Annotated in this window: 121 protein-coding genes and 1 tRNA gene (1 of these 122 only partly in view); 70 read left to right on the top strand and 52 right to left on the bottom strand. The window is 66.3% G+C overall.

Annotation, left to right across the window (positions count from 1 at the left end):
- Window positions 1-77 precede the first annotated feature (77 nt).
- The 3 genes from KM295_RS05100 (at window position 78) to KM295_RS05110 (ending at window position 1,771) form a co-directional block, all read left to right on the top strand.
- Window positions 78-491: a DUF7124 domain-containing protein gene (locus tag KM295_RS05100; RefSeq protein ID WP_256028806.1), complete on the top strand. Its 414-nt coding sequence runs from the start codon at window positions 78-80 to the stop codon at window positions 489-491.
- Window positions 492-626: 135 nt separating this feature from the next.
- Window positions 627-1,199 (top strand): magnesium transporter, encoded by a 573-nt coding sequence (locus KM295_RS05105; protein ID WP_256028807.1) that lies wholly within the window; start codon window positions 627-629, stop codon window positions 1,197-1,199.
- On the top strand, window positions 1,199-1,771 hold the full coding sequence (locus KM295_RS05110; protein WP_256028808.1) for a magnesium transporter: 573 nt from the start codon (window positions 1,199-1,201) through the stop codon (window positions 1,769-1,771). Before KM295_RS05105 ends, KM295_RS05110 begins: the two co-directional genes overlap by 1 nt.
- Before the next feature lie 92 nt (window positions 1,772-1,863).
- On the opposite strand, the gene KM295_RS05115 is transcribed toward KM295_RS05110, so the two are convergent.
- The 3 genes from KM295_RS05115 to KM295_RS05125 form a co-directional block, all read right to left on the bottom strand.
- Window positions 1,864-3,066 (bottom strand): potassium channel family protein, encoded by a 1,203-nt coding sequence (locus KM295_RS05115; protein ID WP_256028809.1) that lies wholly within the window; start codon window positions 3,064-3,066, stop codon window positions 1,864-1,866.
- Window positions 3,067-3,150: 84 nt separating this feature from the next.
- A complete protein-coding gene (locus KM295_RS05120) occupies window positions 3,151-3,504 on the bottom strand; it encodes a cell division protein SepF (RefSeq protein ID WP_256028810.1) in 354 nt (117 codons plus the stop codon).
- 73 nt (window positions 3,505-3,577) lie between these two features.
- Window positions 3,578-4,057 (bottom strand): RNA-binding protein, encoded by a 480-nt coding sequence (locus tag KM295_RS05125; RefSeq protein ID WP_256028811.1) that lies wholly within the window; start codon window positions 4,055-4,057, stop codon window positions 3,578-3,580.
- Window positions 4,058-4,188: 131 nt separating this feature from the next.
- On the opposite strand from KM295_RS05125, the gene KM295_RS05130 reads away from it, so the two are divergent.
- Window positions 4,189-4,872 carry an Sjogren's syndrome/scleroderma autoantigen 1 family protein gene (locus KM295_RS05130; protein WP_256028812.1) on the top strand — a complete coding sequence of 228 codons (684 nt, stop codon included), beginning with the start codon at window positions 4,189-4,191 and terminating at the stop codon, window positions 4,870-4,872.
- Here the strand turns inward: KM295_RS05130 and KM295_RS05135 are convergent, their stop codons facing one another.
- Window positions 4,873-5,502 carry a rubrerythrin family protein gene (locus KM295_RS05135; RefSeq protein ID WP_256028813.1) on the bottom strand — a complete coding sequence of 210 codons (630 nt, stop codon included), beginning with the start codon at window positions 5,500-5,502 and terminating at the stop codon, window positions 4,873-4,875.
- 97 nt (window positions 5,503-5,599) lie between these two features.
- Here KM295_RS05135 and KM295_RS05140 point away from each other — a divergent pair, with 97 nt between their 5' ends.
- On the top strand, window positions 5,600-6,745 hold the full coding sequence (locus KM295_RS05140) for an MBL fold metallo-hydrolase (RefSeq protein WP_256028814.1): 1,146 nt from the start codon (window positions 5,600-5,602) through the stop codon (window positions 6,743-6,745).
- A gap of 12 nt (window positions 6,746-6,757) precedes the next feature.
- Here the strand turns inward: KM295_RS05140 and KM295_RS05145 are convergent, their stop codons facing one another.
- The 4 genes from KM295_RS05145 to KM295_RS05160 all read right to left on the bottom strand — a co-directional run bounded on the left by KM295_RS05145 (window position 6,758) and on the right by KM295_RS05160 (window position 12,119).
- The gene (locus tag KM295_RS05145; protein ID WP_256028815.1) at window positions 6,758-9,235 is read right to left on the bottom strand and encodes a DEAD/DEAH box helicase; all 2,478 of its coding nucleotides are present in this window, start codon (window positions 9,233-9,235) and stop codon (window positions 6,758-6,760) included.
- 220 nt (window positions 9,236-9,455) lie between these two features.
- Window positions 9,456-10,673 (bottom strand): cation:proton antiporter, encoded by a 1,218-nt coding sequence (locus KM295_RS05150; RefSeq protein ID WP_256028816.1) that lies wholly within the window; start codon window positions 10,671-10,673, stop codon window positions 9,456-9,458.
- Between the two features lie 3 nt (window positions 10,674-10,676).
- On the bottom strand, window positions 10,677-11,195 hold the full coding sequence (locus KM295_RS05155; protein ID WP_256028817.1) for a cation:proton antiporter regulatory subunit: 519 nt from the start codon (window positions 11,193-11,195) through the stop codon (window positions 10,677-10,679).
- 72 nt (window positions 11,196-11,267) lie between these two features.
- The gene (locus KM295_RS05160) at window positions 11,268-12,119 is read right to left on the bottom strand and encodes a CBS domain-containing protein (RefSeq protein WP_256028818.1); all 852 of its coding nucleotides are present in this window, start codon (window positions 12,117-12,119) and stop codon (window positions 11,268-11,270) included.
- 139 nt (window positions 12,120-12,258) lie between these two features.
- Between KM295_RS05160 and KM295_RS05165 the strand changes: the two genes are divergently transcribed.
- On the top strand, window positions 12,259-14,097 hold the full coding sequence (locus KM295_RS05165) for a DUF2070 family protein (RefSeq protein WP_256028819.1): 1,839 nt from the start codon (window positions 12,259-12,261) through the stop codon (window positions 14,095-14,097).
- Window positions 14,098-14,106: 9 nt separating this feature from the next.
- On the opposite strand, the gene KM295_RS05170 is transcribed toward KM295_RS05165, so the two are convergent.
- Both KM295_RS05170 and KM295_RS05175 read right to left on the bottom strand, forming a co-directional pair.
- Window positions 14,107-14,367 (bottom strand): DUF3194 domain-containing protein, encoded by a 261-nt coding sequence (locus tag KM295_RS05170; protein WP_256028820.1) that lies wholly within the window; start codon window positions 14,365-14,367, stop codon window positions 14,107-14,109.
- A 4-nt stretch (window positions 14,368-14,371) separates the two neighbouring features.
- On the bottom strand, window positions 14,372-14,776 hold the full coding sequence (locus tag KM295_RS05175; RefSeq protein WP_256028821.1) for a prefoldin subunit beta: 405 nt from the start codon (window positions 14,774-14,776) through the stop codon (window positions 14,372-14,374).
- Window positions 14,777-14,933: 157 nt separating this feature from the next.
- Here KM295_RS05175 and ileS point away from each other — a divergent pair, with 157 nt between their 5' ends.
- Window positions 14,934-18,119 (top strand): isoleucine--tRNA ligase, encoded by a 3,186-nt coding sequence (gene ileS / locus KM295_RS05180; protein ID WP_256028822.1) that lies wholly within the window; start codon window positions 14,934-14,936, stop codon window positions 18,117-18,119.
- Window positions 18,119-18,451 carry a hypothetical protein gene (locus KM295_RS17190; RefSeq protein ID WP_256028823.1) on the top strand — a complete coding sequence of 111 codons (333 nt, stop codon included), beginning with the start codon at window positions 18,119-18,121 and terminating at the stop codon, window positions 18,449-18,451. The genes ileS and KM295_RS17190 overlap by 1 nt, the downstream gene beginning before the upstream one ends.
- Here KM295_RS17190 and prs read toward each other — a convergent pair.
- Both prs and KM295_RS05195 read right to left on the bottom strand, forming a co-directional pair.
- Complete coding sequence (prs, locus tag KM295_RS05190) at window positions 18,417-19,250, bottom strand: ribose-phosphate diphosphokinase (RefSeq protein ID WP_256028824.1); 834 nt, start codon at window positions 19,248-19,250, stop codon at window positions 18,417-18,419. The genes KM295_RS17190 and prs overlap by 35 nt on opposite strands.
- Window positions 19,251-19,366: 116 nt before the next feature.
- Window positions 19,367-20,242, bottom strand: coding sequence for a polyprenyl synthetase family protein (locus tag KM295_RS05195; protein WP_256028825.1), 876 nt, complete (start codon window positions 20,240-20,242; stop codon window positions 19,367-19,369).
- Window positions 20,243-20,364: 122 nt separating this feature from the next.
- On the opposite strand from KM295_RS05195, the gene KM295_RS05200 reads away from it, so the two are divergent.
- Together KM295_RS05200 and KM295_RS05205 are read left to right on the top strand one after the other, a co-directional pair.
- Window positions 20,365-21,060, top strand: coding sequence for an acyl-CoA synthetase family protein (locus tag KM295_RS05200; protein ID WP_256028826.1), 696 nt, complete (start codon window positions 20,365-20,367; stop codon window positions 21,058-21,060).
- A gap of 220 nt (window positions 21,061-21,280) precedes the next feature.
- Complete coding sequence (locus KM295_RS05205) at window positions 21,281-22,873, top strand: helix-turn-helix domain-containing protein (protein WP_256028827.1); 1,593 nt, start codon at window positions 21,281-21,283, stop codon at window positions 22,871-22,873.
- 9 nt (window positions 22,874-22,882) lie between these two features.
- Here KM295_RS05205 and KM295_RS05210 read toward each other — a convergent pair whose 3' ends face one another.
- Window positions 22,883-23,263 carry a cyclophilin-like family protein gene (locus KM295_RS05210; RefSeq protein WP_256028828.1) on the bottom strand — a complete coding sequence of 127 codons (381 nt, stop codon included), beginning with the start codon at window positions 23,261-23,263 and terminating at the stop codon, window positions 22,883-22,885.
- A gap of 85 nt (window positions 23,264-23,348) precedes the next feature.
- On the opposite strand from KM295_RS05210, the gene KM295_RS05215 reads away from it, so the two are divergent.
- The gene (locus KM295_RS05215; RefSeq protein ID WP_256028829.1) at window positions 23,349-23,768 is read left to right on the top strand and encodes a Rieske (2Fe-2S) protein; all 420 of its coding nucleotides are present in this window, start codon (window positions 23,349-23,351) and stop codon (window positions 23,766-23,768) included.
- On the opposite strand, the gene KM295_RS05220 is transcribed toward KM295_RS05215, so the two are convergent.
- Genes KM295_RS05220 through KM295_RS05240 form a run of 5 tightly spaced genes read right to left on the bottom strand, consistent with a single transcriptional unit; the run spans window position 23,756 to window position 28,069 of the window.
- Window positions 23,756-24,673, bottom strand: coding sequence for an aminotransferase class IV (locus KM295_RS05220; protein WP_256028830.1), 918 nt, complete (start codon window positions 24,671-24,673; stop codon window positions 23,756-23,758). The two genes, KM295_RS05215 and KM295_RS05220, sit on opposite strands and share 13 nt — an antisense overlap.
- Window positions 24,670-25,272, bottom strand: coding sequence for an anthranilate synthase component II (locus KM295_RS05225; RefSeq protein WP_256028831.1), 603 nt, complete (start codon window positions 25,270-25,272; stop codon window positions 24,670-24,672). Before KM295_RS05225 ends, KM295_RS05220 begins: the two co-directional genes overlap by 4 nt.
- Window positions 25,269-26,756 carry an anthranilate synthase component I family protein gene (locus tag KM295_RS05230; protein ID WP_256028832.1) on the bottom strand — a complete coding sequence of 496 codons (1,488 nt, stop codon included), beginning with the start codon at window positions 26,754-26,756 and terminating at the stop codon, window positions 25,269-25,271. The genes KM295_RS05225 and KM295_RS05230 overlap by 4 nt, the downstream gene beginning before the upstream one ends.
- Window positions 26,757-26,801: 45 nt before the next feature.
- Window positions 26,802-27,230: a helix-hairpin-helix domain-containing protein gene (locus tag KM295_RS05235; RefSeq protein WP_256028833.1), complete on the bottom strand. Its 429-nt coding sequence runs from the start codon at window positions 27,228-27,230 to the stop codon at window positions 26,802-26,804.
- A gap of 44 nt (window positions 27,231-27,274) precedes the next feature.
- Entirely contained in the window at window positions 27,275-28,069 is a 795-nt protein-coding gene (locus KM295_RS05240; RefSeq protein ID WP_256028834.1) for a shikimate dehydrogenase, read from the bottom strand.
- Between the two features lie 210 nt (window positions 28,070-28,279).
- Between KM295_RS05240 and KM295_RS05245 the strand changes: the two genes are divergently transcribed.
- A complete protein-coding gene (locus KM295_RS05245; protein WP_256028835.1) occupies window positions 28,280-28,876 on the top strand; it encodes an NAD(P)/FAD-dependent oxidoreductase in 597 nt (198 codons plus the stop codon).
- 7 nt (window positions 28,877-28,883) lie between these two features.
- Here KM295_RS05245 and KM295_RS05250 read toward each other — a convergent pair whose 3' ends face one another.
- The gene (locus tag KM295_RS05250; RefSeq protein ID WP_256028836.1) at window positions 28,884-29,033 is read right to left on the bottom strand and encodes a hypothetical protein; all 150 of its coding nucleotides are present in this window, start codon (window positions 29,031-29,033) and stop codon (window positions 28,884-28,886) included.
- Between the two features lie 424 nt (window positions 29,034-29,457).
- Here KM295_RS05250 and KM295_RS05255 point away from each other — a divergent pair, with 424 nt between their 5' ends.
- Window positions 29,458-29,844 (top strand): cupin domain-containing protein, encoded by a 387-nt coding sequence (locus KM295_RS05255; protein ID WP_256028837.1) that lies wholly within the window; start codon window positions 29,458-29,460, stop codon window positions 29,842-29,844.
- 175 nt (window positions 29,845-30,019) lie between these two features.
- Here KM295_RS05255 and KM295_RS05260 read toward each other — a convergent pair.
- Window positions 30,020-30,093 (bottom strand) — tRNA-Tyr (locus KM295_RS05260).
- Window positions 30,094-30,233: 140 nt separating this feature from the next.
- Here KM295_RS05260 and KM295_RS05265 point away from each other — a divergent pair.
- From KM295_RS05265 to ftsZ, 3 genes are all read left to right on the top strand, one after another.
- Window positions 30,234-30,794, top strand: a complete 561-nt coding sequence (locus KM295_RS05265; RefSeq protein WP_256028838.1) for a double zinc ribbon domain-containing protein — start codon at window positions 30,234-30,236, stop codon at window positions 30,792-30,794.
- Window positions 30,795-31,022: 228 nt separating this feature from the next.
- Window positions 31,023-31,196 carry a ribbon-helix-helix domain-containing protein gene (locus KM295_RS05270; RefSeq protein ID WP_256028839.1) on the top strand — a complete coding sequence of 58 codons (174 nt, stop codon included), beginning with the start codon at window positions 31,023-31,025 and terminating at the stop codon, window positions 31,194-31,196.
- Window positions 31,197-31,200: 4 nt separating this feature from the next.
- Window positions 31,201-32,400 carry a cell division protein FtsZ gene (gene ftsZ / locus KM295_RS05275; RefSeq protein WP_256028840.1) on the top strand — a complete coding sequence of 400 codons (1,200 nt, stop codon included), beginning with the start codon at window positions 31,201-31,203 and terminating at the stop codon, window positions 32,398-32,400.
- A gap of 116 nt (window positions 32,401-32,516) precedes the next feature.
- On the opposite strand, the gene ncsA is transcribed toward ftsZ, so the two are convergent.
- Entirely contained in the window at window positions 32,517-33,503 is a 987-nt protein-coding gene (gene ncsA, locus KM295_RS05280) for a tRNA 2-thiolation protein NcsA (protein WP_256028841.1), read from the bottom strand.
- A 97-nt stretch (window positions 33,504-33,600) separates the two neighbouring features.
- Here ncsA and KM295_RS05285 point away from each other — a divergent pair, with 97 nt between their 5' ends.
- The 3 genes from KM295_RS05285 (at window position 33,601) to KM295_RS05295 (ending at window position 35,622) form a co-directional block, all read left to right on the top strand.
- Entirely contained in the window at window positions 33,601-34,266 is a 666-nt protein-coding gene (locus tag KM295_RS05285) for a DUF7095 family protein (protein WP_256028842.1), read from the top strand.
- A gap of 67 nt (window positions 34,267-34,333) precedes the next feature.
- Window positions 34,334-35,098 (top strand): nucleotide-binding protein, encoded by a 765-nt coding sequence (locus tag KM295_RS05290; protein WP_256028843.1) that lies wholly within the window; start codon window positions 34,334-34,336, stop codon window positions 35,096-35,098.
- Entirely contained in the window at window positions 35,095-35,622 is a 528-nt protein-coding gene (locus KM295_RS05295; protein WP_256028844.1) for a DUF8054 family protein, read from the top strand. The genes KM295_RS05290 and KM295_RS05295 overlap by 4 nt, the downstream gene beginning before the upstream one ends.
- A gap of 181 nt (window positions 35,623-35,803) precedes the next feature.
- Here the strand turns inward: KM295_RS05295 and KM295_RS05300 are convergent, their stop codons facing one another.
- The 3 genes from KM295_RS05300 to KM295_RS05310 form a co-directional block, all read right to left on the bottom strand.
- Complete coding sequence (locus tag KM295_RS05300) at window positions 35,804-36,115, bottom strand: PAS domain-containing protein (RefSeq protein WP_256028845.1); 312 nt, start codon at window positions 36,113-36,115, stop codon at window positions 35,804-35,806.
- Between the two features lie 136 nt (window positions 36,116-36,251).
- Window positions 36,252-36,707 carry a 2'-5' RNA ligase family protein gene (locus KM295_RS05305; protein WP_256028846.1) on the bottom strand — a complete coding sequence of 152 codons (456 nt, stop codon included), beginning with the start codon at window positions 36,705-36,707 and terminating at the stop codon, window positions 36,252-36,254.
- A 36-nt stretch (window positions 36,708-36,743) separates the two neighbouring features.
- On the bottom strand, window positions 36,744-36,923 hold the full coding sequence (locus KM295_RS05310; protein ID WP_256028847.1) for a DUF7554 family protein: 180 nt from the start codon (window positions 36,921-36,923) through the stop codon (window positions 36,744-36,746).
- A 94-nt stretch (window positions 36,924-37,017) separates the two neighbouring features.
- On the opposite strand from KM295_RS05310, the gene KM295_RS05315 reads away from it, so the two are divergent.
- The 10 genes from KM295_RS05315 (at window position 37,018) to argF (ending at window position 46,964) form a co-directional block, all read left to right on the top strand.
- Window positions 37,018-37,695, top strand: a complete 678-nt coding sequence (locus KM295_RS05315) for a DUF7345 domain-containing protein (RefSeq protein ID WP_256028848.1) — start codon at window positions 37,018-37,020, stop codon at window positions 37,693-37,695.
- A 279-nt stretch (window positions 37,696-37,974) separates the two neighbouring features.
- On the top strand, window positions 37,975-39,174 hold the full coding sequence (locus KM295_RS05320; RefSeq protein WP_256028849.1) for an argininosuccinate synthase: 1,200 nt from the start codon (window positions 37,975-37,977) through the stop codon (window positions 39,172-39,174).
- Between the two features lie 3 nt (window positions 39,175-39,177).
- Complete coding sequence (gene argH, locus KM295_RS05325) at window positions 39,178-40,674, top strand: argininosuccinate lyase (RefSeq protein ID WP_256028850.1); 1,497 nt, start codon at window positions 39,178-39,180, stop codon at window positions 40,672-40,674.
- A gap of 161 nt (window positions 40,675-40,835) precedes the next feature.
- Window positions 40,836-41,018 (top strand): lysine biosynthesis protein LysW, encoded by a 183-nt coding sequence (lysW, locus tag KM295_RS05330; RefSeq protein ID WP_256028851.1) that lies wholly within the window; start codon window positions 40,836-40,838, stop codon window positions 41,016-41,018.
- Window positions 41,019-41,117: 99 nt separating this feature from the next.
- Window positions 41,118-41,981, top strand: coding sequence for a lysine biosynthesis protein LysX (lysX, locus tag KM295_RS05335; RefSeq protein WP_256028853.1), 864 nt, complete (start codon window positions 41,118-41,120; stop codon window positions 41,979-41,981).
- Entirely contained in the window at window positions 41,978-43,021 is a 1,044-nt protein-coding gene (gene argC, locus KM295_RS05340; protein ID WP_256028855.1) for an N-acetyl-gamma-glutamyl-phosphate reductase, read from the top strand. The genes lysX and argC overlap by 4 nt, the downstream gene beginning before the upstream one ends.
- Window positions 43,018-43,839, top strand: a complete 822-nt coding sequence (locus KM295_RS05345) for an acetylglutamate/acetylaminoadipate kinase (RefSeq protein WP_256028856.1) — start codon at window positions 43,018-43,020, stop codon at window positions 43,837-43,839. Before argC ends, KM295_RS05345 begins: the two co-directional genes overlap by 4 nt.
- Window positions 43,840-43,852: 13 nt before the next feature.
- Window positions 43,853-44,980 (top strand): aspartate aminotransferase family protein, encoded by a 1,128-nt coding sequence (locus tag KM295_RS05350; RefSeq protein ID WP_256028857.1) that lies wholly within the window; start codon window positions 43,853-43,855, stop codon window positions 44,978-44,980.
- Entirely contained in the window at window positions 44,977-46,071 is a 1,095-nt protein-coding gene (locus KM295_RS05355; RefSeq protein WP_256028858.1) for a [LysW]-lysine hydrolase, read from the top strand. Before KM295_RS05350 ends, KM295_RS05355 begins: the two co-directional genes overlap by 4 nt.
- Window positions 46,068-46,964 (top strand): ornithine carbamoyltransferase, encoded by an 897-nt coding sequence (argF, locus tag KM295_RS05360; protein ID WP_256028860.1) that lies wholly within the window; start codon window positions 46,068-46,070, stop codon window positions 46,962-46,964. The genes KM295_RS05355 and argF overlap by 4 nt, the downstream gene beginning before the upstream one ends.
- Before the next feature lie 47 nt (window positions 46,965-47,011).
- Here the strand turns inward: argF and KM295_RS05365 are convergent, their stop codons facing one another.
- Window positions 47,012-47,278, bottom strand: a complete 267-nt coding sequence (locus KM295_RS05365; protein ID WP_256028862.1) for a thioredoxin family protein — start codon at window positions 47,276-47,278, stop codon at window positions 47,012-47,014.
- A gap of 94 nt (window positions 47,279-47,372) precedes the next feature.
- Here KM295_RS05365 and KM295_RS05370 point away from each other — a divergent pair, with 94 nt between their 5' ends.
- The 5 genes from KM295_RS05370 to KM295_RS05390 all read left to right on the top strand — a co-directional run bounded on the left by KM295_RS05370 (window position 47,373) and on the right by KM295_RS05390 (window position 52,875).
- Window positions 47,373-47,534 carry a preprotein translocase subunit Sec61beta gene (locus tag KM295_RS05370; protein WP_256028863.1) on the top strand — a complete coding sequence of 54 codons (162 nt, stop codon included), beginning with the start codon at window positions 47,373-47,375 and terminating at the stop codon, window positions 47,532-47,534.
- 302 nt (window positions 47,535-47,836) lie between these two features.
- Window positions 47,837-48,328 carry a helix-turn-helix transcriptional regulator gene (locus KM295_RS05375; protein ID WP_256028864.1) on the top strand — a complete coding sequence of 164 codons (492 nt, stop codon included), beginning with the start codon at window positions 47,837-47,839 and terminating at the stop codon, window positions 48,326-48,328.
- 125 nt (window positions 48,329-48,453) lie between these two features.
- Window positions 48,454-49,662, top strand: a complete 1,209-nt coding sequence (locus KM295_RS05380) for a sensor histidine kinase (protein ID WP_256028865.1) — start codon at window positions 48,454-48,456, stop codon at window positions 49,660-49,662.
- Between the two features lie 197 nt (window positions 49,663-49,859).
- The gene (locus KM295_RS05385) at window positions 49,860-50,657 is read left to right on the top strand and encodes a DUF7260 family protein (RefSeq protein WP_256028866.1); all 798 of its coding nucleotides are present in this window, start codon (window positions 49,860-49,862) and stop codon (window positions 50,655-50,657) included.
- Between the two features lie 43 nt (window positions 50,658-50,700).
- Entirely contained in the window at window positions 50,701-52,875 is a 2,175-nt protein-coding gene (locus KM295_RS05390; protein WP_256028867.1) for an ATP-dependent DNA helicase, read from the top strand.
- A 22-nt stretch (window positions 52,876-52,897) separates the two neighbouring features.
- Here the strand turns inward: KM295_RS05390 and KM295_RS05395 are convergent, their stop codons facing one another.
- The gene (locus KM295_RS05395; RefSeq protein WP_256028870.1) at window positions 52,898-53,497 is read right to left on the bottom strand and encodes an NUDIX hydrolase; all 600 of its coding nucleotides are present in this window, start codon (window positions 53,495-53,497) and stop codon (window positions 52,898-52,900) included.
- 24 nt (window positions 53,498-53,521) lie between these two features.
- On the bottom strand, window positions 53,522-53,980 hold the full coding sequence (locus tag KM295_RS05400; protein ID WP_256028872.1) for a DUF7109 family protein: 459 nt from the start codon (window positions 53,978-53,980) through the stop codon (window positions 53,522-53,524).
- A 99-nt stretch (window positions 53,981-54,079) separates the two neighbouring features.
- On the opposite strand from KM295_RS05400, the gene dcd reads away from it, so the two are divergent.
- The 4 genes from dcd (at window position 54,080) to KM295_RS05420 (ending at window position 57,619) form a co-directional block, all read left to right on the top strand.
- On the top strand, window positions 54,080-54,676 hold the full coding sequence (gene dcd, locus KM295_RS05405) for a dCTP deaminase (RefSeq protein ID WP_256028875.1): 597 nt from the start codon (window positions 54,080-54,082) through the stop codon (window positions 54,674-54,676).
- Complete coding sequence (locus KM295_RS05410) at window positions 54,673-55,572, top strand: thiamine-phosphate synthase family protein (protein WP_256028876.1); 900 nt, start codon at window positions 54,673-54,675, stop codon at window positions 55,570-55,572. The genes dcd and KM295_RS05410 overlap by 4 nt, the downstream gene beginning before the upstream one ends.
- Complete coding sequence (locus tag KM295_RS05415) at window positions 55,569-56,246, top strand: class I SAM-dependent methyltransferase (protein WP_256028877.1); 678 nt, start codon at window positions 55,569-55,571, stop codon at window positions 56,244-56,246. The genes KM295_RS05410 and KM295_RS05415 overlap by 4 nt, the downstream gene beginning before the upstream one ends.
- A gap of 107 nt (window positions 56,247-56,353) precedes the next feature.
- A complete protein-coding gene (locus tag KM295_RS05420) occupies window positions 56,354-57,619 on the top strand; it encodes a mandelate racemase/muconate lactonizing enzyme family protein (RefSeq protein ID WP_256028878.1) in 1,266 nt (421 codons plus the stop codon).
- Between the two features lie 288 nt (window positions 57,620-57,907).
- Here KM295_RS05420 and KM295_RS05425 read toward each other — a convergent pair whose 3' ends face one another.
- Window positions 57,908-58,837: a sulfide-dependent adenosine diphosphate thiazole synthase gene (locus tag KM295_RS05425; protein WP_256028879.1), complete on the bottom strand. Its 930-nt coding sequence runs from the start codon at window positions 58,835-58,837 to the stop codon at window positions 57,908-57,910.
- A 69-nt stretch (window positions 58,838-58,906) separates the two neighbouring features.
- On the bottom strand, window positions 58,907-59,389 hold the full coding sequence (locus tag KM295_RS05430; RefSeq protein WP_256028880.1) for a metal-dependent hydrolase: 483 nt from the start codon (window positions 59,387-59,389) through the stop codon (window positions 58,907-58,909).
- Window positions 59,390-59,470: 81 nt separating this feature from the next.
- On the opposite strand from KM295_RS05430, the gene KM295_RS05435 reads away from it, so the two are divergent.
- The 4 genes from KM295_RS05435 (at window position 59,471) to KM295_RS05450 (ending at window position 62,177) form a co-directional block, all read left to right on the top strand.
- Window positions 59,471-59,767, top strand: a complete 297-nt coding sequence (locus KM295_RS05435; protein ID WP_256028882.1) for a DUF5789 family protein — start codon at window positions 59,471-59,473, stop codon at window positions 59,765-59,767.
- A 137-nt stretch (window positions 59,768-59,904) separates the two neighbouring features.
- On the top strand, window positions 59,905-60,897 hold the full coding sequence (locus KM295_RS05440; protein WP_256028884.1) for a radical SAM protein: 993 nt from the start codon (window positions 59,905-59,907) through the stop codon (window positions 60,895-60,897).
- 297 nt (window positions 60,898-61,194) lie between these two features.
- Window positions 61,195-61,680 carry a TRAM domain-containing protein gene (locus KM295_RS05445; RefSeq protein ID WP_256028886.1) on the top strand — a complete coding sequence of 162 codons (486 nt, stop codon included), beginning with the start codon at window positions 61,195-61,197 and terminating at the stop codon, window positions 61,678-61,680.
- Window positions 61,677-62,177, top strand: coding sequence for a Tfx family DNA-binding protein (locus tag KM295_RS05450; RefSeq protein ID WP_256028977.1), 501 nt, complete (start codon window positions 61,677-61,679; stop codon window positions 62,175-62,177). Before KM295_RS05445 ends, KM295_RS05450 begins: the two co-directional genes overlap by 4 nt.
- Before the next feature lie 105 nt (window positions 62,178-62,282).
- On the opposite strand, the gene KM295_RS05455 is transcribed toward KM295_RS05450, so the two are convergent.
- A complete protein-coding gene (locus tag KM295_RS05455; protein ID WP_418904744.1) occupies window positions 62,283-62,567 on the bottom strand; it encodes a DUF7091 family protein in 285 nt (94 codons plus the stop codon).
- 170 nt (window positions 62,568-62,737) lie between these two features.
- Here KM295_RS05455 and KM295_RS05460 point away from each other — a divergent pair, with 170 nt between their 5' ends.
- On the top strand, window positions 62,738-63,667 hold the full coding sequence (locus tag KM295_RS05460) for a replication factor A (protein WP_256028888.1): 930 nt from the start codon (window positions 62,738-62,740) through the stop codon (window positions 63,665-63,667).
- Window positions 63,668-64,270: an RPA family protein gene (locus tag KM295_RS05465; RefSeq protein ID WP_256028889.1), complete on the top strand. Its 603-nt coding sequence runs from the start codon at window positions 63,668-63,670 to the stop codon at window positions 64,268-64,270.
- Between the two features lie 18 nt (window positions 64,271-64,288).
- Here KM295_RS05465 and KM295_RS05470 read toward each other — a convergent pair whose 3' ends face one another.
- Both KM295_RS05470 and fer read right to left on the bottom strand, forming a co-directional pair.
- Entirely contained in the window at window positions 64,289-65,263 is a 975-nt protein-coding gene (locus KM295_RS05470; protein WP_418904750.1) for an A24 family peptidase, read from the bottom strand.
- A 191-nt stretch (window positions 65,264-65,454) separates the two neighbouring features.
- Window positions 65,455-65,844 carry a ferredoxin Fer gene (fer, locus tag KM295_RS05475; protein WP_256028892.1) on the bottom strand — a complete coding sequence of 130 codons (390 nt, stop codon included), beginning with the start codon at window positions 65,842-65,844 and terminating at the stop codon, window positions 65,455-65,457.
- A gap of 123 nt (window positions 65,845-65,967) precedes the next feature.
- Here fer and hisA point away from each other — a divergent pair, with 123 nt between their 5' ends.
- A complete protein-coding gene (gene hisA / locus KM295_RS05480) occupies window positions 65,968-66,684 on the top strand; it encodes a 1-(5-phosphoribosyl)-5-[(5-phosphoribosylamino)methylideneamino]imidazole-4-carboxamide isomerase (protein ID WP_256028893.1) in 717 nt (238 codons plus the stop codon).
- 138 nt (window positions 66,685-66,822) lie between these two features.
- Here the strand turns inward: hisA and KM295_RS05485 are convergent, their stop codons facing one another.
- On the bottom strand, window positions 66,823-67,236 hold the full coding sequence (locus KM295_RS05485) for a disulfide bond formation protein B (RefSeq protein WP_256028896.1): 414 nt from the start codon (window positions 67,234-67,236) through the stop codon (window positions 66,823-66,825).
- Between the two features lie 117 nt (window positions 67,237-67,353).
- Between KM295_RS05485 and KM295_RS05490 the strand changes: the two genes are divergently transcribed.
- From KM295_RS05490 to KM295_RS05505, 4 genes are all read left to right on the top strand, one after another.
- On the top strand, window positions 67,354-68,511 hold the full coding sequence (locus KM295_RS05490) for a thiolase family protein (protein ID WP_256028898.1): 1,158 nt from the start codon (window positions 67,354-67,356) through the stop codon (window positions 68,509-68,511).
- A 20-nt stretch (window positions 68,512-68,531) separates the two neighbouring features.
- Window positions 68,532-68,894: an OB-fold domain-containing protein gene (locus KM295_RS05495; protein WP_256028899.1), complete on the top strand. Its 363-nt coding sequence runs from the start codon at window positions 68,532-68,534 to the stop codon at window positions 68,892-68,894.
- A 130-nt stretch (window positions 68,895-69,024) separates the two neighbouring features.
- Window positions 69,025-70,452: a dihydrolipoyl dehydrogenase gene (locus tag KM295_RS05500; protein WP_256028900.1), complete on the top strand. Its 1,428-nt coding sequence runs from the start codon at window positions 69,025-69,027 to the stop codon at window positions 70,450-70,452.
- A 72-nt stretch (window positions 70,453-70,524) separates the two neighbouring features.
- Window positions 70,525-71,007 carry a DUF2062 domain-containing protein gene (locus KM295_RS05505; RefSeq protein ID WP_256028902.1) on the top strand — a complete coding sequence of 161 codons (483 nt, stop codon included), beginning with the start codon at window positions 70,525-70,527 and terminating at the stop codon, window positions 71,005-71,007.
- Between the two features lie 298 nt (window positions 71,008-71,305).
- Here the strand turns inward: KM295_RS05505 and KM295_RS05510 are convergent, their stop codons facing one another.
- The 3 genes from KM295_RS05510 to KM295_RS05520 all read right to left on the bottom strand — a co-directional run bounded on the left by KM295_RS05510 (window position 71,306) and on the right by KM295_RS05520 (window position 76,702).
- Window positions 71,306-72,709, bottom strand: coding sequence for a dihydroorotase (locus tag KM295_RS05510; protein WP_256028904.1), 1,404 nt, complete (start codon window positions 72,707-72,709; stop codon window positions 71,306-71,308).
- Window positions 72,710-72,808: 99 nt separating this feature from the next.
- Entirely contained in the window at window positions 72,809-75,610 is a 2,802-nt protein-coding gene (locus tag KM295_RS05515; protein WP_256028906.1) for a PAS domain S-box protein, read from the bottom strand.
- A gap of 81 nt (window positions 75,611-75,691) precedes the next feature.
- Entirely contained in the window at window positions 75,692-76,702 is a 1,011-nt protein-coding gene (locus KM295_RS05520; RefSeq protein WP_256028907.1) for a 2-hydroxyacid dehydrogenase, read from the bottom strand.
- Between the two features lie 178 nt (window positions 76,703-76,880).
- Here KM295_RS05520 and KM295_RS05525 point away from each other — a divergent pair, with 178 nt between their 5' ends.
- From KM295_RS05525 to KM295_RS05540, 4 genes are all read left to right on the top strand, one after another.
- The gene (locus KM295_RS05525; protein ID WP_256028908.1) at window positions 76,881-78,113 is read left to right on the top strand and encodes a hydroxyacid-oxoacid transhydrogenase; all 1,233 of its coding nucleotides are present in this window, start codon (window positions 76,881-76,883) and stop codon (window positions 78,111-78,113) included.
- Between the two features lie 123 nt (window positions 78,114-78,236).
- Window positions 78,237-78,497, top strand: coding sequence for a DUF2249 domain-containing protein (locus KM295_RS05530; RefSeq protein WP_256028909.1), 261 nt, complete (start codon window positions 78,237-78,239; stop codon window positions 78,495-78,497).
- A 134-nt stretch (window positions 78,498-78,631) separates the two neighbouring features.
- On the top strand, window positions 78,632-79,996 hold the full coding sequence (locus KM295_RS05535) for a hypothetical protein (protein WP_418904751.1): 1,365 nt from the start codon (window positions 78,632-78,634) through the stop codon (window positions 79,994-79,996).
- Window positions 79,997-80,023: 27 nt separating this feature from the next.
- On the top strand, window positions 80,024-80,830 hold the full coding sequence (locus KM295_RS05540; RefSeq protein ID WP_256028912.1) for a helix-turn-helix domain-containing protein: 807 nt from the start codon (window positions 80,024-80,026) through the stop codon (window positions 80,828-80,830).
- A 15-nt stretch (window positions 80,831-80,845) separates the two neighbouring features.
- On the opposite strand, the gene KM295_RS05545 is transcribed toward KM295_RS05540, so the two are convergent.
- A complete protein-coding gene (locus KM295_RS05545) occupies window positions 80,846-81,157 on the bottom strand; it encodes a CGCGG family putative rSAM-modified RiPP protein (RefSeq protein ID WP_256028913.1) in 312 nt (103 codons plus the stop codon).
- Between the two features lie 88 nt (window positions 81,158-81,245).
- Here KM295_RS05545 and KM295_RS05550 point away from each other — a divergent pair, with 88 nt between their 5' ends.
- On the top strand, window positions 81,246-83,672 hold the full coding sequence (locus tag KM295_RS05550; protein WP_256028914.1) for a heavy metal translocating P-type ATPase: 2,427 nt from the start codon (window positions 81,246-81,248) through the stop codon (window positions 83,670-83,672).
- Window positions 83,673-83,690: 18 nt separating this feature from the next.
- Here the strand turns inward: KM295_RS05550 and KM295_RS05555 are convergent, their stop codons facing one another.
- The 7 genes from KM295_RS05555 to KM295_RS05585 form a co-directional block, all read right to left on the bottom strand.
- Entirely contained in the window at window positions 83,691-84,074 is a 384-nt protein-coding gene (locus KM295_RS05555; protein ID WP_256028916.1) for a cupin domain-containing protein, read from the bottom strand.
- Window positions 84,075-84,218: 144 nt separating this feature from the next.
- Window positions 84,219-84,941, bottom strand: a complete 723-nt coding sequence (locus KM295_RS05560) for a hypothetical protein (RefSeq protein ID WP_256028918.1) — start codon at window positions 84,939-84,941, stop codon at window positions 84,219-84,221.
- 51 nt (window positions 84,942-84,992) lie between these two features.
- A complete protein-coding gene (locus KM295_RS05565) occupies window positions 84,993-86,723 on the bottom strand; it encodes a cytochrome c oxidase subunit I (protein WP_256028919.1) in 1,731 nt (576 codons plus the stop codon).
- A gap of 1 nt (window position 86,724) precedes the next feature.
- Entirely contained in the window at window positions 86,725-87,270 is a 546-nt protein-coding gene (locus tag KM295_RS05570; protein WP_256028921.1) for a cupredoxin domain-containing protein, read from the bottom strand.
- A gap of 157 nt (window positions 87,271-87,427) precedes the next feature.
- On the bottom strand, window positions 87,428-87,886 hold the full coding sequence (locus KM295_RS05575; protein ID WP_256028923.1) for a DUF3054 domain-containing protein: 459 nt from the start codon (window positions 87,884-87,886) through the stop codon (window positions 87,428-87,430).
- A 3-nt stretch (window positions 87,887-87,889) separates the two neighbouring features.
- The gene (cyoE, locus tag KM295_RS05580) at window positions 87,890-89,269 is read right to left on the bottom strand and encodes a heme o synthase (RefSeq protein ID WP_256028925.1); all 1,380 of its coding nucleotides are present in this window, start codon (window positions 89,267-89,269) and stop codon (window positions 87,890-87,892) included.
- Between the two features lie 105 nt (window positions 89,270-89,374).
- Window positions 89,375-90,037: a helix-turn-helix domain-containing protein gene (locus tag KM295_RS05585; protein WP_256028926.1), complete on the bottom strand. Its 663-nt coding sequence runs from the start codon at window positions 90,035-90,037 to the stop codon at window positions 89,375-89,377.
- Between the two features lie 203 nt (window positions 90,038-90,240).
- On the opposite strand from KM295_RS05585, the gene nirK reads away from it, so the two are divergent.
- The 5 genes from nirK to KM295_RS05610 are packed head-to-tail and all read left to right on the top strand — an operon-like array spanning window position 90,241 to window position 93,935.
- Window positions 90,241-91,350 (top strand): copper-containing nitrite reductase, encoded by a 1,110-nt coding sequence (gene nirK / locus KM295_RS05590; RefSeq protein ID WP_256028928.1) that lies wholly within the window; start codon window positions 90,241-90,243, stop codon window positions 91,348-91,350.
- Window positions 91,351-91,388: 38 nt separating this feature from the next.
- Entirely contained in the window at window positions 91,389-92,000 is a 612-nt protein-coding gene (locus KM295_RS05595; RefSeq protein WP_256028931.1) for a plastocyanin/azurin family copper-binding protein, read from the top strand.
- 47 nt (window positions 92,001-92,047) lie between these two features.
- Window positions 92,048-92,740: an SCO family protein gene (locus KM295_RS05600; RefSeq protein WP_256028933.1), complete on the top strand. Its 693-nt coding sequence runs from the start codon at window positions 92,048-92,050 to the stop codon at window positions 92,738-92,740.
- Between the two features lie 3 nt (window positions 92,741-92,743).
- Window positions 92,744-93,271: a TlpA family protein disulfide reductase gene (locus KM295_RS05605; RefSeq protein ID WP_256028934.1), complete on the top strand. Its 528-nt coding sequence runs from the start codon at window positions 92,744-92,746 to the stop codon at window positions 93,269-93,271.
- Between the two features lie 4 nt (window positions 93,272-93,275).
- On the top strand, window positions 93,276-93,935 hold the full coding sequence (locus KM295_RS05610) for a cytochrome c biogenesis CcdA family protein (RefSeq protein WP_256028936.1): 660 nt from the start codon (window positions 93,276-93,278) through the stop codon (window positions 93,933-93,935).
- 22 nt (window positions 93,936-93,957) lie between these two features.
- On the opposite strand, the gene KM295_RS05615 is transcribed toward KM295_RS05610, so the two are convergent.
- Window positions 93,958-94,266, bottom strand: a complete 309-nt coding sequence (locus KM295_RS05615) for a cupin domain-containing protein (protein WP_256028937.1) — start codon at window positions 94,264-94,266, stop codon at window positions 93,958-93,960.
- Window positions 94,266-94,649: a cupin domain-containing protein gene (locus KM295_RS05620; protein WP_256028938.1), complete on the bottom strand. Its 384-nt coding sequence runs from the start codon at window positions 94,647-94,649 to the stop codon at window positions 94,266-94,268. The genes KM295_RS05615 and KM295_RS05620 overlap by 1 nt, the downstream gene beginning before the upstream one ends.
- Before the next feature lie 148 nt (window positions 94,650-94,797).
- Between KM295_RS05620 and KM295_RS05625 the strand changes: the two genes are divergently transcribed.
- Window positions 94,798-95,031, top strand: coding sequence for a DUF2249 domain-containing protein (locus KM295_RS05625; protein ID WP_256028940.1), 234 nt, complete (start codon window positions 94,798-94,800; stop codon window positions 95,029-95,031).
- A gap of 18 nt (window positions 95,032-95,049) precedes the next feature.
- Here the strand turns inward: KM295_RS05625 and KM295_RS05630 are convergent, their stop codons facing one another.
- Entirely contained in the window at window positions 95,050-95,283 is a 234-nt protein-coding gene (locus KM295_RS05630; RefSeq protein ID WP_256028942.1) for a DUF2249 domain-containing protein, read from the bottom strand.
- 229 nt (window positions 95,284-95,512) lie between these two features.
- Between KM295_RS05630 and KM295_RS05635 the strand changes: the two genes are divergently transcribed.
- Both KM295_RS05635 and KM295_RS05640 read left to right on the top strand, forming a co-directional pair.
- Window positions 95,513-96,139, top strand: coding sequence for a DUF7998 family protein (locus KM295_RS05635; protein ID WP_256028944.1), 627 nt, complete (start codon window positions 95,513-95,515; stop codon window positions 96,137-96,139).
- A gap of 57 nt (window positions 96,140-96,196) precedes the next feature.
- Complete coding sequence (locus KM295_RS05640; RefSeq protein ID WP_256028945.1) at window positions 96,197-96,613, top strand: SRPBCC family protein; 417 nt, start codon at window positions 96,197-96,199, stop codon at window positions 96,611-96,613.
- Window positions 96,614-96,723: 110 nt separating this feature from the next.
- Here KM295_RS05640 and KM295_RS05645 read toward each other — a convergent pair whose 3' ends face one another.
- The gene (locus KM295_RS05645) at window positions 96,724-97,824 is read right to left on the bottom strand and encodes a zinc-binding dehydrogenase (RefSeq protein ID WP_256028946.1); all 1,101 of its coding nucleotides are present in this window, start codon (window positions 97,822-97,824) and stop codon (window positions 96,724-96,726) included.
- A 94-nt stretch (window positions 97,825-97,918) separates the two neighbouring features.
- On the opposite strand from KM295_RS05645, the gene KM295_RS05650 reads away from it, so the two are divergent.
- The gene (locus tag KM295_RS05650) at window positions 97,919-99,193 is read left to right on the top strand and encodes an amidohydrolase (protein WP_256028947.1); all 1,275 of its coding nucleotides are present in this window, start codon (window positions 97,919-97,921) and stop codon (window positions 99,191-99,193) included.
- A gap of 9 nt (window positions 99,194-99,202) precedes the next feature.
- Here the strand turns inward: KM295_RS05650 and KM295_RS05655 are convergent, their stop codons facing one another.
- Complete coding sequence (locus KM295_RS05655) at window positions 99,203-100,003, bottom strand: sulfite exporter TauE/SafE family protein (RefSeq protein ID WP_256028948.1); 801 nt, start codon at window positions 100,001-100,003, stop codon at window positions 99,203-99,205.
- A gap of 114 nt (window positions 100,004-100,117) precedes the next feature.
- Here KM295_RS05655 and KM295_RS05660 point away from each other — a divergent pair, with 114 nt between their 5' ends.
- From KM295_RS05660 to KM295_RS05675, 4 genes are all read left to right on the top strand, one after another.
- Complete coding sequence (locus tag KM295_RS05660) at window positions 100,118-100,903, top strand: VOC family protein (protein ID WP_256028949.1); 786 nt, start codon at window positions 100,118-100,120, stop codon at window positions 100,901-100,903.
- Between the two features lie 93 nt (window positions 100,904-100,996).
- Window positions 100,997-101,779, top strand: coding sequence for an enoyl-CoA hydratase/isomerase family protein (locus KM295_RS05665; protein ID WP_256028950.1), 783 nt, complete (start codon window positions 100,997-100,999; stop codon window positions 101,777-101,779).
- 94 nt (window positions 101,780-101,873) lie between these two features.
- A complete protein-coding gene (locus tag KM295_RS05670) occupies window positions 101,874-102,980 on the top strand; it encodes a matrixin family metalloprotease (RefSeq protein WP_256028951.1) in 1,107 nt (368 codons plus the stop codon).
- Window positions 102,981-103,079: 99 nt separating this feature from the next.
- Complete coding sequence (locus tag KM295_RS05675; RefSeq protein ID WP_256028952.1) at window positions 103,080-103,934, top strand: hypothetical protein; 855 nt, start codon at window positions 103,080-103,082, stop codon at window positions 103,932-103,934.
- An 11-nt stretch (window positions 103,935-103,945) separates the two neighbouring features.
- On the opposite strand, the gene KM295_RS05680 is transcribed toward KM295_RS05675, so the two are convergent.
- Window positions 103,946-104,428, bottom strand: coding sequence for a hypothetical protein (locus KM295_RS05680; protein WP_256028953.1), 483 nt, complete (start codon window positions 104,426-104,428; stop codon window positions 103,946-103,948).
- Window positions 104,429-104,612: 184 nt separating this feature from the next.
- Here KM295_RS05680 and KM295_RS05685 point away from each other — a divergent pair, with 184 nt between their 5' ends.
- Both KM295_RS05685 and ilvC read left to right on the top strand, forming a co-directional pair.
- Window positions 104,613-105,503 (top strand): NAD(P)-dependent oxidoreductase, encoded by an 891-nt coding sequence (locus tag KM295_RS05685; protein WP_256028954.1) that lies wholly within the window; start codon window positions 104,613-104,615, stop codon window positions 105,501-105,503.
- 204 nt (window positions 105,504-105,707) lie between these two features.
- The gene (ilvC, locus tag KM295_RS05690; RefSeq protein WP_256028955.1) at window positions 105,708-106,724 is read left to right on the top strand and encodes a ketol-acid reductoisomerase; all 1,017 of its coding nucleotides are present in this window, start codon (window positions 105,708-105,710) and stop codon (window positions 106,722-106,724) included.
- 107 nt (window positions 106,725-106,831) lie between these two features.
- On the opposite strand, the gene KM295_RS05695 is transcribed toward ilvC, so the two are convergent.
- Window positions 106,832-107,521, bottom strand: a complete 690-nt coding sequence (locus KM295_RS05695; RefSeq protein WP_256028956.1) for an HAD family hydrolase — start codon at window positions 107,519-107,521, stop codon at window positions 106,832-106,834.
- 72 nt (window positions 107,522-107,593) lie between these two features.
- A complete protein-coding gene (locus KM295_RS05700) occupies window positions 107,594-108,658 on the bottom strand; it encodes an aminotransferase class I/II-fold pyridoxal phosphate-dependent enzyme (protein ID WP_256028958.1) in 1,065 nt (354 codons plus the stop codon).
- A gap of 155 nt (window positions 108,659-108,813) precedes the next feature.
- On the opposite strand from KM295_RS05700, the gene KM295_RS05705 reads away from it, so the two are divergent.
- A protein-coding gene (locus KM295_RS05705; protein ID WP_256028959.1) for a high-potential iron-sulfur protein crosses the window boundary here: on the top strand, window positions 108,814-108,878 show its 5' portion. It continues 736 nt past the right edge of the window; only the first 65 of its 801 coding nucleotides appear in the window; it begins with the start codon at window positions 108,814-108,816; its stop codon lies off the right edge, out of view.

The raw sequence follows: 108,878 nt of genomic DNA on the forward strand, positions 1-108,878 counted from the left end.
GACGGAGCCGCCGCCGGCGCCGGGAACCGGGAGGTGAACACCGTTACCGTTTTCGGCGCCTCGGCCGAACCGGGCGTATGGCAGCCGACGAGCCAGAGACGATCACGCTCGCGTTCGAGCTGGCGGCGCTGGAACGGCTCGCCGATCCCGCGGCCGTCGTCCGTGACACCCAACAGTGGACGGATCACCTCGGCCTCGTGAGCGACGAGCCGACCCACCTCGTCAGAAAGCGGGCCCGCGATTACGCCTTCAATCCCGATTTCCTCCCGGGACCGCGGGAGAAACACCAAAGCCTCGTGAAGATCAGAAACCAGCCCGAACACGGCGCCGACCGGTACATCCTGGTCGCCGTCGACAGGGACATCGAGGAGGCCGCCGAAGCCGCCGGCTGGGAGTTCCGACCGGTCGAGGAGGCCGCCGAGACCGCCGGCTGGCGGCTCGCTCGCGAGCCGGCCGAAAGCGACGACGACGAGCGGACCGGCTGGCCCTGACATCGACTTCGGCGAAGCTCACGCTGTTCTGTCGGCCTCCGTCAGCGTGCGATCCCGTGTCGATATCGTTCCGTCCGGCTACGACGACCGCCCCAACGTCGGCAGGTTTAACAGCCGACTCGAACAGTCGAACGTATGGACTTCCGCGAGGAGGTGTGGTCCATCTACCGGGAGGCGTTGCCGATCCTGCTCGTCGCGCTTCTCGGCGGGCTCTTCTCCGGGCTGGTTCTGGAGGAACTGCTCGAGAGCGTCGAGCGGTTCCCCGGGCTGTTGGTGATGGTCCCCGTCTTTCTGGCCACCCGCGGGAACGTCTACGGCGCCCTCGGCGGCCGGATCGCAAGCGGCCTCCATCAGGGGCTCATACCCCCGTCCTTCGAGTGGGACGAGCGGCTGGTGAACGCCGTCGTCGCCTCCTTCGTCAATGCGATCGCGATCTCGGCCGTCATCGGCGTCATCTCGTGGGTGGCGCTGCGACTCCTCGGCTGGCCGGCGGCCGCGCCCTACGAACTCGTCGCGATCATGCTGATCGCCGGCTCTCTGACCTCGGTGGTCCTCGTCTTCGGCCTGCTCGCGGTGCTTTTTGCCGGCTACAACGCCGGCTACGACCCGGACAACCTCGTCGGACCGATCGTCACGACGCTCGGCGATATCTTCGGGATGCTGTTTCTGTTCGTCGCCGTCGCCGTCGTCGAGGTGGTGTTCGTCTGATGGCCGCTCGGGGATCGCTCGAATCGTGGGACGCCCGCCGGATCGTCCGGAACATGTTTCCGCTGCTTTTGGTCCTCTGTGTCGTCGTCCTCTGGGCGGGGATCACCTTAGAGGAGGCGGGCGAACTGCTGGAGGAGTACGGCGTGCTCGCGGTGATGGTGCCGACGATGGTCGGCGCCGGCGGCAACCTCGGGACGATCCTGAGTTCGCGGCTCACGACGCGGCTCCATCTGGGGACCACGGAGTTCGACCCCTACGACCGCGTGCTGTGGGCGAACGTCTCGGCGATCCTGGCGCTTGCGGCCACGGTCTTTGCCGCCCTCGGGGTCGGTGCCTGGCTCGTCGGGCTCGTGGTCGGCTCGACGATCGGCTTTTGGACACTTCTGACCATCTCGCTCGTCTCGGGGCTGTCCGTCGCCGTCATCGCCGTCGTTCTCAGTTTCGCGACGACCTACGGTTCCTATCGGCTCGGGATCGACCCCGACGACACGACGATCCCGATCGTGACGAACGTCGTCGACGTCTTCGGGATGCTCATCTTCATCGGCGTCTCGACGCTCCTTTTGGGCTGATCGCTCCATCGGCGTCTCGACGCTCCTTTTGGGCTGATCGCTCCATCGGCGTCTCGACGCCACCGCCGGGCCGATCGCGCCCGAGCCGCCGATCACCCCGCGAGTCCCTCGAACTGTTCGGCCGCCGTCCGGGTCCCCTTGGCGATGACGACGTCGCCGTCCCGGAGTGTGACGTCCGTGTCGGCGACGAGGATCCACCCCTCGTCCGGGCGACGGACCGCGATAACGGACATCGTCACGTCGGCGTCCGGCACCCCGGCCGTGACCGCCGTCCCGTCGAGGGCACTCGCAGGTTCGATCTCGACGCGGGTGAGTATCTCGTCGCTCTCCTGGACGGCCATCCTGACGACGGGATGGGCCTCGATCTCCCGGAGGACGCCTTCGCTGATCTCGACGGCGGCGTCGCTTATCGCCTCGGTGCTCGTCCCGAGATGGATCAATCCCCGGAGCGAGACCGGATCATCGATGTCGGCCGCCGCCCGGAGCACCCACGCCTCGAAGCGCGATTCGAGCGCGTCGACCTCGACCTCGAGGTTCCGGACCTCCTCGGCGAGCTCCTCGCTGTCGAAGAGGACGCTGCTGTAGGCGAGATCGACCGCCAGCTCCGAGAGGTTCTTCATGTGGACGATCGTGTCGACGGCCCGCCCGAGGTCGTCGATGGCCTGTGGGGCGCTCGCCGGCGGCTCGTACGCCGTTTCGGTCAGTTCCCGGTAGACGGCCGGGATCTCCGAGTCCGGCCCCCGGAGCAGGGCGACGTCGTCGGCCTCGATCTCCGTTTCCGGGCCGGGGTTCAACAGCCACTCCGTGCCCCGCCGGAGCGCGATCACCCGGACGCCGGTCTCGGACTCGAGGTCGATATCCTTCAGCGTCCGACCAGCATAGCCCGAACCGGGGTCGACGACCCCCCGGACGAGCGTCTCGACGGCGTCCGGCAACGCCGCCCGCATCGCCTCGGGCAGGCCGATTTCTTCGAGGACGATCTTCGAGATGTCGCCCGCCGCGTCGCTGATCGTGTCGGCGGCCGTGACGATCCCGAGTACCGGCGCGAGCTGTTCGGCGTCGTCGGGGCTTCTGGCCGCCATCAGGAGGCTCATGCGGGCCCGCATCTCGAGGACGTCCATCCGCTCTTCCAGCCGGAGTACCTCCTCGGCGAGCGCCTCGCTGCGGTGCAGCACCGACGAGTACGAGAGGTCGATGAGCAACTCCGCCGTGTCCTTCATCTCGACTAAGACGTCCTTGACACTGACGGGTTCGTACTCGATCGGCGACGAGGCCTCGCCCTCGAGGGGGTCCATACCGGCTACAGCCGGCGCCAATAAAAAAGGGTTTCCCGGTCCCGGTCTCAGTCTCGGTTCCCTCCGGCGGTCCACTCCCGGGTATTACTGGTTGAGCTTCGATCGGGCGATGCTGACCCCGCCGGGCGTGATGATGATCTGGTCGTCCTCCTTTTGAACGATGTCGCCGCCGACCTCGTTTGCGACCTGTTTCAGCTCGTCGACGATGTGTTCCATCGTCCGGTCGCTCGTGGTGTGTCTGATGATGTCGGCGATGACGATATCGCCGTCGTAGACGGCGTCTTTGATGTCGATGACGTCGTTCTTGTCACTGATGTCCGCAAAGCGGATCTGGACGGTCGCGGCCGCGCCGTCGGCGTCGAAATCGTCGACGTCGAGTTCGACGTAGTCCTCGGCGCTGTTTGCGCTGTTGCCGAGGAGCTTGCTCATAAGTCCCATGTTCCAGTGACCGACTGCCCGAGACATAGGTCTTACGTCCGTCGTTCGGCTGCCGGGCGTCTGACGCCGGAACTCAGGCGTGGAACTCGTAGAGATCGTCGCCGACGTGGTGCAGCGACTCGACGACCTTTCCGGATTCGCCGGCCATATCCGATCCGTCCGTCCCAGCGCGGCCGACCGCCAGCGCCTTCTCGTGGGTCTCCTCGACGACGACGACGAGATCGCCGGGTTCGATGTCGTCGGTCGCCGCCGTGATCCCGGGCCGCATCACGTTCGCGCCGTCGGAGACGAAGGAGATCGCCCCCGCATCGACGGTGACGACGTGGTTCTCGGGTGGATACTCGTTTGCGCCCCGGACAGTGAGAAAGAGTTCGCCGTCGAAGGAGGCCACGAGCGGCTCGCCGTCGACGAGGACGACCTCCCGGTCGGTGTCGGCGAACTCCACGCGTTCGTAGTCGTCCCCGTCGAGGTCGATTCCGAGGTGGTCGGCCAGCGACGTCTCGAGGGCGTCGATTTCGTCGGACCGGAGGTGGTGGCGGGATTTCACCTGCATACCCGGCCTTCGACCCCTCGAAGATTAAAAACCGCCGGTCGGGGCGCCCCGCCGTGGCAGCCGAGGGAACTTCCGTCGGGGGTGCCGACTCGAACGCAGTCCTTTTGCGGCGAACGCACGTTGGATCGGGTATGAGCGACTTCGATCGCGAGGCCGAACGGGAGAAGCTACGCGAGAAGTACGAACGCGACAAAGAAAAGCGAGAAGCCTCCGAACGGATGAGCGAACTCCTCCTGCAGGGGGCGACGATGACGAACCGACACTGTCCGGAGTGTCACTCGCCCGTGTTCCGGTACGAGGGCCGGCAGTTCTGCCCGACCTGCGAGAAAGAGATCACCGAGGAGGACGACACCGACGCCGACGCCGACGACGCCGGACGATCGAACGCCGACCCGGACGGAGCGACCGCCGAAAGCGCTGGCTCGGCTGCCGAGACGGCGGCCGACGACGCACCGGAGAACGCCCGGCCGGACCGATCGGCCGACGACCGACGGCCGCCCTCCTCCGAAACGCCGGACGATCGAACGCCGACGCCGGCCGGCGAGCGACGACCGGCGCGGGTTCAGCCCCCGGCCCCTCGGGACGAGCAGTCCCCCGAAAGGCGGGACCGCGAGACGACCGGCGACGACCGGCGGGACGCAGACCGTCGATCCGACGCCGGCGGGGAGTTCCGCGACGCCGAGGCGTCGCTGCGGCGGGAGATCGGATCGTTGACCCGGCGGGCCGAAGAGACACGCGACGTCGGCCGGAAGCGCGAGCTGCTCGCGGCGGCACGGGAGGCCGCCGAGACGCTCGGAGCGATCCGTCGGCTCTGATCAACAGACCGGCTTCGGATCGACGCCCATCCCCTCGAGGGTGTCGGCGTACTCGGCGTAGGCGACCTCGATCGCCTCGCCCGCCGACTCGAGTGCGCGGTCGAACGCCCCGTCGGCCTCACAGAGTTCGACGACGAGTTCGGCGCCGTCCTCGGCCGTCCCGTCGGTGTCGCCCCGGAGCGTCCGGAACGTCCCGGCTGCGTCGGTCTCGCCTTGGTTGACGAAGAAGTTGATCACCTGAAGCAGCGTCCGGGAGGCGACCAGCGGACGGCCGACGAGGCCGGCGGCGACGCGGGAAAGCGTCGAATCGAGTTCCCGGAGGTGCGAATGGAGCGCGTCGGCCGGCGGGTCCTCGGCCGTCCCGCCCAACTCGGTGACCTGCCGGCAGTGGTCGCGTTCGCTCTCGGCGGCTTCGCGGAAGGCCGCCGCGACGCGCTCGTTCGGCTCGTCGTCGGCCCACCGGTCGAACGTCTCGGCAGCACGGGCCTCGGCGGCGGCGGCCGCGTCCAGAACGTGATCGCGATCCAGGTGTGCGGCCGTTTCCGCCACGAGCGCCTTCTCCGAACCGAGTCGGTCGAGTTCGGTGTTGTTTGCCTCCCGCACCGCATCGAGGAACGTGTTCGCGTCCATGCCCGGTGTTGGAAACGGGGGTACACAACGTTTTGGTGGTGACGACACGACGCGGCTTCCCGGACCGTTCATGCCGATCGCGTGCGTACCCGACGGTATGTCCGAACACGACGCCGACCAATCGAGTGCCGTCTCGCCCGAGGAACTGGCGGATGCGGTCGAGTCCGGTGAGTCGATCACGCTTTTGGACGTCCGGAACCGCGAGGAGATCGACGCCTGGCGGATCGAGGGCCCGAACGTCGAGTCGGTCCACGTCCCGTACATGCGGTTCGTGAGCGCGAACGTGACCGGCGACGTCGGATCGCTCGTCGATCCCGAACGATCCTACGTCGTCGTCTGCCCCCGGGGCGAGGAGAGCGCCGAAGTGGTGGGAATGCTCGAAGACGAGGGGATCGACGCCCGGAACCTCTCCGGCGGGATGGCTGGTTGGGCGGACGTCTACCGTCGGCGCGAGATCGGCTCGACGGCGACCGACGCGACGGTGTTTCAGTATCACCGCCCCGCGACCGGCTGTCTCGGCTACACTGTCGTCGACGGCGGGGAGGCGGTCGTCGTCGATCCGCTCGCAGCCTTCTCGGACCGGTACCTCGAGGACGTCGCCGACCTCGACGCGGAGGTCGTCGCCGTCGTCGATACCCACGTCCACGCCGATCACGTCAGCGGGCTTCGGGCGGTCGCCGACGCCGCCGGCGTGTCCCCGTCGATCCCGGCCGCCGCCGTCGAACGGGGGATCGACTACGCGGTCGAGGGCCGCGAGGACGGCGACGCCATCGAGGTCGGCGGGAGCGAACTCCGGTTCCGGGCGTCGCCGGGACACACGACCGGCTCGGTGTCGCTGCTGCTCGGGGACGTGTTGTTCTCCGGCGACGCCCTCTTTTTGAACGGTGTCGGACGGCCGGACCTGCAGGGCGGGGACGCCGATCCGTCCAACCTCGCCGGGGAACTGCACGCGACGCTCACCGAGCGGTTCGCCGAACTGCCCGACGACACGGTGGTCGCGCCCGGACACGTCCGTCCGGAGACGGCCGCCCCCTACACCGCGGCACTCGGCGCGCTCCGGGCGCGGCTGTCGGCGTTCTCCGAACCGCGGGCGGCGTTCGTCGACCGGATCGTCGGGTCGGTCGGGGAGCCGCCGGCGAACCACGGCCGGATCGTCGCGATCAATCTCGGCCGGGAGGTCGTCGACGACGCGGCGGCGTTCGAACTCGAACTCGGGCCGAACAACTGTGCCGTCGCCGATTGAAGCGCCCCGGCCTCACTTGCTTCCGGGGTAGGGGCTTTCCGTGACTGTCCGGATCCGGTCGGCCGTCACCTCGCCGACGCCCTCGACCGCGAGCAGCGCCTCCTCCTCGGCCGACATGACCGCCTCGACGCTGCCGAAGTGCTCGAGCAGCGCGCGCGCGGTGACCGGGCCGACCTCGGCGACGGATCCGACGACGTACTCCTGCTGTTCGGCGAGCGTCTTGCCGCCCTTCTCGCCGTGGACCGAGACGGTACGGTCGTCGGTCTCCTGTTCGCGTCTCGCGATGACCTCGAGCAGGTCGGCGGTTTCCTCGGCGTCTTCCGTCTGCATGACGCTCGCGCCGAAATCGACCGCGAGCGACGCCAGTGCCCCTCTGATCGCGTTCGGGTGGACGTTCCGGGATCCATAGAGGTCCTCGCCCTCGATCACGACGACGGGGCGGGCGTAGTGACGCGCCGCCGCGCCGACCTGCTCGAACAGCGATCGGTCGCCGCCGACCAGCGTATCGAGGAAGTCCTCGACCGCCTTCCGCTCGATGACGACCCGATCCGAGAGGACGTAATCGCCGACGGCGAGTGTCTCGAGGCGCGTTTCGACCCCCTCGCGGGTCGAGAGATCGCGAGCGATATGCGAGTCGAGTTCGCGCTGGTCGGCGACGATCTCGATCGTCTCGCCGTCGGGGGCGGCCTCGGCGACCGTCGCGTCGTCCTCGGCTGTCGTATCCGTGTCGGCGTTCGCCTCGCCCGCGAAGTCAGCGAGTCCGGCCTGTCCGGATCTGGCTGTCGTATTCGAGGGACTCTCCGGGGTCTCCTCGCCGGTATCGGCCGTCGGTTCGGATGTATCTTCCGGGGAGGCTGTCGGTCGATCGTCGCCGTCGCCCTCCCCTATCCGATCCGTTCCCCCGAACGCCTCCAGACCGGCCTGTTCGGCGATTTCCGCTTCGATTTCGCCCTCGATGTTCCTCAGTTTCCGGAGTTCATCCTCCATCCGGTCCTCCTCGTGTTTCGACATCCAGAAGAACGCCTCGTCTCTGGTATCCTCCGCGAGCAACACGACGACGCGCCCGTCGCTGGCGCGGCCGGTCCGGCCCTTCCGCTGGATCGACCGGATCCCCTTCGGCACCGGCTCATAGAAGAGGACGAGATCGACGTCAGGCACGTCCAGGCCCTCCTCGGCGACGGAGGTCGACACCAGCACCTCGAACTCGCCGGCCCGGAACGCATCGAGCGTGTCCTTCTGTTCGGTCTGAGTCATGCCGTCCGAGCCCTCCTTGTCGCCCTGCCCGACGAAGCGGCGGGTGTCGAAGTGCCCTCCGAGGAAGTCGGTCAGCGTCTCGGCGGTGTCGCGGGATTCGGTGAAGACGATGACGCGTTCGCCGTTCTCGATGCCGAGCGTCTGGGCGAGCAGGATCCGCGCCCGTCGGAACTTCGGGTGGAGATCGTCGAATTCCTCGGCCCGCCGCATCGCCTCCTTGACGCGGGGATCGCTGACGAACCGCTGGCTCGCCTTCGAGGCCCCCGAAGACTTGGCGTCCTCGCGTTGCCGCTCGAAATACCTGCGGAGCGACTCGACGCTCTGGGTTTCGACCAACTCGACGGCCCGTCGGAGCTTCATGATCTCGGCGTGGGCGCTCATCCCCTCGTAACCGTCGGCGTCGTCGTTGTTGATGAGCTCCTGGAGCTTCGCCCGTATCGCGTTCAGCTGCGATTGGGACATGCTCGGATCCGTCGAGTTCGTCACGCCGAGCTGTTTCAGTTTCGTCAGCCGCTCTTTGATCACGTCGTTGAGCGCATCGCGGATCTCGATCACCGTCTCGGGGAGTTCGACGTGCTCCCATTCGACCTCGGTTCGGTAGGTGTGGTCGGCCACGTCGGCGTCGTCTTCGGTCATCACCGCGACCTCCCGGAGTCCGAGGTTGTCACAGACGGTGAGGATCTCCTCCTTGTCGCCGCCCGGCGAAGCGCTCATCGCGCTGACGAGCGGGTCCCCGGCGTCGGCGTGATACCGGTCGGCGATGTAGTTGTACGCGTAGTTGCCCGTCGCGCGGTGGCACTCGTCGAACGTGATGTGTGTCACGTCCGAAAGCGACACGCGGTTGCCGACGAGGTCGTTCTCGATGACCTGTGGGGTGGCACAGACGACGCGGGCCGACTCCCACAACTCGGCCCGGTCGTCCGGCCGGACGTCGCCGGTGAAGACGACGATCTCCTCGTCGTCGATCGACAGTGCCTCCCGATAGAAGGCGGCGTGTTGCTGGACGAGCGGCTTCGTCGGCGCGAGAAGCAGTGACATCCCGCCGTGTTCCGCGAGCCGTCCCGCTGTAACGAGCAAGCTGACTGCCGTCTTTCCGAGCCCCGTCGGCAGACAGACGAGCGTGTGATCCGACCGGGCGGTCTCGGCTAGCCGGAGCTGGTAGCGCCGCTTTTCGAGCAGGCCGTCGACCAGGAGCGGCCCCTCCACGTACTCCGTCTCGCCGGTGGCTGTCGCCATCTACCGAAGGATTCGTCGCTTCGCTGTATAAGGGTTCGGCCGCCACGGTGAAAGTGAAGGCGCTCGTCCGGTGGTTTATATACGAAACCGGGGCCACTCCCGCCGTGAGCTGAACGATCGCCGGCAGTCCGCCGGGGCGGGAGCGCGGCGCGAGGACTGCCGGGCGGAAAGCGCCGCCTGTTCGCCATCCGTTCGGAATCCGACGTGCCGCGGTCCGGTTTCAATCCGCTGTCGCCGCGGACCGGTTGTCGACGACGAACCGCTCGAAGAGTCCCGAATACTGCATAAACGTCGTCCCCAGCACACTCATCACGAGGACGTAACCGACGGCGACGGCGGGGACGATCTCAGTGAGGACGGCCCCGCCGACGACCGCGTCGGCGGCGATCGCGGCGATGATGAGCGAAAACTCCCCGCGGGTCACCATCCCACAGCCGACCCGGACGCTGCGTCTGTCGTCGAGCCCGTAGATGCGACCGCTCAGAAAGCCGGTGAGAAGCTTCGTCGGCGTCGTCACGAGAACTAACAGGACGATGATCCCGGCGACAGCCGGAAACACGGACGGATCGGTCCGGAGCCCGATCCAGAAGAAAAAGACCGCCGCAAAGAGGTCCCGAAGCGGGATGAGCCGACGTTCCAGGTCGTGAAGGTGATCGGTGCCCGAGAATCCCATCCCGATGAAGAAGGCGGCGACGGCCTCGCTGACGCCGATCGTGAGCGCGAAGCCGGCCACGAAGACGGTTATCGCCACGGCACGCAGAACGAACATCTCCTCGGAGCCGGTATCGAGGAACCGACCGAAGTATTCCGAGCCGAAGTGAACGGCGCTTACGAGCACGAAAAGGAACGCTATCGCGACGCCGACATCGACGGCGATCGTTGCCAGTTCGCCGCCTCCGAGGAGGACGGCCGACAGTACGGCCAGATAGAACGCGATGAACAGGTCCTCGAAGACGAGCGTCCCGAGCATGGGTCCCGCTTCGTCGTTGGCGATCCAGCCGAGATCGATGAGCGACTTCGTGATGACGGCCGACGAGGAGATGTAGACGATACCGCCGAGTACGAACGCTTCGAGCAGGGACCACCCGAGTGCGAGGCCGATGAGGACGCCGGCCGGCAGGTTCACGACCAGATCGAGGGCTCCCGACTTCCCGATCTTCTCGCTGGAGTCGAACAACCGATCGAGGCTGAATTCCAGCCCGAGAAAGAAGAGCAGAAAGACGATCCCGAGTTCCGCCAAGAGCGTGATGTACGCCTGCAGTTCGATGGCGTAGCCGGAAAGGGGAGCGTACTCGACACGCCCGAGAACGAACGGGTTCATGACCATCCCGGAAACGACGTAAAACGGGATCACGGACTGGCCGAGCCAGTGGGCGATCGTCGCCGCGGCGACGAGCGCCACGAGCATCAGTCCTAGCTCGAAGAGTATCTCCGCCATGTGTCAGGTATCGTCCTCCTCGGCGTCCGCTTCGACGGACATATCGCTGCCGGCGAGCGATTCGACCCGACGGCACGCCTCTCTGGTCCCGAGAACGATGAGCGTGTCGTCGGCCTCGATGACGGTCTCCGGGCCGGGATTCGATTCGGTCCCCTCGTCCCGCTGGATCGAGACGATCGACGCGCCGGTCTCGCTGCGGAACTCGAGTTCTCCGAGCGTTCGACCGACGAGTTCCGAACTCTCCGTGACTTTGATCCACTCCAGCAGCGAGTCGTCGTCCAGCATCGTCTCGGTCGTATCGGTCGCGATCGGCTGGAAGTACGCTCCCTCGAGTATGGTGCCGATCTGTCTAGCCATCCTGTCGGAGAGTTCGAACAGCTTCACCGAATCCTCATCTCCCTCCCGGCGGAAGAGTTCCCGCTTGCCCGTGTTGTGGATCACGACGACGAGTGTCGTCTCGTCGTCGAGCTCGATCTCGAACTTCTTGCCGACGCCCGGCAGATCGGACTCGTAAACCGTCATACACGCCGGTTCACATCGAACTGAATAAAAGATGCAGGTCGGCGCTGCCGGGATCCCGCGGCGTCGGCCTGCTCAAACCAGTGCCTTGAGCAGATCGACGTCTCGGACGATGCCGACGAGGTCATCCCCCGAGAGCAGCGGTATCTGCTCGACGTCCTTCGACAGCATCGACTGGGCGGCTTCGCGTGCACTCCGGCGTTTCGGGACGGTCACGAGATCCTCGGTCATGAACTCCGAGACCGGGGCCGACGGGATCTCCACGTTCAGCGTCGGCATCGACCGGCTCCCGACCGCCTTGATCCCCTCCCACATCCACTCGTCGTCCTGGTTCGCGACGGCGTCGCCGGGGTTGGATTCGCCCTGGACGACCCGGGCGACCTCGATGATATCGACTTCGGTGAGCATACCCGTCTGTCTGCCCTCGTCGTCCAGCACGACCGCGTACGGCACGTCCGCATACGAGAGTCCCCGTTCGGCGACCGGCAGCGGTGTTCCCTGATACACCGTATTGACTTCCCGCGTCGCCAGTCCGCCGACCTCGGCCGATCCGTCCTGTTCGCCCTCGGCGATGGCCCGAACGATGTCCGTCACGGTGACGATCCCGACGAGCGCCCCGTCCTCGACGACCGGGACGCGTCGTTCGCCGGATTCGAGGACGAGTTCGGCGAGTTCAGTCAGTGTCCCCGACGGTCCGATCGTCGGCACCTCGCGGACGAGCAACGCGAGCTGGTCTTCGTCCGGCTGTTCGATGAGCGACTCCCGGGTGACGAGCCCCCGGAACTGTTCGCCGTCGTCGGTAGTCCTGATGACCGGGACCGAAGAGAATCCCAGATCCTGCAGATACTCGAGAACGTCATCTCGCGTCCCGGGGACCTCGACAGTGATAACTTCCGACCGCGGCGTCATCGCGTCTGCGACGTTCATACCACCTTTCTTTCGTCGCCTCCGTACTAAGTCCACCGACCTGCCGACGGAGCGAAGCGACTGTAGCGCCCCGAACGGACGCGATCGGCCGCGACCGGATCCCGGGGCGTTTAACCGGACGGAGCACCCCTCTCCGATAATGACGGGGACGCGGGGCGATCTGGCGTCGCTGTCGCGGTTCGTCTTCCGCGCACCGGACTGGTCGGCGAGTCTCTTTCTGACTCTCTTTGTCGCCGCGATCGTCGGCGTCGCCGCCTTCGATTCGCAGTTCCTGCTGGACGACGCCTACCGCGGGATGATCTACGTCGGGTTGCCGACCGTCGTCGCGGCCTTCCTCACGCCCCCGATCGACCGCGCGCTCGGCGGGAAACTCACCTACAACCGGTCGGCGCTTTTGGCGTTCGTCTGTGAGGTCGTCGTGGTCGTCTTTCTCGTTACCGCGGCGGCGGTCGTCGCCGCGGCCGGCGCCGGTCAATCGCTCGTCTCGGACGCGCTCGTCGTCGCCCTCGCCTCGATCTTCGCGCTCCGGCTGTTCGTCATCACGGCGGTTTCCCGGCGATCGCTGCCGATCGCGGCGATATCGGCGAGTATCCAGACCCTCACCGCGGCGATCCTCGGGTTCGTCTACGGCGGTACCGTCGGATATCTCCTCGAGGGCGAGCTATCGGTCGGGGGCTCGACCGATCCCGCGGACCTGCTCGTGGTCCGGCCACCGGATTTCGCGCTTTTGGCCGCCCTCTGTGTCGTCTACGCTGCCGGCGTCTGGGTGTTCCTGCGTGCGATCGATCGTCCCTGGCAGCGGAACCTCGGCGTCTCCGTCCTCGATTTCGTCCGGGGGTTCATCGGCCACACCGCGGCGGGGTCGGACGAACTCGAGGCGTTCTTCGGGGACCTCGGCGAGTCGGCGATCGTGCCGGTGACCGTCCTGTCGATCCGCCGGCCCGGTGGCACGGAGAAGGCCCGGTTCGTCGTCCCGTCGGTCCATCCCGGCCCCATGGGCGAGATCGGCGGCGGCAACCTCCCCGAGCGGATCGCGGCGGCGACCGAGGGGCTCGCGTTCGTCCCGCATGCGGCCGCCGGCCACGATTTCAATCTGGTCTCCGAACGCGAGGTCGACGCGCTCATCGAGGCCGCCGACCGTGCCGAAGAACGGATCGAGTACGGACGGGCCGCGACACACGCCGACCGAGAGCGGGAGGGCGACTCGCGGGTGCTCGGACAGGCGATCGGCGACGACGCCCTGTTGGTCGCGACCCACGCCCCCGAACCGGCCGACGACGTGGCGTTTTCGGTCGGTCTTTCGGTCTCCGCCGAAGCCCGCGCCGCCGGCCTCCGAGAGATCGCGTTCGTCGACGCCCACAACTGCAACGACGGGATGGTGGACGGTGCCGGTCGCGTCGGCCCCGGATCGCGCCGGTCGTTCGACCTGATGAGCGCCGCCGGGCGGGTCGCCGAACGCCTCACGGCTGCCGAACGCGGCCCGCTGTCGGTCGGGATCGCCGACACCGAGACCGACTGGTCCCCCGAGGAAGGGATCGGACCCCTCGGCGTCCGGGTCGCCGTCTTCGAGGTCGACGGCCGACGAACCGTCTACGTACTCGTCGACGGCAACAACATGGACTGCGGGCTCAGGGCGGCGATCGTCGGGGCCGTCGACGCGGACGAAACCGAGGTCATGACGACCGATACCCACGTCGTCAACACCGTCTCGGCGGCCAATCAGGTGGGGGACGCGATCGATCCCGACCGGCTCGTCGATCTGGTCGTCGATCTGGTCGCCGAAGCCGAAGCCGATCTCGAACCCGTCGAGGCAGGGCTCGCGACCGAACGAACGGAGGTAACGGTCTTCGGGACCGACCGGACGGAGGCGCTGGCCGCGACGGCGAACGCGATGGTCCAGATCGGCGGCGCGTTACTGTTGATCGTCGTCGCCGCCGCGACCGCGGTGAGCGTTCTGATCTTCCTGCTTGCGAGTTAGTCGCCGGTGTTACGTGTCCTCAAAGAGTTCGTCGACGGCCGCCTCGGCCGCCTCGATAGCCGCCTCGGCGACCGACTCGGGGTCGGGCTCGTCGGGGGCGTTGAGATAGACGTCGACCTCGAGCGTTCCGGACTCGAAACGGACGGTCACGTCCATGTCGGTCACGTCGGACTGTTTGTACCGCGAGAGAATGAGTCCCTCCGCGGCGTCGGAGGCGGCCTCGACGACCGCCTCGTCGGTCGGCTCCGCGGAGTCGGCTGGGTCGGTCACTGCCTTACGCGCCGCCGGCACCGGGACCGCCGGGGCCCATCGGGCCGCCGCCAGCGCCGCCGGCGCCGCCCTGCAGCATCTGCTGGAGTTCCTCCTGGAGGCTTTCGAACTGGTCTTCGACGCGCTCTTCCTGTTTGTTCAGCGTCTCGACGCGGACTTCGAGGCTGTCGACTTTCTCCTCGAGGTCGTCGTAGGCCTCCTCGTAGTCGGTCTCGATGAGGAGTTCGCCGACCTCGCGGTACATCTGCGCTTCGCCCTCCATCCCGTCGAGGGTCTCCAGCGCCGTGCGTGACTCCTGAAGCTGTGTTTCGGCCTGCTGTTTCTGCTGTGCGACCTGCTGTGCGGTTTCCTGGAGGTCCTGAAGTTCTTCGATTTTCTCTTGGGCCTCCGGCGGAAGGTTACCCTGCATACCATGATCCTCGGTTTCAGTACGGAAAAACCCCCACTTTTCGGTCCGGAGATCGGACCGACGTCGCTCCGATCGAGCCGTCCCGCGGGCGCCGATCCGGCCGGCGCCGGAGGACGCTACCGATTCCCATTTAACACCGGCGGCTGATTGTGTCGGTATGAGCAGGTTCGCCGAGGTCGACGACCAGTACGAGCCGGACGCGGTCGAGGAGCGCGTCTTCGGGTACTGGGACGAGGTCGACGCCTACGAGCATACCAAACAGCACCGCGCCGACGGCGAGGACTTCTTTTTCGTCGACGGGCCGCCCTACACCTCGGGGGCGGCACACATGGGGACGACCTGGAACAAGACGCTGAAGGACGCCTACATCCGCTATCTCCGGATGTGCGGCCACGATGTCACCGATCGGCCGGGCTACGATATGCATGGACTGCCGATCGAGACGAAAGTCGAAGAGCGGCTCGACTTCGAGAACAAAAAGGACATCGAGGAGTTCGGCGAGCGGAAGTTCATCGAGGAGTGTAAGTCCTTCGCCGAGGAGCAACTCGAGGGGCTCCAGGAGGATTTCAAGTCATTCGGCGTCTGGATGGACTGGGAGGACCCCTACAAGACGGTCGATCCCGAGTACATGGAGGCCGCCTGGTGGGGGTTTTCGAAGGCCCACGAGCGCGGGCTCGTAGAGCAGGGCCAGCGTTCGATCAGCCAGTGTCCCCGGTGTGAGACCGCCATCGCGAACAACGAGGTCGAGTACGAACACGTCGAGGACCCCTCCATCTACGTGAAGTTCGACCTCGTCGATCGGGACGGTTCCCTCGTCATCTGGACGACGACCCCGTGGACGATCCCGGCGAACACCTTCGTCGCCGTCGACGGCGAAGCGACCTACCAGGCAGTCGCCGCCGAACGTAACGGCGGGACGGAGACGCTGTACCTCGAGGAATCCTGCGTCGAGGACGTGATCGAGCGCGGCGGCTACGACGGCTACGAGGTTCGCGAGGAAGTGTCCGGCGAGGGGATGGTCGGCTGGGCGTACGAACACCCCCTCCGCGAGGAGGTCCCCGACGCCCCCGACTTCGAGGGCGCACTGGAGGTCTACACCGCCGACTACGTCGAGGCCGACCGGACGGGGCTTGTCCACTCCGCGCCGGGCCACGGCGAGGTCGACTTCGAGCGCGGCCGCGAACTCGGCTTCGAGATCTTCTGTCCCGTCGGGCCGGACGGCGTCTACAGCGACGAGGCCGGCACCTACGCCGGACAGTTCGTCGAGGACGCCGACGGGGCGATCATGGACGACCTCGACCGGAAGGGCCTGCTCCTCGAACGGGACAGCCACCACCACGATTACGGCCACTGCTGGCGGTGTGATACGCCGATCATCCAGATGGTCACCGACCAGTGGTTCATCACCGTCACCGATATCAAAGACGAACTGCTCGCGAACATGGAGGAAAGCGAGTGGTACCCACAGGAAGCCCGCGACAACCGCTTCCGGGACTTCATCGAGGATTCGCCGGACTGGAACGTCTCCAGACAGCGCTACTGGGGGATCCCGATCCCGATCTGGGTCCCCGAGGAGTGGGACGGAAGCGTCGACGACGCGATCGTCGTCGCGACGCGCGAGGAACTCCAAGAGCGCGTCGACCAGGAGATCGACCCCGATTCGATCGACCTCCACAAGGGGACCGTCGACGAACTGACGATCACCGAAGACGGGACGACCTACACCCGCGTGCCGGACGTCTTTGACGTCTGGCTCGATTCCTCCGTCGCCTCGTGGGGAACGATCGGCTACCCGAGCGACGAGGAGGCCTTCGAAAAACTGTGGCCCGCCGACCTGATCATGGAGGCCCACGACCAGACCCGCGGGTGGTTCTGGTCCCAACTCGGGATGGGAAGCGCCGCCCTCGATGAGGTCCCTTACCGGAACGTCCTCATGCACGGGTGGGCGCTGGCCGAGGACGGCCGCAAGATGTCGAAATCCATCGGCAACATCGTCGCCCCACAGGAGGCGATCGACCGCCACGGGGCCGATCCGATGCGGCTCTTTTTGCTCACGCAGAACCCCCAGGGCGACGATATGCGTTTCTCGTGGGACGAGATGGAGAACCGCCAGCGGGATCTCAACATCCTCTGGAACGTCTTCCGGTTCCCCTTGCCGTACATGCGGCTCGACGGTTTCGATCCCGACGAAACCCCAATCGGGGAAGCGGAACTCGAGACGGTCGACGAGTGGCTCCTCTCGCGGCTCCAGTCCGTGACCACGGAGATGACCGAACAGTGGGACGCCTACAGACAGGACCGTGCCCTCGATGCGTTACTCGAGTTCATCGTCGAGGACGTCTCCCGGTTCTATATCCAGGTCGTCCGCGAGCGCATGTGGGAGGAGGCCGATTCGGCGAGCAAGACGGCCGCCTACGCGACGCTGTATCACACCGTCCTGGAGACGACCAAGTTGCTCGCGCCCTTCGCGCCGTTCGTCTCCGAGGAGATCTACGGGACGTTGACCGGTGAGTCGGGCTATCGGACCGTCCACATGTGCGAGTGGCCGACCGTCGACGACGACCTGCACGATCCGCAACTGGAGGCCGATATCGAAATCATCGACGCGGTCGAGGAGGCGGGATCGAACGCCCGCCAGCAGGCCGAACGCAAGCTCCGATGGCCCGTCACGCGGGTCGTCGTCGCCGCCGACGACGAGCGAGCCGCCGCCGCCGTCGATCGGCACCGCGATCTCCTCCGGGACCGGCTCAACGCGCGCGAGATCGAGTTGATCGCCCCCGACGACGAATGGGAGGAACTCGCCTACAGCGCCCGCGCGGACATGTCCGTGCTCGGACCGACCTTCGGCGAGACAGCCGGCGAGATCATGAACGCGATCAACGCCGTCTCGGTCGCCGAACCCGACCACTCGGCGCTCGAGGACGCGGTCGCCCGGGAACTCGGCCGAGAGGTCGAGTTGACCGACGAGATGGTCTCGTTCAACACCGAAACCCCCGAGGGGATCGAGGGGACTGCCTTCGATGTCGACGGCGAGGACCGCGGCGTCGTCTACGTCGACACGACGCTCACCGAGGACATCGAAAGCGAGGGGTACGCCCGGGAGGTCATCCGGCGGATCCAGGAGATGCGGAAGGAACTTGATCTCGATATCGAGGCGGAGATCCGCGTCGATCTCGACGTTCGTGACGACCGGATCGCGGCACTCGTCGAGGGGCACCGCGACCTCATCGTCGATGAGGTTCGGGCCGCCGAGCTCGGTGCCATCGAGGACGGCCACGAGCGTGTGTGGGACGTCGAGTCGGTCGAGATGGCGATCGCGATCGAGCCCGTCGCCGGGGCGTAATGAGTGTCCGGTCGACGGTCCTTCTCGCGTTTCTCGTCGGCGCTTTGATGCGGGGGGCGGCCGTTCTCACCGCCTCCGCGACGGCGGCGACGGGAACGGTCGAACTCGAACACGGGCTCTCACAGTCGCCGACAGAGATCGAGCCGAACGAGCCGGTGACGCTGTCGGCGACCGTCGCATCCGCCGCCGATCGTCGACGAGCAACCCGGGTTCGGCCCGCTCGCCGCAATGCTCGCGCTTTTGCGGCTCGGCCTGCTCGCCGGTCGGGACTGATACAGCGCGGAATCGGGCGGCCGTCTACAGTTCGTCGGCGATCGCCGGCGCGGCGCTGACCGACGAGACCGCCCGCTCGATCGTGTCGGTGCCGTACACCGCCGCGACCCCGGCGGTTGCGATCTTGGTCCGGGCGTTGGCCGCCAGCATCGGGTGAACGCAGGTGACGAACACCTGGTCCGGTGCCGAGAGCTGGGCGATCGCCGTGCTCATCGTCGAGCCGGTCGCGACGATGTCGTCGACCAACACGACGTCCCGGCCCGCGGTGTCGGCGTCGTTCGGCCGTATCTCGACGTCGGTATCGGAGTGTCTGACCTTCTCGAAGTAGTCCGTCTCGCCCGCTCCGTAGGCGTCCCGGACGGTTTCGGCCAGCCCGACCGCCCCGGCGTCCGGCGAGAGAAACAGCGGCTCGGCCAGCTCCGGCAGCGGCTCGGCCAGCCGCCCGGCGGCGTCGACGGCGCTACAGGGTACGTCGAAGAACTCACACACCCGCCTTTCGTGTGGATTGACGGTCACCACGTGGTCGGTCCCCGTCGAGATCGCCCGCGCGATCGCCCGCGCGGAGACGGGCTGGCCGGCCTCGAAGGCCCGATCCTGCCTGGCGTAGCCCATGTACGGGAGGACGGTGACGACCTCCTCGGCCCGCGATCGGGCGGCGTCCTGTAGCTGTAGCAACTCGACGTGTGCGGCATCGGAGACCGTCGAGGCGACGACGATCGCCCGCTCGTCGGTCTCGGGGATCCGAACGAGCCGTTCCCCGTCGGCGAACCGGTCGTACTCGACGGCCGCGAGCGGTTCGCCGAGCTCGCTCGCGAGCGCCGCCGCGAGTTCCTGTGAGGTGGACCCCGGGATTATCATGGAGGGGGCTCGGTCCCCCGGGGGTAAACCGGTTTCCGTTCCCGTTGCTGTTTTGACCCACGTCCCCGCCCATCACCGCTCGCCGCTCACAACCCTGAGACTCACCGTCGTTCGTCTCACCGCTCGCGGACGACGACGAACTCCGCCAGATCCCGGAGGTACTCGACGGCGGTGCTTTCGCCGGGATCGGCCGCCGAAAGCGACGACAGCGCGGCGTCCGATTCCGAGCGCGCACGGGAGTTGACCTCCTCGGGAGTCATCTCGGTTATCTGGACGAGCGAGGGACGCTCCATCGCCGCGTCCTGGCCGGTCGGCTTGCCGAGTTTCTCGGCGTCGGCGGTCGCATCGAGGACGTCGTCGCGGATCTGGAAGGCGATCCCGACGCGCTCGGCGTAGCTTCCGAAGGCTTCGATGGTGTAGGTGTCGGCGTCGGCGGCGATCGCCCCCAGTTCCGCGGCCGCCCGGAACAGCGCCCCCGTCTTCCGGCGGGCGAGTTCGACGTACTCCGATTCGGTCGTCGGCTCCGCGACGAGTTCGGTCGCCTCGCCCTCACCGAGTTCGACCATCGCCTCGGCGACGGCCCGCATCGCCCGGTCGTCGCTGCCGAAGAGCGAAAACGCCTCCCCGAGCAGCCCGTCGCTGGTCGCGATCGCGGGCCCGTGGCCGAACGCCGCCCAGGTGCTCTCGACGCCGCGGCGGAGTTCGGACTCGTCGATGATGTCGTCGACCACAAGCGACGCGTTGTGGACGAGTTCGATCCCGACGGCGAAATCGACCGCGTTCGCGGAAGCGGCCGACCCGCAGCCGTCCTCGCCGACCAACTCGCCGCCGGCCGCCTCGAAGGAAAGCAGCGTGACGGTCGGTCGGACGCGCTTGCCGCCCGAAAGCGAGACGTGCTCGAGCCGCTCTGTCATCGCGTCCGGCTCTGTCGACTCGAGGACGGCCTCCAGCCGCGACTCGACAAGCGCCCGACGGCGCTCGAGATACTCCATAATTACGGTAGGGTCGGTCTCCGGAAGTACGTGACGGATACGACAGCGTGCGAAACCGACCTCGGCGGCCGTGTTCGTCCGCCAACGGCGATATATAAATCAGCCCCGCCCGAACGTCCGGTATGGACGTCCTCGGCGACGTGATCGCGCGTGACCGGCGCTCCGAGTCGACCGCACTCGCCGTGCCGGCGGTCGAGAGAGGCTACGACTACCGGCGGTTCTGTACCAGCGCCTGGAAGGCGGGGAACTTCCTCAGACACATCGGCGTCAGGGGCGGTGCCGGGGTCGCTATCGCGGACGACCCGATCCCCGAACCCGTCCTGACGTTCTACGGGGCGGCCGCCGTCGGCGCCGTCGTCCGCTTCGGTCCGTCCGCCGAGGTCAAAAGCGACGTTCGCGCCCTCGTCGTGCCGGCGGCGGATATCGACGCCTACGCGTTCGGCCCCGAGACGAAGGGCGTCGTTTACGACGATCCGCCGGCGGACCCGTCGGTCTCCTATTTCGAGCGCGACGTCTGGAGCGAGAACCCGACGGCGCCGCCGGATCAGGTCGCCCCGGCAGACCCCCTGCTCCGGGCGGACGGGGACACCTACACCCACGGCGAGGTACTCGGGGCGGCCCGCCGTGTCATCGACCGCGCATCGATCGACGGCGACAGCGTCGTCGCCGTCCGTGGTCCCTTCACGGATCCGACCGTCGTCGTCGCGGGGCTCGTCGCCCCGATCGTTGCCGGTGCAGAGATCACGATCGGACCGAACGCTGATGGGATCGTCGTCGGCGGTCCGAAGCCCGACGTCGAGACGGTCGAGATCGGATGACACGGTCGGTCCGATGTAGCACGAAACGTCGGGTGCATCCCACACGCCCACTGCCTTCGTGAACCGAAACGACCGGTCAGATCGACCGCTCGCGACCTCATATACCGTTCGGCTGATAAAAAGCGCGGACGCTATTATAATAGCTTGCGGTGTCCCTCCCGGGTCAACGGGATCGGATTTATCTCTCCCGGGATCCTTTCCGAAACTGAGGTCCGATGGTATGACCGAACGACCGGCCGAACTCGCGACCCCGATGGGGGACGGAGAGCCCTTCACCGACGGTCCCGTCGTCGTCTTCATCTGGCGGAACGAGTCGGGATGGCCCGTCGAGTACGTCTCGCCGAACGTCGAGCGACTGTTCGGGTACACGCCGGCCGAGCTCTACGATGCCGACCCGCCATACGCCGAGTTGGTCCACGACGACGACCTATGGCGGGTGATAGAGGAGGTCGAACGGCACAGCGATCCGACGACCGATCGGTTCCACCACGAGCCCTACCGGATGGTGACGAAGGGCGGCGCCGTCCGCTGGGTGCTCGATTACACTCGAATTCTCCGCGAAGACGGCGAGATCGTCGGATACACGGGCTATATCGTAGACATCACGGAGCGAAAGACACAGCTCGAATACGTAAACGCCCTCAACGCAACGATCCGGTCGCTGCACCGGGTGCTGATCGACGCCGACTCCCGGACGGAGATCAACGAGGGCGTCTGTGAGGCGCTCGCCGAGCTGGACGGCTTCGCCGGGGCCTGGATCGGAACCGTCGATTTCCCCTCGGAGGGGATCGTCCCGGCCGCCCGGTCCGGCATCGAGGCGTCGTATCTCGACACGATCTCGCTTTCACCGGACGCCGACGTCCCTGCCCTGGCCGCCCGGGTCGCGCTCGGCGGTGTCACGGACGGCGAACACCGCGTTCCCCACCCCGAGGGCGAGGCGGCCTGGCACTCGGCGGCGCTCTCGCGGGGTTACCGGTCGGTGTTCACCGTCCCGATCCGCCATCGGGAACTCGTCCACGGCGCGTTGAGCGTCTACGGGACCGAGCCGGACACGTTCGATCCCCGGATCCGTGAGATACTACTCGAACTCGGGACGCTCGTCGGGTACGCGATCACGGCGGTCGAACGCCGGAACGCGCTGTACGGCGACGGGAGCCGCGAACTCGTCCTCGAGGTGGCGATCGAAGACGACGACCCGCTCCGGACGCTCGCGCGCCGGCTTTCCTCGCCCGTCGAGGTCAGAAGCGTGAGCCGCCGGAAGGGCGACACCCGTCGGCTCTACTGTCTGATTTCGGATCCGGATCCCGACACCGCCATCGCCGCCGCCGAACGTGTCCCCGAAATCGAATCGATCGAGGCGCTCTCGGATGGGGCGTCGCCGATCTACGGGCTCGTCACCCGGGGGACGTGCAACGCCTCGAAGACCACCGTCCTCGGTGCGGGTTTCCGATCGATGACCGTCTCGGAGCGCTCGTGTGAACTCGTCGTCTCCGTCCGCCGGAGCCGCGATCGGCGGCGGTTCCTCGGGCAGGCGCGGGAGCTCTTCGGCGAGGCAGAACTCAAAGCCGAACGCGACGCGGCGCCGTCCGAGCGGATGCCGTGGGAGGCGTTGCTCGCGGGGACGCTCACTGACCGCCAGCGGGACGTTCTGAAGGCGGCCTACCACGCCGGATACTTCGACGGGAACCGCAAGCGGACCGGCGGCGAGATCGCCGATTCGCTGGGGATCGCCCAGCCGACGTTCTCGCGGCACCTGCGTGCCGCCCAGCGGAACCTCCTTTCGGCTATCTGGGACGGGCCGGACGTCGGTTGATACCGACCGCTATTCGTTTCGCTTCCCGGCTTCCAGCCGGAGCGTCGCGCCGCCCGCGCCGGGATCGAACGCCGAGACGTCGGCGTTCGCGAAGACGTTCACCGGCGAGGCTGCTTTCGGTTCGTCGCCGGTACTCGCCGGCGTCGGCCCCCAGAACAGACAGACGGCGTTCCCCTGGGGCCAGTAGGCGAGCGCCCCCGGTTCGACCGTCGCCCGGGGTGACTCGGCCGGAACGTCGATGTCGGTCCCGAAGTACAGCTCCTCGCCCCAGCGGGTGGCCTCGCCCTCGATCGGGAGCGCGTCCTCGATCGCTCGGCGCGTCTCGGGGCTCCCGTCGTTCCATCCGGCCGACAGTTCGGTTCCGTCGACGAGCACGCGGAGATCGCTCATGGGACCGGATACGACCGGCCGGGTACATAAAAACCCGGCCGCGGTTTCACAAAGGGTTTGTTTAGCCGGCCGGTACCGAGCGTCGATGGCTTCCCGACGTGCCGTCGCTTCGATCGAGGACGTCCCTACCGAAACGACGTATCTGTTCACGCTCCGGGAGACCGACACCGACGAGGAGCGGGAGGCGATCCTCGTCAGGAACGACGCCGGGATCTATGCGTGGCTGAACTACTGTCAGCACTACACCCACATCAGGATCGACAAGGGCTCCGGTGCGGAGATGCGTGGCGAGGAGTTCATCTGTGAGAACCACGGCGCGTACTTCGAGTCCGACACCGGGTTCTGTAACTTCGGTCCCTGCGAGGGGGCGTACCTGAACGAGGTGGACGTCGCCGTCGAGGACGACACCGTGTATCTGACCGACGACGACTACGAGTTCGTCCGGGCGGGCCCGATCGAGAGCGACGCGACGGACCTGGAATCGAAGTCGAACTACAAGTTCTGACCGTCGCCGTCTCTGCCTTCGTTTCCCGATCCGTCCGTATCCCCGTAACAGCGCCGATCGACAGTCTCGTCGTAGGCTCGCCGTAGCCGATCTGTCACCGGCCCGCCACCGACGGCGGCCCCGTCGAGGCGGGCGATCGGGCGGATCTCCCAGGTTGTGTTCGTCAGGAAGGCCTCCTCGGCGCGGCGGACGTCCCCGACGGTGTAGCGGCCGGTCTCGGACGGAACGTCGATCCAGTCGGCCAGCTCCAGCACCGTCCCACGGGTGATACCCGGGAGTATCGACCCTGCTTCGGGAGTCATCAGTGTCCCGTCGTCGACGAAAAAGAGATTGCTCGTCGCGCCCTCGGCGACGTACCCGTCGAGGTCACACATGAGCGACTCGTCGGCCCCTCTCTCGCTTTCCCGCAGTTCGAGCCGCGCCAGGATGCCGTTGAGGTAGTTTTGGGTCTTCGCGTCGGCCGGCAGCGCCGAGTCGGGGATCCGGCGCGTCGCGACGCTTTCGACAGTGGCCGGATCGTCCCAGACCGCCTCGCCGTCGGTCCCGCCGGCAGGGAGCGGTTTCACGTAGACGACGACCGTCGGGTCGACGTCCTCGTCCGGGGTCAGCTTTCCGGGCTGGACGCCGCGGGTGACCGAGACCCGGACGTACGCCTCCGCGAGGTCGTTCGCGGCGAGCGTCTCGTCGATCCGCGCCCGGAGGTCCCCGGGTACCGCTTCCCTCATCCCGAGCGTCTCGCAGGTCTGCTCTAACCGTTCTCGGTGTTTTCCCCACAGAAAGACCGTGCCGCCGTAGGCCCGGCAGGTCTCGAAGGCGCCGTCGCCGTACCGGAACCCCCGGTCGTCGACGCTGACTGTCGCCTCTTTGCGGTCGACCAACTCGCCGTCGACGTTATAAACTGTCACACCCGACCCGCCTCCGATCCGCAGCGCCGACAGAACGTCTCTACCATCCGTTCGCCGGCATCCGTGAGAATACTTTCGGGGTGGAACTGGACGCCTGCGTGTGGTTTCTCGCGGTGCCGGACGCCCATGAGAACGCCGTCGTCGTCGGCAGTCCGGGTCGTCCGGGCGGTCTCGACCAGTACGTCGGGCAACTCTCCGATGGCGGCGAGGGAGTGATATCGGCCGACCTCGAACCGCTCGGGGAGCCCCTCGAAGAGACCGTCCCCGTCGTGGGTGACCGTCGACGGCTTGCCGTGGACGACCTCGGGCGCGTGATCGACCGACACGCCGTGGGCAGCACACAGCGCCTGGTGGCCGAGACAGACGCCGAGGGTCGGATAGGCGAGTTCCGCAAAGACCGGAACCGAGACGCCGGCCTCGGCCGGTGTCCCCGGCCCCGGCGAGACGACGATGCCGTCGGGATCGAGCCGTTCGATCCCCGCGAGGTCGATCGCGTCGTTCCGCCGGACGACGACCTCGGCGTGGACGCCGACGTACTGGACGAGGTTGTAGACGAACGAGTCGTAGTTGTCGACGACGAGCACGGTCGGCGTACTCATCGTTCCGGTGTCTCCATCGAGACCGTCGTCGCCGAACGGGCCGCGTCCATGGCCTCGAGGAGCGCCCGGCCCTTCGCCAGCGTCTCGTCGTACTCGGCGTCCGGATCCGAATCGTGGACGATCCCCGCCCCGACCCGGAGGTAGTACCGGTCGCCGCGGCGGACGAGCGTCCGGATGAGGATGCTGAGCGTCGCCCGGTCGTCGAAGCCGAACAGGCCGACGCTTCCGGTGTAGGGGCCACGCCGCGTCCGCTCGACGCCGTCGATGATCCCCATCGTCTTCGGTTTGGGCGCGCCGGTGATCGTCCCGCCCGGAAAGACCGCCCCGACGGCGTCGGCGATCGAACACCCCTCGCGGCGCGTTCCCTCGATCAGACTGACGAGATGCATCACCTCGGCGTACCGATCGACGCGGCGGTACTCCCCGACGTCGACGGTTCCGTACTCGCTTACCTTCCCGAGGTCGTTTCGCTCGAGATCGACCAACATCGCGTGTTCGGCTCGCTCCTTTTCGTCGGCGCGAAGTTCCGCCTCGAGGTGTTCGTCCTCCTCGGGCGTTTCCCCCCGGGGTCGGGTGCCCGCGATCGGTTCGGTCGCGAGCCGGTCGCCGTCGACATCGAGGAGTAGTTCGGGGCTCGCGCTCACCAGATCGACGCCGGGGAACTCGACGAGCGCCGAGTACGGCGCGGGGTTGACCCGACGGAGCGCGGCGTACGCCTCCAGGGGGTGGACGGCCGCCGGCGCCGAGAGACGCTGGGAGACGTTGGCCTGAAACGTCTCGCCGTTCCGGATCGCGGATTTGACCGTCCGGACGCGCTCGGCGAACTCCGACCGGCCACAGTCGCTTTCGAACGTCATCGGACCGCGCGTCGCCGGGGGGCGACCGGCCGATCGGTCGCCCGCGACGATTCGGGCGAGCAACTCGCGGGCACGGGCCAGCCCCCCCTCGTAGGCGGCGTCGATCGATCCGTACTCTTCGAGTCGCGGGCAGGCGGTGACACGGAGGGTGGCTTCGTTCGCGTGCGGTTCCTCCCAGGCGGCGACGCGGTCGTATTTCGCCACCTGGAGCCGCGGTAATCCACGCTCGTCGACGGTGTCGTCCGGGATCGACTCCAACTCGCGGGCGATGTCGTATGAGAGCCACCCGAACAGCCCGCAGGGGTACGGCGTCTCGCAGCCGCCGCGTTCGAGCGTTTCGTCGGCCAGCGCCGCGTCGATCGCCTCCATGGAAGGTGCCCCGTCGCCGATCGGGACCGCGTCCGCAGAGACCGTGAGCCGCTCTATCGGATCCGTCGCGAAGTAGCCCCATCCCGGCTGGCCGCCGGTCGTCTCCAGGAAGATATCGCCGCCGTCGCCCCGGCGGGCGCGCCGGTACGCCTCGAAGGGATCGGCGACGCGGAGCCGCAACTCGACCGGCACCCGCGCGCTCTCGGGCGCCGTCCGCGCCGTCTCCCGGAACGCCCGCCGGTCGGTGGAGATCTGCATACGGTAGCGAAGAGGCGGCCGAAAATAACCGTTTCGCGGTTTGTCTCAGTCCCCGCCGGCGTTCTCCTGCCACCGCCGGATCCGCTTTTCGGAGAGGTCGGTTCGCCCGGACAGCTCGGCGGCGTCGGCCTCGAGCAGTTCCCCAACGGTTTCGATGTCCGCCTCCGCCAGACGGCCGGCGTAGGCCTGGCCGATCCCGCTGATACTGTCGACCGGATCGTCGGCCACGTCGTCCGCCGACGGGGCGTCCGGTTCGGCGACCGCCTCCGGGTCCTCGCTCGGCGTCTCGGTCATCGAACCCCTCGAGGCTGTGGCGTCCGTACCTGCGGCGACGGATTCGTCGGTTTCGGCGGTCGTCGGTTCCGATCCGGCTGGCTCGTCGTCGGAACCGGACCCCGCCGACACGTCTGTTCGTTGAGTGGTCTCGGAGCTATTCAACCCGAAGACCGCTCGGATCAGATCGAAAACGCCCATACGCCACAGTACGAGGCGCGATACTTAAATACGACCGCCGGTCGTTACAGGGCGTCCCGGAGCGCGCCGTTCATCGTCTCGACCGGTGCCGTCCGGCCGGTCCAGATCTCGAACGCCTCGACCCCCTGAAACAGGAGCATCCACGCGCCGTCGACGGTCGTCGCGCCGACCGACTCCGCGTCCCGGAGCAGACGGGTCTCGAGCGGCGTATAGACGGCATCGAGGACGGCGAGTTCCCCGTGGAGCGCCGACGCGGGGACGGGTGTCTCGTCCGATTCCATCCCGACGCTCGTGGCGTTGACGAGGACGTCGGCCCCCGCGAGCCGCTCTTCGAGAGCCGAGAGTCCGCCCCAACTCGCGTTCGGTACCTCGTCGGCGAGCGATTCGGCCCGCTCGACCGTCCGGTTCGCGACGTGGACGGCCATCCCCTCGTCGGCGAGTGCGAAGGCGACCGCCCGCCCGGCGCCACCGGCTCCGACGACGACCGCCGACCCCGACAGTTCGACGCCGTGGTGTTCGAACGCCCGAACGAGCCCCGCCGCGTCGGTGTTGTACCCCGTCGGTTCCCCGTCGAAGTCGACGGTGTTCACCGCGCCGATCCGCCCTGCCAGCGAGTCGGTTTCGACGAGTTCGGCGACGCGCTCTTTGAACGGCAGCGTGACGTTCAGTCCGGCGATCCCGAGCGCTTCGGCCCCGTCTAGCACGGCGGCGACCCGGTCCTCGGCGGGTTCGAAGGTCACGTAGCGAGCGTCCATCCCCCGTTCCTCGTAGGCCGCCTCGTGCATCGGCGGCGAGACCGAGTGCCCGACCGGGTTTCCGATGAGGCCGAAAACGTCCATACCCGGGCGATTTCCCGCGGGGAGGAAATACTTTCCGAGTATCACGTGTGTTCGTGAGGCAACGCCCTTCGAAGAGAACCGAACTCACCGCCCTGTTCGATGCATAACTCGGGATGTTTCGGCCCGCATCGTTCCGGATGGCGCCCTCTCGGAACGTGTGTCCTGTTGTGACATACAGGCTTTTGTCGGTGGACGCCGTCAGACAGGTATATGAGCGATTCTCGAAGTGACGTGCTCGTCGTCGGCGGGGGCCCCGCCGGCCTGAGCGCGGCTCTTTTCACCCAGAAGAACGGCCTCGAGACGACGCTGCTCGATACCGACGGGACCTGGATGCACAAGGCCCACCTCTTCAACTATCTCGGCGTCGGCTCGATCGACGGCTCGGCGTTCATCGAGACGGCCCGGGCGCAGGTCGACAGCTTCGGCGTCGACCGGATCCAGGGCGCGGAGGCGACCGACGTTTCCGCGACCGACGAGGGGTTCACGGCCGAAACCGACGAGGGCGGGTACGCCGCCGACTACCTCGTCTTGGCGACCGGCGCGAACCGCGAGCTGGCCGAGTCGCTCGGCTGTGCGTTCGACGGCGATCTCGTCGATGTCGACGTCACCATGGAGACGAGCGTCGAGAACGCCTACGCGACGGGCGCGATGGTCCGGGCCGAGGAGTGGCAGGCGATCATCTCCGCGGGCGACGGCGCCGCGGCGGCGTTGAACGTCCTCTCGAAGGAGAAGGGTGAACACTTCCATGACTTCGACGTCCCGGCCGACGCCGAGGGCGTCTTCGGCGCGATGTCCGACGAGGCGTAGGGGCAGACTACCGGATCTCGTAGGCAGCGATGTCGCTTTTTCCGCACTGCGGGCAGTCACCAGCGTCGGAGTCGAGCGTGGTTCCACAGCGCCGACACTCGTAGATAGGGTCGCCGCCGTCGCCGATGAGCTTTCGGACGCGACTCAGTAGTGCCATAGCGTTTGCCTCCGGTCGGAGCGGCCCCGCAACGCCCCGGCTCTGTCATACCTGTTCGTGACTGGCCCGTATAATTGGATGTGACGTTTCAATCGCCCGCCTGCGGCGGGATTAGGCACGTTCGTGCATACACGTGACCCCGCCCCGACCGTCACTCCGACGCCTCGACGGCCGCCCCGTAGACCGCCTCGAGTCGGCCGAGCGTCTGTTCGCGGAGCCGGCGTTCGGCGGTCCTGGAGAACCGATGTCCTTCGTCCGCGTGCGCTCAGAGATACACGTCGGTCGACAGCGCCCGGGGGGGCTTCGATGCTGTCGGCTCGGTCGTCGGTAGCTCTTTTTCACTCGACCGCGGCGGTCGGGCCCGGAGCGTCGGCCCTCCGGTCGGGACACAACCCCTATACTACAGCGCACCGGAACATCCGGTATGGAATACCACCACGTCGTCACCGCCGATCTCGAACAGCACGACGACCGTCCGGCCGACGTCCGCTCGATCAGCGCGGCCGCCGGGCTCGACTACGAGGGCTCGCCCCTCGGACTCCGGGTGTACGAGGTCGCCCCGGGCCAGCAACCCCCACTGAAATACCACTACCACGACGAACAGACCGAGGTTTTCTACGTGCTCGAGGGGACCCTGTACGTCGAGACTCCGGAGGAGACGTTCATCCTCGGGGCCGACGAGGCGTTCGTCGCCGAGCCCGAAAGCCCCCACCGTGCGTACAACCCCGACGACGCGGACTCGTCCGTCCGGGTACTGGCTATCGGGGCCCCGTCGGTCGACGACGTTCACGCCTATGAAGAGGACGACTGAGGGGGTCGGCTCTGCCGTCGGCAGCGGATCGGCTGGAAAACGAGTCCGCCCTCCCCGAGTTGAACACTGTGAGACGTGCTCGCTTCGCTGTGCGCGACTCACAAGCTCAAATCGGGTCGGTAGGATATTCGATTCTGCTGCGGTTCGCCACGCTCACCGGTCAGAATCAGAAGTATCCGCCCTCCCCGATTTGAACGGGGGGCAAGTCGATCTACAGTCGACTGCTCTACCAGTCTGAGCTAAGGGCGGTCGTACTCGAAACGAGACGACTGGGTGACTTAACGGTTTTGACCTCTATCGGGGACGCGCCTTCGAGCACCGTCTGACGGACGGCTGTCAGACAGCGCGCGAAGATTGAAATACCGTCCCACACAATTGTCGGACGGATAATGAGCAAGATCACCTTCCGGGCGGACGATGACCTCGTCCGACAGCTTGAGGCGTTCGACGCCTCGAAGAGCGAGGTCATGCGTGAGGCGCTCCGGGAGTACCTCGACGAACACGCCGGTTCGTCCGTAAACGCGGCTGAATCGGGCGTAAACGACGAAAACGGCGAACCGGCGTCCGAGGACTCCATCGACGAACTCATCGTCGAGCGCGTCGACGAGCTCATCGCCGACCGGCTCGACCGGACGTATACACCCGCCGAGCCGCAGGACGTAAACGTAAACATCACGCTTGATGGCGATTCCGGGAACGTGTCACACGAACACGCCGGGGACCGTAAGACACGGTCCGCCGATCGTGAAAACGAGTCTGACGACGAGGAGCATACGTGTAAACAGTGCGGAGAAACCCTCTCGCCGTCGGCCGTTTACTGCCCGAACTGCGGCGAGAAAGCCAGCCACCGCGTCTTCTGTGAGTGTGGCGATGAGCTCCGCTCGGACTGGGGGTTCTGCCCCAGTTGCGGCCGTCGGACGCCCGCTGCAGACGTACTCAGGGATCCGTAAACGCCGAAAACAGTTGTGTTCGGCGTGTATACGCCGAAACTGTGAATTTGTCTTACGTCTGCCCAAAGATTTAAGTGGGTCCCTTCTGTCCATACGTTTGCGTAAGACGACGCGTCTTACACTCGACGGATGGCCGACGAAACAACCGATATCGGCCCTCTTGTCGGTGTAAACGCGGGACGATCGCGTGTGCAACGTCGTCTTACTCACAACCAGAGGGGAAACAATATGGAGCGTGTGACACTACGAATCCCGAAGCAGCAGATCGAAGAGGTCGAACGCATGGTCGATACGGGGCAGTTCCCGAACCGGAGCGAGGCGATTCGCTCCGCCGTGCGTGAGATGATAAACGAACAGGAGACGGACGCCGCCGAGAAAACCCGTCCCTGGGCCAAGGTGTAAGACGATGCAGGATATCGTCAACTCCGCGCTGGAGAACGCCGAGGCCGAAAAGCGAGAGATGGACGCCACGACCGAAGACGACGAGTTCGGCGACCCCCGAATCGTCATCATCGGTGCCGGCGGTGCCGGCAACAACACGGTCAATCGGCTGTACAACATCGGCGTTGAGGGCGCCGAGACTATCGCCATCAACACCGACAAACAGCACCTGAAGATGATCGAGGCCGACACGAAAATCCTCGTCGGCAAGTCGCTGACCAACGGGCTCGGTGCCGGTGGCGACCCCTCGATGGGCGAGCGTGCGACTGAGATGGCCCAGGGGACGATCAAGGAAGTCCTCGGCGAGGCCGATCTGGTCTTCGTCACGGCCGGGATGGGCGGCGGCACCGGTACCGGGGCCGCACCGGTCGTCTCGAAGATCGCCAAAGAGCAGGGCGCGATCGTCGTCGGGATGGTCTCGACACCGTTTAACGTCGAGCGGGCCCGCACTGTGAAAGCCGAGGAGGGACTCGAGAAACTCCGCAACGAGGCGGACTCGATCATCGTCCTCGATAACAACCGCCTGCTGGACTACGTCCCGAACCTCCCGATCGGCAAGGCGTTCTCGGTGATGGATCAGATCATCGCAGAGACCGTCAAGGGCATCAGCGAGACGATCACCCAGCCGTCGCTCATCAACCTCGATTACGCCGACATGACGTCGATCATGGATCAGGGCGGCGTCGCGGTCATGCTGGTCGGGGAGACCCAGGACAAAAACAAGACGAAAGAGGTCGTCAGCGACGCGATGAACCACCCGCTTCTCGACGTCGACTACCGCGGTGCGTCGGGCGGGCTGGTCCACATCACCGGCGGTCCGGATCTCACCCTCAAAGAGGCAGAGGGGATCGCACAGAACATCACCGAACGGCTCGAAGCCTCCGCGAACGTCATCTGGGGTGCCCGTATCCAGGAGGAGTACAAGGGCAAGGTCCGCGTCATGGCGATCATGACCGGCGTCCAGTCGGCACAGATCCTCGGGCCGACGACCCAGAAACAGGCCGACGCCTCCCGGCAGGCTATCGAGGGCGTCGAGGACGGCGACGAGTTCGGCTCGACGCGTTCGGAGGGGTCGACCGGAACGACCCGGGACTTCGGCGTCGGCGAGACCGACGGCGGTCACTCGGAAGTCGAACAGAACAACGGTATTGACGTAATCCGATAAGTCAAATATATAATATTACTGAATCGGCCTTTGTTCGGTCTTTTTGTTGAAAAGTACTCTACAAATATTCTTACATATCTGGTGTAAACACGGTGTATGACGGATGACTGACGCCGTCAGTCGTCGCCCGGGAGTTCGCCGCCGACGGCGTCGACCAGCTCGCACTTCCGGCAGACTTCGCTTTTTGTCGGTGCGCCGCACCGGTCGCACTCGTTTTCAGACCCGCCCGTCCCGTCGTCGCGGTAGGTCTCGGCGGCCAGTTCCGCGAGCTTTTCGTACCCGGACATGATCGAGTGTCTGGTCCCCGGGTGTCCGTCCTCGAGTTCGTGGATGTGTTCTTGGATCTCACCGCGGTAGGCTTCGCTGGCGTGGGGACACTCGGCCGTGTGCGCCGGGAGGTCCCTGAGGTGCGCATAGAGAGCCACCTCCTTTTCGGGGACGTCCCGGAGCGGCTTCGCCCGCGGGACGAACGGGTCGTCGTCGATCTCCCGATCGTCGAAGCTTCCCAGCGAGGCGTCGAAGTGCTTGGCGATCTGTCGGACGTCGCCCGACAGCAGGTTCATCATCGCGGTCTGGGCCTCGTCGTCGAGGTTGTGTCCCGTCAGCAGTTTGTCGGCCCCGTACTCGTCGGCGTATCTCGAGAGCGCGTCCCGCCGGAAGACGCCACAGTACGCACAGGGGGCCATCCCAAGCGGGTCCTCCTCGGCGACCGCGTCCATCTCGACGCCGTACTCCTCGTCGTAAGCCACGACTTCGTGTTCGATAGAGAGGGCGTCGGTGAGTTCCAGACACGCCTGTAGCGAGGCGTCGCGGTATCCCTCGATCCCCTCGTGGATCGTGAGCGCGACGAGTTCGATGCGGGGGTCGTCCTCGAACGTCTCTTCAAGGACCTGGGTGAGGACGACGCTGTCTTTCCCACCCGAGAGGCCGACGAGCCACGTTTCGGGGTCCTCGGGCGTCGGCCCGTCGGACAACATTCCGTCCTCGCGGATCCGCCGTCGGATGCGGGTCTCGACGGATCGGCGGAAGTGTCCCTCACACAGGTGAAGCCCGGAGTAGGCGGCGTGCATGACGGCTGTCTCGCCACACTTGTCGCACTGCATCACCGGTGACTTGCCGGTTCTCGCGGATACGGGTTTCGACTCCACACGCGCCGGACCTCGGGAAGCAACTGTTTTGCGTGATGCGGTATTACCCTGGATGATGAGCTACAGCCGATCGGAAGCCGTCTCCCGGCTCCGGGACGTCGTCGAGACGATCGAGACTACCCCGATGCCGGTCCCGGTCCGGGAAGTGTGGGCCTTCGGGGACGTCGTTCTCGGCAAGGACCCGATCGACCGGCTGTGTGTCTATCTCACGAAAGACCTCCTGTTGAGGGATGCCCCCGACCGCGAAGCCGACTTCGAGGCCGAACTCGGCGTTACCGGCGTCGGCAAGACGGTCTCGGCGGCGTGGGCCGACCGGTTCCCGGAGCACGTCCGGGCGAACCGAAACGGCCACGCGGCTCCCGAGAAGTGTCTGGCGGCGCATCTCTTCGAGGACGACGAACCGGTCCACCTCGAGGTCTGTAACACCGGCTTCGAGAACAACGTCACCCAGCGGCTGAAGGGTGCCCGCGCCCGCGAGGACTACACGCAGTTGCTCGACCCCCGGGCCGCCTGTCTTTGGGTCGACACCGACGACGGCGGCCGGACGAGCACGGAGGCGTTCCGCAAACTCGAAGCCGGGGCGTTCGTCTTCCCGACGCTTCCGGCCGCCTTCGAGACGCTCGGGATGGACCCCGACGAAGCGGAGACCGCCGCCGAAACGCTCCGTGCGTCCCGGACCGAAGCCGGCGGTGTCAGCGTTCGGGGCGACGTGGTCTGATCGATCCGGCCGTCGACCGGCCGCCGACCCGAACCCTTATATCCGAAACCGGTACAACCGAAACCAAATGGTCGAGGCGTTCGCGGTCGCCTCCGGGAAGGGCGGGACCGGCAAGACGACGAGCACGGTCGCGTTGGGGATGGCGTTGGCCGACCGCTACGACGTGACGGTCGTCGACGCCGACACTGGGATGGCGAACCTGCTGTTTCACGCCGGTCTCGCCGACGTCGAGACGACGCTGCACGACGTCCTCGTCGAGGGCGGCGTTCCCGTCGCGGAGGCGACCTACGACCGGTTCGGGATGTCCGTCGTCCCCTGCGGGACGTCGCTTGCGGCCTTCGAGGCCGCCGAACCGGATCGGCTGCGCGAGGTCGTCGCCGAACTGGCCGCAGACACGGACGTCCTCCTGCTCGATTCGCCGGCGACGCTGAACTCCAAAAGCGCCGTCCTCCCGATCGTGCTGGCCGACCGCGTCGTCGTCGTGCTCAACCCGACGGTCCCGGCCGTCTCGGACGGGCTGAAGGTCCAGGAGTACGCGCTGTCGTACGGCTCGGATATCGCGGGGACGATCTTCAACCGGGCCCGCGGGGATATCGAGGATATCACGGCGAAGGCCGACCGGTACTTCGAGGGGCCGACACTGGCGACGGTGCCCGAAAGCGACGCCGTGCAGGCGGCCAGATCGGAGGGCGTTCCGCTGTTTGCCCACGCGCCGGACTGTCCCGCCGCAGACGCGTTCCGGACGGCGGCCGAACGGCTGTCGCCGAACGACGGTGACGCCGACGCCGTCGCCGAGCGGTTCCGCACCGCCGTCATCCCGGACCCGCCATGATCCCCGAGGGGGAACTGCTCCGCTCGCGGGTGCTCACGGACCTCTCGCCGGCGCTTTCGGACGTGCTCGACCGGCGGCTCGACGGGTACGCGCTGCTCGCTTCGCGACACTCTCTGCTCGGGGACGGCGACGAACGCGGCGTCATTACCTTCGAGGCCGGGGTTCCGGCGCTCGCGTACCACGCCGGGACGGACCGGGGCGGTCCGCCGGCGCTTTCGGATCTCGGCCCCCCGCCGTACCAGTTCGAGTTGTACGCGCTCGAGGCCGACGCCCTCGAGTTTCCGCATCGGGCCGACGAATTACGTGTTCGACCCGGTGCGGTCGCCGAGCGGCTGGCAGACGATCCGGCGCTGGCCGACCGGACGCGCGAGGCGGCCGGCGAGGCCGTCGGGCGAGGACGCGAGGACTCGATCGAGGCGTTCCTGGAAAACGAGGCGGCGATCGAGGACATCAGACAGTCCGCCCGCGAGGAGGCGCTGGATCGGGCCACAGAGTGGGGCTTCGCCGACGCGGTCGGGGAGTGATCGCTTCTCGGGGTCGACGCGAGTCATCTCTCCCCACGACGTATCGCCCTGGGGGAACCGGACGACCCCTTTCGAGGCGACCGCCGCTTTCCACCGCCGATAGAGGACGTTCTCGACGACGCGGTAAAACAGGATTCCGGCGATGTCCCGCGGCGGGGTGTATCGGCGGAAGCCGTACGCTTCACAGAACGCACTGAGCCGGGATATGAGCGACCCGAGACCGACGGCGACGGTGACGAAGAGCGTGAAAACGGGACGTTGAGCGACCCGAGACCGAAGCGCAGACCAGCCCCCGCTCGAGGAGCTGTTCGAAGGTCTCCCCGAGGAGGGTGTCGCGATCGATGTCGAGGAACGTCTCGATCGCCTCGGTGACGAAGACGACCGTCCCGTCCGGATCGAGGACGAACACGCCGTCGGCCAACGACTCGACGATCGATCCGTAGCGGTCCGAACGATCACCGCTCGTCCCGTCCGCCGGTCCGCCGGCTGTCATCCCTTCGAACCTCTGTTCATACGAATGCAGCGCGTAAACCAACGGGTTTAGCCGTGGGGTAGCTTATCACTGTATTCTACCGAGATCGAATCCCCACTAAGGATTTCCGCTTATATGTCAACTCCGCGGTGGAGATTCAAACCGGCAGCGAGATCCGGGCCGTGGGCTCGCGGTACGGCCCGGCCCACACCAGCAGCGAATCGACCGTCCAGGTGATCGACCCGCCGGTGGCCGCGCCGGCGAGACGGTCCGCGTCGCCGCCGCGGGCGATCGTGACGTGGGGATCGTAGTCGTCGCCCTCGAGTCCCTCGATCGGCTCGGTGACCGAACAGAGTCGCTCGTGGAGCGCCAACAGCGCCGGCGATTCGATCCGTAGATACGCGACCGGACCGTGGCCGGTCTCGGGCTCTCTGAACAGTTCGACGCCGGCGGTTCTGGCCGCGAACGGCGCCGTCCCCTCGAGAGCCCGCCTGATCCGGCGAGCGAGCTTGTCGGGATCGCCTTCCCCCAGTCGTTTGACCACGAGGGTGTGTCGGTCCCGCGGTGTCGCTTCGAAGCAGTCGGTCGCCAGCCCGCGGGCGAGTCGGGACACCTCGGCGGGGACGGGAACGTTACAGCTGTACACGCTTCAGATGTAATCGAGGAAGTACGCGAGGATAAGGACGACGATCACGACCGCGACGAGCGGGCTGATCGACGCGAGGATGTCGATGAACAGCCCGATGATCTGGAGGGCGAGCAGGACGACGACGAGTATCAGGACGAGCTTCAGCAGGTCCTCGACGTCGAGTTTCCCACCGGTGTGCATACCGGTCGCTGGGATCGGAGGACGCAAAAACGCTGTGGCCACCCCGCCGGGCCCGATCGGTCGGTTTTTGAGGCACCGTCGCAACGTTCCGGTAATGAAGCTTCCCGTTCGGGCTCTGCTGGTTCTCTGTATCGTTGCCCTCTTTTCGGGGCTTTCGGCCGGAGCGGTCGCCGCGGCCGAGGCGGACGATCGACCCGCCGGTGGCCAACTCGTGATCGAACTCGACACGAACGGCGACGCCGACGTCGTCTTCACCGACGAGTTCGATATCACCGACCCACAGCAACGGGCGCTCTTCGAGGAACTCCGCGAGAACGAGGAGTTCAGACGGGCGGCGGCGGGACAGGTCCGCGGCAGCATGCAGTCGGTCTCCGAGCGGGTCGCCGAGGATCTCGACCGCGAACTGGTGATCGGTGAGGTAACCGCCGAAACGACGGTCGACGGCGAGACCGGGACGGTCGCCTACGGGTTCCGCTGGGAGAACCTCGCAACGCTCGAAGACGAGCGGATCGTGCTGTCGGAGCCGTTCTCGACGTACACCAGTCTGGATCGGGAACTCGTCGTCGTCGCCCCCGACGGGTACGAACTCGCGAGCGTCTCCCCCGAGCCGTCCCGACAGGAAGACGCCGTCGCCAGGTGGCCGGGGCTGACAGAGTTCGGCGACGGTTTCGAGATCGTCGCCGCTCCCGCCGAGACGCACGGTGACGGGTCGATCGCGATCGGGACCGCGGCGCTGTTGCTCTCGACGCTTTTTTTCGCCCGGGAGCGGTGACCCCCCTATGGGTCGTTTGACCCCCCGCCGGCCGGCGTACGGCACCGTTCCCCACGGAGGCGGCGTTCCGCAAGCGTTTAGTACTGTTCTGCGGATAGAGACGAGTACATGAAAGAGCCTCACCGCGACGCGACCGACGATAGCGGTGGGTTCGTTCTTCTCCCGCGACCGCGACGACGGGCCGCCAGGCCCGAATAGATCCCCATCCACCGTCGCGCTCGCTCCGATTTCCGACGATGACCGTCCGGCCGACGGTCGCTTTCAGAACCCAAACCACCAATGTCAGATACCGAACGCGTCGCGCTCGCCTTCTCCGGCGGGCTCGATACGACCGTCTGCGTACCGCTGCTCGAAGAAGAATACGGCTACGACGAGGTCATCGGCGTCACCGTCGACGTCGGCCAGCCGACCCCGGAGTTCGAGGAGGCCGAGGAGACCGCCGAGACGCTGGATCTCGAACACTACGTCGTCGACGCCAAAGCCGAGTTCGCCGAGCTGTGTTTCGACGCCGTCCGCGCGAACGCCTCCTATCAGGGGTACCCGCTGGGGACCGCGCTGGCCCGGCCGGTCATCGCCGAGGCGATCCTCGAGGTCGCAACGGAGCAGGGCTGTTCCGGGCTCGCTCACGGCTCGACCGGCAAGGGCAACGACCAGCTCCGCTTCGAGGCCGTCTGGCGCGATTCGGACCTGGAGGTCATCGCGCCCGTCCGGGAACTCGGGTTGACCCGGGAGTTCGAACAGGAGTACGCCAGAGAGCGCGGCCTGCCGATCGAGGGCGGCGACGAGGGCAAATACAGCATCGATACGAACCTCTGGAGCCGATCGATCGAGGGCTCGGAACTCGAGGAGCCGGGCTACGTGCCGAGCGAGGACATCTACGAGTGGACCGAGGCACCGACCGCCGAGACCGAAGAGATCGAAGTCGGCTTCGAGGACGGCTACCCGGTTTCGTTGAACGGCGAAGCGATCGAGCCGGTCGAACTCATCGAAACCCTCAACGAACTGGCCGGCGGGTACGGCGTTGGTCGTTCGGACATCATGGAGGACCGCATGCTCGGGCTGAAAGTCCGTGAGAACTACGAGCATCCCGCCGCGACGGTTCTTCTGAACGCCCATTCGGCGCTTGAGGACCTCGTGTTGACGAAAGAGGAGCGTGCCTTCAAAAAGCAAATCGATCACGAGTGGTCCGAGAAGGGCTATCAGGGGCTCGTGAACGCGCCGTTGGTCGACGCACTGGAGGGGTTCATCGAGAAGACCCAAAAGCGCGTGGCGGGTACCGTGACGATCCGCTTCGAGGGTGGACAGGCCCGCCCGGTCGGCCGCGAGTCGAAATACGCCGTCTACTCCGCGGAGGCGGCCTCGTTCAACACCGAGGACGTCACCGGCAGCATCGAACAGGACGACGCGACCGGCGTCGCGAAGTACCACGGGTTCCAGGAACGTCTGGCCAACCGCGTTATCGAGAACAACGAGGAATAACCGATGTCGGGCGAGGGCGACGGCGGAACGGACGGTTCGGACGCGGGCGACGAGGCGGGCGACGTCGTCCGCCGCGACCGCTTCAGTGGCGGGCCGGCCCGCGGCTTTCTCTCGAGTCTAGCGGCCGACGAGCGCATCTTCGCGGCCGATCTCGCCGTCGATCGGGCTCACGTCGTGATGCTCGACGAACAGGGGATCCTCGAGCCGGCTGACGCGGCGGCGATCCTCGATGCGCTCGACGACATCGAAGACGCCGGCCACGGCGCACTTTCCGACGGCGAGGACGTCCACGCGGCGATCGAGACGGCGGTCATCGAGCGGATCGGCGAACGCGGCGGCCGGATGCACACCGCCCGCTCGCGCAACGACGAGGTCGCCGCCTGTATCCGCTATCGGCTGCGCGAGGACGCCCTCGACGCGATCGAGGCGACCCTCGAGGCCCGCCGGATGCTCGTCGACGTCGCGGCCGACCACACCGAGACGGTGATGCCGGGCTTTACGCACCTCCAGCCAGCCCAGCCGACGACCGTCGCTCACTACCTGTGTTCGTACGCCTCGGCGCTGGCCCGCGACACCGAGCGGCTGTTCGACGCCTACGACCGGATCAACCGCTCGCCGCTCGGGGCGGCGGCCTTCGCGGGGACGCCGTTCGACATCGATCGTGAGCGGACGGCCGCCCTGCTGGGCTTCGAGGGGCTGGTGGAGAATTCGATGGACGCCGCCTCCGCGCGGGATTTCCTCGTGGAGACGACCGCCGCCGTCGCGGCGCTTTCGACGACGCTGTCGGGGCTGGCGGAGGATCTGGTCGTCTACTCGAAGGCCGGCTACGTCGAGTTGGACGACGCCTACGCCTCGACGTCCTCGATCATGCCCCAAAAGAAAAACCCCGACACGATGGAACTCGTCCGCGGGACTGCGGGCGATGCGGCCGCCGGGCTGGGCGGGCTGTTGTCGATACTGAAGGGGCTCCCCAGAGCCTACAACCGCGACCTCCAGCGCGCACACACACACGCGTTCGAGGCAATAGACGCGGTAACCGAGGCGACGAGCGTCGCCGCCGGCGCGGTCGCGACGGCCGAGTGGCGGACCGACGCCCTCGCGGCCGCCGCCGGGGAGGGCTTCTCGACGGCGACCGGCGTCGCGGATCTGCTCGCAGCCTCGGGGGTTCCGTTCCGGACCGCCCACGAGGTGGTCGCCTCGGCGGCCGAGCGTGCGGGCGAGACAGTCACGTACGCCGATCTGGATTCGGCGGCCGAGGCGGTGCTCGGCGATGGGCTGGCCGCCTACGCCGACCGTGACGCGGTCGCCGACGCCCTCGATCCGGTAGAGAGCGTCCGGTCTCGCGACTCCGTCGGCGGCCCGGCGCCCGAGACGATCGAGGGGAGCCTCTCGACTCTTCGTGGCGGCATCGAGGCCGACCGGGGGACGCTCTCGACGCGGCGGGACGCCCTCGCGGACGCCAGAGACTCCCTCGAAACGGAGGTTGCCCGCCGTGTCTGACCGTCGACCGACCCGACAAAGCTAATAACATATATCTGACATACAGCTGAATTTAATCGCTAAAAAGCCCTTTAGGGTCCGCTAGACTCCAGTATCGGTTATTAATTTCATTTGATAAGTTCGAAGCTTTTAAGTGGGTTCACAACCGAGTATCCGGTACAATGGCAGACGAAACTATCACCGCGGAAGACCCCATCACGGGCGAGGAGATCGAGATTCCCGGCGACGTCGAGGTCGGCGAAATCATCGACAGCCCCATTACCGGGGCCGAACTCGAGGTCGTCTCGATCGATCCGATCGCCCTCGAGGAAGCCCCCGAACTCGAAGAGGACTGGGGGGAGTAAGGCGATGGACGTCGGCACAGCCCGCCGTGTGAACACCGCGTCCGGGTCCGGGTCCGGGTCCGCGTCGCGGAGCAGCCGCCCGAAGACGGGTGAGTCCGCGTGAACGTCGGCGTCCTCTACTCGCGTATCCGCCGCGACGAGAAACTGCTGTTGAGCGAACTCCGCGATCGGGGTCACGAGGTCACCAAGATCGACGTCCGGAAAGAGCGGTTCGGCGTCCACGAGCCCCCCCAGGCGTTCGACGGGGTCGATATCGTCGTCGATCGCTGTCTCGCCACCAGCCGCTCGCGGTACGTCACCCGGTTCGTCGATGCCTACGATCTGCCGGTGGTCAACGATCCGGAGACGGCGGCGATCTGTGCCGACAAAGCCCGAAACAGTCTCGTTCTCGCCGAGGCCGGGATTCCGACCCCGGCGACGGAGGTCACCTTCACCAAGGAGTCGGCGATGGAGTCCATCGAGGAGTTCGGCTACCCCTGCGTGTTGAAACCCGTCATCGGGTCGTGGGGGCGGCTGATGGCGAAGATCGACTCCCGCGATGCCGCCGAGGCCATCCTCGAACACAAAGAGACCCTCGGTCACTACGAGCACAAGGTCTTCTACATCCAGGAGTTCGTCGAGAAGCCCGGCCGTGACATCCGTGTGGTCGCCACCGACGGCGAACCGGTCGCGGCGATGGCCCGTTCGTCGGATCACTGGCTGACCAACGCCGCACGCGGTGCCGAGACCGAGGCCATCGAGATCACCGACGAGATGGCGGATCTCGTCGAGCGCGCCTCCGAGGCGGTCGGCGGCGGTCTGCTCGGCGTCGATCTGATGGAGACGGGCGATTCCTACACCGTCCACGAGGTCAACCACACCGTCGAGTTCAAGGCGCTCAACGAGGTCTCGGACGTCGACGTGCCGGCGACGGTCGTCGACTGGCTCGAATCGCGGGTCCGCGGCGTCGAGGTGACCGCATGAGCGGACCGCACACCGCAAGCGTCGTCGGCGGGAGCGGCTTTACCGGCGGCGAACTGCTGCGTTTGCTTTCGGGCCATCCGAACTTCGAGGTCGTCCAGGCGACGAGCCGGGGCTACGCGAACAAGACCGTCGGCTCCGTCCACCCCAACCTCCGGGGGCGCGACCTCCGGTTTTCCTCGCCGGCGGATCTCGAGTCGGTCGACGTCCTCTTTGCGTGTACGCCCCACGGCGTCACGATGGAACGCATCGACGCCTTCCGGGAGGCCGCAGACACCGTGGTCGATCTGAGCGCGGACTTCCGGCTGGATTCGGAGGCCGAATACGACGAGTGGTACGACGGCCACGACCGCCCAGAACTCCTCGAAGAAGCCGAGTACGCCCTGCCGGAACTCAACCGCGAGAACCTCCCCGGCGCGGCGCTGATCGCCTCGGGTGGGTGTAACGCCACGGCGGCGATCCTCGGACTCAAACCGCTCTTCGAGGCCGATCTCCTCGCCGGCGAGGAGCGGATCGTCGTCGACGTGAAGGTCGGCTCCTCGGAGGGCGGGGCGGGCGGCGGCGAGGCCTCCTCGCATCCGGAGCGTTCGGGCGTCGTCCGGCCCTACGCGCCGACGGGCCACCGCCACGAGGCCGAGATAGAGGCCTTCCTCGGTACGGGGGTCTCCTTTACCGCCCACGCGGTCGATATGACCCGCGGGGCGTCGGCGACCTGCCACGTCTACCCGGAGGCGCCGGTCTCGACGGCCGATCTCTGGACGGCGTTCAGAGACAGCTACGCCGAGGAGCCGTTCGTCCGGATCGTCGCGGGCGGGTCCGGCGTCTACCGGTACCCCGAACCGAAGGCCGTCGCCGGCTCGAACTACGCCGAGGTCGGCTTCGAGGTCGACCCGAAGAACGGCCGCGTCGTCGTCTTCTCGGCGATCGACAACATGATGAAAGGCTCGGCCGGCCAGGCCGTCCACGCGGCCAACGTCGCGTTGGGCTTCGAGGAGACGGCCGGCCTCGGGTTCGAGGGGCTACACCCGGTGGGTTCGCCATGACGGTCGTCGTCAAGATCGGCGGCGCCCGCGCGGTCGACCCCGAGGGCGCCCTCGCCGATATCGCGGCGCTGATCGACGGGGGGACCGACGTCGCCGTCGTCCACGGCGGTTCGACGGCGGTCGACGACGCCTTAGAACGGATGGGTATCGAACCCGAATACGTCGAGACGCCATCGGGCGTCGTCGGCCGGTTCACCGACACCGAGACGATGGACGTGTTCAAGATGGCGATGGCCGGGCGGGTCAACACCGACCTCGTGACCGGACTGCAAAACCAGGGCGTCGACGCGGTCGGCCTCTCGGGCGTCGACGGCGGGCTGTTCACCGGCCCCCGGAAGTCGGCGGTTCGTGTCCTCGAGGACGGCAAAAGGAAGATCCGCCGCGGCGACCACTCGGGGACGATCGAGGACGTCAACGGCGAGTTGCTGGAGACGCTTCTGGCGGACGGGTACACGCCCGTGGCCTCCCCGCCGATGCTGGCGGACGACGGCGTCGCGGTGAACACCGACGCCGATCGCGCCTCGGCGGCCGTCGCGGCCGAACTCGGCGCGGCGCTCGTCTCGCTGACCGACGTTTCGGGCGTCTACCGCGATCCCGACGATCCCGCGACGCGAATCGACCGCGTCGGGACGCCCGAGGCGTACGAGGAACTGCAGGCGGCCGCCGAGGGCTTCATGAACCGGAAGGTGATGGCGGCGACCGAAGCGCTCGAGGGCGGCGCCAGCGGGGTCGTGATCGCCGACGCCAACGCGGAAGAACCGATCCGTTCGGCCCTCGATGGCGCCGGAACGCACGTTTTTCCGGACGCGCTCGAATGACACTGATACAACCATGAGCGGCTTCGTCTTCTCGGAGAAACCGATCCGCATCGACCGTGGCGAGGGAGTGTATCTCTACGACACGAACGGAACCGAGTACCTCGATTTCGGCGCGAGCTACGCCTGTACGCCGGTGGGACACTGCCACCCCGAGGTCGTCGACGCGGCGACGGGCCAACTCGAGGAGCTGTTCTACGTGCAGGCGTCGTACCCCCACGCGGCTCGAACGGCGCTGTACGAACAGCTGGCGAGGGTCGCGCCGGTCGATATCGACAACGTCTGGCTGTGTAACTCCGGCACCGAGGCCAACGAGGCGGCCCTGAAGTTCGCCCGCCACGCGACGGGGCGTTCGAAGATCGTCGCGACGACCCAGGCGTTTCACGGCCGGACGATGGGGTCGCTCGCGGCCACCTGGAAGGACGAGTACAAGGAAGGGTTCGGCCCGCTGGCCGACGGTGTCGAGTTCGTCGAGTACGGCGACAGCGAGGCGATGGCGGCGGCGGTCGACGACGAGACCGCCGCGGTCATCATCGAGCCCCTGCAGGGCGAGGGTGGGATCAACCCCGTCTCGAAGAAGTATCTCCAGTCGGTTCGCGTCGAGACGGCGACCGCCGGCGCGGCGCTGATCCTCGACGAGATCCAGACCGGGCTCGGCCGGACCGGCGAGCTGTGGGCCGCCGACAAGTACGACGTCGTTCCGGATATCCTGACGACGGCGAAGGGGCTCGCGAGCGGGCTCCCGCTGGGGGCGACGCTGTGTCGCGATTGGATCGCCGAGGACGCCGGCAACCACGGCTCGACGTTCTCCGGCGGTCCTGTCGTTTCGGCCGCCGCGGGGGCGACGCTCGAGGTGATCGAACGGGAGGGTCTCCCCGCGCACGCGGCCGATGTCGGCGCCTACCTCCGCGAGGAGACCGAGGCCCGGCTCGGCGACGAGATCCGTGAGGTCCGGGGACACGGTCTCATGATCGGTATCGAGGTCAAGCGCGGCTCGAACCGGCTGTTGCGCGATCTCGCTTTGGAACACGGGATCCTGGCGCTGCCGGCAGGCCGGACGGTGCTTCGGCTGTTGCCGCCGTTGACCGTCGAGCGCGAGCACGCCGACGAGGTCGTCGACGCTCTCGAGGCCGTCCTCACATGAGCGAGACGGCCCCGACACTTCCGGCTGACACGGAGGCCCGCGAGTTACTCGAGGAACTCGTCTCGACCCCCTCACCGACGCCCGAGGAGACGGCATGTGCCGAGGTACTCGCCGATTTTTTCGAACGGAACGGCCGGACCGTCTTCGTCGACGAGGTCGGCAACGTCCGGGCGCCGGCCGACGACAGCGTCCTCTATACGTCCCACATCGATACGGTCCCCGGCGACATCCCGGTTCGGATCGAGGAGGGAGAGAACGGCCCCGGACTGTGGGGTCGTGGAGCGGTCGACGCGAAGGGGCCACTCGCCGCGTTGGCTGTCGCCGCCGTCCGGACGGGCGTTTCCTTCGTCGGCGTCGTCGGCGAGGAGGTCGACTCCCGCGGGGCGCGTCACCTCGTCGACGACCGCGATCCCCCGGAGGCTGTCGTCAACGGCGAACCCTCCGGCTGGGACGGAATCACGCTGGGCTATCGCGGCATCCTCAGTGGGACCTACATCTGTACCTCCGAGTCGGGTCACACCTCCCGTCCGGAGAACAACGCCATCCAGGAGGCCATCGCGTGGTGGTCTGCCGTCGAGGCGCGGTTCGGCGGAAGCAGCGTCGCCCGGGACGCCGACACCGACGTATCCGACGCGGCGGACGTCCCGATATTCGAGCGTGTGACCCCCAAGCCCGTCGAGATCGAGGGCGGCGTCTCCGAGGACGGGCTGGCCGTCGAGACGACGCTGGACGTACAGCTTCGGGTCCCACCGTCGTACACGACGGAAGACGTCAGAGAGATCGCGGACGGCGAGTTGACGGCGGGGACGGTCAACTGGACGGACGCCGTCGAGCCGACGATGCAGAGTCCCCGCACGCCGGTCGCGCGGGCGTTCCGGGTCGCGATCCGCGAGCAGGAGGGCGACCCCCGGCTCCTACGGAAGACCGGAACGGCCGACATGAACATCTACGCCGAGGCGTGGGACTGTCCGGTGGTGACCTACGGCCCCGGCGATTCGGACTTCGATCACGCCCCGAACGAACACCTCGAACTGTACGAGTTGGATCGTGCGGTCGCGGTGCTCGAAACGGTTGCGGAGGAACTGGCATGAACTTCCTGAACATCGACGACCTGACACGAGAACAGCTCGAAGACGTCCTGACCCGGGCGGTCGATCTCAAAGAGCGGACCGCCCGCGGAAAGACCGCCGATGCGATGGCGGGTCGGACGCTGGCGATGATCTTCGAGAAGCCCTCGACGCGGACGCGGGTCTCCTTCGAGACCGGCGCGACACAGCTCGGCGGACACGCGATCTTTCTGGGCCCCGACGACATCCATCTGGGCCACGGCGAGCCGGTCAAAGACACCGCACGCGCCCTGTCGGGCTACGTCGACGTCATCATGGCGCGGGTCTACGACCACGAGGACGTCGTCGAACTGGGCGAGTACGCGACGGTTCCGGTCGTCAACGGGCTGACCGACGACGCACACCCCTGTCAGACGCTCGCCGACCTGTTGACGATCAGAGAACACTTCGGTGGCTTCGAGGACGCGACGGTCGCGTGGGTCGGCGACGGCAACAACGTCTGTCAGTCGTTCGTCCTCGGTGCCGCGGTCGTCGGGCTCGATCTCGTCGTCGCTACCCCCGAGGGCTACGGCGTCGACGACGCGATCCTCGATCGGGCCGCCGAACTCGGCACTGCCCCGGAAACGACAACCGACCCCGAGGCTGCCGTCGCGGGCACCGACGTCGTCTACACGGACGTGTGGGTCAGTATGGGGGAAGAATCCGAACGGGAAACGAAACTGGCGGCCTTCGAAGGGGCGGGCTTTCAGGTGACCGAGGAGCTACTCGGCGACCGGCTCCTGATGCACTGTCTGCCGGCCCACCGCGGCGAAGAGATCACGGACGCGGCGCTCGAGAGCGACGGTGCCATCGTCTGGGAGCAGGCGGAGAACCGCCTTCACGCACAGAAGGGGCTGTTGACGCATCTGCTGTCGTAGCCACTGGGGTTCGGGTTCGGGCTCGGGTTCCGCGCTTTCCCGTCCCGTCAGGCTCCTGCCTCGCCGAGCGCCGATTCGATGTCGTCGCGCTGGGTGACACCGACGAACCGCTCGACGATGCCGTCGTCGTTCTCGATGATGAGCGTCGGCAGCGATCGGACCTGATACTCGTTTGCGACGTCCTGCTGTTGGTCGACGTCGACCTTCTCGAACTCCACATCGGGGTACTCCTCCTCGAGCTCCTCGAGGATCGGATCCTGGGTCTTACACGGGCCACACCAGTCTGCGTAGAAATCTTTCAGCGTGACAGCCATAGCTACGGGTATCCGATCCGACCGCATAAGCGTTTTCCAAGCGGCTGGCGGGTCGTGTCGAAACGCTTACGCCGTCGCGGACGAACGGACAGGTATGAGCAGCGGTCAAAACTCCGGCGGGCTGATGTCCAGTGCGGGCCTCGTCCGCTATTTCGACTCCGAGGACAGCAACACGCCGACGATGGATCCCCGGACAGTCGTCGCCTTCGGCGTCCTGTTCGGCGTGTTCGTACTGATGTTGAACGCCCTGGCCTGACCGGATCGGCCCGGATCGATCGGATCCGTCGGCGTCGTATCGATCGGAGTTTCCTGATCCCGACAGCCCCTAGCCGTCGTTTTTTGACTCGACTGACGCCTCGGGATTTAATACCCAACCGATACGTCTGTCCCCGTCCCGGGGTGGCTTCGATCCGTTCTTCACTCGACGCGTCCCCTGCGGGCCGATTGCCTATTATAAACCTACCGGCCGGTATTCAGATCCTGAATCAGCTATTCGCGTTCTGAAACCGCTGGGCCCTTATTATACTCGTAGGGGGTGTTGGGGGAGATATGAAGCAGATGAAGTCACCGACCGAGATCGGAACCGGGACCGAAAGCGAGTCTATCTCCGTCGAGACGCTCCGTGAAGAACTCCAGGGCATCGACGACTCGCCGGAGCCGGGAACGGCCGTCTCCGAAACCGTCTCGGAAGTCGAAACCTCGCTTTTCGGCGCCGAACAGTTCTCCTACGACGAAGACCACATCAAATCCTCGCTCGACGAGCTGCTCGTCTCGCTGATCGCACTGCGGGATTCCGACACCCACGGCAAGCAACTGCTGGACGATCTCGCCGAGGAGTTCGACACCATGCTCAGCCCCGGTACGGTCTACCCCCGCTTGCACGAACTCTGTGAAAGCGGGCTTCTCGACCAGCGCGAACTCGTCAAAACCAAAGAGTACGTCCTTGACGATCCCGAGGACACCCGCTCGAAGGTCGCGGCCGCGGCCCGCCAGCACCTCGCGCTCGGGATGGTGTTCCGGGCCGCCCTCGAAGAGGGCGACTTCGAGTGAGCCGACGATGAGACATGCTGGTTCGGCCGCCGCCCCCCGGCCGGCCGCGACGGCGATGTCACCGATCCCGGAGGCGTGGCCAGTGCGACCGAACGTACCGGTCTACCACCCGAACGCCGCCTGATATGTCGAAAAACGAGGAACTCCTCTCGGTCGCGCGGGAACTGTTCGGCACGCGAACGGAGACCGAGGTTTACGACGTCGCGGTCCGGTCGTTGTTCCGTCTCACCGACGCTGACGAGTGTGCACTCGCCGTCCCCGAGGACGGCGACCTCGTGAGTCGGGCGAGCGTGACGGCCGGGGTCACCGGCGCTTCGGAGGGCCCTCTCGCCGACGAGCTCGGCCTCATCGAACGGGCGCACGAAAAAGAGGAGACGCTCGTCGTCGCGGATCCGGTCGAGGGCCCGTGGGGCTGGCAGTTCCACGATCCGGATGCCGAATCGCGTTCCGCCTCCCAGCCGACGGTGTCCTACCGATCGCTTCTGTGTACCCCGATCGAACCGACGGGGATACTCGTTGCCACCGCGAACCGTCCCGGCGCGTTCGACCGCGGGACGCGGCGAACGGCCGAGGGGATCGGCTCGCTCGCGGGGGCTGCCCTAGAGCAGCTTCCCTCCGGCGCGTCGGCGGCGACTGCGGACCCGGACCGTCTCGAGACGGCCGCCTCGACGCTCACACACGAGGTAATGGACAAGCTGATGATCGCGAACTGTCGGCTCGAAACCGCACGGGAGAACCCGGATCCGGAGCATCTCGACCGGGTCGCGGAGGTTCACGACCGTCTGGAGACGTTCGTCGAGGACATGGCTCAGTACCTACGGACCGGCGAGCGCATCCCCGAACCCGAACGGGTCGACCTCGGCACGGTCGCCGAGCGCGCCTGGCGTCTGGTCGATACACCCGAGATAGCGCTACAGCGTCCCGACGCCCTCGAGATCGTCGCCGACGAGGGGATGCTCGCGGACCTGCTGGAGAACCTGTTTCGGAACTGTGTGGAACACGGCTTCCCGGGCGGTCGACGCGAGTCCGACGGCGGGCGGGTCGTCCGTCTCGGACGACTCAAAGCCCGGCGGGGGTTCTACCTTGAGGACAACGGACAGGGAATAGACCCCGAGTACGGCGAGGCAGTCTTCGAATCGGGCGTCACGACGGCCGCCGACGGGTCCGGTCACGGGCTTTCTATCTGTCGGGACATCGCGACGGCCCATGGGTGGGAGATCGATGCCACCGACGGGGAGGACGGCGGGGCCCGATTCGAGATTACCGGCGTCGAGTTCGCCGGCGGCGGGGAACGGTCCGGCGAAGCGGTTCCGTCCTTCGAACTCGGCTCCTGATACTGTCGGCTATACTCTTCGGACATCCCCGTGCCCCGGTGACACGATTTATTACGGACGTATCGCCGACAGTGTATGCCCTCCGGGTCACGAGACCTATATAGCCGTACGTTTGACTCAATAGCTATCGATCCCGCTTCTCAGCGGTCTATACCCCAATTATAACCGGTTATACCCCGCCGCCGGGACGTTAAGATATGAACGCGAGTGGTTCGGACGTCTCGGCGGTCTCCGATCGGTTGCACGCGGCCGCGGACGAACTCCGAGGCGAGCGGCGACGGATCGCCGACGAACTCGAAGCGTTCGAGGCGTTCGAACGACGCGTTCGGTCGATCGATACGGCGACTGGACCGCCGGTCCCGGCGGGACAGCCCCGGACGATCGCTGCCGAAACGTCTTCGGCCGGTGGCGGCCTCGGTCGCGTCCGGGACGCCTACAAGGCGACAGTAATGAGCGTCCCCCACTACGACGAGGATTACGGCGACACGTACCGTCAGAGTCTCGCCGAGGAGTTCGCCCCCGACCTCGCCGCCGCGCTGACTGAAGGGACGACCTTCGACGAGCGGCGCAAGCGGGCCGTGCTGTCTGCGATCGCGGAGTCGAAAGCCTCCCGGACGTCGTTTCTGACGGACATCGACGCCGAACGGGACTCGATCGAGGGAGCCGTCGAAACGCTGTCGACGGTCGCCGTGGAACTCGAGGATCTGTCTGCGGTCCCGTTCGCGGAACGTTCTTTCGGGGCGCTCGACGCCTACTACAGCCGCCTCGCCGTCCTTGAGGACAAATGTGAGACAGTCTCCGAGCGACGGCAGGCGACGATCTTCGAGCAGCGGCGGACGCGATGGCTGCCGGCCGAGGTCCCCGACATCGCGGCGTACTTTTATCAGGACCTCGACGTCGAGTACCCGGTGATGTCGGCGGTCGCCGTCCTCTTCGGTGAACTCGCCGACCTCAGGCTGTCGATCGAACGCGCGATGGCGTGCTGTGACGAATAAACACCGCCGAACCCTTTTAATCGAAAGCGACCAATCTCCGTCCGTGTCGGGGACAGACGGCCACCGGCGGTTCTTCCCCTACGAGGAGCCATACGACCACCAGGAGGAAGCGATGGGCCGGATCCGCGAGGCGCTCGTCGAAGAGCGCGACGTCCTCTTCGAGGGGGCCTGCGGGACCGGGAAGACGCTCGCCTCCCTGGTGCCGGCCTTGGAGTACGGGCGGGCGGCCGGCAAGACGGTGCTCATCACGACGAACGTCCACCAACAGACACGCCAGTTCATCGAGGAGGCGAGGGCGATCACCGAGCAGGTGCCGATCCGGACGGTCGTCTTCCGGGGGAAGGCGTCGATGTGTCACATCGACGTCGGCTACGAGGAGTGTCAGGCGCTCCGGGACACGACCCGGGAACTCGTCGAGACCGAAGAAGAGATCGCCGAACTCGAGGCCAAAGAGAGTGAACTGCTGGAGGCGAGCCGCGATGGCGACGGCGCGGCGACGGAGGCCCGCGGGGCGGTACTCGAGGAACTCGAGGAACTCGAAACGAGCATCGAGGCGCTCGAGGAGGAGCGGAACACCTGTTCGCACTACTACAACAACCTCGCTGGCGACACCGACGCTTTCTACTCGTGGCTCTACGAGGACGTCCGGACGCCCGACGAGATCTACGAATACGCCGACGCGCACGACCTGTGTGGGTACGAACTGCTAAAGGAGGGCATGGAGGGCGTCGATCTGGTCGTCTGCAACTATCATCACTTGCTCGATCCGGCGATCCGCGAGCAGTTCTTCCGGTGGCTCGGCCGCGACCCCGAGGACGTCATCGCGGTCTTCGACGAGGCCCACAACGTCGCCGACGCCGCCCGGGAGCACGCCACCCGAACCCTCGCCGAGCGGACCCTCGATGCCGCTCTCGATGAACTCGAAGACGTCGATGACGCCCGCGCGGGCCCGGCCGCGAACGTCCTCGGCGCGTTCCGCGAGGCGCTGGTCGAGACCTACGAGTCCTCCTTCGGCTTCGGGGACCGCGAGGCGGTCGACGAGACGTGGTCGGACGTCCCGGTCGACAACGAGACGGGACGGGACGACCTCTCGATTTCGTTTCTGGAGCACTACACCGGCCAGGGGTTCGAGGCGGATCTGGAGGCCGCGCTCGCCCTCGGCGAGGAACTGGATCGCCGCTACGAACGAGCCTACAAGCAGGGCGAGGCGACGACCCGCACGGACTGTCAGACGCTGACCGCCGCGGCGTTTCTCGAACGCTGGATGGCCGAGGGAGCTGACGCCGGTACGTATCCGATCGTCGGCGTCCGGCGGACCGATACCGGCGTCGTTGGCCGGGCGGAGCTGTACACCTGCCTCCCGCGGCAGGTCACCGAACCGCTCTTCGAGGAGCTGCATGCGACCGTGCTGATGAGCGCGACGCTCCGTCCCTTCGAGGTTACCGAGGACGTTCTCGGGCTCTCGGAGCCGGTGACGATGGCCTACGGCGAGCAGTTCCCCGAGTCGCGGCGGCGCACCTACGCCGTCGAGACGCCGGCGCTTTTCGCCAGCCAGCGGGACGACCCGACGATACAGGAGACCGTCGGGGGTGTTCTCGAGGACACGGTCCGGTTCACGCCGGGGAACACGCTCGCGTTCTTCCCGAGCTACGCGGAGGCCGAACGCTACTATCACCGCTTTTCTGGGGGGTCGACGCCGTATCTCGACGAGCCCGGGACGCGAGCCGAAACGCTCCGCGAGGAGTTCATCGCAAGCGACGACGCCGTCCTCTTCACCTCGCTTTGGGGAACGCTCGCCGAGGGCGTCAGCTTCGACGACGAGGCCGCCAGAAGCGTCGTCGTCGTCGGCGTCCCGTACCCGCATCTCGACGACCGAATGGAGGCCGTCCAGCGGGCCTACGAGGGAGCGTTCGGCGACGGCGAAAACGAGGGCGAGGCCGGCTGGCGGTACGCCGTCGAGATCCCGACGGTCCGGAAGACGCGGCAGGCGCTGGGTCGCGTGATCCGCTCCCCGGAGGATTTCGGCGCCCGTGTCCTGGTCGACGAACGCTACACCGGCTCGCGCCGGTCGGAACTCAACGAGTACAGCGTCTACCCCAGTTTCCCACCCGAGGAGCGCGAGGAACACATCGACATCGCGCCGGAGAAACTGAAGTTCGCCATGCTGAACTTCTACTCGGATATGGACGCCTGGGAGGGGTCGCCGCCGCCGCCCTGACACGCCGGATCCGCGGGGACCGCTAGATCGGGTAGTCGGCGTCCGGATCGACGATCCGGTCGGGTTCCGGCGGCATCGTCCAGTCGGTCGCCAACTCGAGGAACTGCACGAGCATCCGGCCGGTCGCGCCCCAGACGGTGTAGCCGTCGACGCGGAAGTAGTGGATCCGGATGTCGCCATAATAGGGATGGTCGCGGCGTTCGGATTCGTAGTTCTCGAGGTCGGTGAGTGCAGAAAGCGGGAGTACGGCGATCTCGGCGACTTCGGCCTCGTTCGGGACGTACTCGCGGTCCGGCACCTTCGCGACGAACGGCCGGACGAGGTAGTTCGTGACCGTCGGAATATCGTCGAGGCGGCCGGCGATCTCGGCGTCCCTGGGATCGAGGTCGACCTCCTCGAACGCCTCGCGTTTCGCCGTCGCCGCCAGATCTTCGTCTCCGGGCTCGTAGCCCCCGCCGGGGAAGCTCATCTGCCCGGGATGTTCCCCGAGGTGGTCGGCCCGTTTCGTAAACAGGAGGTGTTCGCCGTCCGGGCGGGTGATGACCGGCACGAGCACTGCCGCTTCCCGATCGCCTTCGACGGCCGCCGTCGGCTCGTGGGACCGCACCCGCTCCCAGTCCATACGCCCCGTACGCTCCCGGTGTTTTTAGTTCGTGCCATCGGCGATCGGCTCCAGTCGGTCCCGAACCGCCGAGAGGTCGGTCCCGTTCCACGCCTCGATGTCGTAGCTGACCTCCAGGAGTGCGGCGGCGCGCTCGCCGTCGCCGTCGGCGGTGACCCGATCGACCTCCGAGCGGAGCCGTTCGACGGCCGCCCGTTCGATCGCGTCGCGATCGACCGATCGCTTTCCGACATCGAGGATATGCGGCAGATCCTCGCTTCCCGCCGGAAGTTCCGGGAATGCGGCCGGGCCGGGCGCGAGGAGCCGATCGTCGCCGCTTTCGAACTCCACGAGCGCGAACGCCTCGATCGCCTCGCCGATCGCCTCGGAGGGAGGATCCTCGCCGCGCCGGTAGGCCAGTTCGGAGAGCGCTTCGACCGCCTCCTCGTGGGTGAGCGCGCCGAAGAGATCGACGATCCCGGCGACCTCGTCGTGGGTGAACATGCGCTGTCCGACTGTCGTCGGCGGTGGTACCTGAACGTTCCGGCGGATCCAGCCCGCGGGATCGTTCGGTTTTAACCTCCTGCCGTCCCGAGTCGGTGTATGATCCTCTCCGATGCCGACATCCGTCGGCGGCTGACGGACGGCGACCTCATCGTCGAACCGATCGCCGATCCGGAGCTACAGATCCAGCCGGCGAGCATCGATCTCCGTCTCGGACGGGAGTTCCTGGAGTTCCAGCGGACCAACATCCCCTGTATCCACCCCAACAGCGAACAGGAGGTCGACGAGTACGTCGAGGAGACCTACGTCGAGGAGGGCGAGGAGTTCATCCTCCACCCCGGCGATTTCGTTCTCGGAACCACGAAAGAACGGATCGAGGTTCCGCCGGACCTGCTCGGAACCGTCCAGGGGCGGTCCTCGCTGGGTCGACTCGCGATCGTCATCCACGCGACGGCGGGCATCATCGACCCGGGCTACCGGGGCCAGATCACGCTCGAGCTTTCGAACCTCGGGACCGCCCCCGTCGCGTTGAGCCCCGATATGCGGATCTCGCAGGTCATCTTCACCGAGCTGAAGACGCCCGCGGAATCGCCCTACGGGCGCGAGCGCGGATCGAAGTACCAGGACCAGACCGGACCGCAGGCCTCCCGGATCCAGGTCGACGACGAGTTCGGGGGAGGACAGCTCGACCGATGAGGTTCATCGAGGAGGTCGTCGTCGAGGAGTTCCTCCCGACGTTCCGGACGGTTCTGGCCGGCGAACTGCGCGACCGTGAGCTGACCCAAAGCGAGGTCGCCGAGTTGCTCGGGATCAGCCAAAGCGCCGTCTCGAAGTACGCCCACGGCGAGGTCGAGACCAACGCGGAGATCGAACGCGACGATCGCTTCCTCGAGTTCGTCGAGGGGCTCGCGGAGGGGTTGACGACCGGCGAGATGAGCCGCGTCCAGGCGCTCGTCGAAACCGAGGTGTTCATCCGCCGGCTCGAACGCGGCGATCTGCTCGCCCGCCTCCACGAGGCGGCCTATCCGCCGATCGCCGATCACGACGGTCCGCTCGACATCCACGATCCGGAGGGTGAGTTCCGGATGACCGAACGCGTCCGGTCGTCGGTGCGCCGCGGGGTCCGGACGCTCGAGAACACGAGCGGTTTCGCCGCGCTCGTCCCGGCGGTCGGATCGAACCTCGTCGAGGCGCTGCCCGACGCGACGACGATCGACGACGTGGCGGCCGTCCCCGGCCGCATCCTCGACGTCAAGGGCCGGGCGACCGTCCCCGGCGACCCCGAATTCGGCGTCTCCGAGCACGTCGCCTCGCTGCTTCTTGCGGCCAGACGCGCCGGCTCGGACGCCCGGGCGGCGCTCAACGTCCGGTACGACGACGGGATCATCCAGTCGCTCGAAGCCGCGGGTTACGAGACAGTGGAGTTCGACGCCGAGGCCGACCTCGAGGACGCGATCGCCGGGGCGATCGAGGCGACCCCCGACGCCGACGTGCTGTATCAGACCGGCGGGTTCGGGGTCGAACCGGTCTGTTACGTGCTCGGTTCCGACGCCGCCGCGGTCGTCGAGGCGATCCGCGAGATCCGTCGATGACGTCCGTCCGGTCGTTTTATAGCCGCTGGGCGGCGCTGTACGACCGGATCGCGACCGCCCCCGGGGTCGGTCGGTGGCGCCGGGCCGCGGCACGGCGGGTGGCCTCCCCGGGCGCGACGGTCGTCGAGATGGGCTGTGGAACCGGCGCGAACCTCCCGTATCTCCGGGAGGTGGTCGGCGAGGAAGGCCGCGTCACCGGCGTCGACCTCACCCGGCCGTTGCTCGAGGTGGCCCGCGGGCGGATCGACGGGTACGGAAACGTCGAGGTCGTGGTGGGCGACGCGACGGACCCGCCGATACGGGAGGCAGACGCCGTCCTCGCGACGTTCGTCTGTGGGCTCTTTTCGGACCCGGCTGCGGTCGTCGATCTGTGGTGTGATCGTCTCGGTCCCGGCGGCCGGATCGGGCTGCTCGATGCGACAGCCTCCGAGCGCGCCTGCGGGCGGCCGTTGACCCCGGCCTTCAGGGCCTTCGTCGCGGCCGGATCGCCGGCCCTCGGGCCCGCCGATGTCCTCCGGGCCCCGTTCGGTGCCGTCGACGACGAACTCTCCCGCCGGATCGATACTGCCCGCTCCGCGCTGGTCGATCGGACCGTCGATCGGCGATACGAGACGTTCGGACTCGGGTTCGTCGGGCTCTTGACGGGGACAGTTGCCGACGGGTATCACGAATAACACTCTCTCTGAAGACAGTGAAACAGCCGAGCCTATCTCGGAACTGATCGGTGGAGGAAAACTCGACTTCTCGGGCTTTATTAAGATAGAACGCGACAGAGTAACGTATGTCAGATGAGTCAAAGTATCGCCAGCTGGTAGCGGACATGAAAGGCGGTATCGGGTGGCGCGACCTGCGTGAGACCGATCAGCGTCGCCATCCCGACCGGGACATCGAGATCACGGACATCAAGTCTACCGTCGTCGAAGGCAACTTTCCGTGGGTGCTTCTCAAGGTCGAGACCGATGCCGACATATACGGCCTGGGTGAAGCATTTCCGGGTCCAGCGGGCGAGCACGCCGAGTTCCTCAAGCCCGGCCTCGTCGGGCAAAACCCGCTGGACATCGACCGACTCGTAGAACACATGACACAACTGCTCTCGGGACTGGGGGGTTCGACCGGATACTCCCAGGCAGCGGTGTCCGGGATCGAAATCGCGCTGTGGGACATCGCAGGAAAGGTCACCGGACTTCCGGTCTATCAGCTGCTCGGGGGGAAGTACCGCGACGAGGTCCAGATCTACGCCGACTGTCACGCGGGTGAGAACCTGGCGGAATCCACGTCGGAAAACCCCCGCGAGGTGTACTCGCCGGAGTCGTACGCGCAGGCGGCGAGTCAGGTCATCGATGAGGGATTTGACGCACTGAAGTTCGATCTCGACGTAAAGACCGAGGAAGCCGACACTGCGACACGGCGGCTATCAGGGCCCGCGATCCAACACAAAGTCGACATCGTTCGTGCAGTGCGCGAAGAGATCGGATACGAACCGACTCTCGGGTTCGATCTTCACTGGAACTTTTCGGTCGAGACCGCAACGAAAATCGCCCGTAACGTCGAGGAATACGACCTCGACTGGATCGAAGATCCAGTGCCGCCCGAGAGTGCCGAGACCCACGGTAAAGTCTCGGAGAGCACGTCGACGCCCATCTTGGCGGGGGAGAACCTCACTCGAGTCGAGGATTTCGTCCCGTTTTTCACCCAACAGGCGATCGATGTCGCGGCACCGGATATCCAGAAATGCGGCGGATTGCTCGAGTTCCGGAAGATCGCAACGGTCGCCGACGCGTTCGACGTGCCTCTCGCCCCGCACAATATCTCGAGTCCCATCGGAACGATGGCCAGCGTCCACGTCTGTGCCACCGTTCCCAACGCGTTTGCGCTGGAGTGGCACGCGCGAGAAGTACCGTGGTGGGACGGTATGCACACCGAGGCCGAGGATCTCATCCGGGACGGCACGATCCAGGTGCCCGAGGAGCCGGGACTGGGTATCTCGATCGATACCGATACCGTCGAAGAGCACGTCGCGCCCGGTGAGGAACTGTTCGAGCTCTAACTACGATTGCGCCGGATACTGTGCAGTCTGTGGCTCTTTCGGACTCGCTGACCGTGTCCCCAGTCGGCCGGTTTCTGTCCTGTCGGGGCGTTTTTCTGTAGACCGGCGCAACCAAGCGTATTAGTGTCCCCGGCCGGACATGCTGGACCGGGGATCGGGACGACGAAGTGGCGCCCGTCACGGCAGGCCGCGACGTGCTGGGAGTCGTGTCAGCCCAGGGGGTCTCATCGGAGTAGGCGAGAGCCCCGAATAAAAATCCCGGTGCAGTGTCGGGTGCGACCGCTTCGATCAGTCGTCCGCCGGCTCGGGCCGCGTCGTCACGTCCACGGAGGGCGCGTCGACACCGAGTTCCTCGATCGCCGCTTGGGCCGCCCGCTTGCCCGAAAGCAGCATCGCACCGAAGGTCGGCCCCATCCGCGGGAGGCCGTAGGTCGTCGCCGTCGCCATGCCGGCCGCGATGAGGCCGTCGTGGACGACGCCGGTGTGCTCGACGACGGCGTCCTCGCTCTCGCCGACCCACATCGAGTCGTGGCCGGGCGAGTCGTGGCCGGGGGCGCCGTACTGTCCCTCGTCGGTCTGATCCATCCCGGTGTTGTGCTCGTCGGCGTGTTCGATCCCGGGCGCGGAGAGGACGCCCCGTTCCTGGAGTTTCGAGACGGCGACCGCGTCGTGGCCCGTCGCGTCGATGACCAGATCGGACTCGACGGCGATCGGATCGACGCAGGTGATCTCCCGCGGCAGGGCGTGTACCGGCGTCCAGTTCATTACGATCCCGCCGACGCGGTGGTCCTCGCGGATGACGATGTCCGTGAACTCGGTCATGTTCTGCATCTTCGCGCCGGCGTCACAGGCTGCCTTGATGAGCCCCGAGCAGGCCTCGGGACCGTTGGCGACGTAGAGATCCTCGGTCTCGTCGGATTCGGTGTAGTCGACGTCGAGTTCGTCGAGGACGCTCTCGGCGGGGTCCCGGACGGTCACCTTGTTCATGAGGAAGCCGCCGAGCCAAAAGCCCCCGCCGAGGTAGTTGTTCTTCTCGACGACCATCGTCTTGACGCCGCGTTCGGAGAGCTCCTTCGCGGCCATCAGCCCCGAAGGGCCGCCGCCGACGATGATGACGTCCGATTCCGTGAAGTCCATGAACTCCTCGGTCCACTCGGCGCCGATAGCGCGCGTTACTTCCGCTTCGCCGACGTCGCTGAATTCGCTAAACTGGGTCATACAACTGAATAATACCACGGGGAAATATAAATTGGTTGTGGTCGAAACCGGTTGTGTCGCGAACGACGGTTACTGGATCCCGAGTACGAGCGCCTGACAGCCGACGGTGACGGCGCTCCCGACGCCGAGAAGCGCCACGTTCGCCCGCGGGTTCGCGGCGGGCGTGACGTCGAACGTGTAATGCCACGCTGAGACGGGGCGAAACGGGCGGATCCCCATCGGCGTGACGCTGTCGGCGAGCAGATGGGAGGTAAGCGACAGCGCCGCCGCCGTCCCGACCGTCGCTGCGATGGCGACCGGACGGCCGACGGCGGCCCCGAGTGCCCATCCGACACCGGCCGATAGGAGCGCCGCGCCTGCGATGAACCAGACCGTGTGGGTCGGCCCCCGGTGATCGATCGGGAGGTACTCGTCGGCGTCGGGAACGGTCGCGAGCGCAACCGCGACGGTGGCCCCCAAAAGCGCCAGTTCCGGGGCTCCTGTCCGGGTCAACACCGCCCCAACGGGCGCATAACAGAACAGCGCCGCACCCACGTGTCCCCAGCGATACATACCCCTCGTTTCGTCTCGAAGCCTATCAAATCCTCCATCCGCTCCGTAAGGGTTAGGATCGGACGCACCGAAGGCCGCCGTATGACCGACGACGAGGAGAAAAAAGAGGGACCGGCCGTCCCGCTCGGCGACGGGGCTCCCGTCGCTGGCGCCCCGCCCGCACGGGTGGCCTCGCGGCTCCACTATGCGATCGAGAAAAGCGAGGTCATCGACCGCGAGGGCGGGACGACGATCCGGACGCCCGAGGGTCCCCGTGAACTCGCCGACGTGCTCGAGGAGAGCGACGAGGTGTACTTCGACACGAGACAGGCCTTCGAGGCCGCTATCCGTGACGTCGTCGGGACCGGTCCCGTCCCGACCGCCGAGGACGAGGAGTAGCCCCGGTTCGTGTCCTTCCGACGCCGGTCTCCGGGTGGGCCCGTCGGGAGCACCAGCGAGGCCGTCGCGTGCTCCCCGGGAGCCGCCGGGCCGGAACGTGCGACTTTTCAGCCTCGACGGCCAAACAGACACAACGAATGATCTCGAAGGGCTGTGAACAGTGTGCCGTCGGCGGCAAGATGGTGCTTTTCGTCTACGGCTACTGCGATCAGCGCGACTGTTTTTACTGCCCGCTCGGCGAGAACAGAAAGAACGTCACGCAGGTATACGCCAACGAACGCCCCGTCGAGGACGACGGGGACATCATCGAGGAGGCCAGACGGATGGACGCGCTGGGCTCCTCGATCACCGGCGGGGAACCCCAGGAAGTTCTCGAGCGGACCTGTCGGTACATCAGCCTCCTGAAAGAGGAGTTCGGGGCCGACCACCACACCCACCTCTATACGGGGATCACCGGGGGCAGAGAGAACATGCGTCGGCTGGCCGAGGCGGGCCTCGACGAGATCCGCTTTCACCCCCCGCTGGAGCTGTGGGGTGACCTCCACGGTACCGAATGGGAGGAGATTCTCCACGTCGCCCGCGAGGAAGGCATCACGCCCGCCTTCGAGATCCCCGGGATCCGCGCGGAACCGGAGTTTCTGCAGTTCCTCGATGAGGGGGCCGCCGACTTCTGCAACATCAACGAGTTCGAGATGTCCGACGGCAACTACCGCCGGATGCAGGAGGAGGGCTTCGAACTGAAGGAGGACCACATGTCGGCCGTCGAGGGCTCACACGACATCCTAGAGCGGATGGGCGATCACGAGAAGGTCTACTTCTGTACCAGCGTCTTCAAGGACGCCGCCCAGCACCGCTCGCGGCTCAAGCGGATGGCCAGAAACGTCCGCCGGGAGTTCGACGAGATCACCGACGACGGCACGATCGTCTACGGCAAGACCTGGGAGACCGAAGCGCGACTGGAGGAACTCGGCGTCCCGGAGGAGTTCTACACGGTCAAACCGGATCACGTCGAGTTGGCGTGGTGGCTCCTCGAGGAAATGATCGAGGACGGCGACCTCGATGAGGGCGAGATCGTCGAGCAGTACCCCACTTACGACGGAACGGTCGTCGAACGGACGCCGCTGGCGTAGGTTTATTTCGCGGCGGTCACGACCGGGGGTATTGCCACCAGTGTGGCCGGTTATATCGCCCTTGGGGGCTTCGGGGCACTCTTTTTCGGGTTCTATAGAAACACGAAAGAAGGAGACGGAAGGCGTTGATCTACATCCGCGCGAGCGGAGCGGGCGCGGTTCACCGGAGGCGACCGAAGCGAGCGTCCGGCCTTTTTTATCGATGTTTTTCAAGGAGTGGTTCGCCTGCGGCGAACCCGACGCGGAAAAAGATCGGGACCCGCAAGCGTTTAATCGACAGCGGCGATACTGGGTGGTATGCCCGACTGCCCACTCGCGGACGATTGCCCCAGTTTTTCCGAACGCATCGAAGGGATGGGCTGTCAACACTACGGCGACCGCGGCGGTGCCGAGTGGTGTTCCCACTACAATCAGCCGATCAACGATCTCAAGCGACAGCCGGTCAAGATCGGCGAGGAGGTCGTCGTCGACGTCGAGGACATCCACGAATCGGGGGCGGGCGTCGGCCGCACCGAGGACGGGTTCATCGTGATGGTCGACGGGGTGTTGCCCGAGGCCCGCGCGCGCGTCGAGATCACCGAGGTCAGGTCGAACCACGCCCGGGCCGACGAGATCGAGCGGCTGCCGATGGAGGACGACGAGGGCGAGGAGGCGGACGAGACGGCCGAGGCAGACGAGGGCGAGGAGGCGGACGGGACAGCCGAAACGGACGAGCGAAACGACCGCGAGCGGGCACTCGATCGCGAACGGCTGGGGAGCCGCGAGAACTTCTGGGGCAACTGAACCGCGGTGACTCCCAACCGAACACCGACCGAAAAACACCGATGACAGTTCCAGACGCCGACGAGCTGCTCGAACGGGCCGGGTTCGACGCCGAAGAGAGCGTGCTGACCCGCCGGCAGGCGGAGGTACTCGTGCTTCGTGAGACGGGCGCCGCGCAGGCCGACATCGCCGAGGAGCTGGGGACCTCCCGGGCGAACGTCTCGAGCGTCGAGGCCAGCGCCCGCGAGAACGTCGCCAAGGCCAGAGAGACCGTCGCCTTCGCGGAGGTGCTCGCCGCCCCTGTCCGGTTGACCGTCGAGGGAGGGACCGACCTCTACGACGTCCCGAACATGGTGTATTCGGCCTGTGACGACGCCGACGTGAAAGTCAACTACACGGCGCCCGAGCTGATGAAACTCGTCGGCGACGCCGCCGGCGACGCGGTCCACGGTCGCGCGGTCCAGCGGGATATCACCGTCACCGTCACCGGCGACGGCGACGTCAGGGTCCGGACTTAGACGACCTGCCGGCCGATCGATCCGACGACGCTCGGTTAGCCCTCCCTATCAGTGCTCGAAACCGACTGTCTGATTTCTCGGCTCGGTCGTGGGTCGCTCGATCCGTTACCAGGTTTCGATCCGATCCTCGCGGATGTCCTCGAGACAGCCCTGGCAGTCCGAGTGATCGGGATCGTAACACGCCGGGCGCCCCTCGGCGTCGAGCGGGACGGCGCGTTTTTCCGCGTACCGGCGGCAGACGATCTTCGCCTTCCCGTCATCGTCGGTCGGGAGATCCGCGAGCGTCGCGGATCTGGCGTCGCTGTAGGCGCGTTTTGCCTCCTCGAACTGCCGGCCGACCGCGTTGAGTTTCGTCCGGACGAGCCGCTCGAGGCGACGACGGTTGCTCACACCCACAGTACGGACGGGAGACTAAAAGGCCCGTCGCCGACCTGGAGGCCGTTTTGCGGGCGGTTTCCCCCGCCGGCTTCACTTTCACCCCGCCACCGACGGTTTTTATACTGTCGCGAACCAACCGGCGTACGTCTCCCACTGAAAACACGCGGAGACGGAAACTCGCTATGACAGACCTGCGACAGCACGCGGACGAGATACACGAACAGTTCTCCGACACCCTCGATGTCGGTGTCGACGAAATCCACTCCCGCCTCGAGACGCTCGTCTCCGAGTACCGGGTCCCGATCGATGAGGCCCGACGGAGCGTCGTCTCGACGTACCTCGAGGAGGCCGACATGGACAGAGAGGCCCTCGCCGGCGGAGCGAGCCAGTCGGCGTCGGTGGCCGACGTCGACGCCCCCGAGGAGTGGCTCGATCTCACGGTCAAGGTCGTCGACCTCTGGGAGCCGGGCGCCGACTCGATCGCCCAGGTCGGCCTGCTCGGCGACGAGACGGGGACGATCAAGTTCACCAAGTGGGCCAAAAGCGACCTTCCCTCGCTCGAGGAAGGTTCGGTCTACCGGCTCGAGAACGTCGTCACCGACAAGTACGAGGGGCGTTTCTCGGTGAAGCTCAACTCCTCGACGACGATCGAAGCGATCGATACCGACATCGAGGTCGGCGACGACTCGACCGAACTCGAGGGCGCTCTCGTCGATATCCAGTCCGGCTCCGGGCTGATCAAGCGCTGTCCCGAGGAGGACTGCACCCGCGTCCTCCAGAACGGTCGCTGTTCGGAACACGGCGACGTCGAGGGGGAGTTCGACCTCCGGATCAAGGGCGTCCTCGACGACGGAAACGGGATCCACGAGGTCATCTTCGATCAGGAATCCACCGAGGAACTGACCGGGATCACCCTCGAAGAGGCCCAGGAGATGGCGATGGACGCCCTCGACACCGAGGTCGTCGTCGAGGAGATGCGCGGGCTAGTCCTCGGCCAGTACTACCGCGTCGCCGGGCCGACGCTCGGCCGATACGTCCTGGCCGACGAGATCGAACGACTCGACGGGCCGACCGAGACCGAAAGCGTGCTGATCAAAGCGAGGTCGATATAGATGAGCGCATCCACATCCGCATCCGTTCCCACCCGCGAGGTCGCCCGGCGCGCCTTCGCGGCAGAGTTCAACGACGCGACGTACACGTTCAAAGAATCCGACGACGACCGCGCCCCCGTCTACTCGCTTTTGCCGACCGGCGAGCGGGCAAACCGGGTGTTCGTCGTCGGCACGCTGACCGAAACCGAGGACGTCGGCGACGACTCCGAATACTGGCGCGGTCGGATCGTCGACCCGACCGGTACGTTCTTCGCCTACGCCGGGCAGTACCAGCCCGAAGCCACGTCGGTGCTCCGCGAGACCGAAACGCCGGCGTACGTCGCGGTCGTCGGCAAGCCCCGCTCCTACGAGACCGACGAGGGCGACATCAACGTCTCGTTGCGCCCCGAATCCATCACGGTGGTCGACGAGGCGACCCGGAACCGCTGGGTGGTCGAGACGGCCGACCGGACCCTCGATCGGATCGAGGCCTTCGAGACGGCCGACGAGTACGCCGCGATGGCGGAAACCCAGTACGATCCGGACCTGTCGATCTACCGCGATCAGGTCATCGCGGCGCTCGAGGACCTCGAGGACGACGCCGAAGTGGCCGCCGAGGCGTAGCGGGCGGTCCTCGCTCGGCTACGAGAGCCCAAACAGCGAAAGCGCCGCGAACATCGCGTCCCCGTAGGTCAACGCGAGGACGAGACCGACGAACATCGGGACGACGAACGGGATCCCCGGCGTGATCCAGATCCGCTTTCGGTCCGGCTCCGAGACCACGGCCAACCCCGCCCGGAGTTCCGGTGGCGGCGTCCCGTAGGCGCCGTATTCCGACAGGAAGGCCGCCGCACCCCACGGGTCGTCCTCAACCGGCTCCACACCGTCACTCCCCGGCGGGTCCTCCGCCCCGTCGTCGATCGAGCCGTCCCCAGGATCGTTCGGCTCTACGGGAAGTGACTCCCGGTACCGGTCCGGGTCGGCGCGCAGCTCCGACAGCGTCGCCCCGCGCCACTGCAGGTACATCCGGAGTGCGTCGAGATCGAGCCCACGGCGGGTGAATCCCTCGGGTGTTTCGAGCAGTCGGCCGTATTCCTCGGAGAGCGAGTCGACGCCTGCGGGCCGGCCGATGAACATCGCCGGCGTGATCTCGCCGCGGGGGAGGTTCCGTACCGCGAGTGCGAGCGGATACGCCAACCCCAGAAGGACCGTATTCGAGAGGATGGTAAACGAAAGCACGCCGAGCGGCGCGCTGTGGAGCGGGTACGCCGTCCCGAACACCTCATAGACCGGGTAGGTCGGGAAAAGCACGGCGAGCGTAATGATCGCCTTCGCGTCCGCCCCGCCGAAGCCGCCGATCCGCCAGAAGACGTATCCCAGCGGCGCGACGATGCCGATCGAGAAGGCGACCTGGACGGCAAAGAGCCGCCGCTGTAACGCCGTCCCCCCGAGGATGCCGAAAAGGTCCCACGAAAGGGCGACCGCGCCGACGGCGAGAAGCGGCAGCCACGTTCGGTTCGGTACCCGTCGATCCTTCAGATCGCGGTAGGCGGCCCACGCGAAGGCGGGGACGGCGAGCAGGCGTAGCAGGTCGGGTCCTGTGGCGATTCCGAACAGCAGCGACGACACGTCCGACACTGCGTTCAGGTTCCTTATAAACGCCCGGCATCGCTCACCGGTTGATCGGCCCCGACGGATCGCCTCCGGCGACAGCGACAGCGGCGATTACGGAAAACGCGAAGAAAATCTCACACGACGGGAAGTGGCTCGCGACGCCGTCCGTTCTGGGGCCGTTTCGGCGCCGTATGTTATATGACGCGGTTCTGGAGGTAATCCAGGTGTTTGGCGTTGTAGACGATCTGGACCTCTTCGGCGGCCGGGCTGCCGATACAGGTCAGCCGGACCATCTTCTCTTCGACCTCCTCGTCGGAGAGGATCTGCTGCATGTCCATGTCGATCTCGCCTTCCGTGACGATGGCCGCACAGTTCGCACAGGCGCCGGCCCGACACGAGAAGGGCCAGTCGTAGCCCTGTGCCTCGGCGGCTTCGAGGATGTACTCGCCCTCCGCGACGTCGAGGGTCCCGTAGTCCTCGTCGCCGAGGCCCTCATCGGCCGCCTTCTCGAAGAGATCGTCGTCTTCCATCTCCCAGCCGTGATCGTCCAGCACTTCGTAGTTGAGGTATTCTACTGTTGGCATCACTATGTTGATTCACGCCCCGGTATGTTGAAGTTTGCTGTTGCTCCCAATTGCTCCGAAGAACATCGGGATCGCCGACGGCCGACAGACATGCTTTTTTGTTCCCGCGATGTCCGTCCGGACATGTTCCCGACTTTCGAGGCCATACCTGCCGTCGATATGCAGGACGGACACGTCGTCCAACTGGTCGGCGGTCGGCGCGGGACCGGAACGGAGTACGGCGATCCGGTCACGGCGGCCCGGCGGTGGGTCGACGCCGGCGCGGAGACGCTCCATCTCGTCGACCTCGACGGTGCCTTCGAGGGCGAACGCGCCAACGCCGACGCCGTCGAGGCGATCGTCGAGGCGGTCGACGTCGACGTCCAGCTCGGCGGCGGGATCCGGACCGTCCCGGACGCCACGCGGCTTCTGGAGGCGGGTATCGACCGCGTCATCCTGGGTACGGCGGCCGTCGAGACCCCCGAGATCGTCGGCGAGATCAGCGAGCGGTTCCCCGACAGCGTGATGGTGAGCCTCGACGCCAAGGACGGAGAGGTCGTCGTCTCGGGCTGGACCGAGGGGACGGGTCTCGATCCTGCCGAGGCGGCTGCCCGCTATGAATCCGAGGGCGCGGGGGCGATCCTCTTTACCGACGTCGACGTCGAGGGCCAGCTTTCGGGGATCCGCCGTGAACCCCTCGAAGGTGTCGTCGAAGCCGTCGACATCCCGGTCGTCGCCAGCGGTGGCGTCGCGACGCTCGAGGACGTCCGGACGCTCGAGGAGGCCGGCGCCGCGGCCGTCGTCATCGGGACCGCCCTCTACGAGGGCCGGTTCACGCTCGAGGAAGCGATGGCGGTCTGACCCGTTTCGGACCCCGATCCACGGGCGTCACCGTCCTCAACGCCCGAGACGACCGCGATCCCGAGACGCCCGGGACGGTAACCGGCCTCCGGATACGGCGACGGTCCCGACCTTACCGTCGGTGTGGGATGGGGCCGTTCACCGACGCTCGCGAACGACGCTCACGGCGAATACGGCCGTGATGATCGCGAACGCCGAAAGCGAGAGGTTCGGGATCGAAAGCATGCCGAACAGCTCGAACTGGACGTTCCCACAGCCGCCGACCGAACAGGACGAGGCGGGCGTCAACTGGATCACGGAGTGATACGCCGCGACGAGGCCGCCCCCGACCGAGAGCGGGAGGGCGGTCCGCCAGACAGCGAGGCGGTCCTCGTAGGCGGCGACGGCGAAGACGACCACCAGCGGATACATCGCGATCCGCTGGATCCAGCAGAGATCACAGGGATATAGCCCCATCACTTCGCTGAAATAGAGGCTTCCGCCGGTCGCGACCGACGCGATGAGCGCACAGACGAGCAGTATCGAACGGGTTTCTGTGAGTGAGTGCTTCATGGACGCTCAGGTGGGTTCGGGGGCACCGCGGGCTCGTCTCTACACTGTCGGGCAGCCGGATTAACGGTTCGGGAGAGATACGTAGTTTTACCGCCCCCCGTGCCGTACGGTGGGTCGATGAGCGAGACAGTCGCAGTCATCGGCGGGTCGATGACGAAGTTCGGACAGCGCGAGGCGTGGATCCGCGAGTTACTCGCCGATGCCGGCGAGGCGTGTCTGGACGACGCCGGCGTCCCGTCGGACGCCGTCGAGCACCTGTACGTCTCGAACATGGCCAGCGGGGAGTTCGAGGGCCAGACAGGGGTCATGAACGCCCTCGCTCACGATCTGGGTCTGCTTCCCGCCTACAGCCAGCGGGTCGACCAGACCAGCGCCAGCGGCGGGGCGGGGATCTACGCCGCCTGGCAGTCGGTCGCCTCCGGCGCGAGCGAGATGACGCTGCTGGTCGGCGGCGAGAAGATGACGCACCGTTCGACCGCCGAATCGACCGACATCATCGCGTCGATTACCCACCCCGCGGAATACAAACACGGGGTGACGCTGCCCTCCTTTGCGGGGCTGACCGCCCGTCTGTACCTCGATCGGTTCGACGCCCCTCGCGAGAGCCTGGCGCGGGTCGCGGTCAAGAACCACGAGAACGGGACGCGAAACCGGAAGGCCCAGTTCCAAAAGGAGATCACCGTCGAGGAGGCCCTGGAGAGCCCGATCATCGCCGATCCGCTCCGGCTGTACGACTTCTGTCCGGTCACGGACGGCAGCGCGGCGCTTCTGTTCTGCCCGCTCGAAGTCGCCGAGGAGTACGCCGACGACTACGCGGTCGTGTCGGGGGTCGGTGGCGCGACCGACACCCACGTCGTCCACGAGCGCGAGGACCCCACGACGATGGGCGGGGTCGTCGACAGCAGCGAGGAAGCCTACGAAATGGCCGGAATCGGCCCGGACGACGTCGACGTCGCGGAACTGCACGATATGTTCACGATCCTCGAGTTCCTCCAGATGGAGGCGCTCGGGTTCGCCGAGAAGGGCCACGCGTGGGAACACGCCATGGACGGCCGGACGAAACTCGACGGCGATCGGCCGATCAACCCCTCCGGTGGGCTGAAATCCAAGGGTCACCCCCTCGGCGCGAGCGGTGTCGCACAGGCCTACGAGATCTACGAACAGTTGGTCGGGGAAGCTGGCGACCGGCAGGTGCCGGCTGAGACCGGCCTGGCCTGCAACGTCGGCGGGTTCGGCAACTGCGTGACGACGGCGATCTTCGAGGCAAACCGATGACCACGACAAGGACAAGGACAATGACCATGGAAGCCTACCGCTACGAGGACGGATCGATCAGCTACCCGGGACACCCACGGGGTCGAAGCGGCGACGAGCCGGTCGAGGCGATCGACCTCAGCGAGTACACCGGCGAGGTAGTGACCTGGACGACGAGCACGGCGACGCCGCCCGGAGTCCGGGAGCCGAACACCCTGGCGATCGTCGAGTTCGAAGTCAAGGGGACGGCCGTTCGGGCGCTGGCTCAGACCACGACCGACGACGTCGAGATCGGGACGACCGTCACCCCGGTCTACGTCGAAGAACTCCGCGAACCCGGCGTCGGGCTCAAGGACGCCGACGGCCCCCAGGAGTGGGACGGCTATCGGTTCGAGCCGGTCTGATCCGGTCGCGGTCCCGTCTGCCATCCGGCTTTTCGTGAATCGGCCTGCCGGTCCGCCCCCGACTCGGTGGTGTGTGGGCGCGTGGCACTTCCACGGGGAGATTATTATCGGCGCCCCCGTCAGACCCCCCATGGACGAAGTCGACTTTCTGGTCATCGGCTCCGGGTCCGGCCTCGACGTCGCCAACGCCGCCGCAAACCGCGGACAGTCGGTCGCGGTCGTCGAGAAGGGCCCGCTCGGCGGCACGTGTCTCAACCGCGGCTGTATCCCCTCGAAGAGACTGCTCTATCACGCGGACGTCTTCGAGACGATCGAACGCGCCGACGCGTTCCACATCGACGCCGGGGTGACCGACGTCGACTTTTCCGCGATCGTTCGGGAAGTCAACGAGGAGGTCGCCGCCGACGCCGAATCCATCCGCCGTGGACTGCGCTCCTCGCCGGACCACGCCCTCTACGAGGGGGAGGGTCGGTTCGTCGACGAGCGGACCGTCGAGATCGCCAGCGGCCCGGACGAAGGCGAGACGGTCTACGCCGAGACGGTCCTCGTCGCCGCCGGGACCCGCCCGTCGATCCCGGACATCGACGGGATCGACGACGCTGAGTACCTGACTAGCACCGAAGCGCTGCAACTAGAGACGCCGCCCGATCACCTCGTCATCGTCGGTGGCGGCTACATCGCGGCCGAACTGGGCCATTTCTTCGGGACCTTCGGCAGCGACGTGACCATCATCGGGCGTCGGCCGAACCTGCTTCCGGACGCCGACGCGGAGGTGGCCGAGGCGTTCACCGAACGGTACGCCGACCGTTTCACCGTCCACACCGGCCACGCGGCGACGTCCGTCTCGGCGGCCGGCGGAACGATCACGGTCGAAGCACGACCCTACGAGTACGACGACGGCGGCGACGTCCTCGATGCAGACGCCGTGACCGTGACGGGCGATGAACTGCTGATCGCCGCCGGACGCAGGCCCAACACGGACCTCCTCGATCCCGAGGCGGCGGGGATCGAGACGGACGACCGCGGGTTCGTCGAGACCGACGAGTACCTCCGGACGACCGCCGAGGGGGTGTGGGCGCTCGGCGACATCGTCGGCGAGTACCTGTTGAAACACAGCGCCAACCACGAGGCGGGGGCCGTCGCCCGGAACCTCTTCGGTGACGAACTCCAGCCCGTCGATTACACGGCGATGCCCTTCGCCGTCTTCGCCTCTCCGGAGGTCGCCGGCGTCGGCGCGACCGAGGGGGAACTCCGGGCGGCCGGCCGCGAGTACGCCACCCGGACCTACCGGTACGACGAGACGGCCCGCGGGGACGCGATGCGGGCCGACGGGTTCCTGAAGGCGATCATCGACCTCGACGGGGAGATCCTCGGCTGTCACATCCTCGGGCCCGAGGCTTCGAACCTCATCCAGGAGGTCGTCGTGGCGATGACGGCCGGTTCGGGGACCGTCCGGGACATCCGCGAGTCCGTCCACATCCACCCCGCGCTCTCGGAGGTCGTCCAGCGCGCCTTCTCGGGGCAGTTCACCCGCGGCGACGGCGGCCACTCGCACTGATCCGGATCCCGGGGCTGTCGCTGCTTTTGACCCGACGGCCGTGTTTATGATCCTCCTCTACCGTATGCGAGTATGTCCCGTTCGTCGCTCTCGAAGTACTGGCATCGGTTCTACGGGGAGCTGCGGGCCGCCTTCCGGGAGGAGCACACCCCCCACGAGGTCGCCGGTAGCTTCTCGATCGGGATGTTCGTCGTCGTGCTCCCGTCTATGGGACTCGGTCTCCTGCTCTTTTTGTACCTTTCGCGGGTCTCCGAACGGATCAGCCGCATTGCGATCTTCTCTACGGCGCTCGTCGTCAACCCGCTCGTGAAGGCGCCGATGTACGTCGCCGCCTTCTGGATCGGGGTGTGGGCCTTCGGGCCGGTCGGCGACGCCCCGGGCGGCAGTCTCGCCGACGCGATCGCGGTCGCCGTCCGGATGGTCTCGGGGTTCGTCGTGCTCGGGCTCGTCCTCGCTGCGCTCGGGTACGTCGTCGTCTACCTCCTGGTGACGGAGTACCGGAAACGGGACATCGAACTCGTCGAGGAGGTCGTCGACGACGATCTCATCGAGTAGCGGTCAGTGCGGGGCTCCGGCCGGTGACCCGGCCGTCATTTCGATACGGTACGTCATCGAAGACCATGGCGGTGATCCGTCCGTGGAACGCGACGTCGGCGGCTACGACCGGATCGGACGGTTCGTGATCGGCGCAGTTCTGCCGGTGACTGGCGCGACGCGGACGTGTCCCATCCACCATGTGCTGGGAACCGACACTTTCCGATCCGGGCGCAACCGACGCCGACACCGACACCGACACCGACGCTGGTACCGCCCCAGCTACAACTGTGGCAAGGAACCGAAAGGCGACGCGCGGCTAGTTCGGGTAGGTCCGCGGCTCGGCGTTTGCGGTCGTCTCGCCCGAGGGGGCGAGTTCCCCGTACCCCTCCTCGGCGTACAGCGTGTCGTCCCCGTAGACCACCGTCCCGCGGACGACGGTCATCGTCGGCTTGCCGACGAACTGCTCGCCGTTGAACGGGGTCGTCTTGCTTTTCGAGTGCAGCGTCTCCTTCCGGCCGACCCACTCGGCGTCGGGGTCGACGACGGTGAAGTCGGCGTCGGTGCCGACCTGCAGCGAGCCCTTCCGTGGATACAGTCCCCAGATCTCTGCCGGGCGCGTACTGTGCATGTAGGCCCACTGCTCGATCGGGAGCCGCCCCTCCGAGACGAACGTCGCCATCGAGCCGACCTCCGATTCGAGCCCGACGAACCCGGAGATGCTTTCCCAGGTGTTCCCGAAGGGCTCTTCGACGTTCTTCTCCTCGTCGGTGTGCGGGGCGTGGTCGGTCGCGATACAGTCGACGCCGCCGCCGCGGATACCGGCCTCCCAGAGCCGTTCGCGTTCCTCGGCGTCGCGGATCGGCGGCTGGACGCGCGCGACGTTCCCTTTCTCGTTCATGACCTCTTCGGTGAACCACAGGTAGTGCGGGCAGGTCTCGGCGGTGACGTCGACGCCGTCGGCCTTCCCCTCGGCGACGAGTTCCGCGCCCGTGCCCGAGGAAACATGGAACATATGGACCGGCGCGTCGGCGTGATCCGCAAGCAGGATGATCCGCGAGACCGCCTCGGCTTCGGCGACGACCGGCCGAGAGCGGGCGTGGTCGATCGGATCGTCCCGTCCCTCCCGTTTGAACTGTGCCTCCCAGTGTGAGAGGATCTCGTCGTTCTCTTCGTGGAAGCCGATCCGCTTGCCAACGCCGGCCGCCGCCTCCATGGCCGCGTACAGTTCGCCGTCGTCGGGCGGTTCGATCTCGCCGAACGTCGTCCCCAGAAAGACCTTGAATCCGGGGACGCCGGCCGCCGCGAGCGGTTCGACCTGATCGTAGTTCTCGGAGGTCAACACCGCATACGACTGGAAATCGACGTGGGCGTCGTCGTCGGCGATGTCGTAGGCCTGCCGGACCGTCTCGGGAGAGTCGATTATCGGGTCGGTGTTGGGCATCGCGATGACCGTGGTGACGCCCCCGGCCGCCGCGGCGGCCGTCGCGCTCGACCAGTCCTCCTTGTACTCGTAGCCCGGCGACCGGGCGTGGATGTGAGCGTCGATGACGCCGGGGAGGAGATACTGCCCGTCCAGATCGACGACGCGGTCGGCCCCGCCGAGTTCGGAGGGGGCGCCGATCGCCGCGATAGTGCCGTCTTTCACCCCGACCGAGACGCCGGACTGGACGCCGTCCGGCGTCACGACGCGTCCGTTTTCGAACGTGCTGTCGAATCCCATACCGGGACATCACCGCCGGCGTAGATGTATGTTGGGGGGTCGCCCTCTCCGCATTCTTGTCTTCCGGCGACGGCGGGATCGTTCTCCGGCACAGAACCGCTAGGTCGCCCCGCTTCCCGTCGCGATCTCGACGCCGGTGACCTCGAAGCGGGCGCCGCCGTCGGTCCCGTCTGTGATCCGGATCTCCCAGTCGTGGGCCTCGACGATCTCCTTGACGATGCTCAACCCGAAACCGGTTCCGTCGGCAGACGTCGTGTGTCCGGCCTCGAAAACTTTCTCGCGGTCCGTCTCGGGGATGCCGGGGCCGTCGTCCTCGATATAGAACCCCCTGTCGAGATCGCCGACGGTCACCGTCACACCGTCGCCGGCCCCCGCCCGGTCGCTCGCGTCGCCGTTGTCTATGCTGTCATCGGCCTGCGGCCGATTGCTCGTCGAACCGTGTTCGACGCTGTCGTCGGCCTGCGGCCGACTGCCCGTGGAGCCATGCTCCACGCTGTTCCGAACGAGGTTCTCGAAGAGCTGTTTCAGGCGGCTCGGGTCGGCGCGAATCGTCCGCTCCGTTTCGACCAGAAGCGTCCCGTCGGCCGTCTCGACGTTCGCCCAACAGCCCTCGGCCATCGCCGCGAGGTCGACCGGCTCGGCGTCGGTGACGGCCTCTCCCTCGTGGGCGAGCGTGAGAAGCTCCTCGATGAGCGTGTCCATCCGCTCGTGAGCCCGTTCGACGGCGTCCAGATGATCGCTCTCGCAGCTGTCCCGGGCCAGTTCGAGCCGCCCTTCGGCCACGCTCAGGGGGTTCCGTAGGTCGTGGGAGACGATCCCGGTAAACTCCTCTAAGCGCTCGTTCGCCCGTTTTACCTCCTCGCGTTCGGTGATATCGACGAACATCGCCATCGTCCCGACGACCTCGCCGTCGGCGTCGCGGTGCGGTACCGCACGCAAAAGCGTCTCGACGCGTTCGCCGTCGGCGGCCACCAGCCCCCGACGCTCCCGGGTGAAATCCCCCTCCAGCGAGCGTTCGTATCCTCCCTCTTCGAACAGTTCGGCCGTCGATTCGGGCGTATAGAACCCCGCGAGCTCTTCGCCGAGGATCGACTCCGGTTCGTATCCGAGCGTCTCGAGGAACTGTTCGTTGCAGTCTTCGATTACCGGCCGGCCGTCCTTCGACCGCGTGACGACTGCCATGATCGGCGCCTCCTCGAACAGCGTTCGGTACTGCGCTTCGAGTTCGTTCGTCAACTGCTTTAGCTCCGCCGTCTGCCGCTCGAGCCGTTCGGTTCGACGGACCTGTTCGAGGGCGGCGGCGACGTTGCCCGCCAGGATCTCCCCGAGGAGGACGTCCCCGTCGTCGAACGCGGCCGGCGTCGACGAGCCGGCGATCAGGATCCCGTGGTCGGCGATCGGGAGATACAGCTCGCTTTGGACCGGCGTCTCGGCGTTGTACCGGCCTGCGTCCGCGTGGACCTCGTCGACCGCGAGCGCTTCCCCCTGTTCGTAGGCGCGCCAGGCGATGCTGTCTCCCTGCGTGAACGTCGGCGGATCCCCCACGAGATCGCGGGTCGCGTCGGTGACCGCCATCGGCTTCAACCCCTCTCTTTTTCCGTCGTAGAGGTGGATCGCGTTCGCGTCCAGACCGAGGACGTCCCGGGCGACGTCGACCCCGACCTCGGCGACCTCCCGCTCGGTCTCGGCGGCGAGTAGCTCCCGCGTGGCGCGGTTCAGGGCTTCGAGCCGACGCTCGCGCTCCTTCTGTTCGGTAATGTCGTGGGCGGAGATGTGTAGCGAGACGATCGCTCCCGTCTCGTCGATGACGGGTCTGACTACGCCGTCGACGGTGTAGGTTTCCCCGTTCGAGTCGAGACGGTCGGCCTCGAACTCGACGTATTCGCCGCTTGCGGCCCGGTCGATCCACGCTTTGACGTCCTCGCGGGCCGCCTCCGAGTGATCGAACCACGGCGTCTGCCAGAAGCGTTCGCCGACCACGTCCTCGAGTATGGCGTCGGTGTATCCCATCGCCGTCTGGTTGATCTCGAGAACGGTTCCGTCCGTGTCGATCAGGCCCACGAGAATGTTCGGATCGTTGAACACCGCCTGATACCGCCGCTCCTTCCGCCGGAGTTCCGCCTCGCGCTTTTCGCGCTCGGTGACGTCCCGGAACTGCGAGTAGATCGCTACGGTGTCGCCCCTTTCGTCGGTGACGACGCGGTTGTGCCACTCACAGACGATCCGTTCGCCGCCGACACGGACGTTCTCGTTGATGCTGTGGTAGCCGCCCTCGTCCGTCAGAAGGTTTCTCACAGTCTCCGACACCGAATCCCGATCGGATTCGGGGACGATCATCTCCCAGGATTCCCCGAGCAGCTCGTTTTCGGTGTATCCCAAGAGCTCCTCGGCGGTGTCGTTGACACGGGTGATATCGAAGTTCTCGTTCCACTCGATGACGCCCAGCGGCGACTGGTCGAAAAACAGCGAGAGCCGTTTCCGGCTGGCCTCGATCTCGCGTTTCGATCGGTACTGCTCGACGGCGTTTCCGATCCGGTTTGCGAGGACGGTATACTGGCTTGTTCCGCCTCCTTTCTGGAGGTAGTCCGTCACGCCCGCCGAGATCGCCTCGCTCGCGATCTCCTCGCTCCCTTTCCCGGTATAGAGGATGAAGGGAAGTTCCGAGTGCTCATCCCGGACGGCTGCGAGGAATTCGATGCCGTCCCGGCCGGGCATGTCGTAGTCCGAGACGACACAGTCGACGTCGTTTCCTGCGAGGTACTCGAGACCCTCGGATGCACCGGTCGCGGTCTCGACGACCAAGCGTTCGTCGGCGCGCTCGAGGAACCGCGCGGCCAGCGCAGCGAAGTCGGGCTCGTCGTCGACGTGAAGAACACGGATCGTCTCGGCGGGTGTTATCATAGGACGGTACTCTGTACCCGGATATCACCCGGACGATACTTAATGGATTGCGGTGTTACGTCGTCGCGCACTCGCACCGTCTTATTTTATTCCGGCGTCCTCGAACGCCGAGTACGGCGGCGTCTCCCCGCGGAGTCCGGCCAGGACGTTCTCGGCCGTCATGACCGCCATCTCGCTTCGGGTCTCTGTCGAGGCGCTCCCGATATGTGGCGTGACGGTGAGCTTTTCGGGCGCGTAGTCCATCAGGGGATGGTCGGGGTCGATCGGCTCGGGGTCGGTGACGTCGAGAGCGGCGTGTCGGATCCAGTCCCCCTCGAGCGCTTCCACGAGCGCATCCGCATCGATTACCTCGCCGCGGGCCGTGTTCACGAGAACGGCCTCCTCGTCCATCCGCCGGAGTTCCGCCTCGCCGATCATGTGGTAGGTATCCTCGAAAAGCGGGACGTGCAGGGAGACGAACCCCGCCCGGTCGAGGAGTTCCTCCAGTTCGCAGTACTCGGCGTCGATCCCGTATTCGGCGAGGTCGGCTTCGGCGGCCTCGTTTACGCCGGTGTGGCTGTAGAGGACGTCCATATCGAAGCCCGCGGCCCGGCGGGCGAACTCCGTCCCGATGCGCCCGAGCCCGACGATCCCCAGCGTCGCCTCGTGGACGTCACGGCCGAGAAGCACGGTCGGCCCCCACGTCTCCCACTCGCCGTCCCTGACATCACCGTGGGCTTCGACGATCCGGCGGGCGCCGGCCATCAACAGGGCCCACCCCAGATCGGCGGTCGTCTCCGCGAGGACGCCGGGCGTGTGCCCGACGGTGATCCCCCGCTCGCGGGCGGCCTCGAGGTCGATGTGGTCGTACCCGACCGAGATCGTCCCGATCGCCCGGAGGTTCGGCGAGGCGTCCAGTACCGCCTCGTCGACGGTATCGGCGACGTTACAGTACAGCGCGTCGGCCTCCAGTTCCGCCAGCCGATCGACGAGATGGTCGTGGGGTGGTTCGACCGGATCCGGCCAGACGTGGACCTCACAGTGCTCTTCGAGGAGATCGAGGCCGTCCTGTGGGATCTCTCGGGTCAGGTACACGACGGGTTCCTCGGACATACGCGGGTGATCAGACAGCGACCGCAAGAGTGTTTTGGTGTCCCGGAACCCGTTCGCTTCCCGGTACCTTCCGGGACTCGGAGACTTGCGTGATCCTTCTTTCGGGTGCCTTCGGGGTACCGGAGCGCGTCGTGACAGAAGGGTATCTTTTTGCCGTACGCCTCGACATAGGACTCGTATGCCCTACACACCCGAGTCTGTCTGGGAGCTGAGCATCACACCGAACGTCACCAACGGCGTCGGGGCCGTCGAGGAACTGGGCGCGATCGGCGGGGAGTTCGGCGCCGAGTCGGCGCTCGTCGTCACCGACGCCGGCCTCGCCGAGGCGGGGGTCGTCGACGACGTGACGGCGACGCTCGACCCGATCGAGTATACGGTGTTCGACGGCGTCGAGCCGGACCCCGACGTCGGGATCTTCGAGGCGGCCATCGAGGAGGCCGGGGCGGTCGATCCCGACCTCATCGTCGGCGTCGGGGGCGGGAGTTCGATGGACGTCGCCAAGACGACGAGCGTGGTCGCCGAACACGGCGGGGACGTCCTCGATTACGTCGCCGAACCGACCGGCGAGGGCGTCCCCGTTCCCGGCCCCGGAATCCCGACGATCGCCGTCCCGACGACGGCGGGAACCGGCGCCGAGACCTCGCCGGTGACGGTCATCTCCCTGCCCGAGGAAGACCTCAAGGTCGGCATCTCCAGCCGGTATCAGCGCCCCGACGCCGCCGTGCTCGACCCGGCGCTGTCCGTCTCCTTGCCGCCCGGACCGACGGCCTCCTCGGGGATCGACGCCCTCTCTCACGCCGTCGAGGCCTACGTCACCCGCCCGTACGACGCCAAGCCGTCACCCGAACGCCGCGCCGATCGCCCGGACTACAACGGCCGCTCGCCGGTGACGGACCTCTTTGCCAGATCAGCGATCGAACGGATCGGCGACAACCTCCGGACCGTCGTCGACAACGGACAGAACCTCGACGCCCGCCGGAACATGCTTCTGGGGAGCTTCATGGCCGGCGCCGCCTTCACCAACGCCGGCCTCGGCGCGACTCACGCCATCGCGATGGCCGCCGGCGCGATCCACCACACGCCCCACGGCGTCACGATCGCCCACGCGCTGCCGGCCGTCATACGGTACAACGCCACCAGCGCCTACGATCGTTACGCCGAGATCGCCGAGCTCCTCGGAGAAAACACGACCGGCCTGAGCCGCGACGAGTCCGCCGAGGCCGCCGCCCGCGCGGTCGAGAAGCTGACCGAGGACGTCGGCCTCGGCGGCGGGCTCTCGTCGCTGGGGGTCGAGGAGTCCGACGTCCCGCATCTGGCCGAGCGCGCGAACCAGCTCGAACGACTTTTGGCCGGGAACCCCCGACGGATAGACCGTGACGAGCTAGAAGCGATCATCCGCGACGCGCTCTGATCCGTCGGGTGCCGTCGCCGGGCGGGATCCGAGACGGGAACCGAGGCCGCTTCGGGTGTGTTTTCCTCCCTGCTGAACATCTTCGGGTGAAACGACTACCGAACGCCTCCCGAACGGACGCGTATGGACGACGCCGTCGAATACATCCAACGGACCGACGCGCCGGTCGACCGCCCCCACGAGACCTTCGACGCGCGCGAGTTGCCGCCGCCACAGCCGCTGAAGGATACCCTCGAGACGCTGGCAGGTGCGGAGGATTCGGCCGTGCTCGTCCAGCTGAACGATCGCCGCCCTCAGCACCTGTATCCACAGCTGTCCGATCGGGGGTACCGATACGAGACGTTCGACGACGACGGCGCGGTCACCGTCATCTGGAAACCGTGACCCGCCCGATCGGGACCCACCGCCGGCCGTACTGCGGGCACAGCCGCCCCCGGCGTGACCGAAACGTCTCCGGAGAGAGGTAACCGGCTATGGGCGCCGTTCCCGGGGGTGTCGATACCGACCGTCAGCCCCCGATGGCGGTCCCGTTACGCCACTTCCTGATCGGGCTGGCCTTCCTTCTCGCCGGGGCCGTGGTCGGGGTCGGCGACGCGGCCGGGGCGGTTCCGGGGCGGGCCCGGCTCGTTCACGTCCATCTCCTGTTGGCCGGCTGGGTCTGTCTCACGATCATGGGCGCGATGACGCAGTTCGTCCCGGTGTGGTCGAACGCGACGCTGCACTCGCGCCGGCTCGCAAACGTACAACTCGTGCTGGTAACCGCCGGAATGCTCGGCTTTGTCGTCGCGCTCGTCTCCCTCCGGACGGTGTGGCTGATCCCTTTCGGTTCGGTCATGCTCGCCGGCTTCTGGACGTTCGTCTACAACATCGCCCGGACGCTTTCGACAGTCGACGGTCTCGACGTGACCGAACGGCACTTCGCGGTCGCGCTCGGCTTCTTTCTCGTCCTCACCGCCCTCGGGCTCCTGCTCGCGGTCGGCTTCAGCGTCCCCGTCTCCGCGCGGCTCCCCCTGGCGCGTTCGGGACTCGTGGGCGCCCACGCGACGGTCGCCGTCTTCGGCGCCGTCCTCACGACCGTCTACGGGGCGCTGTATCAGCTCGGGACGATGTTTACCCAGACCGAACTCCACGGGATCGACCACCGACTCAAGGCGATCGAGGAGATCGGACACCCGATCGGTGTCGTCGTTCTGGCGGCCGGCCGGCTCGTCGGTTCCGCCGTCGTCGCGAGCGTCGGCGGGCTCCTCGTTTTGCTCGCAGCCCTCGCGTTCGGCTCGATCCTCGCCCGCAAACTCTACGAGATGCGGGTCGAGCCGACGCCGATGCATACCCGATACGGCGTCGTCGCCGCGGCGCTTTTGCTGTGGGCGCTCCTCTCGGTCCCGGCCTGGCTCTCGGAGCCGCTCGCGGCGGCCCACCGGTTCGGCGCTTCCGGTACCGTCCACCTGCTCGCTCTCGGGGTGATCGGCTTCGTCGTGTTCGGGACCCTGTATCACATCGTCCCCTTCGTCGTCTGGGTCCACCGCTACAGCGACCGGCTCGGGTTCGAGGAGGTCCCGATGATAGACGACCTCTACGACGACCGCCTCGCGGCGATCGACGGGACGTTTCTCTTCTCGGGGACAGTCCTGCTCGTCGTCTCCGGGCGGTTCGGACTCGGGGCCGCGGTCGCCGCCGTCGCCGGATCGCTGGTGATACTCGGTATCCTCACGTTTACGGGGAACATGCTCCTGGTGTTGCGCCGGCACAGCCCACACACACTCGATCGGATCGTTCTGGGAGCGCTTTCGCCCCGGCGGTCGGGCGGGCAATCGGAGGGCATCGACGAGGATTCCGGTCGAGACGCCGAGCACTCTCCTGAACATGTTCGGCAGAACGGATAGCGGCGGCGGCGTCGATCGATCCGACATATGTCGGCACACGAGGGCCGATCCGATCGCGAGCGCGTCGACGGCTCGGCCGAACGCAAGCCACCGGACCCGCGCACGGTCGATACCGACCGACGGCCGTTCGTCCTCATCTGGGAGGTGACACAGGCGTGCATCCGTATCGAACTCTCGGAAGGCCGATTGAAGACGGATGTCTCCCGGGACCACGGCGACGCCTCGCTTCAGCTTCTCGGTACGCTTTTCGGCGGTGATCGCGCGGTCGAGACGGTCGAGGTTTCCGGATCTGCCACGGCCGCGTGTCTCCCGGATATCGACGCCCACCCCGACGTCGACACGTTCGACGTTGTCGACCGACACGACGACCGCGCGACGGTTCGCCTCGAGTCGCTCGAACCGGCCGTGCTTTCGGCCGCATCGCGGGCGGGAACCCCGATCGTGTATCCGGCGACTGTGACCGACGGTGAGTTGGCCGCCACCGTCGTCGGGACACACGCGAGGATCTCCTCGCTCGGCGAGCAACTGCGGGCCGACGGTCTCGGCTTCGAGGTCGCGTACATCCACTCCGACCACGACGTCAGCCGGGTTTTGACCGACAGACAGGAGGAAGTCCTTTTCACCGCGGTCGAACACGGCTACTACAGGAGTCCGCGGGAGTGTACGCTGACGGAGGTCGCCGGCGCCCTCGACATCGCGAAATCGACCTGTAGCGCCACCCTACAGCGAGCCGAGGAGGCGATCGTCGAGTACTTCTGTTCACAGCAGCGGCGACCGGATCAGCCGACAGCCGGCGGAACGAACGTGCCGATCGACGGGTACTCGGGCGGCTGAGTTTTCCCCCGTCGATCACGGCTCGTTTTCGACGTGAACCTTCGTCACGTGGCCGCCACAGCCACACTGCCGGACGTACTCGCAGGTGACGGCGCTGCCGAACCGATCGTCGAGCGCCGCATAGAGATACGCCGACGGGTGGCCGTGTTCGCTGTGAGTGACGAGGTTGACGTGGTTGCCGGCCGCCGTGTGCTGGATCGCCTCGATCGCCCCCTCGACCACCAGTCCCCCGTCGTCGGCGTAGACCGGTTTCTCGAGGTTCGCCGACCAGGAGGTCTCGTGGACGCGGTCGGTCACCGGCTCGACGTCGTCGTGTGCTGTGGCCATACCGAAGGTTGCCGTCCCCCGATCCAGCCCGTTTCCCCGAACGTGTTCGTCGGTAGTTCTTCGGTGCCGCGCTCCCTCGGTCGGGACGATGAGTGGCTGCTCTCTCTGTGATCTGGAGCTCCCGACGCCCCCGGTGACCGGCGAGGGTGTCGAGGGGACGTTCTGCTGTCGCGGCTGTCTGGAGGTCGCCCGGACGCTGGAGGGCGCCGACGATGTCGACGACGCTCCCGTTTCGGAGACACGGGAGCGCGAGATCCCCGAGGACGCCGCCGAGGCGTATCTGGCAGTCGACGGGATGCACTGTACCACCTGCGAGACGTTCCTCGGACTGCGCGGCGACGACGTCGAGGGCGTCTACGCGCTGGAGGCCAACTACGCGATGGAGACCGCCCGTGTCGTCTACAACCCGGAGGCGATCGCGAGGGAGAACCTCCCCGGGGTGCTGTCGGGCCACGGGTACACCGTTCGGTTCCGCGAGGAAGACGAAAACGGGATCGACCGCGACGCCCGAAAGCGCCAGCGCGATACCGTCCAGCGGCTCGTCGTCGGCGGGTTTTTCACGATGCTCGTGATGCCGTGGTACTTCTTTTATCTCTATCCGAGCTACGTCGGCATCGAGCCCGGTCTCCTCGCGGTCGATACGACGACGCCGCTGACGCTGTATCTCCCTCTGGTGGCGATGGGCCTTTTCGCGTCGGTCGTCCTCTTTTATACGGGCTATCCGGTCCTCCGGGGGGCGTGGGTGAGCGTCCGCACCCGGCAGCCGAACATGGACCTTTTGATCTCCGTCGCCGCCCTGTCGGCGTACGGCTACAGCACCGTCGCGCTGGCGACCGGGAGCACGCACCTGTACTACGACGTCAGCGTCGCGGTGATCATGGTCGTCACGCTCGGGCGGTACTACGAGGGACGGATCCGATCTCAGGCGAGCGACGCCCTCTCTTCGGTTACGGCCGGCCGAGTGAGGGAGGCGACCAGACTCACCGACGACGGCAGAGAGACTGTTTCGGTCGATGACCTCGCCCCCGACGACCGGCTCGTCGTCGCGCCCGGCGAGCGTGTTCCGGTCGACGGGACCGTCCTCGAAGGGACCGCCGACGTCGACGAGTCGGTGCTGACGGGGGAGTCGCTACCGGTCACCAAAGCGCCCGGGGATACGGTCGTCGGCGGTTCGATCGTCGCCGACGACGCCCTCCTGATCGAAGTCGAGGACACCGAAAGCACCGCCGACCGCATCGCCACGGCGCTGTGGGAGATCCAGAGCCACGCGCCGGCCGTCCAGCGGCTGGCGGACGCGCTCGCGACGGTCTTCGTTCCCGCCGTGCTCGTCCTCGGGGCGGCCGTCACGCTCTGGGGGCTCCTGACGGGCGGGACCGTCGCCGCCGCCCTTCTGGCCGGGCTGACCGTGCTCGTCGTGTCGTGTCCCTGTGCGATGGGGCTTGCGACCCCGCTGGCCGTCTCCGGCGGGCTTCGCGACGCGCTACAGCGGCGGATCGTCGTCACGAACGAGTCCGTCTTCGAGGTCGCCCCCGACGCCGACACCCTCGTCTTCGACAAGACGGGGACGTTGACCGCCGGCGAGATGTACGTGACGGACGTCTCCGGCAACGGGAGGACACTCGAACTCGCGGCCGCGGTCGAGCGCTTCGCCAGCCACCCCGTCGCCGAGGCGATTCTCGAAGCCGCCGCTTCGGACGGATCCGAAAGCAGGTCCGACGTAGCCGCCGACGGTGGCGTCGCCGGGGATCTCGCTGGGGCTGACACCGCCGTCGGCGAAGTACCCGAGGCGTGTGATTTCGTCCGTCACCCGGGCGAGGGGGTCGCGGCGACTGTCGGGGAGCGACGCGTCGTCGCCGGGACGCCTGGACTCCTCGAAGAACGCGTCGGCCCGGTCCCTGACGGGCTCGCAGACAGGATCGAGGCGGTCGAACGCGACGGCGGATTGCCGATCGTCGTGGGATGGGACGGGCGGGCCCGAGGCGTCATCACGGTGGCCGACCGGGAGCGAACCGAATGGGAGGCGGCGGTCGAGTCCTTCGAGGATCGCGAAATCGTGATCCTGACGGGCGATTCCGGGGCCGGAACCGAGCGCTTCCGGCAACATCCAGCCGTCGATACGGTCTTCACCGGCGTGCCGCCGGACGGCAAGGTCGAGACGGTCCGGCGGCTGGCGGCCGGGGGAACGACGGTAATGGTCGGCGACGGCACCAACGACGCCCCCGCGCTGGCCGCCGCCGATCTGGGGATCGCCATGGGCGATGGAACCGCCCGCGCGATCGACGCGGCGGACGTCGTCGTGAACGACAGCGACCTCACCGCGGTCGAGGATGTCTTCGATCTCGCCGACGGGACCCGGAGACGCATCCGCGAGAACATCCTCTGGGCGTTCCTCTACAATGCGGTCGCGATCCCGCTTGCCGTCCTCGGCCTGATAAATCCGCTCTTCGCCGCGGTGGCGATGGCTGCGAGCAGTCTCATCGTCGTCACTAACTCGCGTCGGCCGGTGCTTGAGTAAAACGAAAGGGCGCGCTCTTTATTCTTCTTCCAGCAACTCGATCCCGGCGTCGCCGTTCGGGACCATACAGACGAACGCGCTCTCTTCGTCCGTCTCGTTGCGGAACCAGTGGACCGTCCCGGCCGGGATCAGAATCGAATCGCCCGCAGAGACGCTGTGTTCCTCGTCTTCGATGCCGACGACGTACTCCCCGGTTACCGCGTGAACTTCGTGTTCGATCCCGTTGGTGTGTTTCGGGACCTCCGCGCCCGGTTCGAGTCGGTATCGGCGCATCCGGAAGTTCGGGGCGCCGTCGGATTCGTCGAGGATAACCGCCTTGCTGGCACCGTCCGCCACCGAGAGCGTCTCGTACTCGACGTCCTCGGCCCGCTTGATGACCGGCTCCGGCTGTGTCTTAGGCATACTGGACCGAGGATCCCCCGGATAAAAATACTACCGTTTCCCTCGAGACCCATCCGGATCGAAGCGTGGTCACGTATCCTCCGTCTCTCGTGTTGAGGCCACGGACCGATGGCTCGATACGGATACGGCTGGACGGACGCCTTGTCACCCGGAGGACTCTTTTGACACTGTCCTGACCAGCCGCTGGACCGTCTCGCCGTCCTCGTTTCGGTAATTGACCGTGAACTCCTTGCCGGTCGGGGAGTCGTCCAGCTCTTCGATCCGGACCTGGAACTCGAAGGGCGGCTCCTCGGCGGTCGCAACGGTCTCCCCACCGGAGGTGACGACCACGCGGTCGATCCCCTCGGGGTCCTCTACGGAGCAGGTAACGAGTTCCTCGCCGGTTTCGCAGATCAACTCGCCGCTGACCTCGCTGCCGCCGTCGCCGCCGACGGAGGTCGAGAAATCCAACAGCATGACCCCTGGCGCGACGGCCCCGACGATCACGACGATGAGGAGAAACACCGCGAAATTGATCTTGCTCGCCTGTCTCGCGAACATCCGGACGATCGGATGACTCGCCGACCGCCGCAGCCGGATCGTCATCGGCACCACCACCATATGGGTGAACGGCCCCCAAAACAGGACCACGACCCCGTAGGCCATCACGTACGTCAGGAACGTCCACCCGGGGCGGACAGAGAGCAACACGTTGCCGGCCATCCAGAGGAAAAACCCCAGAAAGACCAGTGCGGCGCTTTTGAGCCACCGCCAGATCGGGGTGTTGGTGTAGTAGATGCTGAGCAGGTCGTACCAGGGCTGTTTCGCGTACTGAAAGAGCGTCGCCATCGTGTTCGTGTTCGCGTTCGTGTTCTGTGTCTGTGGCATGGAGCGTGGGCGGTCGGATACTCGTCGGTCAGTACGAAAACGGAGGGTAGTTCAGGCGCCGATCTGCCAGACCTGCACGAGCAGGAACCAGTTCAGGGCGTAGAGCGCGACGAACGTCGCCAAGAAGATCAGACAGAGGGTGAACGTGCCCCGCATCTCGATTGCGTGGACGGACCCTCCGTCGGTCCGGAGCCCCTTCTCGGGCAGCAGGCCGCCGTCGTCGCCGTCCCCGAGCCGGTCGCCGAACAGCAGCGAGCCGACCGCGACGAGGACGAAAAGCGCCCCCGTGAGGACCGCAAGCAGCGTCGCGGGCCCGAGGATGAAAAACAGCGGCTCGGCCGCCGACAGGCTGAACTCGCTGCCGGGGACGTTCTCGACGACGCTAGAGATCCGGCGCGGAACACCATAGAGGATGCCGATGTACATCATCATCAGCACGGCCAGCCCCATCGTCGCCGCATAGAGGTACGGGATGGCCGAGGCGAGCACGCCGGAGGCGTAGTCCCGCCGGAACATCGTCTTGATCGCGAAGAACAGAAGCCCCCAGAAGGCAAGCGTCGTGCCCAACGCGACGGTGCCGTGGAAGTGGCCGACCGTCGCGTAGGTGTTGTGCCAGGTCATGTTCAGCTGCATCTGGCCCATCAGCACGCCGGTGATCCCGCCGACGAAGCCGAACAGGATGATGCTGAAGATCGTCGAGGAGAAGACTGGGCTCTTCCAGGGCGCCGAAGTGAGCCAGCCGAACAGCCCGCCGCCGAGCCCGCGCTGGCGGCGGCCGGCCTCAAGCCCCGCCGGGATGGCGAATGCGTGGATCATGCTGGCGAAGGCGGCTCCGTAGAACGCGTAGGAGGTGTTGAAGATCCGCCACCCGGCCGAGAGCCCCGGATCGACCATCAGGTGATGAGCCGCCCCGAGGTTGATGAAGAACAGATAGAGAATAAAGGCCGACCGGGAAACCTTCTCGCTGGCGACGACGGCCCCGCCGACGACGTGAGTCAGGAAGTACCACACGGTGATCATCGCGAGCAGGTTGATCTGCTGGGTGCCGTGGCCGACGATCCAATAGAGCTGTCGGTAGAGGCCGGCGTTGACCGACTCGATGATCCCGAGCCGCCAGATCAGCGCGTACCCGAACGCCGCGATCCCGCCGAGGATCGCCTCGACGGCGATGATGCTCGTTATGAAGGCGCCGAAGACGACGAGCGGTAGCGTCTTGTTCGGGGCGCCGCGCTTTTCCTTCCAGATCGTCACGAAGAACGGCAGCGCGGCGACCGTCGCCCCCAGCAGGAACAGGACCGCGGTCGCATAGAAGAGCCAGGGGATATCAAGCGGGACGTAGGCGGTCAAAAGCGGCGCCTCGCCGCCGCTTTCGGTCGCCGTCCAGATCGAGTAGTTGACGCCGACGGCGCCGGCGACCATGATAACCCACCCGGCCTTGGCGACTTTCGTCAGCGGGAGCCGCCGGCCGAGCACCATCGGCCCCCCGACGTAGAGGACCGCGATCTCCATGAACACCATCCAGAAGATGAGGATGTTCCAGGCGTGCATGCTGAGATGGGTGTAGTACCCGTCCTCGGGGAGCAACGACAGGAGCTCCCAGCGGGTCCCCGCTACGGTGATCGCGAACGCCCCGCCGATGGCCATCGCGACGACGGCGGTCAAAGCGAACAGCTTCACGTGATTCTCGACGGACTCGTGAACCTCGAGTCCGGTTATCGAACAGGTCCGGAACCCGTCCGAGTCGTACTCGTTGCCGAACAGATGTTTGATCGCACCCTTCATATTAGGCCTCCTCCACGACGAAATGGCCGCTCATGCTGTTGTGTCCGCGGCCGCAGAATTCGTTGCAGATGACGCGATACGTGCCGGGCTCTTCGAACGTCATCGGAACGACCCACTCGTTACCGGGGAAGACCTGGAGATTGATCTGTTTGCTCAGGTTCTCCTCCGGACGAACGGAAAAGCCGTGCTGGACGTCGTAGGCGCCGAGATGGATGTCGTACTCTCGGCCCGCTTCGAGGACGACCGGGAGGCCGTCCCAATCGAAGCGCCGACCGCCGACGTAGACGGAGTCACCCGGCGGAAGCAGGCGTCCCTCTTCGGTCTCGTCGGCTTCCTCCTTGTAGGCCGCCACCCGTTGTTGGTACGCGTCGGGATCGACCTCGTAGGTCTGGCCGATGGGGTTCTGGTCGCCGAACCGGGTGAACCCGCTCATCCACCCGAAGATCGCGAGCGACCACGCTCCCGCGATCCCGAGCCAGATACTTTCGCGTCTATTGACCGGATTGTCCCACCAGTTGCCGTCGGGTTCGTCAAGTGGTCCTCCCATAGTTTACCTCGTCGGGAGTGAGAGGATATCCATAGCTCCCCACCCGACATAGACGACGAGAAAAAACAGCATGGCGGCCGCTGCGAGGAGCCATATTCGGTTGTACAATCGCTGCATCATCGGAATGTCTTCGGACTGTGAGGTACTCATGAGTGGCTTACGTTCGATCGGTTCGTCCAGTCGATAGGTGGGGGTTGTGGCGCACATGTTCGGCAAGTATTACCGCGGATCGCCACGGGAGTAGAAAGACGATGCCGAATACGATCACTACGAGGAGGAACTCGGGCGGCGCTTCGCCCGGAACGAGCGATGTGGATCGGATGGCCCCGCCGAGAAGACTCGCGCCGATCCACACGGCAACCGTCCGGCCGATCGCGGCGCGCCACGACCGGCGAACGCGCGGACGATACAGGCGACCGATGGGCGCGAGACAGAGCCACGACGACACGAACGGAAACGCGGTCAAAAGCGTGTGTCGCGGGAACTGCAGGGGGTCGATACCGTGGGTCGCGAGCCCGTAGGCGAGAAACGCGACGATAGCAAGAACGTCCCCGGCTGCGATGAACGCCGCAGACCGGAGACTCCCAACCGACTGAAGTATGTGGCACAAGCGCATCGTTCAGACGACGACCGTTTCCAGAAGAACCGCCACCAGGAGCGTACCCAGGTAGGCGTTCGACGCGTGGAAGCTCCGGTAGGCGGCCCGGTCGGTATCGCGGCGGTACTGTTCGGCGACGGTCCAGACGAACCCGAGGCCGGCGACGGCGGAGGCGACCGCATAGAGGGGGCCGAACCCGGCGACGACACCGAGCCCGCCGGCGACGAGAAGCGTCGCGCCGAGCCAATAGAGGATCCGTCGCCGCGCGAGTGCGACCCCCCGCTCGACCGGCAACATCGGGTAGCCGGCCGCGTCGTAGTCCGCCCGGCAGGCGATGGCGAGATTATAGAAGTGGGCGGGCGTCCAACAGAAGACGACCGCCGAAAGCAACACGGCGGGGAGCCCGACGGAGCCGGTCACCGCCGTCCAGCCGATGACGGCCGGAAGCGCCCCAGCTCCGCCGCCGAGGACCGTGTTCCAGGTCGTCGACGGCTTCAGGACGACGGTGTAAACGACGGCGTAGTAGACCGCGGCGACGGCGGTCAGCGCCGCCGAGAGCGGGTTGACGAGCGCCCAGAGCACCGCCATCGAGGCGACGAACAGGGTTGCACCGAAGGCCAGCGCCCGCGTCGGGTCGACCCGATCGGAAACGAGCGGGCGGTCGGCGGTCCGGTCCATCCGCCGGTCGCGTTCGCGCTCGTAGACGTGGTTGAAGGTTCCAGCCGCGCCGATCGCGAGGACGCCGCCGGCGAGCGTCGCGACGACCGTCACCCCCTCGAGCGTGGCGCCGGTGATCGTCGCAAGCGCCATACCGGCCACCGCGAGCAGACACAGCAGCCACATCAGACGCGGTTTCGTCAGCGTGATGTAGGCCCCGACCCGGTCGCGGATCGACGCCCTTCCGGACTCGGGCGGGGCGTCCGACCGCGGGCCATCGTTCGTCGCTGCGGCATCCGGCTCTGTCGGTCCCTCGGATAGTGCGTCCTCCGGTGGGTTCTGCTCGATCTCCAGCCCCATCGCCCGCCCGCTCCCGTCGGGACCGACCTCCCCATCGAGGTGCCACACGAGCGTGACGAGCAGCGATCCGAAGACGAACAGCCCGCCGAGCAGGTGTGCCCGGCCGCCGAGTGCGGCGATCTCGAGGGCGGTCGCCGCCCCGAGCGCCGCCTGTACCGGGAACGCGGCGAACGCGACGGTGGATCCGAACCGCACGCGCCGGGTGTGGTCGCCGGCCCACGAGCGGAACGCGACGACCCCGACGAGCAGCCAGACGCTCCCCGCCACGCCGTAGTGGCCGGCGGCCACCGGTCGTAGCTCCGTCGCCGCGGTCATCGCGCCGAGTCCGACGAGCAGATATGCCGAGAGCGTCGCCACGATCAGCGTCGCGGTGAACTTTCGCATACTGCTGTCTCCGGTGCCGACGTCCCGGTATCTTCTCCCGAACGTGTTCGAACGCGCGTACGGAAAAAAACAACGAGGAGCCGTCGAGGGGACGATGGCCCCGTATCAGGATACCGGCTGGAGGTCGAAATCCGCCCCCGGTAACAGCTCCTCGACGAACTTTTTCATCACGACCTCCTCGGCGCGGTGAAGCGTCTCGCTGCAGGTCGATTTCGCCAGCCCGATCTCGCCGGCCAGTTCGGTGAGCGTACATTTCCGTGGCGTATCGTAGTAGCCCTCCGAGACGGCCAACTGGAGCAGTTCCTGCTGTCGATCGGTCAACAGCTGATCGGGATGGAGCCGCTGTTGGATGTACTCGATGTGGAACTCGATGCCCATCGCGGCGAACTGCTCGCCGAGCTCCGAGAGGCGATCGTGGGAGCCGGCGACATCGACGATCGCCGTCCCGTCCCGTATCTCGACCGGCATCTCGATGGGGATCCCCGACCGTTTGGCCGCAAGCAGTATCATCGGTCGGGTGGTTACGATCTGGATCGTCGCCGCCCCCTCGGTCTGTTGGATAACCGAGACCTCTTCGATGGTCCCGTGGGCGCGTATTTCGTCCAGGACCGCCTCGACGGCCCCGGACTGGAACCGGAGCAGCCCGAGCCCCCGCCCGTCCTCCGGAAGTGCGGTCAGTATCTCGAAGACCGTGTCCGGATACTCTCTGGATACGTCCGCGATCCACGGGCCGTCCGGCAAGTCGACACGGAGTCTAGCCTGGGGCATAGGGTATGGTCTACTCGTACCCACTATTGAATATCGGTTCGGGTGAACATGTTCGACTCGTTCTTTTTTTATAATCCATCTCTCTGTCTATTTATTTAAAGAAGCCACCGAACGTGTTCGACAAAAATGCTGTATCTCAACGTATGAGACGCTGATGACCGGCTTTTGTGTATCGGGGTGTAACATAAAGATGTAACAAGATAATGACCCGGAACACCAACTCCGACGGGAAGGCCAAATCGAGCCGGCGAACGCTCATGAAAGCGGCGGGGGCAGCGAGCGCCCTCGCCTTTGCCGGGTGTGTCGGCGGCGAGGAGACCGACGAACAGCCCGCCGAAAACCAGGAACCGCAGACCCAGGAGGAGGGACTGGACCCGGCCAAGTCCCTCGACACCGATCGGATCGCCGCGGACCCGAGAGACCTCCCGGACCCGGTCGACTGGGACTCCCCGCGCGACCACGAGATCGAGATGACAACGACCGAGGAGACCGCCGAGATCGAACCCGGGGTCACCTTCGATTACATGACCTTCGACGGGCGGATCCCCGGGCCGATGGTCCGCGTGCGCCGCGGCGACACCGTCCGGATGACGCTGACGAACCCCGAGGAGAACTCGATGCCTCACAACATCGACTTCCACGCGGTGTACGGCCCGGGCGGCGGGGCAAACGCCACCACGATCAATCCGGGCGAGTCCGCGACCATCGAGTTCAAAGCGATGTACCCCGGCGTCCACGTCTATCACTGTGCGGTCCCGAACATGGACCAGCACATCAGTGCCGGGATGTTCGGTGCGATCCTCGTCGAACCCGAGGAGGGGTTACCGGAGGTCGACCGTGAGCTGTACTTCGGCCAGCACGAACTCTACACCGACGGCAAGTCGGGCGAGGAGGGCCACCACAGCTTCAGCTTCGACGCGATGAAGCGGGAGGATCCGACCTACGTCCTCTACAACGGCGAGGCCTACGCGTTCACCGAGAACGGCCGCGGGCCGATCACCGTAGACAAGGGCGAGCGGATCCGGATCTTCCACTCGCAGGGCGGGCCGAACCTGATGAGCTCCTGGCACGGGATCGGGAACGTCTGGGAGACGTTCTACCGCGACGGCGACGTCGTCTCCGATCCGGACCGCTACGTCGAGACGGCGCCGGTCGCGCCCGGCTCGGTCGCGATCGCCGAGATCGACACGCCGGTGCCCGGCCCGATCAAGCTCGTCGACCACGCCCTCTCGCGGGTCGTCCGCAAGGGGATGCTCGGCGTCATCCAGGTCGAAGGCTCCGAGGAACCGGACATCTACAACCCGAACCCCTGAATCGGTTCGGGGAGCTCTCCCGACGGGGTGATCAGATCATGACACGAACGCTCCCACGGCGCGCGGTGCTCGCGGCGACGACAGCCACAGCCACGGCCGCGCTGGCCGGCTGTCTCGGCGGCTCGGAGGGGGACGATCCCGAGGAACTGCCGTCGACGGAGCCCGACGAGGACGCGGGCGAACTCGGCACGCCGGCCGAGTCGGTCACCGTGACGATTACCTCCGAACCGTGGCCGGAGTTCGATCCCCAGATCGTCCACGTCGAGGTCGGGGCGACCGTCGAGTGGCTCGTCGAGACGGGCCGTCACGACGTCACCGGCTACCACGAGAACAACCACCCGCCGCATCGCACGCCCGACGGCGTCGAGGCGTGGGACAGCGAGTACCTGACCGGGCCCGGCTCGAGCTACGAGCGGACCTTCGAGGTCGAGGGCGTCTACGACTACGTCGACCGACAGCAGGTCTGTATCTCCCACGAGGTGGCGGGCAACGTCGGCCGCGTCGTGGTCGGGTGGCCCGATCCGGACGAAGAGCCCGCGATGCAGCCGCTTACCGAGGCGGAGTCCGAGGAAGTCCCCGAGCGGGTCGAAAACGCCTTCGAGCAGTTCGACGAGCGGACGCGTCCGGTGCTCGAAGCGGGCCCGGCGTAACCGACCCGAACGACAGCCAGCAGACCGAAAAGGAGCTACCCAGACCCATGACCCCGACCCCACCGACCTACGACAGACGGACCGTCCTCAGAGCTGCGGGTGCGACGGCCGTCGGTGTCTCCATCGCCGGCTGTCTCGGGGTCGGCGGCGACGGCGGCCCGGAGGGGACCGTCCTCGAACCGCCGGAGAACTACGAGCGCCGAAAGGAGATCGATCTTCCCTTCCCCGACTACGGCGAGGAACTCCCGGAAGTGACGGTTCCGGCTCCGCTCCACGATCGGGCGGTGACGACGACCGAGTTCGTCGGGGACCGTCACACGATGTTGACGTTCGTCTACACGACGTGTACGACGGTCTGTCCGGGGCTCGTGACGGCGCTCCGTCGCGTACAGGCGGATTCGATAAGCGAGGGCTACGCCGAGGAGTTCGCGTTCCTGCCGACGACGTTCGATCCCGAGACCGACACCGCACAGACGATCGAGGAGTACTGCAACCGGATGGGCATCGACCGCGAGGTCGGCAACTGGTATTTCCTCCGGCCGGAGACGCCCGAACGGGCAAAGGAGGTCGTCGAGGACACCTTCGGCGTCGCCTTCGATGGCGGCGGCGGTCACTACGAGCACGCCTCGCTAATCTTGCTCGTCAACAAAGACGGGTTGGTCGAGCGGGCCTACAACGGCGGACCGCCCGATGCCGGGACCGCGACCGACGACGCCCGGACGCTCCTCGAGCGGTGGTGACCGATGCGCCGACGCGACCTCCTGATCGGCGCCGGCAGTCTGGCGGCTCTGGGGGGCGGCGCAGCGGTCGCCTTCGACGTCGTCGGGTCGAACGACGGAAACGGCGTCGCCCCGGTCGAACTCGAGGCGATCGAGGCGCCGGGGAGCGACGCCGGTACGGTGACGGTGCCCGAGCCGGGCCGGGTGACCTTTCTCGAGCTGTTCGCCACCTGGTGTAACGTCTGTGAGTCGATGATGCCGGAACTCGCCGCCGCCCACGGATCGGCCGGCGACGACGTCCAGTTCCTCTCGGTGACGAACGAACCGCTCGGGAACACGATCACGCGCGAGGACGTCACCGCGTGGTGGCGAGAGCACGAGGGGTCTTGGACCGTCGCCGCCGACGGCGACCTCGAGCTCTCCCGGCGCCTCGATGCCTCCGGGGTGCCTTACGCGTTCGTCTTCGATTCGCGAAACCGGATCACCTGGCGGCATCGTGGCCGCACGAGCGCCGGGACGATCCGCTCCGAGATCCGGGCCGCGGAGGGATGAGCTGATGGTAGCCGGACTGTACGGGGCGGCGGCGTTCGCCGTCGGCGCCGGACTCACGACGTTCTTTTCGCCCTGTTCGTACGCGCTGTTGCCGGGGTACGTCGGCTACTACGCCGCGACGGTCGAGGACGAAACGCCGCCGCTGTCCGGCGTCCTCGCCCGCGGCGGCGCCGCCGCTGTCGGCGTTTTGGGGACCTTTCTGATCCTCTCTGTCGCCGCCGTCCTCGCGGGTGATCTCGTCGAACGGCTGCTCCCGGCGGTCGAGGTCTTCGTCGGTGTCCTCCTGATCGCGCTCGGCGTCGCCGTCCTCGTCGGCTACACCGGTCCGGTCCACGTCTCGCTCCCCGAGCGTCGATCGAGCGTCCCCGGCTTCGCGCTCTTCGGGGCGCTGTACGCCCTGGCCGCGACAGCCTGCGTATTGCCGCTGTTTCTGGCGGTGGCGATACAGTCGCTGACGTTCTCGACGTCCGGGACCGCGATCGTGCTGGGCTCGTATGCAGGTAGTTTCGGTGCCCTGATGGCCGCCGCAACAGTCGCCACAGCCGTCGGACACGACGCCCTCGTGGGCCGTGTCAGCGAACACGTGAACACGCTGACCCGGATCGCCGGCGCCGTCCTCGTCGCCGCCGGGGTCGGACAGCTCTATCTGGCGCTCGTGGCCTGACCGGCGCTCCCCCCTTCGCCCGTCACCCTTCGTCCGCCCGCTTTGCGAGGACGATCAGTGCGGTGCTGTCCTCGATAGCCCGCGGCGAAATATCCTGATCGCCGTCGAACCGGGCGACATCGTCGGCTGTGAGTTCGTAACTCTCGGCATCGAGCTGCAGTTCCAGCCGGCCTTCGAGGACGTACAACACGATCCCCCGGCCCGGGTGGGTGTGTCGCGGGATCTCCTCGCCCGCCTCGAGTTCCAGCCGGATCGTCTTCGGTTCCCGGTTCGGGAAGACGCTGGCGTGGGGGGTCGATTCGAGTTCCGCCAGGGGTCTGACCGACGCCATCAGTCCTCCCCCCGGGGATCGAACTCGCCGCGTTTCAGGCCCTCACGGACCGGCCCGTGTTCTTCGTCCGTCGGCGGCGGCGCGGTGACGAGCAAAAGCTCCAGCCACGTCCCGTCGTCGGCTTTAATCCCCCGTTCGGTTCCGGCCGCCACCACGACGACGTCGCCCGGTTCGATCGATCGCTCGGTCCCGCCCTCCCGGACCGTTCCGGTCCCCGACTGGACGTCGACCACGAGGTCGCTGGCCGGGGCGTGGACGGGAATGAACTGTCCCGGCTCGAAGTACCCACAGATGACCTTCACCCGGTCGCTTTCGAAGACCGGGCTCGTCGAAAATCGCTCGTCGGCGTAGGCCCGTTCGGCGTCGAAATCCGTCACTGGCATGAATCCGCTTCGATCGAGACGTGAGAGTATCTGTCCCCGAATATATTCCGCTCCGCCCCCATCGGGGGCGGTCCCCCGGTGGTTTCTCCGATATCTCCGGACATGTTCGGCTCAAGAGGAATGGGTCGGCGGGCTGACGGACAACTGTATGCCACGACTCGACGTTCGAGAGATCCCCCCGGTCAACCGTCACAGCAAGATTCACGAGACGTTCGAATCGATGGACCCCGGCGAGACGCTCACCATCGTCAACGACCACGAACCGAAGCCGCTATACTACGAGATGGCGGCCGAGGTCTCCGCGTTCGACGAGGAGAGCTATGCGGTCCGCCAGGAGCAACCGGAAAAGTTCGTCGCCGAGTTCCCGAAACGCGACGCGTAGGTCCCGGCCTCTATTCGATCACGCCGCGTGGCTGATCTTCACGTACCAGACCTCCGAGTCAGTCGCCGTCTCGTGTCGGAAGCCGCGCTCTTCGAGCACCCCGTACAGCGGTTCGGGCTCGAAGCTGTTTATTAGCAGTAGCGATTCGTCGCCCGGCAGCTCCTCCAGGGCGGCCATGATCTCCCCGAACGGTTCGCCCTCGATCTCTCTGACGTCCAGTTCCCGTTCGGCCGCGGGTCGATCTGTGCTCATACCGGGAGGTGGTGGCGGCGCCGAGTATATATTGTCCCGAAACCGTTCGGTCCGGATCCAGCGACCGATCGGGGTCTCGCGCGTTCGGTCCCGTGTCTCGCCGGTCACTCGGCCACGGAACGGCACACGAGGGCAACCCTCCCGATCGCGTCGGCGTTCGGGACGTCGGTCCTCCGACCCGAACATCTCCGGGATCGACCGTATCTACCTTCATCCCGAACGCGTACCCATGTCCGGTTTCCCATCGCCGTTCGGATCCAACGACAAAGATCCGTTCGACAGCTACGACGAGTTCGTCCCCGAGCATATCCCCGAGGCGGGTCGGTTCCTCGAGGACCACGACCTGCTCGCCGGACCCGGGCACGTCGCCTTCCACCGGCTGACGCGGGACCTCTTCGAGGAGCGGACGGTCTACGATATGACGTTCAACTATAACCTGGCGCGGCTCAACCTCGATACCCGCCACGGCGATGCGGGGTACCGGTACGCCGCGGAACGCTCCGGCGCCGCCGACGCCATCGGGGTGGAGGAAATCGATCGCGTCCTGCGTGCGGAGTTCACGCCGACGACGCCCTTCTGTCCGCAGACCCACACGCTGACGATCGGCTCCTTTCGCGCCTGGAACGGGCTCTCGGATAGCCACGAGTACGACCTCGTCCGGGTCCGGGCCGCGCCGACCCACCACCAGAGCGACGCGATCAACGACCGGCTCGATGACCTGGAACGGACGTACGCAGAGACCGGCGACGTTGCCGCCGCCCCCGACGGTCTCGAAGCCGGGACGCCCCCTGCCCCGACGGGACAGACCATACGACAGGAAGGGTCCAGTGGGGGATCAAAGGATGCGCCGTTCTGAGCGCGGGACGCGGGCGACGCCGAACGTCATTTCAGCCCGCAGCTATAGACCGAACGCATGAACTCAGTCACCGTCTCGCGAACGACCGACGCATCGGCGGACGACATCCGGGAGGCGATAGACCGGGTCGGCCCTTTCATGGAGGCGTCGGGTTTCGACGAGGTGACCGTCGACGGCGATACGGTCCGCGTCGCGAATCAGGTCGGGTTCGCGACGATCGAGCTGACGCTCGCGCTCGTCGAGGATTCCGAGGCCGCCCTCGCCTACGAGCAACGGGACGGGATCTTCAGGAAAATGCGGACCCGCTACGTCGTTGCCCCGGCCGACGGCGGAACCGAGGTGACCGCGATGACGGAGTTCGAACTCGACGTCGCGGTGGTCGGTGACGTCCTCGATGCGACGGTCATCGAGCGACAGCGGCGGGCGGAGCTCACGGCACAACTCGAGTGGCTCGAGGAAGTCTGTGGTGAGTGAGCCTCCCGATCTGAACTGAAAGAACAAAACGACCGACCGCCGATCCCACCGGGATCGTTCGGGGGCCAGACTCGGTTTCAGTCCCCGGCTCGTGTCCCGAAAACCGCGGATCAGTGGTTCGGTGTCAGTGCCGCACGCGTGACGCCGCGGGAGTCGGATTCCGCGAGCGCATCGTCGACGTCGGTGAGGTCGAACTCGGCATCGATGAGGTCCTCGTAGGGGTACTTGTCGACGTTCCGCTCGAGGAACCGCAGCGCCCGCTTGAGGTACCACGGCTGGTATCGGACGATGGACTCGATCGTCAGCGCCGAGCGCGTGAGCGATCCGGGGTCGAACTCCGTCGTCTGCCCCGGGCTTATGTTGCCGATTTCGAGGTACCGGCCGCCGTCCCGGAGCAGATGGATCCCCTCGGAGAACGCGTCGGGGACGCCGGCCACCTCGACCCCGACGTCCGCCCCGACGCCGTCGGTCAACTCGCGGACGCGCTCGGCGCGGTCATCGACCGTCCCGTACTCCCGGAAGTCGATGACGTGATCGACGCCGAACTCACGGGCCCGGTCGATTCGCCCGTCGATACCTTCGATCACGATGGTTTCTGCGCCCCGCTCTTGGGCGATCGCGATGGTGTTCAACCCGAGGCCGCCGGCGCCCTGCACGACGACCGTGTCGTCGTACTCGATACCGATCTTGTCGAGGCCGAACAGCATCTGTGAGAGCGCACAGTTCGCCCCGGCGGCGATCGAGGGGTCGAGCCCCTCCGGCACCTTATAGAAGTACTGGTCGGGGTGGATGAAGTAGTGTGTCGCGAACGTCCCGTGGAAGTGTGGCGGCTCCTCGGGGGATTTCGACCAGTTCTCGTAGGCGTTCTGACAGAGGTTGAACTGCCCCTCCTGACACGAGGAACACCGTTGACAGGTGATGTAATACGCCGGCGCGACCAGGTCGCCCTCCCCGATGGGCTCGCCCGCGTAATCCGTCTCGACGCCCTCGCCGAGTTCGCTCACCCGACAGAGGACCTCGTGTCCGAGAACGCCCTCCTTTACTTGCGGATGGTGCCCCCGCCAGATGTGGAGTTCGGAGCCACAGACGTTCGCCTGTTCGACCTCGGTCAACACGGCGCCCGGCTCGGGCTCCGGTACCTCGTACTCCCGGATCTCGACGTTCTCCGGCTCGGAGAGGAACGCCAGCTTCCCAGTGGGTCTGTCTCCCATGCTCCCGAGGTACTTCCAGCGCCGTCTTCAATTTTTTGCAACCCCGGGCCCCGACCGCGAACAAGTATAATAACTAGCGGACACACCCTTTCGCATGGCAACGATAGACGGACGTTCGCTGTCGGAACTGCGACGCGACCTCCACCAGTACCCGGAAGCCGGCTGGCGGGAGTTCCGGACGACCGCGCTGGTGGCCGAAGCACTCGAGGAACGCGGGTACGAGCTCTCGATCGGATCCGACGCGGTCGATCCAGAGGAACGGCTCGGCGTGCCGGAGGCCGACGAGATACAGCGGGCCAGAGAGCGAGCCATCGACGCGGGCGCCCCCGAGGAGTACGTCGAGCGGATGGGGACCGTGACCGGCCTCGTCGCAGAGAAAACGTTCGGCGACGGGGAGCCGGTCGTCGGCGTCCGGGTCGACATGGACGCCCTCGAGATCACCGAATCGGGGGACGCGGATCACCGTCCCCAGCGGGACGGCTTCGCCAGCCGCCACCCGGGCGAGATGCACGCCTGCGGCCACGACGGCCACACGAGTATCGGCGTCGGGGTCGCCCGGCGGCTCGATTCTGACAGCGATTTCACCGGGACGGTGAAGCTCTTCTTCCAGCCGGCCGAGGAGGGCGGGCGCGGCGGCCTCTCGATGAGCGAGACGGACCACCTCGCGGACATCGATCACATCCTCGGGATCCATCTGGGGCTCGGCAACGGGACCGGGAAGATCATCGCGGGGTACGACCAGCCGCTCCCGAACGCGAAGCTCGACGTCGAGTTCCGCGGCGCGTCGGCCCACGCCGGACAGGCGCCCAACGAGGGGCGCAACGCGCTGCAGGCGGCGACGGCGGCGATACAGAACCTCTATGCGATCCCCCGCCACGAAGAGGGGGCCACCCGGATCAACGTCGGCAGCGTCGAGTCGCCGAACGTCCACAACGTGATCTCCGATCTCGCCCGGATGCGCCTCGAGGTCCGCGGCGGGGCCCCCGAACTGAGCGAGTACATGCTCGATTCGGCGGAACGGATCGTCGAACACGCCGCCGGAATGCACGACGTCGAGTACGAGACGTCGCTGTACGGCAAGACGACGACCTTCGAGGCCGACGAGGGCATCGTTTCGACCGTCGCGGAGGCGGCCCGATCGGTTGGGTCGGTCACGGACGTCGTCGAACGGGAACCGATGACGGCCAGCGAGGACGTTTCGTATCTGATCAGGCGGGTACAGGAGGAAGGCGGCGAGGGGACGTTCGTCTGTATCGGGACTGACCACCCCTCGGGGCACCACACCCCGCGGTTCGACATCGACGAGGAATCGATCGAGATCGGCGTCGACGTCGTCGTCGGGACCCTCGAGGCGATCGCCTCGGACTGAAGCCCCTGCTCACCCTCCCATGCCGCCGAGCGGCTGGTAGTGCGGCAACATCGGGTGGGGAATGTAGATCCCGAGAGCCATCAGCCCGTGGGCAAACAGCACGTAACCGAGCGCGAGGAAGGCGACGCCGAGAACCCGGTGGAGCCGGCGCCGGTGGACCGCGTCGACGGCCTCGACGAGCGTCCCGTAGACGAAGACGGCCGGGATGGTCCCGATCCCGAGCGACGCCAGGGCGACGGCGCCCGAGAGGGCCGACCCGGTCGCGAAAGCGAACAGGTAGGCGGGATAGAGGATCGGACACGGGAGCAACCCATGGAGCGCCCCCAGCCCGACGATCCCCGGGCCGTTCACGTAGCCGTGGATCCGGGCGACGATCCAGTTCGTCACCCGGCCGACGCCGGGGATCTCGATCCCGGCCGTACCGCCGCCGAGGAGGTACTTCCCGCCGGCAACGATGACGAACAGACCGACCGCGATGCCGACGACGCCCCGGAGGGGGTCGGCCGCCGCCGTCAGTTGCTCGGCGGTGACGAAGACCGCCCCGCCGAGCGCGCCGAAGGCCGCACCCAAAAGCGTATAGCTCGTCGCCCGCCCGACGTTGAACAGCGCGTGCTGTCGCACCTCGTACAGCGACAGGTGGGCCCGCCGGTCCCGCCGCGTTTTCCTCGCCGTCCCGCCGTCGGATCGGGGCTCCATCCGCTCCGAGTACATCGTGACGAGCGGGCCGCACATCCCGATACAGTGGGCTCCGCCGAGCAGCCCGATGGCGAGGAACAAAAGCACGTCGACGCGGAGGATGGCTTCGAGCATTCCGGTACGGATCGCGCTTGGGGGCCGACGTCATTAGCGGTTCTGGTACGAGCGACAAACGTCGTCGGCGGAGTCGCTACGTTTTTTATGCGACGGCCTCGATTGCCACCGAGTATGACTGGACTACTCGATCACACGATGATCCGGGTCACCGATCTCGAAGAATCGGTCGACTGGTACGAGACGCACCTGGACTACGAGGAGAAAGACCGCCACGAGGCCGAGGACTTCACCATCGTCTACATGGGTCCCGAGGACATGGGCGACAGCGAGGCGATGTTGGAGCTGACGAGCAACGAGGGCCAGGACGAACTCGAGATCGGCGACGCGTGGGGCCACATCGCGGTCCGCGTCCGCGATCTGGAAGACGCCTACGAGAAACTGATGGAGGGAGGCGTCGACGATTACCGCGATCCCGAGTCCTGCGGCGGCCGGTACGCCTTCGTGAAGGACCCCGACGGCCACGAGATCGAACTCGTACTCCGGGAGGAGGGATCGCTCTGGAGCCTCGATCACACGATGATCAGAGTCGAGAACGCCGACGAGGCGATCGGCTACTGGGTCCGGAAGTTCGAGTACGCCGACACGCGACGCTGGGAGGCGGACACCTTCGCGAACTTCTTCGTCGAACCCGAAGACGCCCCCGATGAGGCGATGAGCCTCGAGTTGACGTACAACTACGACGGCCGGAGCTACACCCACGGCGACGGCTGGGGGCATCTGTGTGTCCGCGTCGACGACCTCGACGAGGACTTCGATGAACTGACGCTGCGGGAGGTCCCCGTCGACCGGGATCCCGAGGCGTGCGACGACCGCTATGCCTTCGTCGAGGACTTCGAGGGCCACGAGATCGAGTTGTTAGAGCGCGACCCGAACGCCGAGTCGCTGTTTTCCTTCTAGGCCTTTTCTCTTTTCTCCGCGTTTTCCCGGTATTAACCGCGATGTCCGGACGGCGAAGCGGCATATTTATCAGCGTGGTTGTGAAGTACACCCATGGTCGAACACTCCGCTTACGAGAGTCTCACCGTCGACGTCGACGACCGCGTCGCGACCATCGAGTTCCACCGACCGGAGAAGTACAACGCGTTGAACAACGACGTCATGCTGGATCTCCGGCGGGCGTTCGACGCGATCGAACTCGACCGGGACATCGAGGCGGTGATCATCACGGGCGAGGGCGAGGACGCCTTCTCGGCCGGCGCGGACATCACCGAGTATGCGGGGCCCACAGAGGAGCACGACCCGCGACAGAAGCGGAGACAGGAGCTTTTTTACGGGATGTACCGCCGACCGCTGGACTGTCACGCCCCCGTCATCGCGAAGATCAACGGCTACTGTGTGGGTGGCGGGCTCATCGTCGCGATGTACTGTGATCTCCGGGTCGCCGTCGAGGACGCCAAGTTCGGCGTCCCGGTGGCCGACATCGGGCAGATCCCGACCGGCGGGTCGACGCGACGCGCCATCGAACTCGTCGGGGAAGCGAAGGCAAAAGAGCTCGTTTACACGGCGGACTACATCGACGCCGAGGAGGCCGAAACGATCGGACTCATCAACCACGCGGTCGCCCGCGAGGAACTCGATACGACCGTCGAGGGGATCGTCGAACGGATCAAAGAGACCGGAACGGAGGCGGTGAAGAACTCGAAACGGGCGCTGAACTACGGGGCGGGGGCGTCGAACCTCGAGGACGCTCGAGAACTCGAGGCCGAGGTCTGGTGGGAACAGTTCGCGACCGAGGAACGGCGGCGGCTCGTCGACGAATTCAACGAATCGTAGGCTCCGGCGTCGGCGCCACGGGAAACCGTCGGCCGCCCGTGGTGTTCTTCTATTCTAGGAAAATTTCTAAACGCTGGGGCTGTCAATCCAGCGCATGGAACGCCGACGGCTACTGTTTTTAGTGGTGTTGGTCGTCGTTTTAACTGGGTGTGGTGGGGTGTCGGATGCACCTTCCGAACCGGGGACGATTGACAACAGTACGAACGGCGTAAATAACCAGACGACAACTGATAGTGAACCCACAGAGCCCGAATCTTCGGACCGTGATGACGACACTAATGACGCGGTTACTGATGGCGAAGATACTGATGATGCGGTTACTGATGATGGAGATGCTGACGACTCGTTGCCAACTGATGCTAATGATGATTCCAGTACAGATGATGTCAATCCGAGGAATCCGTACGGAAAAGACGAACTGGCTGTCTACGTTGATACCGAGGCCGAAAAGCGAGAGGTCTCTAGTGAGATCGAGGATGCGCTTGCATACTGGGAAGACAACGCCGATGAACACGTCCGTTATGAAATTGCATACACACAGGTCGAGCAACCGGCCAATGCTGACGTACATGTCAAATTTGAGAATGTGACATCCTGTGGGACGAGCGACACTGATCGTGGCCAAATTAATGGCTGTGCGGATCTGGTTGAATCAGGCCCAGTTGATACGGCTGAAATCAGCATCCAGACTGAGATCACGCGGCCGATTTTAGAATGGACGCTCAAGCACGAACTAGGTCATTCACTTGGACTCGCGCACAACGAGGGTCCAAGAGATTTGATGGCGCCGAAAACGCCGAAATATCACGAGCAAGAAACGACCAAGATTCACATCAAGAACGACGCCAATATTGAGACGCGATTGGTTGAAGAGGAGGTCACGAAGGCTCTTGATTACTTTACCGATGAAGAAAACGTCGAGAAGGAGCCGCTGAATTACGAGCAGGTTGGTGAAGTTGATCAAGCGCATCTTATAATCACTTATTCGAACAAGCCGGGTATCTGCGATATTTCGGGTGGATCATGTATCCGAGAAGGCGAATACGAGGCACAGACCGGGATCTACGTCGAAAACACGCGAAACCGGGACACGCTTGCGTATCATGTCGGTTACTGGCTAGCCGGCGATTATTTCGACGAACGGCCTGAAGAGTTCAATACCGACTCGTATGAAGAACGAAAGCAGTGGCCCTCTGAATGAAAGTCTAGTATATTTGTCTGGGTTTGTTCGACATACAACGGCACTCGAGCGATCAGATCGGCCGGAACGTTTTCAGTCGGATCGCCTTTTACCGAATACATGCGACGCCGCCAGTTTCTCGCGAGCGGAACAGCCCTCCTCTCGGTCGTCGTCGCCGGCTGTGGCCACCCGTCGGTCGTCTTGGATCTGGACGAAGCGACGGCCGGCGATATCGCCGACAAAGTTTCGGCGAGAGCCGACCCCGGATCGGAAGAGCATACGGTCGTGACGTCGGCGATTGAGAACGGATCGAGCACCCGGACCGGTCGGTACGAACTCTTCGATCGGACCGATACGGTCCGTGTCGGGGACGCCTTCTATACGGTCTCGGAGACGCGCCTCGAGAGCAGCGAGGTCACGGTTTATGAGGTCCTCGTGGATTTCGACCCGGAGGATGCGACGCCGGATCTCGGCGAGATCGAGTACGCTGATCTCCCGGAGACGGATCGCCAGCGACTCGAGCCGATCATCTCGGAGGATCCACCCCAGCAGGAGGGATACGACATCGGGATCGGGTACGGTACCGCCGAGGAAGTCGGCAACGGATCGGTGTTCGTCCCGGAACGGCAGTACGATATCGTCGTCCACGACGGGACCCGGTATCGGATCGCGGTCGATTCACGAACCGCGCCGCAGGCCGAGTACCGATACGAGGTGACGGAGGTCGCCCCCGACGTCGAGACGTTCGCCGAGCAGGTCCGATCGCAGTACCTCTTTAGGCTTTCGGGTCTCTCGGCGGCCGAACGCGAGGTAATCGAGGCGGCGATCGACGGTGGCTACTTCGAGGACGACGAGGCGTTCCGATCGGTGACCGACCGGATCCGCGAACACGAGGGACTCGAGGTCGACGACTTTTACGGGACGTGGCTCTACGAGTACGAAACCGTCGAGTATCTCACCTACGTCGAGTGGTGATCGAGCCGGCGCTATTCGATGGTCATGGTGACGGTTTCGGTCTGTTGGTCGTTCAGTCGTACCTCGATCTCGTACTCGCCGGATTCGGAGGGATTGTCGGTCGCCGGATACCGAACGACGACTGCATCGCCCTCCTCGAGGGTATAACCGGTATCGAGTGTGACGTCGAAGGAGTACTCGTTGTTGTTGACGCCGCTGATGTGGGTCTCGTCGAACGTGCGATCGAGGTCGCCGTCGCCGTCGGTGTCGACGCCGATCGTGACCGCCCCGTGTTGAGCCGATCCGACGGTGAAATTATCCCGAGGACACGTCGCACCGATCGCCGCGAATTCCGACCCGCCCGTGGTTTCCTCGGCGGTGATCCGGAGCGTCTGGTTGACGCCCGTGGCGCCGGGGCTGGGGTTTTCGGTCGAGATCTGCTCGTCGGAAACCGTCGACCCGTCCCCGTTCGACTGCCCGGTCGGGAGCGCAGAGCAGCCGGTCAGTGCGATCATTCCTATTGACATCCTCCCCGCGCTGAAGCGCGAGGCTTTCTCCTCAATTCTCCGTAAGTTTGGTGGCCGTCCGGTGGAGCCGAGACCGGCTTCGACGTTCGGCGCTCCTCCGGGTCGCCGTCGCATGAGAGCCGTCTCCGGGGTCGACGATACATTTAATCCAACGTGCCGAAACGATACGGCCATGTCCGGAACTGACCGCACGATCGGGTTCATCGGGCTCGGGATCATGGGGAAACCGGCGTCGAAGAACCTCGTCGACGCCGGCTACGAACTGATCGTCAACGACGTTCGCGAGGAGCCGGTCGCGGAACTGGAAGCGTACGGGGCGGAATCGAGAGCGACGCCGAGGGAGGTGACGGCCGACGCCGACGTCGTGATCACGTTCCTGCCTGAGGGAAAACACGTTCGCGAGGTGGCACTCGGTGAGGAGGGGGTCATCGAGGGCGCCGAACCGGGGGAGGTGTACATCGACATGAGTACGATCGGTCCCAGCGCCATCCGCGAGGTCGCCGAGGAACTCGACGCGGCGGGTGTCGAGACGATCGACGCCCCGGTCAGCGGCTCCGAAGAGGGCGCCAGAGAGGCCTGGATGAGCATCATGATCGGCGGCGAGGAGGAGGCGGTCGCGGCCCACCGGGATCTCTTCGAGGTGATGGGCGGCAACGTCGTCCACGTCGGGGCGACCGGAGCGGGACAGGTCGCGAAGGTCTGTAACAACATGATCGTCGCGGCGGAGGTGACGAGCCTGGCCGAGGCGCTCGTGTTCGCCGAGAAGGCCGGGATCGACCAAGGGAACCTGATCGAGGCGATACGCGGCGGCGCCGCACAGACGTGGGCGCTGGATACGCGGGCCGAGGGGATGATCGACGGGGAGTTCGAGCCGGGGTTTTTCGCGTCCTATATGTACAAGGACCTCCGTATCGCCACGAACGACGGCGAGGAGTACGGCGCTCCACAGCTGATCACCGCGACCAACCACGAACTGTTCAAATCCCTAGAGGAGCAAGGGTACGGCGATCTGGATTTCTCCGGCGTGATGCGACTCTACGAGGATCTAGCGGGGATCGAATAGCGGCGAGTTGGATCGTCCCGATCGGACTCCCGTCGACAGCGCCGCGGAGACTGCTCGATTCGACCCCGAGACGTGTTCTGCGCCACCGTCGAATCAGAATCATTAAATGCTGATGAATTGCAACTACCAACCGGACGTAAAAAGTACGGCCCGTCTCGACCGGGAGCGGGTTACCTCACGTACGAGACCGAATCTATTAGAACAATGACAGACACGACTGACGAATTCACCACGACAGTGTACTACGAGGAGGACGCAGAACAGAAACATATCGAGGACAAGACCGTCGCCATACTCGGATACGGCAGCCAGGGACACGCCCACGCGCTGAACCTACACGAGTCGGGCGTCGACGTGGTTGTCGGACTGCGACCCGACTCCTCTTCGCGATCCGACGCCGAGGACGCGGGCCTCGACGTTACGACGCCCGCCGAAGCCGCCAGCCAGGGGGACGTCGTCTCGCTGCTCATCCCCGATACCGTCCAGCCGGACGTCTACGAGCAGGCCGTCGAGCCGAACCTCGAAGCCGGCGATACGCTGCAGTTCGCACACGGGTTCAACATCCACTACAACCAGATCCAGCCCCCCGAGGACGTCGACGTCACGATGGTCGCGCCGAAATCCCCCGGCCACCTGGTCCGGCGTAACTACGAGCGCGATCAGGGCACCCCGGCGCTGCTCGCCGTCTACCAGGACGCGACGGATGAAGCCGTCAACGAGGGACTTGCGTACGCGAAAGCCATCGGCTGTGCCCGGGCGGGCGTTCTGGAGACTACCTTCCAGGAGGAGGTCGAATCCGATCTCTTCGGCGAGCAGGCGATCCTCTGTGGCGGTATCACCTCGCTGGTCAAACACGGATACGAGACGCTCGTCGACAACGGCTACAGCCCCGAAGCGGCGTACTTCGAGTGTCTGAACGAGATGAAACTCATCGTCGATCTGATGTACGAGGGCGGACTCGCCGAAATGTGGAACTCGGTCTCCGATACGGCCGAGTACGGCGGGCTCTCCCGTGGCGACGAAATCCTCGACGACCACGTCCGCGAGAACATGGAGGAGACGCTCGAACAGGTGCAGAACGGCGAGTTCGCCCGCGAGTGGGTCCTGGAGAACAAGGCCAACCGCCCGGGATACACCCAGCTACGGGAGGCCGAAAAGAACCACGAGATCGAAGAGGTCGGCGAGCGGCTTCGCGCCCTCTTCGCCTGGAGCGACGAGTAGAGCAACATCCTCCTGCGGTAACGAAACGATCGGCATACTGCCCTGTCGGAGCCGTCCCGACGACCGTCCGCCCTCTCCTCGGAGCCGGATCCCGATTCGTTCGGTACTCACGGCCGATTCCGCGTCGATAGCACGTCGGGGAGCATCCCGAGCCCCGAGACGACGTGGTCCGGATCCGAACGCCGTGAGGGCTCCGCGTCGGCGTCGTCGCCGGCGAGCCACACCGATCGCACCCCGGCCGCGTTCGCGCCCGCGACGTCGGACCGAAGCGAGTTACCGACGTGGTAGCTCCGGGCGGGATCTGCCGAAAGCGCCGCGAGGGCGGCCTCGAAGGGGTCGGAACTCGGTTTTGCAGCGGTATCGTAGCCGGCGTGGACGACGACGTCGAAGGCGTCGTCGAGGCCGATCGTCTCGAGTTTTTTCGCCTGCATCTCGGGGGCACCGTTGGTGACGATCCCGACCGGAACGTCAGAACACGCCCCGAGAGCCGCCTCGACGCCGGGGAGCCGCTCGACGTTGCCGTGATCGCGCTCGTCGGCGTAGGCGCGTGCGACCCGACGGCCCGCCCCGGGGGGATGGCCCTTCTCGGCCGCGATGGCGGCGAAACACCGCTCACGGAGATCAACCATCGACTCGCTCTCCTCGACGAACTCGGGGTACCGGCCGTAGTACTCCTCGGCGGCGACGAACGGCTCGATCCCCGTCCGGTCGAAGGCGGCCGCGAGCAGCGACGCGCCCGAACGCCGGTACCGACAGAGCGTATCGTCGAGATCGAAGAGGACGGCGTCGGGGGTCATATCGGGACGTTCGGCGGCGGCGAATATATGCCGTTCGCCGCTTTCAGAGGGACGCGCTCGGAGCGCCCCCGTTCACCCGTGCCGATCGAGGAACGCTCCGAGCCGCGAAAGGCCCGTCTCGAGTTCCTCGCGTACGAGCCCGAACCCGATCCGGACCCACGCGGGCCGATCGAACGCCTCCCCGGGCGCGAGGACGACCGATTCCTCGGCGAGGAGACTCCGACAGAACGACTCCCCGCCGGCGAACCCGTCGGGGACTTCGAGGAAGGCGTTGACGCCACAGTCGGGATCGGACCACGCCAGCCCGTACGCTTCGAGGAACGACTCGAGCCGGGTCCGGTTTCCGGCGACGTGAGCGCGGTTCTCTTCGAGGATCGACTCGCGGTTCTCGAAGGCCTGTCTCGCGACGTGGTGGCCGATTTTCGGCGGCGCGATCGTCGTGTAGTCCTTCCAGTTCGCGGCCGCCGCCAGGACCGCCCGCGGCCCACAGAGCCAGCCGAACCGGAGCCCGGCGAGCCCGAAAGCCTTCGAGACACCGCCGGTCGAGATCCCGTACCGGCCGAAACTCGCGACCGGGGCGATCGGCTCGGGGGCCAAAAGCCGGTAGACCTCGTCACAGAGCAGGTAGGTACCGTTGTCCGCACAGTGTTCATAGACCGCCCGCATCGTCGCCGCGTCGTGGTACCGTCCGGTCGGGTTGTTCGGGTTGGCGACGACCACGACGTCGGTGTCGGGTTCGATCGCGCCGGCGATCGCGTCGGGATCGAGAGTCCAGTCGGGCGCCTCGAGGGGAACGCGTGTCACCTCCCCGAGCGCCTCGGGAAGACCCGTCAGCGAGCCGTACGTCGGCGTCACGACGACAGCGTGGTCTTCGACGAGCGTCAGGAACGCGAGCAGGTTCGCCTCCTGGGTGCCGCAGGTGAAAAGCGTCTCCTCGGCGCTCCTGTCGTGGTGGTCGCCGACCGTGGCTCTGAAACCGGCGTCGCCGGCGGTCGGGATCACGTAGCCGAGACCGCCGGGATCGGTATCGAAGCGGGCGGCGGCGAGCGGGCGGACGCCGCTTTCGGCGAGCATCACGTCGGCGTCGGCCTCGACCTCGGCGAACCAGCGTTCGAGGGCGAAGGGGGCGATCCGCATACCCGCCGAACGCCCGGCGTCCTAATAGGGGTTGTCGTCTCCATTACCGGTCCGGACCGGTTCGGTGGGGTGTGGGTTGTTCCGGTGGGGAAGGTAGCTTCATGCGATGAAGCCGCTCGTGTGTTTATAACACACGATAGGTATATTGGGTCGGTATGGCGCAAAAAGAGCGGTCAACCGACGGGGAATCGGCGCTCGAACGACGCCAGTACCTCAAGTA

The sequence above is a fragment of the Natronomonas aquatica genome (assembly GCF_024449025.1).
Classification (GTDB): domain Archaea; phylum Halobacteriota; class Halobacteria; order Halobacteriales; family Haloarculaceae; genus Natronomonas; species Natronomonas aquatica.

Excerpts from the sequence above, each read along its gene's own strand:
- KM295_RS05115 (WP_256028809.1), bottom strand. The coding sequence starts at position 3,066 with ATGGACCCCCTCGAGGGCGAGGCCTCGTCGCCGATCGAGTACGAACCC.
- KM295_RS05300 (WP_256028845.1), bottom strand. The coding sequence starts at position 36,115 with ATGACAGCCGGCGGACCGGCGGACGGGACGAGCGGTGATCGTTCGGAC.
- KM295_RS05420 (WP_256028878.1), top strand. The coding sequence starts at position 56,354 with ATGTCAGATGAGTCAAAGTATCGCCAGCTGGTAGCGGACATGAAAGGC.
- KM295_RS05265 (WP_256028838.1), top strand. The coding sequence starts at position 30,234 with ATGAGCAAGATCACCTTCCGGGCGGACGATGACCTCGTCCGACAGCTT.
- KM295_RS05655 (WP_256028948.1), bottom strand. The coding sequence starts at position 100,003 with ATGCTCGAAGCCATCCTCCGCGTCGACGTGCTTTTGTTCCTCGCCATC.
- KM295_RS05375 (WP_256028864.1), top strand. The coding sequence starts at position 47,837 with ATGAAGTCACCGACCGAGATCGGAACCGGGACCGAAAGCGAGTCTATC.
- KM295_RS05680 (WP_256028953.1), bottom strand. The coding sequence starts at position 104,428 with ATGATCGCACTGACCGGCTGCTCTGCGCTCCCGACCGGGCAGTCGAAC.
- KM295_RS05490 (WP_256028898.1), top strand. The coding sequence starts at position 67,354 with ATGAGCGAGACAGTCGCAGTCATCGGCGGGTCGATGACGAAGTTCGGA.
- KM295_RS05235 (WP_256028833.1), bottom strand. The coding sequence starts at position 27,230 with ATGGGCGTTTTCGATCTGATCCGAGCGGTCTTCGGGTTGAATAGCTCC.
- KM295_RS05515 (WP_256028906.1), bottom strand. The coding sequence starts at position 75,610 with ATGATAACACCCGCCGAGACGATCCGTGTTCTTCACGTCGACGACGAG.
- KM295_RS05440 (WP_256028884.1), top strand. The coding sequence starts at position 59,905 with ATGATCTCGAAGGGCTGTGAACAGTGTGCCGTCGGCGGCAAGATGGTG.
- KM295_RS05600 (WP_256028933.1), top strand. The coding sequence starts at position 92,048 with ATGACCCCGACCCCACCGACCTACGACAGACGGACCGTCCTCAGAGCT.
- KM295_RS05395 (WP_256028870.1), bottom strand. The coding sequence starts at position 53,497 with ATGGACTGGGAGCGGGTGCGGTCCCACGAGCCGACGGCGGCCGTCGAA.
- KM295_RS05130 (WP_256028812.1), top strand. The coding sequence starts at position 4,189 with ATGAGCGACTTCGATCGCGAGGCCGAACGGGAGAAGCTACGCGAGAAG.
- nirK (WP_256028928.1), top strand. The coding sequence starts at position 90,241 with ATGACCCGGAACACCAACTCCGACGGGAAGGCCAAATCGAGCCGGCGA.
- KM295_RS05465 (WP_256028889.1), top strand. The coding sequence starts at position 63,668 with ATGAGCGCATCCACATCCGCATCCGTTCCCACCCGCGAGGTCGCCCGG.
- argC (WP_256028855.1), top strand. The coding sequence starts at position 41,978 with ATGAGCGGACCGCACACCGCAAGCGTCGTCGGCGGGAGCGGCTTTACC.
- KM295_RS17190 (WP_256028823.1), top strand. The coding sequence starts at position 18,119 with ATGAGTGTCCGGTCGACGGTCCTTCTCGCGTTTCTCGTCGGCGCTTTG.
- lysW (WP_256028851.1), top strand. The coding sequence starts at position 40,836 with ATGGCAGACGAAACTATCACCGCGGAAGACCCCATCACGGGCGAGGAG.
- KM295_RS05290 (WP_256028843.1), top strand. The coding sequence starts at position 34,334 with ATGGTCGAGGCGTTCGCGGTCGCCTCCGGGAAGGGCGGGACCGGCAAG.
- KM295_RS05125 (WP_256028811.1), bottom strand. The coding sequence starts at position 4,057 with ATGCAGGTGAAATCCCGCCACCACCTCCGGTCCGACGAAATCGACGCC.
- KM295_RS05410 (WP_256028876.1), top strand. The coding sequence starts at position 54,673 with ATGAGGTTCATCGAGGAGGTCGTCGTCGAGGAGTTCCTCCCGACGTTC.
- ilvC (WP_256028955.1), top strand. The coding sequence starts at position 105,708 with ATGACAGACACGACTGACGAATTCACCACGACAGTGTACTACGAGGAG.
- dcd (WP_256028875.1), top strand. The coding sequence starts at position 54,080 with ATGATCCTCTCCGATGCCGACATCCGTCGGCGGCTGACGGACGGCGAC.
- fer (WP_256028892.1), bottom strand. The coding sequence starts at position 65,844 with ATGCCAACAGTAGAATACCTCAACTACGAAGTGCTGGACGATCACGGC.
- KM295_RS05195 (WP_256028825.1), bottom strand. The coding sequence starts at position 20,242 with ATGGAGTATCTCGAGCGCCGTCGGGCGCTTGTCGAGTCGCGGCTGGAG.
- KM295_RS05625 (WP_256028940.1), top strand. The coding sequence starts at position 94,798 with ATGCCACGACTCGACGTTCGAGAGATCCCCCCGGTCAACCGTCACAGC.
- hisA (WP_256028893.1), top strand. The coding sequence starts at position 65,968 with ATGTTCCCGACTTTCGAGGCCATACCTGCCGTCGATATGCAGGACGGA.
- KM295_RS05530 (WP_256028909.1), top strand. The coding sequence starts at position 78,237 with ATGGACGACGCCGTCGAATACATCCAACGGACCGACGCGCCGGTCGAC.
- argF (WP_256028860.1), top strand. The coding sequence starts at position 46,068 with ATGAACTTCCTGAACATCGACGACCTGACACGAGAACAGCTCGAAGAC.
- KM295_RS05520 (WP_256028907.1), bottom strand. The coding sequence starts at position 76,702 with ATGTCCGAGGAACCCGTCGTGTACCTGACCCGAGAGATCCCACAGGAC.
- KM295_RS05165 (WP_256028819.1), top strand. The coding sequence starts at position 12,259 with ATGACGGGGACGCGGGGCGATCTGGCGTCGCTGTCGCGGTTCGTCTTC.
- KM295_RS05355 (WP_256028858.1), top strand. The coding sequence starts at position 44,977 with ATGAGCGAGACGGCCCCGACACTTCCGGCTGACACGGAGGCCCGCGAG.
- KM295_RS05615 (WP_256028937.1), bottom strand. The coding sequence starts at position 94,266 with ATGGCGTCGGTCAGACCCCTGGCGGAACTCGAATCGACCCCCCACGCC.
- KM295_RS05665 (WP_256028950.1), top strand. The coding sequence starts at position 100,997 with ATGGTCGAACACTCCGCTTACGAGAGTCTCACCGTCGACGTCGACGAC.
- KM295_RS05575 (WP_256028923.1), bottom strand. The coding sequence starts at position 87,886 with ATGCGCTTGTGCCACATACTTCAGTCGGTTGGGAGTCTCCGGTCTGCG.
- KM295_RS05635 (WP_256028944.1), top strand. The coding sequence starts at position 95,513 with ATGTCCGGTTTCCCATCGCCGTTCGGATCCAACGACAAAGATCCGTTC.
- KM295_RS05595 (WP_256028931.1), top strand. The coding sequence starts at position 91,389 with ATGACACGAACGCTCCCACGGCGCGCGGTGCTCGCGGCGACGACAGCC.
- KM295_RS05400 (WP_256028872.1), bottom strand. The coding sequence starts at position 53,980 with ATGTTCACCCACGACGAGGTCGCCGGGATCGTCGATCTCTTCGGCGCG.
- KM295_RS05485 (WP_256028896.1), bottom strand. The coding sequence starts at position 67,236 with ATGAAGCACTCACTCACAGAAACCCGTTCGATACTGCTCGTCTGTGCG.
- KM295_RS05160 (WP_256028818.1), bottom strand. The coding sequence starts at position 12,119 with ATGAACGTCGCAGACGCGATGACGCCGCGGTCGGAAGTTATCACTGTC.
- ileS (WP_256028822.1), top strand. The coding sequence starts at position 14,934 with ATGAGCAGGTTCGCCGAGGTCGACGACCAGTACGAGCCGGACGCGGTC.
- KM295_RS05540 (WP_256028912.1), top strand. The coding sequence starts at position 80,024 with ATGTCGGCACACGAGGGCCGATCCGATCGCGAGCGCGTCGACGGCTCG.
- KM295_RS05445 (WP_256028886.1), top strand. The coding sequence starts at position 61,195 with ATGCCCGACTGCCCACTCGCGGACGATTGCCCCAGTTTTTCCGAACGC.
- KM295_RS05345 (WP_256028856.1), top strand. The coding sequence starts at position 43,018 with ATGACGGTCGTCGTCAAGATCGGCGGCGCCCGCGCGGTCGACCCCGAG.
- KM295_RS05175 (WP_256028821.1), bottom strand. The coding sequence starts at position 14,776 with ATGCAGGGTAACCTTCCGCCGGAGGCCCAAGAGAAAATCGAAGAACTT.
- KM295_RS05640 (WP_256028945.1), top strand. The coding sequence starts at position 96,197 with ATGAACTCAGTCACCGTCTCGCGAACGACCGACGCATCGGCGGACGAC.
- KM295_RS05295 (WP_256028844.1), top strand. The coding sequence starts at position 35,095 with ATGATCCCCGAGGGGGAACTGCTCCGCTCGCGGGTGCTCACGGACCTC.
- KM295_RS05245 (WP_256028835.1), top strand. The coding sequence starts at position 28,280 with ATGAGCGATTCTCGAAGTGACGTGCTCGTCGTCGGCGGGGGCCCCGCC.
- KM295_RS05700 (WP_256028958.1), bottom strand. The coding sequence starts at position 108,658 with ATGCGGATCGCCCCCTTCGCCCTCGAACGCTGGTTCGCCGAGGTCGAG.
- KM295_RS05255 (WP_256028837.1), top strand. The coding sequence starts at position 29,458 with ATGGAATACCACCACGTCGTCACCGCCGATCTCGAACAGCACGACGAC.
- KM295_RS05120 (WP_256028810.1), bottom strand. The coding sequence starts at position 3,504 with ATGGGACTTATGAGCAAGCTCCTCGGCAACAGCGCAAACAGCGCCGAG.
- ftsZ (WP_256028840.1), top strand. The coding sequence starts at position 31,201 with ATGCAGGATATCGTCAACTCCGCGCTGGAGAACGCCGAGGCCGAAAAG.
- KM295_RS05240 (WP_256028834.1), bottom strand. The coding sequence starts at position 28,069 with ATGGACGTTTTCGGCCTCATCGGAAACCCGGTCGGGCACTCGGTCTCG.
- argH (WP_256028850.1), top strand. The coding sequence starts at position 39,178 with ATGTCGGGCGAGGGCGACGGCGGAACGGACGGTTCGGACGCGGGCGAC.
- KM295_RS05215 (WP_256028829.1), top strand. The coding sequence starts at position 23,349 with ATGGCTTCCCGACGTGCCGTCGCTTCGATCGAGGACGTCCCTACCGAA.
- KM295_RS05695 (WP_256028956.1), bottom strand. The coding sequence starts at position 107,521 with ATGACCCCCGACGCCGTCCTCTTCGATCTCGACGATACGCTCTGTCGG.
- KM295_RS05270 (WP_256028839.1), top strand. The coding sequence starts at position 31,023 with ATGGAGCGTGTGACACTACGAATCCCGAAGCAGCAGATCGAAGAGGTC.
- KM295_RS05535 (WP_418904751.1), top strand. The coding sequence starts at position 78,632 with ATGGCGGTCCCGTTACGCCACTTCCTGATCGGGCTGGCCTTCCTTCTC.
- KM295_RS05500 (WP_256028900.1), top strand. The coding sequence starts at position 69,025 with ATGGACGAAGTCGACTTTCTGGTCATCGGCTCCGGGTCCGGCCTCGAC.
- KM295_RS05670 (WP_256028951.1), top strand. The coding sequence starts at position 101,874 with ATGGAACGCCGACGGCTACTGTTTTTAGTGGTGTTGGTCGTCGTTTTA.
- KM295_RS05230 (WP_256028832.1), bottom strand. The coding sequence starts at position 26,756 with ATGCAGATCTCCACCGACCGGCGGGCGTTCCGGGAGACGGCGCGGACG.
- KM295_RS05385 (WP_256028866.1), top strand. The coding sequence starts at position 49,860 with ATGAACGCGAGTGGTTCGGACGTCTCGGCGGTCTCCGATCGGTTGCAC.
- KM295_RS05315 (WP_256028848.1), top strand. The coding sequence starts at position 37,018 with ATGAAGCTTCCCGTTCGGGCTCTGCTGGTTCTCTGTATCGTTGCCCTC.
- KM295_RS05425 (WP_256028879.1), bottom strand. The coding sequence starts at position 58,837 with ATGACCCAGTTTAGCGAATTCAGCGACGTCGGCGAAGCGGAAGTAACG.
- KM295_RS05495 (WP_256028899.1), top strand. The coding sequence starts at position 68,532 with ATGACCATGGAAGCCTACCGCTACGAGGACGGATCGATCAGCTACCCG.
- KM295_RS05150 (WP_256028816.1), bottom strand. The coding sequence starts at position 10,673 with ATGGCGGAGATACTCTTCGAGCTAGGACTGATGCTCGTGGCGCTCGTC.
- KM295_RS05155 (WP_256028817.1), bottom strand. The coding sequence starts at position 11,195 with ATGACGGTTTACGAGTCCGATCTGCCGGGCGTCGGCAAGAAGTTCGAG.
- KM295_RS05135 (WP_256028813.1), bottom strand. The coding sequence starts at position 5,502 with ATGGACGCGAACACGTTCCTCGATGCGGTGCGGGAGGCAAACAACACC.
- KM295_RS05365 (WP_256028862.1), bottom strand. The coding sequence starts at position 47,278 with ATGGCTGTCACGCTGAAAGATTTCTACGCAGACTGGTGTGGCCCGTGT.
- KM295_RS05620 (WP_256028938.1), bottom strand. The coding sequence starts at position 94,649 with ATGCCAGTGACGGATTTCGACGCCGAACGGGCCTACGCCGACGAGCGA.
- KM295_RS05525 (WP_256028908.1), top strand. The coding sequence starts at position 76,881 with ATGCCCTACACACCCGAGTCTGTCTGGGAGCTGAGCATCACACCGAAC.
- KM295_RS05210 (WP_256028828.1), bottom strand. The coding sequence starts at position 23,263 with ATGAGCGATCTCCGCGTGCTCGTCGACGGAACCGAACTGTCGGCCGGA.
- KM295_RS05555 (WP_256028916.1), bottom strand. The coding sequence starts at position 84,074 with ATGCCTAAGACACAGCCGGAGCCGGTCATCAAGCGGGCCGAGGACGTC.
- KM295_RS05200 (WP_256028826.1), top strand. The coding sequence starts at position 20,365 with ATGGACGTCCTCGGCGACGTGATCGCGCGTGACCGGCGCTCCGAGTCG.
- KM295_RS05570 (WP_256028921.1), bottom strand. The coding sequence starts at position 87,270 with ATGGGAGGACCACTTGACGAACCCGACGGCAACTGGTGGGACAATCCG.
- KM295_RS05145 (WP_256028815.1), bottom strand. The coding sequence starts at position 9,235 with ATGGCGACAGCCACCGGCGAGACGGAGTACGTGGAGGGGCCGCTCCTG.
- KM295_RS05100 (WP_256028806.1), top strand. The coding sequence starts at position 78 with ATGGCAGCCGACGAGCCAGAGACGATCACGCTCGCGTTCGAGCTGGCG.
- ncsA (WP_256028841.1), bottom strand. The coding sequence starts at position 33,503 with ATGCAGTGCGACAAGTGTGGCGAGACAGCCGTCATGCACGCCGCCTAC.
- KM295_RS05660 (WP_256028949.1), top strand. The coding sequence starts at position 100,118 with ATGACTGGACTACTCGATCACACGATGATCCGGGTCACCGATCTCGAA.
- KM295_RS05510 (WP_256028904.1), bottom strand. The coding sequence starts at position 72,709 with ATGGGATTCGACAGCACGTTCGAAAACGGACGCGTCGTGACGCCGGAC.
- KM295_RS05435 (WP_256028882.1), top strand. The coding sequence starts at position 59,471 with ATGACCGACGACGAGGAGAAAAAAGAGGGACCGGCCGTCCCGCTCGGC.
- KM295_RS05645 (WP_256028946.1), bottom strand. The coding sequence starts at position 97,824 with ATGGGAGACAGACCCACTGGGAAGCTGGCGTTCCTCTCCGAGCCGGAG.
- KM295_RS05605 (WP_256028934.1), top strand. The coding sequence starts at position 92,744 with ATGCGCCGACGCGACCTCCTGATCGGCGCCGGCAGTCTGGCGGCTCTG.
- KM295_RS05350 (WP_256028857.1), top strand. The coding sequence starts at position 43,853 with ATGAGCGGCTTCGTCTTCTCGGAGAAACCGATCCGCATCGACCGTGGC.
- KM295_RS05585 (WP_256028926.1), bottom strand. The coding sequence starts at position 90,037 with ATGCCCCAGGCTAGACTCCGTGTCGACTTGCCGGACGGCCCGTGGATC.
- KM295_RS05110 (WP_256028808.1), top strand. The coding sequence starts at position 1,199 with ATGGCCGCTCGGGGATCGCTCGAATCGTGGGACGCCCGCCGGATCGTC.
- KM295_RS05565 (WP_256028919.1), bottom strand. The coding sequence starts at position 86,723 with ATGAAGGGTGCGATCAAACATCTGTTCGGCAACGAGTACGACTCGGAC.
- KM295_RS05505 (WP_256028902.1), top strand. The coding sequence starts at position 70,525 with ATGTCCCGTTCGTCGCTCTCGAAGTACTGGCATCGGTTCTACGGGGAG.
- KM295_RS05630 (WP_256028942.1), bottom strand. The coding sequence starts at position 95,283 with ATGAGCACAGATCGACCCGCGGCCGAACGGGAACTGGACGTCAGAGAG.
- KM295_RS05370 (WP_256028863.1), top strand. The coding sequence starts at position 47,373 with ATGAGCAGCGGTCAAAACTCCGGCGGGCTGATGTCCAGTGCGGGCCTC.
- KM295_RS05285 (WP_256028842.1), top strand. The coding sequence starts at position 33,601 with ATGATGAGCTACAGCCGATCGGAAGCCGTCTCCCGGCTCCGGGACGTC.
- KM295_RS05380 (WP_256028865.1), top strand. The coding sequence starts at position 48,454 with ATGTCGAAAAACGAGGAACTCCTCTCGGTCGCGCGGGAACTGTTCGGC.
- KM295_RS05610 (WP_256028936.1), top strand. The coding sequence starts at position 93,276 with ATGGTAGCCGGACTGTACGGGGCGGCGGCGTTCGCCGTCGGCGCCGGA.
- KM295_RS05250 (WP_256028836.1), bottom strand. The coding sequence starts at position 29,033 with ATGGCACTACTGAGTCGCGTCCGAAAGCTCATCGGCGACGGCGGCGAC.
- KM295_RS05460 (WP_256028888.1), top strand. The coding sequence starts at position 62,738 with ATGACAGACCTGCGACAGCACGCGGACGAGATACACGAACAGTTCTCC.
- KM295_RS05685 (WP_256028954.1), top strand. The coding sequence starts at position 104,613 with ATGTCCGGAACTGACCGCACGATCGGGTTCATCGGGCTCGGGATCATG.
- KM295_RS05310 (WP_256028847.1), bottom strand. The coding sequence starts at position 36,923 with ATGCACACCGGTGGGAAACTCGACGTCGAGGACCTGCTGAAGCTCGTC.
- KM295_RS05675 (WP_256028952.1), top strand. The coding sequence starts at position 103,080 with ATGCGACGCCGCCAGTTTCTCGCGAGCGGAACAGCCCTCCTCTCGGTC.
- KM295_RS05650 (WP_256028947.1), top strand. The coding sequence starts at position 97,919 with ATGGCAACGATAGACGGACGTTCGCTGTCGGAACTGCGACGCGACCTC.
- KM295_RS05320 (WP_256028849.1), top strand. The coding sequence starts at position 37,975 with ATGTCAGATACCGAACGCGTCGCGCTCGCCTTCTCCGGCGGGCTCGAT.
- KM295_RS05545 (WP_256028913.1), bottom strand. The coding sequence starts at position 81,157 with ATGGCCACAGCACACGACGACGTCGAGCCGGTGACCGACCGCGTCCAC.
- KM295_RS05560 (WP_256028918.1), bottom strand. The coding sequence starts at position 84,941 with ATGCCACAGACACAGAACACGAACGCGAACACGAACACGATGGCGACG.
- KM295_RS05430 (WP_256028880.1), bottom strand. The coding sequence starts at position 59,389 with ATGTATCGCTGGGGACACGTGGGTGCGGCGCTGTTCTGTTATGCGCCC.
- cyoE (WP_256028925.1), bottom strand. The coding sequence starts at position 89,269 with ATGCGAAAGTTCACCGCGACGCTGATCGTGGCGACGCTCTCGGCATAT.
- KM295_RS05415 (WP_256028877.1), top strand. The coding sequence starts at position 55,569 with ATGACGTCCGTCCGGTCGTTTTATAGCCGCTGGGCGGCGCTGTACGAC.
- KM295_RS05105 (WP_256028807.1), top strand. The coding sequence starts at position 627 with ATGGACTTCCGCGAGGAGGTGTGGTCCATCTACCGGGAGGCGTTGCCG.
- KM295_RS05140 (WP_256028814.1), top strand. The coding sequence starts at position 5,600 with ATGTCCGAACACGACGCCGACCAATCGAGTGCCGTCTCGCCCGAGGAA.
- KM295_RS05205 (WP_256028827.1), top strand. The coding sequence starts at position 21,281 with ATGACCGAACGACCGGCCGAACTCGCGACCCCGATGGGGGACGGAGAG.
- KM295_RS05225 (WP_256028831.1), bottom strand. The coding sequence starts at position 25,272 with ATGAGTACGCCGACCGTGCTCGTCGTCGACAACTACGACTCGTTCGTC.
- prs (WP_256028824.1), bottom strand. The coding sequence starts at position 19,250 with ATGATAATCCCGGGGTCCACCTCACAGGAACTCGCGGCGGCGCTCGCG.
- KM295_RS05550 (WP_256028914.1), top strand. The coding sequence starts at position 81,246 with ATGAGTGGCTGCTCTCTCTGTGATCTGGAGCTCCCGACGCCCCCGGTG.